Origin of the sequence: Arthrobacter sp. GCM10027362 (genome assembly GCF_042679445.1) — a bacterium.
Lineage (GTDB): Bacteria > Actinomycetota > Actinomycetes > Actinomycetales > Micrococcaceae > Crystallibacter.
This window is the reverse complement of sequence record NZ_JBHTML010000003.1, coordinates 1-85,312: the sequence shown is the minus strand read 5'-3', so window position 1 is coordinate 85,312 and position 85,312 is coordinate 1. Positions and strand designations below refer to the sequence as shown.

Annotated in this window: 90 protein-coding genes, 1 pseudogene and 1 riboswitch; of the genes and pseudogenes, 58 read left to right on the top strand and 33 right to left on the bottom strand. The window is 67.6% G+C overall.

Annotation, left to right across the window (positions count from 1 at the left end; translation table 11 throughout):
• The first annotated feature begins 227 nt into the window (after positions 1–227).
• The 5 genes from ACFQ36_RS01380 to ACFQ36_RS01360 all read left to right on the top strand — a co-directional run bounded on the left by ACFQ36_RS01380 (position 228) and on the right by ACFQ36_RS01360 (position 3,179).
• Positions 228–779, top strand: a complete 552-nt coding sequence (locus ACFQ36_RS01380; RefSeq protein WP_377009817.1) for an RNA polymerase sigma factor — start codon at positions 228–230, stop codon at positions 777–779.
• Positions 776–1,501, top strand: a complete 726-nt coding sequence (locus ACFQ36_RS01375; protein WP_377009815.1) for a hypothetical protein — start codon at positions 776–778, stop codon at positions 1,499–1,501. Before ACFQ36_RS01380 ends, ACFQ36_RS01375 begins: the two co-directional genes overlap by 4 nt.
• 334 nt (positions 1,502–1,835) lie before the next feature.
• The gene (locus tag ACFQ36_RS01370; RefSeq protein ID WP_377009813.1) at positions 1,836–2,198 is read left to right on the top strand and encodes an ArsR/SmtB family transcription factor; all 363 of its coding nucleotides are present in this window, start codon (positions 1,836–1,838) and stop codon (positions 2,196–2,198) included.
• Positions 2,195–2,680 (top strand): SRPBCC family protein, encoded by a 486-nt coding sequence (locus ACFQ36_RS01365; protein ID WP_377009811.1) that lies wholly within the window; start codon positions 2,195–2,197, stop codon positions 2,678–2,680. Before ACFQ36_RS01370 ends, ACFQ36_RS01365 begins: the two co-directional genes overlap by 4 nt.
• Before the next feature lie 25 nt (positions 2,681–2,705).
• Complete coding sequence (locus ACFQ36_RS01360) at positions 2,706–3,179, top strand: SRPBCC family protein (RefSeq protein WP_377009809.1); 474 nt, start codon at positions 2,706–2,708, stop codon at positions 3,177–3,179.
• Positions 3,180–3,224: 45 nt separating this feature from the next.
• Here the strand turns inward: ACFQ36_RS01360 and ACFQ36_RS01355 are convergent, their stop codons facing one another.
• Complete coding sequence (locus tag ACFQ36_RS01355; RefSeq protein ID WP_377009807.1) at positions 3,225–3,434, bottom strand: hypothetical protein; 210 nt, start codon at positions 3,432–3,434, stop codon at positions 3,225–3,227.
• A 212-nt stretch (positions 3,435–3,646) separates the two neighbouring features.
• Here ACFQ36_RS01355 and ACFQ36_RS01350 point away from each other — a divergent pair, with 212 nt between their 5' ends.
• The 7 genes from ACFQ36_RS01350 to ACFQ36_RS01320 all read left to right on the top strand — a co-directional run bounded on the left by ACFQ36_RS01350 (position 3,647) and on the right by ACFQ36_RS01320 (position 7,808).
• Positions 3,647–4,366, top strand: coding sequence for a TetR/AcrR family transcriptional regulator C-terminal domain-containing protein (locus ACFQ36_RS01350; RefSeq protein ID WP_377009806.1), 720 nt, complete (start codon positions 3,647–3,649; stop codon positions 4,364–4,366).
• Between the two features lie 225 nt (positions 4,367–4,591).
• Complete coding sequence (locus ACFQ36_RS01345; protein ID WP_377009805.1) at positions 4,592–5,005, top strand: GNAT family N-acetyltransferase; 414 nt, start codon at positions 4,592–4,594, stop codon at positions 5,003–5,005.
• Entirely contained in the window at positions 5,002–5,328 is a 327-nt protein-coding gene (locus ACFQ36_RS01340; protein WP_377009803.1) for a hypothetical protein, read from the top strand. Before ACFQ36_RS01345 ends, ACFQ36_RS01340 begins: the two co-directional genes overlap by 4 nt.
• A gap of 96 nt (positions 5,329–5,424) precedes the next feature.
• Positions 5,425–5,877 carry a hypothetical protein gene (locus tag ACFQ36_RS01335; protein WP_377009801.1) on the top strand — a complete coding sequence of 151 codons (453 nt, stop codon included), beginning with the start codon at positions 5,425–5,427 and terminating at the stop codon, positions 5,875–5,877.
• Positions 5,874–7,103, top strand: a complete 1,230-nt coding sequence (locus ACFQ36_RS01330; protein WP_377009799.1) for an Nramp family divalent metal transporter — start codon at positions 5,874–5,876, stop codon at positions 7,101–7,103. The genes ACFQ36_RS01335 and ACFQ36_RS01330 overlap by 4 nt, the downstream gene beginning before the upstream one ends.
• Positions 7,100–7,477 (top strand): hypothetical protein, encoded by a 378-nt coding sequence (locus ACFQ36_RS01325; protein ID WP_377009797.1) that lies wholly within the window; start codon positions 7,100–7,102, stop codon positions 7,475–7,477. The genes ACFQ36_RS01330 and ACFQ36_RS01325 overlap by 4 nt, the downstream gene beginning before the upstream one ends.
• Complete coding sequence (locus ACFQ36_RS01320; RefSeq protein ID WP_377009795.1) at positions 7,464–7,808, top strand: PRC-barrel domain-containing protein; 345 nt, start codon at positions 7,464–7,466, stop codon at positions 7,806–7,808. The genes ACFQ36_RS01325 and ACFQ36_RS01320 overlap by 14 nt, the downstream gene beginning before the upstream one ends.
• A gap of 90 nt (positions 7,809–7,898) precedes the next feature.
• Here the strand turns inward: ACFQ36_RS01320 and ACFQ36_RS01315 are convergent, their stop codons facing one another.
• A complete protein-coding gene (locus ACFQ36_RS01315; RefSeq protein WP_377009792.1) occupies positions 7,899–8,804 on the bottom strand; it encodes a LysR family transcriptional regulator in 906 nt (301 codons plus the stop codon).
• A gap of 387 nt (positions 8,805–9,191) precedes the next feature.
• Between ACFQ36_RS01315 and ACFQ36_RS01310 the strand changes: the two genes are divergently transcribed.
• Both ACFQ36_RS01310 and ACFQ36_RS01305 read left to right on the top strand, forming a co-directional pair.
• The gene (locus tag ACFQ36_RS01310; protein WP_377009790.1) at positions 9,192–9,581 is read left to right on the top strand and encodes a hypothetical protein; all 390 of its coding nucleotides are present in this window, start codon (positions 9,192–9,194) and stop codon (positions 9,579–9,581) included.
• A gap of 230 nt (positions 9,582–9,811) precedes the next feature.
• Entirely contained in the window at positions 9,812–10,084 is a 273-nt protein-coding gene (locus tag ACFQ36_RS01305) for a hypothetical protein (protein WP_377009788.1), read from the top strand.
• Between the two features lie 102 nt (positions 10,085–10,186).
• Here ACFQ36_RS01305 and ACFQ36_RS01300 read toward each other — a convergent pair whose 3' ends face one another.
• The gene (locus tag ACFQ36_RS01300; RefSeq protein ID WP_377009786.1) at positions 10,187–11,455 is read right to left on the bottom strand and encodes an MFS transporter; all 1,269 of its coding nucleotides are present in this window, start codon (positions 11,453–11,455) and stop codon (positions 10,187–10,189) included.
• Positions 11,452–11,826, bottom strand: a complete 375-nt coding sequence (locus ACFQ36_RS01295) for a MarR family winged helix-turn-helix transcriptional regulator (RefSeq protein WP_377009827.1) — start codon at positions 11,824–11,826, stop codon at positions 11,452–11,454. Before ACFQ36_RS01295 ends, ACFQ36_RS01300 begins: the two co-directional genes overlap by 4 nt.
• A 280-nt stretch (positions 11,827–12,106) precedes the next feature.
• Between ACFQ36_RS01295 and ACFQ36_RS01290 the strand changes: the two genes are divergently transcribed.
• Together ACFQ36_RS01290 and ACFQ36_RS01285 are read left to right on the top strand one after the other, a co-directional pair.
• Positions 12,107–12,625 (top strand): DUF6328 family protein, encoded by a 519-nt coding sequence (locus ACFQ36_RS01290; protein WP_377009784.1) that lies wholly within the window; start codon positions 12,107–12,109, stop codon positions 12,623–12,625.
• A 171-nt stretch (positions 12,626–12,796) separates the two neighbouring features.
• A complete protein-coding gene (locus ACFQ36_RS01285; protein WP_377009782.1) occupies positions 12,797–13,678 on the top strand; it encodes a slipin family protein in 882 nt (293 codons plus the stop codon).
• 55 nt (positions 13,679–13,733) lie between these two features.
• On the opposite strand, the gene ACFQ36_RS01280 is transcribed toward ACFQ36_RS01285, so the two are convergent.
• From ACFQ36_RS01280 to ACFQ36_RS01270, 3 genes are all read right to left on the bottom strand, one after another.
• Complete coding sequence (locus tag ACFQ36_RS01280) at positions 13,734–15,212, bottom strand: NCS1 family nucleobase:cation symporter-1 (RefSeq protein WP_377009780.1); 1,479 nt, start codon at positions 15,210–15,212, stop codon at positions 13,734–13,736.
• Between the two features lie 38 nt (positions 15,213–15,250).
• A complete protein-coding gene (locus ACFQ36_RS01275) occupies positions 15,251–16,678 on the bottom strand; it encodes an amidohydrolase family protein (protein ID WP_377009778.1) in 1,428 nt (475 codons plus the stop codon).
• An 85-nt stretch (positions 16,679–16,763) separates the two neighbouring features.
• Positions 16,764–17,414 carry a GntR family transcriptional regulator gene (locus tag ACFQ36_RS01270; RefSeq protein ID WP_377009776.1) on the bottom strand — a complete coding sequence of 217 codons (651 nt, stop codon included), beginning with the start codon at positions 17,412–17,414 and terminating at the stop codon, positions 16,764–16,766.
• 285 nt (positions 17,415–17,699) lie between these two features.
• Here ACFQ36_RS01270 and ACFQ36_RS01265 point away from each other — a divergent pair, with 285 nt between their 5' ends.
• From ACFQ36_RS01265 to ACFQ36_RS01255, 3 genes are all read left to right on the top strand, one after another.
• Positions 17,700–20,147: a DEAD/DEAH box helicase family protein gene (locus ACFQ36_RS01265; protein WP_377009774.1), complete on the top strand. Its 2,448-nt coding sequence runs from the start codon at positions 17,700–17,702 to the stop codon at positions 20,145–20,147.
• A 79-nt stretch (positions 20,148–20,226) separates the two neighbouring features.
• Complete coding sequence (locus ACFQ36_RS01260) at positions 20,227–20,931, top strand: type 1 glutamine amidotransferase domain-containing protein (RefSeq protein ID WP_377009772.1); 705 nt, start codon at positions 20,227–20,229, stop codon at positions 20,929–20,931.
• 3 nt (positions 20,932–20,934) lie between these two features.
• Positions 20,935–21,558 carry a class I SAM-dependent methyltransferase gene (locus tag ACFQ36_RS01255; protein WP_377009770.1) on the top strand — a complete coding sequence of 208 codons (624 nt, stop codon included), beginning with the start codon at positions 20,935–20,937 and terminating at the stop codon, positions 21,556–21,558.
• A 7-nt stretch (positions 21,559–21,565) separates the two neighbouring features.
• Here ACFQ36_RS01255 and ACFQ36_RS01250 read toward each other — a convergent pair whose 3' ends face one another.
• From ACFQ36_RS01250 to ACFQ36_RS01240, 3 genes are read right to left on the bottom strand one after another with little or no spacing between them, the layout of a single operon-like run.
• Positions 21,566–21,757 carry a hypothetical protein gene (locus tag ACFQ36_RS01250; protein WP_377009768.1) on the bottom strand — a complete coding sequence of 64 codons (192 nt, stop codon included), beginning with the start codon at positions 21,755–21,757 and terminating at the stop codon, positions 21,566–21,568.
• Positions 21,758–21,805: 48 nt separating this feature from the next.
• A complete protein-coding gene (locus ACFQ36_RS01245; RefSeq protein ID WP_377009766.1) occupies positions 21,806–22,033 on the bottom strand; it encodes a zinc-ribbon domain-containing protein in 228 nt (75 codons plus the stop codon).
• A gap of 33 nt (positions 22,034–22,066) precedes the next feature.
• On the bottom strand, positions 22,067–22,294 hold the full coding sequence (locus ACFQ36_RS01240) for a hypothetical protein (protein ID WP_377009764.1): 228 nt from the start codon (positions 22,292–22,294) through the stop codon (positions 22,067–22,069).
• Positions 22,295–22,714: 420 nt separating this feature from the next.
• Between ACFQ36_RS01240 and ACFQ36_RS01235 the strand changes: the two genes are divergently transcribed.
• The 3 genes from ACFQ36_RS01235 to ACFQ36_RS01225 all read left to right on the top strand — a co-directional run bounded on the left by ACFQ36_RS01235 (position 22,715) and on the right by ACFQ36_RS01225 (position 25,297).
• Positions 22,715–23,344 (top strand): hypothetical protein, encoded by a 630-nt coding sequence (locus ACFQ36_RS01235; protein WP_377009762.1) that lies wholly within the window; start codon positions 22,715–22,717, stop codon positions 23,342–23,344.
• A gap of 81 nt (positions 23,345–23,425) precedes the next feature.
• Positions 23,426–24,241 (top strand): DUF2382 domain-containing protein, encoded by an 816-nt coding sequence (locus ACFQ36_RS01230; protein WP_377009760.1) that lies wholly within the window; start codon positions 23,426–23,428, stop codon positions 24,239–24,241.
• Positions 24,242–24,364: 123 nt separating this feature from the next.
• A complete protein-coding gene (locus ACFQ36_RS01225) occupies positions 24,365–25,297 on the top strand; it encodes an NADP-dependent oxidoreductase (protein ID WP_377009758.1) in 933 nt (310 codons plus the stop codon).
• Between the two features lie 52 nt (positions 25,298–25,349).
• On the opposite strand, the gene ACFQ36_RS01220 is transcribed toward ACFQ36_RS01225, so the two are convergent.
• The 3 genes from ACFQ36_RS01220 to ACFQ36_RS01210 form a co-directional block, all read right to left on the bottom strand.
• Positions 25,350–26,918: a cation:proton antiporter gene (locus ACFQ36_RS01220; RefSeq protein ID WP_377009825.1), complete on the bottom strand. Its 1,569-nt coding sequence runs from the start codon at positions 26,916–26,918 to the stop codon at positions 25,350–25,352.
• Between the two features lie 211 nt (positions 26,919–27,129).
• Positions 27,130–27,408: a muconolactone Delta-isomerase gene (gene catC / locus ACFQ36_RS01215; protein WP_377009756.1), complete on the bottom strand. Its 279-nt coding sequence runs from the start codon at positions 27,406–27,408 to the stop codon at positions 27,130–27,132.
• 40 nt (positions 27,409–27,448) lie between these two features.
• On the bottom strand, positions 27,449–28,834 hold the full coding sequence (locus ACFQ36_RS01210; protein ID WP_377009754.1) for a short-chain fatty acid transporter: 1,386 nt from the start codon (positions 28,832–28,834) through the stop codon (positions 27,449–27,451).
• Positions 28,835–29,100: 266 nt separating this feature from the next.
• Here ACFQ36_RS01210 and ACFQ36_RS01205 point away from each other — a divergent pair, with 266 nt between their 5' ends.
• Entirely contained in the window at positions 29,101–30,018 is a 918-nt protein-coding gene (locus ACFQ36_RS01205) for a LysR family transcriptional regulator (protein ID WP_377009752.1), read from the top strand.
• Between the two features lies 1 nt (position 30,019).
• Here the strand turns inward: ACFQ36_RS01205 and ACFQ36_RS01200 are convergent, their stop codons facing one another.
• The 6 genes from ACFQ36_RS01200 to ACFQ36_RS01175 form a co-directional block, all read right to left on the bottom strand.
• Positions 30,020–30,484 carry a TIGR00725 family protein gene (locus tag ACFQ36_RS01200; protein WP_377009750.1) on the bottom strand — a complete coding sequence of 155 codons (465 nt, stop codon included), beginning with the start codon at positions 30,482–30,484 and terminating at the stop codon, positions 30,020–30,022.
• A gap of 16 nt (positions 30,485–30,500) precedes the next feature.
• Positions 30,501–30,815 carry an anti-sigma factor domain-containing protein gene (locus ACFQ36_RS01195; protein WP_377009748.1) on the bottom strand — a complete coding sequence of 105 codons (315 nt, stop codon included), beginning with the start codon at positions 30,813–30,815 and terminating at the stop codon, positions 30,501–30,503.
• A 69-nt stretch (positions 30,816–30,884) separates the two neighbouring features.
• Positions 30,885–31,418, bottom strand: a complete 534-nt coding sequence (locus ACFQ36_RS01190) for a hypothetical protein (protein WP_377009746.1) — start codon at positions 31,416–31,418, stop codon at positions 30,885–30,887.
• 477 nt (positions 31,419–31,895) lie between these two features.
• Positions 31,896–35,039 carry a DUF3427 domain-containing protein gene (locus tag ACFQ36_RS01185; protein WP_377009745.1) on the bottom strand — a complete coding sequence of 1,048 codons (3,144 nt, stop codon included), beginning with the start codon at positions 35,037–35,039 and terminating at the stop codon, positions 31,896–31,898.
• Positions 35,040–35,502: 463 nt separating this feature from the next.
• The gene (locus ACFQ36_RS01180; RefSeq protein WP_377009743.1) at positions 35,503–36,063 is read right to left on the bottom strand and encodes a uracil-DNA glycosylase family protein; all 561 of its coding nucleotides are present in this window, start codon (positions 36,061–36,063) and stop codon (positions 35,503–35,505) included.
• Between the two features lie 867 nt (positions 36,064–36,930).
• Positions 36,931–37,809, bottom strand: a complete 879-nt coding sequence (locus tag ACFQ36_RS01175; RefSeq protein WP_377009741.1) for a hypothetical protein — start codon at positions 37,807–37,809, stop codon at positions 36,931–36,933.
• Positions 37,810–38,122: 313 nt separating this feature from the next.
• On the opposite strand from ACFQ36_RS01175, the pseudogene ACFQ36_RS01170 reads away from it, so the two are divergent.
• The 4 genes and pseudogenes from ACFQ36_RS01170 to ACFQ36_RS01155 all read left to right on the top strand — a co-directional run.
• Positions 38,123–38,468 (top strand): annotated as a pseudogene (locus ACFQ36_RS01170) (recombinase family protein); the annotation flags it as partial.
• A gap of 77 nt (positions 38,469–38,545) precedes the next feature.
• Positions 38,546–38,671 carry a helix-turn-helix domain-containing protein gene (locus ACFQ36_RS01165; protein WP_377009823.1) on the top strand — a complete coding sequence of 42 codons (126 nt, stop codon included), beginning with the start codon at positions 38,546–38,548 and terminating at the stop codon, positions 38,669–38,671.
• 218 nt (positions 38,672–38,889) lie between these two features.
• Positions 38,890–39,126: a hypothetical protein gene (locus tag ACFQ36_RS01160; protein ID WP_377009739.1), complete on the top strand. Its 237-nt coding sequence runs from the start codon at positions 38,890–38,892 to the stop codon at positions 39,124–39,126.
• A gap of 95 nt (positions 39,127–39,221) precedes the next feature.
• Complete coding sequence (locus tag ACFQ36_RS01155) at positions 39,222–39,383, top strand: hypothetical protein (RefSeq protein WP_377009737.1); 162 nt, start codon at positions 39,222–39,224, stop codon at positions 39,381–39,383.
• Between the two features lie 184 nt (positions 39,384–39,567).
• Here ACFQ36_RS01155 and ACFQ36_RS01150 read toward each other — a convergent pair whose 3' ends face one another.
• Positions 39,568–40,047: an AAA family ATPase gene (locus ACFQ36_RS01150; RefSeq protein ID WP_377009821.1), complete on the bottom strand. Its 480-nt coding sequence runs from the start codon at positions 40,045–40,047 to the stop codon at positions 39,568–39,570.
• A 1,195-nt stretch (positions 40,048–41,242) separates the two neighbouring features.
• On the opposite strand from ACFQ36_RS01150, the gene ACFQ36_RS01145 reads away from it, so the two are divergent.
• The 4 genes from ACFQ36_RS01145 to ACFQ36_RS01130 all read left to right on the top strand — a co-directional run bounded on the left by ACFQ36_RS01145 (position 41,243) and on the right by ACFQ36_RS01130 (position 42,873).
• Positions 41,243–41,476 (top strand): hypothetical protein, encoded by a 234-nt coding sequence (locus ACFQ36_RS01145; protein ID WP_377009735.1) that lies wholly within the window; start codon positions 41,243–41,245, stop codon positions 41,474–41,476.
• On the top strand, positions 41,469–41,861 hold the full coding sequence (locus ACFQ36_RS01140; RefSeq protein ID WP_377009733.1) for a hypothetical protein: 393 nt from the start codon (positions 41,469–41,471) through the stop codon (positions 41,859–41,861). Before ACFQ36_RS01145 ends, ACFQ36_RS01140 begins: the two co-directional genes overlap by 8 nt.
• A gap of 237 nt (positions 41,862–42,098) precedes the next feature.
• Positions 42,099–42,491 (top strand): Na+/H+ antiporter NhaA, encoded by a 393-nt coding sequence (locus ACFQ36_RS01135; protein WP_377009731.1) that lies wholly within the window; start codon positions 42,099–42,101, stop codon positions 42,489–42,491.
• A gap of 241 nt (positions 42,492–42,732) precedes the next feature.
• The gene (locus ACFQ36_RS01130; RefSeq protein ID WP_377009729.1) at positions 42,733–42,873 is read left to right on the top strand and encodes a hypothetical protein; all 141 of its coding nucleotides are present in this window, start codon (positions 42,733–42,735) and stop codon (positions 42,871–42,873) included.
• A 52-nt stretch (positions 42,874–42,925) separates the two neighbouring features.
• Here ACFQ36_RS01130 and ACFQ36_RS01125 read toward each other — a convergent pair whose 3' ends face one another.
• Both ACFQ36_RS01125 and ACFQ36_RS01120 read right to left on the bottom strand, forming a co-directional pair.
• Positions 42,926–43,582, bottom strand: coding sequence for a dihydrofolate reductase family protein (locus ACFQ36_RS01125; protein ID WP_377009727.1), 657 nt, complete (start codon positions 43,580–43,582; stop codon positions 42,926–42,928).
• Between the two features lie 48 nt (positions 43,583–43,630).
• On the bottom strand, positions 43,631–44,404 hold the full coding sequence (locus ACFQ36_RS01120) for an alpha/beta fold hydrolase (protein ID WP_377009725.1): 774 nt from the start codon (positions 44,402–44,404) through the stop codon (positions 43,631–43,633).
• Positions 44,405–44,760: 356 nt separating this feature from the next.
• On the opposite strand from ACFQ36_RS01120, the gene ACFQ36_RS01115 reads away from it, so the two are divergent.
• The 6 genes from ACFQ36_RS01115 to ACFQ36_RS01090 all read left to right on the top strand — a co-directional run bounded on the left by ACFQ36_RS01115 (position 44,761) and on the right by ACFQ36_RS01090 (position 51,281).
• Positions 44,761–46,146 (top strand): MFS transporter, encoded by a 1,386-nt coding sequence (locus ACFQ36_RS01115; protein ID WP_377009724.1) that lies wholly within the window; start codon positions 44,761–44,763, stop codon positions 46,144–46,146.
• A gap of 27 nt (positions 46,147–46,173) precedes the next feature.
• Positions 46,174–46,950 (top strand): SDR family NAD(P)-dependent oxidoreductase, encoded by a 777-nt coding sequence (locus ACFQ36_RS01110; protein WP_377009722.1) that lies wholly within the window; start codon positions 46,174–46,176, stop codon positions 46,948–46,950.
• A 32-nt stretch (positions 46,951–46,982) separates the two neighbouring features.
• Entirely contained in the window at positions 46,983–47,987 is a 1,005-nt protein-coding gene (locus ACFQ36_RS01105) for a sugar phosphate isomerase/epimerase family protein (RefSeq protein WP_377009720.1), read from the top strand.
• 53 nt (positions 47,988–48,040) lie between these two features.
• Positions 48,041–49,024 (top strand): 3-hydroxyacyl-CoA dehydrogenase family protein, encoded by a 984-nt coding sequence (locus ACFQ36_RS01100; protein ID WP_377009718.1) that lies wholly within the window; start codon positions 48,041–48,043, stop codon positions 49,022–49,024.
• 75 nt (positions 49,025–49,099) lie between these two features.
• Positions 49,100–49,846, top strand: a complete 747-nt coding sequence (locus ACFQ36_RS01095; RefSeq protein WP_377009716.1) for a triose-phosphate isomerase family protein — start codon at positions 49,100–49,102, stop codon at positions 49,844–49,846.
• Positions 49,839–51,281, top strand: a complete 1,443-nt coding sequence (locus ACFQ36_RS01090; RefSeq protein ID WP_377009713.1) for a four-carbon acid sugar kinase family protein — start codon at positions 49,839–49,841, stop codon at positions 51,279–51,281. The genes ACFQ36_RS01095 and ACFQ36_RS01090 overlap by 8 nt, the downstream gene beginning before the upstream one ends.
• A 37-nt stretch (positions 51,282–51,318) precedes the next feature.
• On the opposite strand, the gene ACFQ36_RS01085 is transcribed toward ACFQ36_RS01090, so the two are convergent.
• Positions 51,319–51,597 (bottom strand): hypothetical protein, encoded by a 279-nt coding sequence (locus ACFQ36_RS01085; RefSeq protein ID WP_377009711.1) that lies wholly within the window; start codon positions 51,595–51,597, stop codon positions 51,319–51,321.
• A 65-nt stretch (positions 51,598–51,662) separates the two neighbouring features.
• A complete protein-coding gene (locus ACFQ36_RS01080; RefSeq protein WP_377009709.1) occupies positions 51,663–51,983 on the bottom strand; it encodes a hypothetical protein in 321 nt (106 codons plus the stop codon).
• Positions 51,984–52,119: 136 nt separating this feature from the next.
• On the opposite strand from ACFQ36_RS01080, the gene ACFQ36_RS01075 reads away from it, so the two are divergent.
• From ACFQ36_RS01075 to ACFQ36_RS01065, 3 genes are read left to right on the top strand one after another with little or no spacing between them, the layout of a single operon-like run.
• Positions 52,120–53,220 carry a DNA methyltransferase gene (locus ACFQ36_RS01075; RefSeq protein ID WP_377009707.1) on the top strand — a complete coding sequence of 367 codons (1,101 nt, stop codon included), beginning with the start codon at positions 52,120–52,122 and terminating at the stop codon, positions 53,218–53,220.
• A gap of 60 nt (positions 53,221–53,280) precedes the next feature.
• Entirely contained in the window at positions 53,281–55,947 is a 2,667-nt protein-coding gene (locus tag ACFQ36_RS01070; protein WP_377009705.1) for a PD-(D/E)XK nuclease family protein, read from the top strand.
• Entirely contained in the window at positions 55,944–59,114 is a 3,171-nt protein-coding gene (locus ACFQ36_RS01065) for a UvrD-helicase domain-containing protein (protein ID WP_377009703.1), read from the top strand. The genes ACFQ36_RS01070 and ACFQ36_RS01065 overlap by 4 nt, the downstream gene beginning before the upstream one ends.
• An 82-nt stretch (positions 59,115–59,196) precedes the next feature.
• Here ACFQ36_RS01065 and ACFQ36_RS01060 read toward each other — a convergent pair whose 3' ends face one another.
• A complete protein-coding gene (locus ACFQ36_RS01060) occupies positions 59,197–60,138 on the bottom strand; it encodes a nuclease-related domain-containing protein (protein ID WP_377009701.1) in 942 nt (313 codons plus the stop codon).
• Positions 60,139–60,714: 576 nt separating this feature from the next.
• Between ACFQ36_RS01060 and ACFQ36_RS01055 the strand changes: the two genes are divergently transcribed.
• The 10 genes from ACFQ36_RS01055 (at position 60,715) to ACFQ36_RS01010 (ending at position 71,526) form a co-directional block, all read left to right on the top strand.
• The gene (locus ACFQ36_RS01055) at positions 60,715–62,046 is read left to right on the top strand and encodes an MFS transporter (protein ID WP_377009699.1); all 1,332 of its coding nucleotides are present in this window, start codon (positions 60,715–60,717) and stop codon (positions 62,044–62,046) included.
• Between the two features lie 80 nt (positions 62,047–62,126).
• Positions 62,127–62,810: a GntR family transcriptional regulator gene (locus tag ACFQ36_RS01050; protein WP_377009697.1), complete on the top strand. Its 684-nt coding sequence runs from the start codon at positions 62,127–62,129 to the stop codon at positions 62,808–62,810.
• The gene (locus ACFQ36_RS01045) at positions 62,807–63,580 is read left to right on the top strand and encodes an aspartate/glutamate racemase family protein (RefSeq protein WP_377009695.1); all 774 of its coding nucleotides are present in this window, start codon (positions 62,807–62,809) and stop codon (positions 63,578–63,580) included. Before ACFQ36_RS01050 ends, ACFQ36_RS01045 begins: the two co-directional genes overlap by 4 nt.
• Positions 63,581–63,590: 10 nt before the next feature.
• Complete coding sequence (locus ACFQ36_RS01040; RefSeq protein ID WP_377009693.1) at positions 63,591–65,030, top strand: amidohydrolase family protein; 1,440 nt, start codon at positions 63,591–63,593, stop codon at positions 65,028–65,030.
• Positions 65,031–65,039: 9 nt separating this feature from the next.
• Positions 65,040–65,768 (top strand): Asp/Glu racemase, encoded by a 729-nt coding sequence (locus tag ACFQ36_RS01035; RefSeq protein WP_377009691.1) that lies wholly within the window; start codon positions 65,040–65,042, stop codon positions 65,766–65,768.
• Positions 65,769–65,806: 38 nt separating this feature from the next.
• Entirely contained in the window at positions 65,807–66,655 is an 849-nt protein-coding gene (locus tag ACFQ36_RS01030) for a fumarylacetoacetate hydrolase family protein (protein ID WP_377009819.1), read from the top strand.
• A gap of 197 nt (positions 66,656–66,852) precedes the next feature.
• Positions 66,853–66,985, top strand: a riboswitch (SAM riboswitch).
• 195 nt (positions 66,986–67,180) lie between these two features.
• Entirely contained in the window at positions 67,181–67,375 is a 195-nt protein-coding gene (locus ACFQ36_RS01025) for a hypothetical protein (protein WP_377009689.1), read from the top strand.
• A 289-nt stretch (positions 67,376–67,664) separates the two neighbouring features.
• Complete coding sequence (locus ACFQ36_RS01020; protein WP_377009687.1) at positions 67,665–69,311, top strand: DUF222 domain-containing protein; 1,647 nt, start codon at positions 67,665–67,667, stop codon at positions 69,309–69,311.
• A gap of 123 nt (positions 69,312–69,434) precedes the next feature.
• Positions 69,435–70,928, top strand: a complete 1,494-nt coding sequence (locus ACFQ36_RS01015) for a peptide MFS transporter (RefSeq protein ID WP_377009685.1) — start codon at positions 69,435–69,437, stop codon at positions 70,926–70,928.
• 70 nt (positions 70,929–70,998) lie between these two features.
• Entirely contained in the window at positions 70,999–71,526 is a 528-nt protein-coding gene (locus ACFQ36_RS01010; protein WP_377009683.1) for a DUF2231 domain-containing protein, read from the top strand.
• 71 nt (positions 71,527–71,597) lie between these two features.
• Here the strand turns inward: ACFQ36_RS01010 and ACFQ36_RS01005 are convergent, their stop codons facing one another.
• From ACFQ36_RS01005 to ACFQ36_RS00985, 5 genes are all read right to left on the bottom strand, one after another.
• Positions 71,598–72,851, bottom strand: a complete 1,254-nt coding sequence (locus ACFQ36_RS01005; protein WP_377009681.1) for an amidohydrolase — start codon at positions 72,849–72,851, stop codon at positions 71,598–71,600.
• Between the two features lie 28 nt (positions 72,852–72,879).
• The gene (locus tag ACFQ36_RS01000; protein WP_377009679.1) at positions 72,880–73,635 is read right to left on the bottom strand and encodes a hypothetical protein; all 756 of its coding nucleotides are present in this window, start codon (positions 73,633–73,635) and stop codon (positions 72,880–72,882) included.
• Positions 73,636–73,659: 24 nt separating this feature from the next.
• A complete protein-coding gene (locus ACFQ36_RS00995) occupies positions 73,660–74,418 on the bottom strand; it encodes a DUF5058 family protein (RefSeq protein WP_377009677.1) in 759 nt (252 codons plus the stop codon).
• A 222-nt stretch (positions 74,419–74,640) separates the two neighbouring features.
• The gene (locus tag ACFQ36_RS00990; RefSeq protein ID WP_377009675.1) at positions 74,641–75,594 is read right to left on the bottom strand and encodes an Lrp/AsnC family transcriptional regulator; all 954 of its coding nucleotides are present in this window, start codon (positions 75,592–75,594) and stop codon (positions 74,641–74,643) included.
• A gap of 27 nt (positions 75,595–75,621) precedes the next feature.
• Positions 75,622–76,017: a hypothetical protein gene (locus ACFQ36_RS00985; RefSeq protein WP_377009673.1), complete on the bottom strand. Its 396-nt coding sequence runs from the start codon at positions 76,015–76,017 to the stop codon at positions 75,622–75,624.
• Between the two features lie 140 nt (positions 76,018–76,157).
• Between ACFQ36_RS00985 and ACFQ36_RS00980 the strand changes: the two genes are divergently transcribed.
• On the top strand, positions 76,158–76,295 hold the full coding sequence (locus ACFQ36_RS00980) for a hypothetical protein (RefSeq protein ID WP_377009671.1): 138 nt from the start codon (positions 76,158–76,160) through the stop codon (positions 76,293–76,295).
• Positions 76,296–76,396: 101 nt separating this feature from the next.
• On the opposite strand, the gene ACFQ36_RS00975 is transcribed toward ACFQ36_RS00980, so the two are convergent.
• Together ACFQ36_RS00975 and ACFQ36_RS00970 are read right to left on the bottom strand one after the other, a co-directional pair.
• Positions 76,397–77,674: an amidohydrolase gene (locus ACFQ36_RS00975; RefSeq protein ID WP_377009669.1), complete on the bottom strand. Its 1,278-nt coding sequence runs from the start codon at positions 77,672–77,674 to the stop codon at positions 76,397–76,399.
• A gap of 244 nt (positions 77,675–77,918) precedes the next feature.
• Complete coding sequence (locus ACFQ36_RS00970) at positions 77,919–78,572, bottom strand: trimeric intracellular cation channel family protein (protein WP_377009666.1); 654 nt, start codon at positions 78,570–78,572, stop codon at positions 77,919–77,921.
• 101 nt (positions 78,573–78,673) lie between these two features.
• Here ACFQ36_RS00970 and ACFQ36_RS00965 point away from each other — a divergent pair, with 101 nt between their 5' ends.
• From ACFQ36_RS00965 to ACFQ36_RS00955, 3 genes are read left to right on the top strand one after another with little or no spacing between them, the layout of a single operon-like run.
• Positions 78,674–79,231 carry a gluconokinase gene (locus tag ACFQ36_RS00965; RefSeq protein ID WP_377009664.1) on the top strand — a complete coding sequence of 186 codons (558 nt, stop codon included), beginning with the start codon at positions 78,674–78,676 and terminating at the stop codon, positions 79,229–79,231.
• 18 nt (positions 79,232–79,249) lie between these two features.
• Positions 79,250–79,537, top strand: coding sequence for a hypothetical protein (locus ACFQ36_RS00960; RefSeq protein WP_377009662.1), 288 nt, complete (start codon positions 79,250–79,252; stop codon positions 79,535–79,537).
• Positions 79,538–79,542: 5 nt separating this feature from the next.
• On the top strand, positions 79,543–80,706 hold the full coding sequence (locus ACFQ36_RS00955; protein ID WP_377009660.1) for a glycoside hydrolase family 3 N-terminal domain-containing protein: 1,164 nt from the start codon (positions 79,543–79,545) through the stop codon (positions 80,704–80,706).
• A 10-nt stretch (positions 80,707–80,716) separates the two neighbouring features.
• On the opposite strand, the gene ACFQ36_RS00950 is transcribed toward ACFQ36_RS00955, so the two are convergent.
• Positions 80,717–81,457: a type 1 glutamine amidotransferase gene (locus tag ACFQ36_RS00950; protein ID WP_377009658.1), complete on the bottom strand. Its 741-nt coding sequence runs from the start codon at positions 81,455–81,457 to the stop codon at positions 80,717–80,719.
• A 184-nt stretch (positions 81,458–81,641) separates the two neighbouring features.
• Between ACFQ36_RS00950 and ACFQ36_RS00945 the strand changes: the two genes are divergently transcribed.
• The 4 genes from ACFQ36_RS00945 to ACFQ36_RS00930 form a co-directional block, all read left to right on the top strand.
• Entirely contained in the window at positions 81,642–82,004 is a 363-nt protein-coding gene (locus ACFQ36_RS00945) for a hypothetical protein (RefSeq protein ID WP_377009656.1), read from the top strand.
• 116 nt (positions 82,005–82,120) lie between these two features.
• Positions 82,121–83,590, top strand: a complete 1,470-nt coding sequence (locus ACFQ36_RS00940; RefSeq protein ID WP_377009654.1) for a DUF3375 domain-containing protein — start codon at positions 82,121–82,123, stop codon at positions 83,588–83,590.
• Positions 83,587–84,348 (top strand): DUF4194 domain-containing protein, encoded by a 762-nt coding sequence (locus ACFQ36_RS00935; protein ID WP_377009652.1) that lies wholly within the window; start codon positions 83,587–83,589, stop codon positions 84,346–84,348. Before ACFQ36_RS00940 ends, ACFQ36_RS00935 begins: the two co-directional genes overlap by 4 nt.
• The coding region (locus tag ACFQ36_RS00930) for an ATP-binding protein (RefSeq protein WP_377009649.1) at positions 84,345–85,312 on the top strand (968 nt) is incomplete at its 3' end. The genes ACFQ36_RS00935 and ACFQ36_RS00930, both read left to right, overlap by 4 nt.

Here is an 85,312-nt window from a genome sequence, read left to right as displayed (position 1 = left end):
CCGACGGCGGGCCCGCCCTGCCTGCGGTGCCGGCCGCGCCGCAGGTACCTGCCACCAGCGGGCAGGCGCAGGCGCATCTTGATGCGGCCGCCGAGGCCGCCGAGGCGCGCCTGGATGCCCGCATTGATGTTTCCGCCCAGGAAGCAGCCGGAAAGTAGACTCTTGAGGCGAAGGTGCGGCGCGGGCACGACCGCGCCGCACCTGGCCGCAACCTGAAGGAAAGCATCTTGGCCCAAGCGCTCCCAGACGAGGTACTGTCCGCTGCGCAGGACGGGGACCCGGAGTCCTTCAGCAGGATTTACGCCGCCCTCGCCCCCGGGGTCGCCGGCTACCTGCGGGCCAGGGGCATGGAGGACGCCGAAGCCTCGGTCCAGGAGGTTTTCCTCACCATCTTCTCCCATATCGGCACGGTGCGGGGCGGCTACCAGGGATTGCGGACCTTCACCTTCTCGGTGGCGCACGCCAGGTATGTCGACGAAGTGCGCAGACGTGCCCGCCATCCCGGCTTCGCGGACTACGATCCCGAAACGGACACCCGCACCACCGGTTCCGCCGAGGACGTCGTGCTCGCCTCGCTGGCCGAAAGCGACGTCGGACAGCAGCTGCAGGCGCTGAACCCGGACCAGCGCGAGGTGCTGCTCCTGCGCATCGTGGCCGACCTCTCGCTGGAGCAGGTTGCCGAAATCATGGGCAAATCCACGGGCTCCATCAAACAGCTTCAGCGGCGGGGCCTGCTGAAGCTCAAGACCCTCATAGAAAGGAAGGAGGCACTGGTGTGACTGCGGTTCCCCCCAATAACGAACAATTCATCCGGCAGCTGCTGGACGAATCCGGCGTGGACACCTCGCTGCCCCTTCAGGCCGCGCTGCTGGAACTGCGTGCCGCCGGCACCGCACCGGTCCCGGCGCCTTCCGGCGAGCTCGCCGCATTCATGGCCCCGGCCGTGGCCCGGCTGCGGCCCCGCCGCAGGGCCATCAAGGGCGCGGTCATCGGCCTTGCCGTCGCCGCGGCCACGGGGCTCGGCGTTTCCGGCGTCGCCGCGGCCAATCCGCAATTCCAGGCAGCCACCGGCCAGGCCGTCGAACAGGTCATCCGCTTCTTCGCCCCTGCCGCCGGCAGCGCGCCGGCTGGCCAGACACCCGGGGACCCCGTGCCCGCCGGGGACATCGACGACCAGGTGCGGCCGACGCCGACGGACGCCCCCGGCTCCCCTGCCGCCACCCGGACCCCGGCCGCACCCGCGCAGTCCCCCGGTCCCAAGGACGCCGGACAGGACGGCTCGGTCGGCAGCAGGAATCCGGCTGCCCCGCCCGCACACGGCCAGACGGCCCCCGCAGAAGGACGCCGGGTCCTGCCGCCGGTACCCGAGGTACCGGTGCCCTCCGGCGTTCCGGGCCCGGACGGCGAGCAGCCCGGCGAACCCGGCCTGAAGGTGCCGCCGATTCCCCGGCCGACAGGGCCCGCCGACCTGCCGCACCTGCCCGTGCTGCCGGACCGGTAGGCCAGCCGGACGGGTAGGCCAGCCGGACGGGTAGGCCAGCCGGAGGGGTAGGCCTGCCGGTCGGGTAGGCCTACCGGATGGAGCCGAAGTCGGTTTCCACGTTCCGCAGCTGCAGCATCAGGGCCCTGCCTTCCGGCGGGGATGCCGAGGCAGCCGTCCTGGACCGCCGACATTCCCGCCCGCGCCCGCACCGCCGGCCCCGACCGCACGGAGAGCCGGTCACGCCCTCCGGCCCGCGCCGTCGCCTGCCGGGCCGACCCCTTGACGCGATCCGGCACGAAGCGTAGCCTTTTATTCAACTAAAGAGTTGATAAAGGAAGAAGTTGAATACATAGTGGACCCGGGCGACGACGCACTGCTCGACAAGGCCTTCCTGGCCCTGGCCGATCCGGTCCGCCGCCGCATCATCGCCCGGCTCAGCCGTGGCCCGGCCACGGTCAACGAGCTGGCCGAACCCTTCCAGATCACCAAGCAGGCGGTCTCGAAGCACATCCAGGTCCTCGAGCAGGCGGACCTGGTCACACGCACCCGCGAGGCCCAGCGCCGGCCCGTCCACCTGAACCCCGCACGGCTGGAAGCGCTGACCGCGTGGATCGACCAGTACCGGCTGGTCCGCGAGCGGCAGTTCCGCAACCTCGACGCCGTGCTGCGCGACCAGGCCGCAAAACGCGGCATCCAGCCAAAGGACACATCATGAACGCCCTGAAACTCACCGTTCCCGACAACGTCCCCTTCATCGATTTCGAGCGCGAGTTCGACTTCCCCGTCGCGGACGTCTTCCGCGCCCATTCCGAGCCGGAGCTGGTCAGCCAGTGGCTCGGTCCCCGGGGCACCTACGTGGACATCGACCATTACGAGTTCCGCACCGGCGGCAGCTACCGCTACCGGCACACCGGCCCGGACGGCATCTCCTACGCGTTTAGCGGGGTTTTCCACACCGTCCGCGAGAACGACATCGCCATCCAGACCTTTGAGTTCAGCGGCTACCCCGACAGCGTCAGCATCGAGTTCCTCAGCTTCGAGGACCTGGGCAACGGGCGCAGCCGGTTGCGCGCCCACTGCGTCTACCACAGCCAGCAGGCCCGGGACGGCATGGCCACCTCGGGGATGGAGTCCGGTCTGTCCCAAGGCTACGAGCGGCTCGAGGAGCTGCTGGCCCGGCTTACGGCCACGCACTAGGCGCCGACCCAGAAGGAGGAGCATCATGAGCAGCGCACTGAAACTGGACAACCCGCAGAACGCCCCGTACACCGACTACGAGCGCGAGTTCGACTTTCCCGCCGCGGAACTGTTCCGCGCCCATGCGGAGGCGGAACTGTACCGGCAGTGGATCGGGCCCCGCGGGCTGACTACGCGCGTGGAGGAACTGGACTGCCGCAGCGGCGGCTCCTTCCGCTTCGTCCAGCACGGGGACGACGGCGTCGAATACGCCTTCCGCGGCGTATTCCATACGGTCCGCGCCAGCGAGTTCATCCTGATGACCTTCGAATACGAGGGCTACCCGGACGTCGTGACGCTGGAATACACGACGTTCGAAGATCTGCCCGGCGGCCGCTCGCGGCTCACCGGGCACTCGGTCTTCCCCACGTTCGAGGCACGCGAAAGGTACCTCGCGGACGGGATGGAATCGGGCATGCGCGAAGGCTACGAACGGCTCGAGGAACTGCTGGGCACCTAGCAAGGCGCCGCGGACCGGGAGCCGGCCCGCGGCGCCTTGCCGGTCCTAGGCTGGATCCCCGGTCAGCGGCACCGCATCCCGGTCGCCGTCCAGCGGGGCCAGGTCCGCAGCGTCGCTGACGGCTTCCGGATCGACACCGGCCTTCACGGCTTCGTCGATGGCCTCCTCCAGCAAGGCCTTGGCCTGGTCGATTTCGACATGCAGCATTTCGACTGCCGCCGAGGCGGCCCACACCTGCTTCAGTTCCTCTTCCACAATCGTCTTCCAATCTGAATTCGGCCGTGCAACCGCAGACCGTCGAACTTACAGCGTAAACCATTTGTTTTACAGCATGGGAAATGCCGGATTAACAGCACGCGGCCTTCCTTGGGGAACGGTCCTCCGGGCCCCTCGGCGGGGTTTGGGCAGGGGCGGATTCCGGCGCCGGCGCGTACGCTGGTGGGCAAGTCGCACGGAGGGAGGAATCAGTGTCCGAGTCCGAGGCAAGACCCACGGAAGACCCGGCGGACGGCACCGCCGGCACCACGAAACCCCGGCTGGACCGGCAGCGTATCCTCGAGGCCGGTGCGGACTTCGTCGAGAAATTCGGCATCCGGCACCTGACGATGCGCCGGCTGGGCGCGCAGCTGGGCGTGGAGGCGATGTCGCTGTACCGGTACGTCCCGTCGCGGGAGAGCCTGCTCGACGGCATCGTCGAGATCGTTATCGACGAGCTTTACAGCGACCCCGAAGTCTACGTCGAACCGCGCCACGGCTGGCAGGACTACCTGCTGCGGCTGGCCCACGGCCTGCGCCGCCTGGCCCTGAAGCATCCCCAGGTGTTCCCGCTCATCGCCACCCGGCCCGCCGAGGCGCCCTGGGTGCGCCCGCCGCTGCGCAGCCTGCGCTGGGTCGAGTCATTCCTCAAGGCCCTCACGTCGACCGGCTTCTCCGACCAGGCCGCGGTGGACGCGTACCGGGTGTTCAGCAGCTTCCTGCTCGGCCATCTGCTGCTGGAAGTGTCGGCCATGGGGGCCGACGTCGGACCGGTGGAAGAAACCGAGCCGCGGCCGCCGAAGGAGGCCGACCTGAGCGGCTATCCGCTCCTGCAGCGCCTGCAGGACCTGCTCTCCCTGGACCGTTCGGCCCAGGAGTTCGAGGAATCGCTGGAGAACCTGCTGGACCGCCTGGAGCACCTGCTCGCCTGAGGGGCCGGACTCCTCCCGAATCCCCCCGACACGCCGCCGACGGTACGATCTTTTGCACAAACAATACTAAGCATGCTTTGCTTACACCGTAAGCAAGATCCGATTGCAGCCTTTGGGCCGGACAGGTCCGGGGGCTGCAGTTCACCCCGACCCAAGGAGGATGGACCGGCCCACCCCGGAACCGGACACTTCGAAACTCAGGGTGTGAAAGATGAGGAGAAATGCATGCGCGCAATTCGCAATAACTTCGACGCCTCCCAGTTCGACGCCTACGTCGACGGCACGGTAGCAGGATCGCTGCAGTACCGGATCCAGGATGGCCAGATGTGGCTTCTCGATGTGGAAGTGGACCGCGACTACCGCGGCCTGGGACTGAAGAGCGGCCTGGTACGGAATGCCCTGGCCGAGGCGCACCGCAGGCGCTTGTCGGTCCTGCCGTTCTGCCACGAAGCCAGGAAGCATGTTTTTGCCCATCCGGTTTTTCTCCAGCTTGTCCCCGCTGCAGAACGCCAGCGTTTCAGCAGGTCCATGAAGAATGTGCAGAAGTACGGTGCCACCCGATCCAGCAGGACCCGGCGGCAGGCCCCGGACCTCGCCGGCGCAGCGCCGCGCCCGGCCGGAAAGGCAGGGAATCGATGAACGGCAAACTCAAGGTCCTGGTGCGCGTCGACCTGGAAGGCTCTTCTGCCTGCATCGGCGTCAAGGGCGCGGTCAACACCCGGAATGTCCAGGCCCTCTATTCCCTGGCGAAGCGTGCCAGTTCCCTGGCCCCCGGCCTCGACGTTGCCATCGACCTCAGCGCGGCGACGGCGGAGCCCAAAGTTCTCGACGAACTGCGAACGTGCGCCGACTCCCACCACCTGCCCGAGTCCGTGGATCCAATGCAGACCGAATGCCGGCTCCGGGTCATCACCCAGGACCCGGTTGCCGATTCGGCACCAAGCGTGGCACTGGCCGCCTGACGGGCCGGCAAGCCCGGGCGGTGACGGAAAGCGGGTACCTCATTATGCTGGGCCCAGCCGGCGAATGCCGGATGGGCCCAGCACGGAGGGAGGACCATGGCCATGGACCACCGGGCTGACCGCCGCGCCACCGCCTGTTCCCTGCTGGCCGCCGTCCTGCTGGCAACCACCGCCTGCAGCGGCGGAATCGCCGGGACGCTGGGCCAATCCGCCAAGGACGCGTCCTCGGCCGTCGGTTCCGTCGCCCTGGCCCTGCGGCTCGAATCCAGCGGCCGGGCCACGGACGCCCTGGCGCAGGCCACCGCCGAGGACATGGTGGACGAGGCGGCCAGCGCCTACAAATCCGCCGCCTCGCAGTCACCTGCCAACAGCGCCGAACTTTCCCGGCAGCAGCAGGTGCTGCAGGTCCTGGGCCGGGCGCTCGACAGCCTGCAGGCGGCCCGGCTGGCCCAGCAAAGCGGAGACAATGCGGCACGGAACGCCGCCGCGGAAGACCTTGAACGCCAGGCCGGCGAACTGTCCCGGCTGAGCCGGGAGTTCAAGCCGTGAAGAAGGTCCTGGGCCTGGCGCTGGGCATCCTGACTGCCATCGGCGGGTTCGTGGATATCGGTGACCTGGTGACCAACGCCGTCGTCGGATCCCGGTTCGGCCTAAGCCTGGTCTGGGTCACGCTGCTCGGCATCGTCGGCATCTGCCTGTTCGCGCAGATGTCCGGGCGCGTGGCGGCAGTCAGCGGCCGTACCACCTTCGAAATCATCCGCGAACGGCTCGGTCCGCGCGCCTCGATGGCGAACCTGCTGGCCTCCTTCTTCATCAACCTGATGACCCTCACCGCCGAGGTCGGTGGCATCGCCCTGGCCCTGCAGCTGGCCAGCAGTGTGCACTACCTGGCCTGGGTGCCGGTGGCCGGCTTCGCCGTCTGGCTGGTGATCTGGCGGGTGAAGTTCAAGATCCTGGAGAACGTCACCGGACTGCTGGGCCTGACCCTGATCGTCTTTGCCGTCGCCCTGTTCCTGCTCGGTCCCAACTGGCTGCAGTTGGTCGGCCAGGCCATGGCCCCCGCCGTCCCGGACGGGGAAGAACCGGCCACCTACTGGTACTACGCCGTCGCCCTGTTCGGCGCGGCCATGACCCCGTACGAAGTGTTCTTCTTCTCCTCCGGGGCCGTGGAAGAAAAATGGACCGTGAAGGACCTGAACCAGTCGAAGGCGAACGTGCTGATCGGCTTCCCGCTCGGCGGATTCCTGTCCGTGGCCATTGCCGGCTGCGCCGCCGTCGTGCTGCTGCCGGCGCAGATCGGCGTCACCTCGCTGTCCCAGGTGGTGCTGCCGGTCGCCGAGGCCGGCGGCAAGCTGGCGCTGGCCGTCGCCATCGTGGGCATACTGGCGGCCACCTTCGGGGCAGCGCTGGAAACCACTCTCTCGGCCGGCTACACGCTCTCGCAGTACTTCGGCTGGTCCTGGGGCAAATTCCGGCCGCCCGTCCAGGCGGCCCGTTTCCACCTGACCATGATCGTGGGCCTGCTGATCGGCATGGCGGTGCTGATGACGAGTGTGGACCCGGTGCAGGTGACCGAATACTCGGTGGTGTTCTCCGCGATCGCGCTGCCGCTGACCTACATTCCGATCCTGATCGTCGCCAACGATCCGGAGTACATGGGCCAGCTGGTCAACGGGCGGTTCACCAACATCCTGGGCACCGTGTTCCTGGTGATCCTGGTGGTGGTTGCGGCGGCCGCCATCCCGCTGATGATCGTGACGGGAGCCGGATCATGACCGAGCCTGCGGGCAAGACCTTCGACGCGGTACTGCACCTGCTGGACCGGCAGGTGCTCGACGTGGACAAGCTGCCGGTCACCGCCGTGGACGACGTCGAACTCTCCGACATCCCCGACGGCCACATTGCCGAGGGCACGCCGGGGCCGGTGATCACCAACCTGCTCACCGGCTCCGTGCTCGGCACGCGCATGTTCGGCGGCCGGCCGCCGTCGTCGAGGCTGAAACGGATCCCCTGGCGCCACCTTGCCGAATTGGGCACCGCGCTGCGGCTGAACGTCCACGGCGAGGACCTGGATGTGGCCTGGACCGAACGCTGGGTCCAGCAGCACATCATCGGCAGGATCCCGGGAGGCAGGCATGATCCTCAGTGACCTTTTGGGCCGGGACGTGCTCGACGATACCGGCACCAAGGTGGGCCGGGTCATCGACGCCCGGTTCGTGCTGGACGGCAGTCCGGTGTCCGAGGCCTCGCTCGCCCAGGCCCGGCTGCTTGGCTTCCTGGTCAGCCCGCGGTCCCGCAACTCCTACCTGGGCTACGAGCGCAAGGGACTGAAGGCCCCGTGGCCCATCGGCAGGCTGGAGCGGTGGTGGCACCGCGGCTCCTTCCTGGTCCGCTGGGAGGATGTGGCCGGCATCGACGAGGACGCCGTGCGGCTGCGGCCCGGCTACACCCGGCACGACACCTCGCTGCGGCAGTCCTGACGGCAGGACCGCGCACCCGGGAGCTGCCCCGGCGCGGAAGGGCGCCGGGGTCCTGCTCCCTTCGACCGCCCTCCCGCCGCGGGATGCTGATCAGCTGAAGATGCCCGCAAGCTGTCGCAGCACCGCCTGGACGGCACCAACCTGGAAGTGGCCGGTGCGCCAGTAGGCGTGGAAATCCATCTTGAGCCGGCGGCCGCCGGACCTGAGCTCGTGGGCACGCAGCCCGAACTGGGGTGCTTCCCCGCAGAGGATGCAAACGCGGCCGGAGTTCGCCGCCACGGCCTGGGCGATCTCCGGCAGCGGTACCTCCTCCACCCCGCCCGGCTGGCTCCCGTCCTCAGCCAGCGCCCGGTCCAGCACTTTGCGGATCCCCCGGTAGCTCTCTACCCGCACCAGCTGCCGGCCCGCCAGCCCGGCCACCTCCACCGGTCCGGGTTCCCAGGGCACCGTCGCCGGCAGCACCTGGGCGGTCAGCGGCACGGCGCCGAGCTGGCGGTGCTCGAACCGCCCGTCCGGCGATGCGGGGCCTACCGCAATGTCGCAATGGCCGGCGTCCAACTCGTCGAGGATCCTGTCTGCCCGCGCGATCTGGATGCGCGAGGTGCCCAGCCGGCCGCAGGCGATCATGGGCGCAAGCAGATAGCGGGCCGTCTCCGGCGGGCAGGCGATGACCAGGCGGGATTCGGGCGGCAGCTCCCTGCAGGTCATCGCCTCGCGGGCTTGGTCGGCGCGGCGCAGGATATCCCGGGCCAGGACGAGGAACTCGTTTCCGGCGCGGGTGAGCACCAGGTGGTAGCCGTCGCGGTGGAACAGGTCGGTGCCCAGCTCCTTCTCGAGGGCGCGGATCTGGCGCGAGATCGAAGGCTGGGCGACCAGCTGCTCCCTGGCGGCGGCCGTGGCCGAGCCCAGCCGGGCGATCGCCTCGAAATACCGCAGCACCCGCAGTTCCACGCCGTTCCCCTCCCGCCGCCCGGCCACGTTGCTACCAGCGTACAAGCGCCGGTCCAGCACACGCCGTGACGTCCGCCAACACGGCCCGCCCGGTCTCCTCAACGTCAAGCCCGGCCGGCTCACACGCGGCTGCGCGGACCCAGGGCTCGCTGACGCCCGCACGGACCAGGTGCGTCCGGACCCGGTATGGCCGGGCGGAGGCCGCGGGCACGCAGTGAAGGGATACCGGTGCCGAAGACACTGATTCGCCCGGCCCGGCCGCGGACCCGGGGGCAGGTGTTGACCTGCACCGGCCCTCCCCCTAGCGTCGAAATGTGCGCACAAACCGGCAGTGGTTATTCCCCGCGTTTCTGTGTGAAACGTTTGACCAGCGCAGCTGCCCATCCCAAATCGAGTCAGGGCGCATCACGCCCAGGATAGAAGAGGTGAGATATGCGTAAGGTAATGTCGCTCGTGGCAGGTTCCCTGCTGGCGCTGGGAGGTGCCGCCGTCGCGGCCCCGGCCCAGGCCCACGAGTCCGGGCAGGACACCAGCCGGTCCGTCTCCGTCAAGCACGGCCCCCACCATCCGGGACACAAGACCGGCCACAAGCACGCCAAGTGGCACAAGTGGCATGGCGAGAAGGAGAACCGGTGGGCCGGCAACTGGTGGCAGGACCGCGATGACTGGTACGACACCTGGTCCGACTGGCATGAGAAATGGCATGACGAGCACGACGACGATTCGGCAGGGACTCCCGGCGATGACGGCACCGCGGAAACCCCCGGCGGTGACAATGGCTCCGCGGAGACCCCTGACGACGAGGTGGTAGAAACCTCCTGACGGCAGCGGGCCGGTGCCGGGATATGAACGGGTCCCGGCACCGGTCCGGCCAGCCCCCGCGGCATCACGGACCCCCGGTCATCCCGCCGGAGGCCGGGATGTGCCGAAGCCGCCACCGGCGGTGCAGGAATCCCGGTGCGCAGGCGACGTTCCGGGCCGGAGGATTGACCTCCCGGCCGCCGTTACTAGCATGAGGTGAAAGCTTCCACATACGAGGAAGGCGGGAAACCATGACGGCCCTGGCGACTTTTTACATCGCGGCTACCCCTCGCCCCGGAACGGAACATGTTTTCGAAGACTGCATCCGCCGGCTGGCCGCCCGGGGAACTGTCGATGGTGTCCGGTTCTCGGTTTTGGAACTTGCCGGCACCAGTGCAGCCCTGCGCGGGGAGATGCCGCAGGAAGAATGCCCGCAATGCCCCGAGGCACTGGCCACCTACCTGGAAGACCAGCTCGTCGCCCGCGAGGGGATCTACGTCGACCTGGACGTGAATATCGGCTAGCGGACCAGGCACCTCCTCCCCCCGCCACCGCGGGCCCGCCCGGGCGTGTCCCCGCTTCCGGCAGCAGGCGGCCGCTGGGACCGGCTACCGGGCAGCCACGCCCTAGCCGCGTCCGGCCTCTCGCGCCGCACGCGGCTGCGACAGGCTGCGCACCCGGGTCCGCAGGTCCACCCCGCTGCGCCGGCTGAGCAGGATGAGCGCGCACAGCCCCGCCAGCAGCGGGATGGTCCCGCAGATGGCCACGGCCCAGCGGGCCCCGAATTCGGTGCCGATCCAGCCGACCAGCGGTGCCCCGATCGGGGTGCCGCCCTGAATGGTGGCCATGTACAACGCCAGCACGCGGCCGCGGAACTGCGGCTCCACGGACAGCTGGATGCTTGTGTTGGCGCTGTTCAAGAAGGTCAGCGACGCCAGTCCCACCGGAATCAGCATCAGCGTGTAGAGCCAGAATCCGGGCATCAGGCCCGAGGCGATGGTGAAGGCGCCGAAGGCGACCGCCCCGCCGACCAGGTACGGCATCCGCGAGCCCTTCCGCCGGGCGGCCAGCAGCGCCGCCGCCAGCGTGCCCACGGCCATCACGGACCCAAGCAGCCCGTACTCCCCCGCGCCCTTGCCGAACACCGAGGTGGCCATCAGCGCATTGGTCAGCTGGAAGTTCATCCCGAAGGTGCCCATCAGCCCCGCCAGGACGAAGATCAGCATCAGGTCCGGCCGGCCGCGCACATACCGCAGCCCTTCGACAATCTGGTGCTTGCCGCGTTCGGCGCGCACCGACGGGAACAGCTCGGCGGTGCGCATCCGCCACAGGGACAGGATGACGGCGCCGAAGCTGGCGGCATTGAGCAGGAAGGCGGGCCCGGTGCCCAACCAGGCGATCAGCACCCCGGCCAGGGCCGGGCCCGCCAGCCGGGCCAGGTTGAAGGATGCGGCGTTGAGGGCGACGGCGTTGGGCACGTCCTCCTGCCCCACCACCTCGGAGACAAACGCCTGCCGGGCCGGCGCGTCGAAGGCGCTGCCGATGCCCAGCGCCAGCGCAATGGCATACACGTGCCACAGCTGCGCGGTACCGGTCACCACCAGCAGCCCGAGCACCAGGGCACACAGCCCCATGGCCGTCTGGGTGACCAGCAGTATCCGGCGCTTGCGGTGCCGGTCGGCCATCAGGCCGGCGTAGGGGCCGAGGAAGAGGATCGGCAGGAACTGCAGGCCGGTGGTGATGCCCACGGCGGTGCCGGAATGATCGGTCAGCACCGTCAGCACCAGCCAGTCCTGGGCCACCCGCTGCATCCAGGTCCCGACGTTGGACACCAGGGCGCCGGTGACCCAGAGCCGGTAGTTGCGCACCCCCAGGGCACGGAAAGTGGTACTCACCTGGCACTCATCTCCTGCATCAGGCGGGCCGCCCGGCTCAGCGTCCGGCGGTCTTCATCGTTGAATTCGGCCAGCCGCTGTGCCAGCCAGGCAGTGCGGTGGCTGCGGGCATCGGCCAGGACCGCCTCGCCGGATTCCGTGATGCGGACCAGGACCTGCCGCCCATCCTCCGGGTGCGGCTCGCGCACCACGTAGCCCTGGTCCGCCAGCCCGTTGACGATCCGGGTCATCGACGGTGCCTGCACCTGCTCCCGCTCGGCCAGTTCGCGCAGGGTCCGCGGGCCCCCGGCGAGGTAGGCCAGCACCGCGTACTGTCCGGGCGGGACGATGTCGCCGCTGGCCTCGGTCCGCAGTCGCCGCGAGGTGCGCATCACCGCAATCCGCAGCTCCACCGCCAGGGCATCCGGCCGGAGGGCCTCCTCCGGTTCGACAGGAAGGGACTGGACGTTCACGGGACCTCCAACGACAGATCACGGTTTTTTGTTAGCATTGCTCATTAGCAATGCTAACAAAATCGTCCGCTCCCTTCCAGTTGGACCGCCAGGGTAGGTCTTCGCCCAACCAATGCGCTGACGTGGGCGGACGCCGGACCCGTTTCAACAGCCGGCAGGAACGGGGGCAAGCCCGACGCCGGTCCGGTAGATTGGCAGGATGGCAACGGAAGAACGCGTCAACGAGGAATCGCGCGGCCGGCGCGAATCCTTCGAGGAGAAACTGGACCGCAACTGGAACGACCTGCTTCAGGAGCTGCGCGTGATGCAGACCGGCGCCCAGATCATTACCGCATTCCTGATGACGCTGCCCTTCCAGAACCGCTTCGACAAACTGGAGGGGTACCAGGTAGGCCTCTACATCCTGCTGCTGGTGTTCTCCGTCCTGCTGACGGGCCTGATCATGACGCCGGTGGCCATCCACCGCAAACTGTTCGGGCTGCACGTCAAGGATTCGACCGTGGCGCAGGGGCACCGCATCGTGAAGACGGCGGTGCTCGGCATCGGTTTGATGGCCACCGGGTGCGTGGCCTTCATTGTCGACGTCGTCGCCGGCGACCAGCTGGCCCTGGTCATCGGCGGCGCGATCCTGGTCATCATGCTGAGCCTGCTGTGGCTGCTGCCCGGGGCGCTCAGGCGAGCCGTGGAAGCCAGGCGGAGCGCCGGCGCGGAGGACTGAGCCGCCCCGCCGCACAGGTGATGTCCGCGGTGCAGGTCCGCGGCGTAGAATGCCGGTATCGGCGGTCATCAGGGCGCGGACAGTAGGTGCGCGTCGCCGCCGGTCACGGAAACCGGCCGCCAGCCGGCCGGAGCGGGGCACGCCGAAGCTGCGGACCCGCGAGGTAAGGGCATGTACTACGCTATCGCCGCCGTCGTCATCGTGCTGATCATCCTGCTGGCCCTGTCCGTCCGAATCGTGATGCAGTACGAAATGGGCGTGCTCTTCCGGCTTGGCCGGATCATCGGTACCCGGAGGCCCGGCCTGCAGTTCATCATCCCGGTCGTTGAGCGGCTGAGGCGGGTTTCGCTGCGCATTGTCACGCTGCCGATCGAGTCCCAAGGCATCATCACCCGGGACAACGTCAGCGTCGGCATCTCCGCCGTCGCCTATTTCCGGGTCGTGGACGCGGTCAAATCCGTGGTGGCCATCGAGAACGTCCAGGCCGCCATCAACCAGATCGCCCAGACCACGCTGCGCAAGATCGTCGGCCAGCACACCCTCGACGAGACGCTCGCCGAGACGGACGTGATCAACGCGGACCTGCGCAAAATCCTGGACACCACCACCCTTGAGTGGGGCGTGGAGGTCACCCTGGTGGAGCTGAAGGACATCCAGCTGCCGGATGCCATGAAGCGGGCCATGGCCAAGCAGGCCGAGGCCGAGCGGGAAAAGCGCGCCAAGATCATCGCCGCCGAGGGCGAAGCGCTGGCCGCCGCCGCGCTGGGGCAGGCTTCGGACACCATGATGGCCCACCCGCTGGCCCTGCAGCTGCGCAACCTGCAGACCCTGATCGAGCTCGGCGTGGACAAGAACACCACCGTGGTCTTCCCGGCGCCGCTGATGAGCACCATCATGGAGCTCGGCGAATTCCTCTCGCGCGAATCCGCGGCAGCGGCAGCTGCCGGCCCGTCCGACGCCGGGCGGCCCGCTTCCGAGGCCGGCTCGGCCGGCATATCCCCGCCGCCCGCCGTCGTACGCCAGGCCGGCAAGGAACCGGTCCGGCATCGCTGACCGCAGTCGTGTGCCCCCGCCGCGCAGGACGGGGGCACACATCCGGCCGGAACGGTCAGTCCACCGCCTCCACCAGGTCGCGTTCCGGAGCGGCGGCCGCCGCGCCTGCCGGCTGTGCGCCGCGCATGGCAAGGTAGTAGGCCGTGCCCGCGGTCAGCAGTCCCGCCGGCCAGGCGAAGGCGGCGACGGCGTGGAGGGCGGGGGCCAGGGCCATGACCGCGGCGACGGCGGCGGTGGGGATGAACACGGCCACCGCCCTGGGGTTGATGCCCCTGCGGTAGAAGAACGCGCCGGCCTCGTCGGACCGGTACAGGTCCTCGACCTTGACGTGGCCGCGGCGGATCAGATAGTAGTCCGCGGCCATGATGCCGAAGAGCGGGCCGAGGAAGGCGCCCAGGCCGCCGAGGAAGTAATTGACGACCACCGGGTTCGAGTACAGGTTCCAGGGCATGACCAGCAGGGCCAGTACGGCGCTGATCAGGCCGCCGCGGCGGAAGGTGATCCGCCGGGGCCAGACGTTGGCCAGGTCGTAGGCCGGGGAGACGAAGTTCAGCACCACGTTCACGCCGATGGTGGCCACGATGAACATGAGGGCGCCGGCGACCAGGACGAAGGTGTCCGGGACCCTGGCCAGGATCAGGGCCGGGTCGGTGACGGCCTGGCCGAAGACGACCACGGTGCCGACGGTCATGGTGATGCTGATGGCGGCGAAGGCGGCGAAGTTGACCGGGATGCCCCAGAAGTTGCCGCGGACCACGGAGCGGGCGGACCTGGCGAAGCGGGTGAAGTCGCAGTAGTTCAGCAGCATCGTGGCGTAGGTGGCGACCAGCAGGAAGGCCCCGGTGAGCACGCCGTTGAGGGCCTCGGCCCCGCCGAGCGGGTGCACGGACAGGTCCATCGGGATGTGCCAGCCGGCCAGGGCGAACAGCCAGGCGGCCATGGCCAGCATGACGACCCAGACGATGGGGCCGGCCCAGTCCTGGAACCGGCGCACCGCTTCCATGCCCCGGGTGATCACCAGCAGCTGCAGCGCCCACAGCAGCAGGAAGCAGCCCCAGCCGAGCACCGACAGGCCCAGGAAGCTCCGGTCCTGCCACTGCCGCAGGCCCGGGTCGATGCGCAGCAGCAGCACGACCACCGCCATGGACGCCAGGTAGGTCTGGATGCCGTACCAGCAGATCGCAATCACCGCCCGGACCAGGGCCGGAATGTTCGCGCCCCAGATGCCGAAGCTGATCCGGGCCATCACCGGGAACGGCACCCCGGTCTGCTGGCCCATTTTCCCGGCCCAGTTCATCCCGACGAACAGGATGCCGGTGCCGAGCAGGACCGAGGCCAGCACCTGCCAGCCGGTGAGCCCGAGCACGAACAGTCCGGCCACGAAGGTATAGGTGCCGATGTTGTGGATCGCGGACATCCAGACGGCAAAGAAGCTGTAGGAGGTCCATTTGCGTTCCGCGGCCGGGGCAAGGTCCTCGTTGTAGAGCCTGCCTGAAGGATCCAGCGCCGACAGGGATTCCGTCGCGTTATTCATGTCTGACTCCTGTGTCAGTCAAAGGGGTGGTTGGGGGTTTACCGTGCTGCCTCGAATGCGGGGACCGCGAGGGGTCCCCCGGCGGCTTCGCGGAAGCCGCCGCGGGCCAGGAAGCGGCCCGCCGGACCCGGGTCATGGAAGCCGTCCCGGTCCAGGACTACGCGCCCGGCGGCGACGACGAGCTGCGGCCAGCCGCGCAGCACCCTGCCGTCGAAGGGCGAGAAATCGGTGCCCATATGCAGGGCGGATCCGTCCACGGTGCGCTCTTCGGACGGATCCACCACTACCAGGTCCGCGTCGCCGCCTTCGGCCACCGCGCCCTTGCCCGGCAGGGCATTGAGCCGGGCCGGAGCCGCCGCGAACACTTGGACGAAGCGCTCCGCCCCGGCGCCGTCGGGGGCCACCAGCTGGGTGAAGACCACCGGCATCCGGGTCTCCACCCCGGGCAGCCCGTGCGGCATCTGCCGGATGTCGTCGCAATGCCGGATTTTCTGGGACAGGTCGTAGCAGGAGTGGTCGCTGGAGACCGTGTCAATGGCGCCGGCACGCAGCCGTTCGCGCAGCGCGGCCACGGTCCGTGCCGAACGCATCGGCGGGCAGCACGCATACCATTCGGGACAGCGGCCCGCATAGACGCCGTCGTCGAGCACCAGATAGTGGGGGCAGGTCTCCGAGTAGGCCGCGACGCCGCGGGAGCGGGCCTCGGCGACCAGGTCCACGGCGCCGGGGGTGGACTGGTGCACGAAGTACACCGGTGCGCCGGTGTACCCGGCCATCGCCAGCACCTCCTGCACCGAGGCTTCCTCGGCCAGTTCCGGCCGGGTCCGGTGCAGGTGCCCGATCCCGATCTCCCCACGGGCGGCATGCTGCTGCGTGCAGTCGGCAATGATTGCATCGTGCTCGGCGTGGATATAGGTCAGTCCATCCAGCCGCGCCATCTGGCGCATCACCTTCAGCACCGTGTCATTGTCCGCCATGGTGGTGCCGCGGTTGGTCATGTACAGCTTCACCGAGCGGATGCCCAGCCCGGCAAGTTCTTCCAGCTGCGCCGGAACCGAGTCGTCCCAGTCGATGACCGAGGCGTGCAGTCCCACGTCGCAGCGGGACTGCCCGGCCAGCTCCAGCTTGTTCCGCGCCGCCTCCAGCGGCGTCTCGGAAGCATCACGCGGAATCCCGAAGTCGAGGATCGTCGTCGTCCCGCCCCACAGAGCTGCCGTGGACGTGAGCGCGTAGTCGTCCAGGGTCCGCCACCGGCCGGTCACCTGCGCTATATGGCAGTGCCCGTCCACTCCGCCTGGAAGCACCAGCCGGCCGGAAGCATCCACTACCCGGTCGGCGGCCGGCACCTGCCCGGCCGCGCCGACCAGGGCGGTCACCCGGCCGCCGTCAATGACCACGTGCGCCTTCCGGCGTCCGCCGGCGTTAACCACGGTGCCGTTGGCAATCACCAAATCCGCAATGTCCACGGTGTTTCTCCTGTTTTTGGGTGTCCTCAGGGAAGGGGCCGGGGATGCGCCCACCCGCCCCGCAAAGATTCGGGAAAAGAGAGCCCTAGTGCTCCTGGTAGTACTGCTTCCGGTACTTCTGGATGTGCTCGCGCGACTGCCGGGCCGCCCGCTCCGGATTCCTGCTCGAGATCGCCGCAAGCAGGTCCTCGTGCTCCCGGATCAGCTCCCGGAGATCGTGCGGCTGGCGGTACAGCCAGTGCATCCTGCCCTGCAGGGGCTCGAGGGCTGAACGGAGGAACCCGTTGCCGGCAATCCGGGTCACCGCCTCGTGGAATTCCGCATTCGCCGCCTCGGCTTCATGCAAGGCACCGCTGCCCACGGCCCGCCGGGCGGCCTCCAGAAGCTCCGCCAGCTCCGCCAGGTCCGCGTCGGAAGCCCGGACGGCCGCCAGCTGGCAGGCGAGCACCTCGAGGGCCTGACGGACATCGAACAGGTCGGCCACTTCTTCGGGACTGAGCCTGCTTACCACCATTCCCCGGGAGTTCGCCCGCTCGCTGACCAGCCCCTCCTGCCGCAGCATCCTGAGCGCTTCCCGGATCGGAAGGCGGGACACGCCGAACTCTGCGGCCAGATCCCGTTCCACCAACCGGGTTCCCGGCGCGTAATGGCCGTCGAAGATCCGCGTCCTAAGGACGTCGCGGACATTCTCCCGCAGCGGCCTCTCCTGGCCTGGGTGGGAAGCATGAAGGTCCATGGTTCCACCGCCGAGCTTGTGTGGTGTTGGATGCCGGGTGCGGCCCGGGGGCCGCCGGCCGGAAGGCGCACGCCGTCCGGCCGGCCGCAGCGCTCCCGGATGCGCCGTCTCCTCGCGTTGACGGGAAGATTCGGGATCCCAATTTGGGATCCCGGAAATATGGTGCACTGTGAGCTTCGTCACCGTCAAGAGTATTGGTGGAATTTAATTTCCATTTTGTGCCCACCTGCCCTGCCGCCTGCACAAAGCCTTGGTGCGGCGCCTGCCCTATACAACAATGGGAACATGAGCGCAAGGCAGCCGTCCGTGGCGGGCCAGCTGGTCCTGCCGCTCGGCGCTGCCCCGGAGACGGCAGGAAAAACGGCCCCGGACACGGCGGGAAACCGCGGTCCCGAACGCGAGCTCGAAGAACTCCGGGCTGAGAACGCGCGGCTGCGCAAACTGCTTGAACTGGGCGCGGCCGAAGCCAAGGCCGCCCGGGCGGACCAGCCGGTGCTCGCCGTCACCCAACCCGGTCCGGTGGGCATGTCCTCGCCGCCGGAACTGAAGGTCCGCCTGTTCCAGGACCTCTTCCGCACCCGTACGGACATCTACGCGGTGCGCTGGGAGAACCCGCGCGAGGGCCGCGCCGGCTGGGTGCCCGCTGTTGCCGGCGGCTGGCGCAAGGGCATGCGCCGGGACACCGCGGACTACCTGGAACTGACCCCGGAAGTCATTGCCAGGCATCTGCGGGGCGAACTCCAGCTGGGCCTGTATCCGCTCGCCGGGGACGACACCTGCTGGTGGATCGCCGCCGACTTCGACAAGGCCGCCGCCATGCTGGACGCGCTGGCCTACGTCAAGGCCGCCCGCTCCCGCGGGATTCCGGCCGCCCTGGAAGTTTCGCAGTCGGGCCGCGGCGCCCACGTATGGATCTTCTTCAACAGCCCCGTTCCGGCCGAATCCGCCCGCCGCCTGGCTACCGGACTCGTCCACGAAGCGATGGGCCTGCGCGGCAGCATGGACCTGGACAGCTACGACCGCCTGTTCCCCGGCCAGGATACGCACACCGGCCCGGGCATGGGGAACCTGATCGCCGCACCGCTGAACGGCAAACAACGGCGGCACGGTGCCACCCTGTTCCTGGACACCGCGACGCTCGAACCCTACGAAGACCAGTGGGCCTACCTCTCGAGCCTGGACCGGCTCTCCGTCGGGACCGTGGCCAGGCTTGTCCGCGAACTCCCCGAAGTCCGGTTCGGCCACGAGGTGCGGCGGCTCGAACTGCCAACGTCGTCGAAGATCGTCCCGCGCCCGGCGCCCATTGTCCGGGCCCGGTTCGGCGCACGGCTGACCGTCTGCGCCGCCGAACTCGGTCCGGCCATGGTTTCGGCCGTCAAGCACGCCGCGTCCCTGCCGAACCCGGAGTTCTACGACCGCCAGCGGCTGCGCCGCTCCACCTGGAACATTCCGCGCTTTTTGCGCAGCTACGAGGAAACCCCCGACGGCGACCTCATCCTGCCGCGCGGGCTGCTGCCGCTGCTGCGCCGGCTGGTGGAATCCGCGGGCAGCTCGCTGCGGATCCAGGACGAACGCTCCGGCGGCGTCCCGCACCGGTTCGAGTGCACGGCCGGGCTGCGGCCCGACCAGCAGGAGGCGCTCCGGGACCTCGCCGCCGTCGAGACGGGCATCCTGGTGGCGCCGCCGGGAACCGGAAAGACGGTCGTCGCCTGCGCCCTGCTGGCCCGCCGGGGCGTGTCCACCCTGATCCTCGTGGACCGCAAGGCCCTGGCGGATCAGTGGCGCAAGCGCATCAGGGAACTGACCGGCGAACAATGCGGCCAGATCGGCGGCGGCCGGGCCAAAACCACCGGGCGCATCGATGTGGCGCTGCTGCCCACGCTGGCCCGGCGGGAGAACATTGCCGAACTGACCGGGGATTACGGACTGGTCATCGCCGACGAGTGCCACCACGTCCCGGCCGCGGCCTTTACCTACGTCATGAACCAGATGCCGGCCCGCTACTGGCTCGGACTCACCGCCACCCCGTACCGCCGGGACCGGCTGGACGAACTGATCTACCACCAGCTGGGCCCGGTGGCCCACACCATGGCAGCCCGGGATCCGGAGCAGCTGCCCCGCGAGCGCACCGAAATTCCGGCGCCGGAGCTGTCCCTCCAGGTGCATCCGACGTCGTTCGCCTACAGCGGCGGCGCCGACCCTGCCCGGCCCGGCGGCATCGCCAAAATCTACCAGGACCTCGTCGCGGACGAAGACCGGCTCCGGCAGATTGTCGACGACGTGCTCGCCGCGTACGGGCGCGGCGCCAAAATCCTGCTGCTGACCACCTGGACCGCCCACCTGGACCGGTTCGCGGACCGGTTCCGCGCCGCAGGCCTGGACCCGGTGGTCTTCTCCGGGGCGATGAACGCCACCGAACGCAAGGCGGCCGTGGCCCGGCTGGCGGAGGCCGGCGACGCCGAGCCGCTGCTGGTGCTGGGCACCGGATCCTTTATCGGCGAAGGCTTCGACTGCCCGCAGCTGGACACCCTGTTCCTGGCCGCGCCGGTCTCCTTCAAGGGCCGGCTCGTCCAGTACGCCGGCCGGATCACCCGGCCGCACCCGGGCAAGACGCGGGCCACGGTCCACGATTACCACGACCAGCTGACGCCTGTGCTCGCCGCCGCCCTGGGCAAGCGGGCGCCCGGCTATGTGGCTTTGGGATTCCCGGACCCGCGGAAGCTGTCCGCCTGAGGCAGTTCCGCCTCGGGGGAGGCGGGGAAACCGACAAAGCGTAGACTCGGTGCCAATATCCAAGGACAGGAGCAAAGAAATGTCCAAGATCCTCATGGTTGTCTCCGCCGCCGATTCCCTGGTCATGAAGGACGGTACCCGCCATCCCACCGGCTTCTGGGCCGAGGAACTGGTGGCCGCCCACCGCATGCTGCGCGAGGCCGGGCACAGCATCGACATCGCCACGCCCGGCGGCGCCAAACCCACGGTCGACAAGATCAGCCTCGACCCGGACACCGTCGGCCAGGAGACGGCCGATGACCTGGCCGCGTACCTGCAGGAGATCGACGCCGAGCTCGCTGCTCCCCTGGCCCTGGCCGACGTCGCCGTCGGCGACTACGACGCCGTCGTCATGCCCGGCGGGCACGGCCCCATGGCGGACCTGTACCAGGATGCGGACCTGGGCCGGATCCTGGTTGCCGCGGATGCGGTCGGCAAGATCATCGCCCCGTTCTGCCACGGGCCCGCGGGCCTGCTCAGCACGGTCGACGACGCCGGGAACTTCCCCTTCGCCGGCCGCCGGCTGACCGTCTTCAGCAACGAGGAGGAATTGGGCGGCGGTACCGGCGAGAACACCCCGTGGCTGGTTGAAACCGCGCTGGGCGAGAAGGGCGTGGTGGTGGAGAACGGGCCGGCGTGGCAAAGCAACGTGGTGGTGGACGACAACCTGATCAGCGGCCAGAACCCGCAGTCCAGCGCGGATGTGGCCCGCACGTTGCTCGAGGTGCTGGCCGGGGGCCGGTAGCCGGTGGGCGTCGGGAGCGCCCTGTTTGCGGCGACCTATGACGCGGCGGCCCGGCACGCCGAAGCCACGGTGCTGGGACCGCGCCGCGCCGCGCTGCTGTCCGGACTGACCGGGAGCGTGCTCGACGTCGGCGCCGGCACCGGGGCGAACCTTCCGTACTTCCCTGCCGCCTGCAGCGTGACGGCGGTGGAGCCGGATCCGCACATGCGCCGGCGGCTGGAGGCCAAGCTGGGCACCGCGGCGGCCCGGGTCAGTGTTTCGGCGGACAGTGCGGAGGCGCTGCCCGCGGCCGATGGCAGCGCCGACGCCGTCGTATTCACCCTGGTGCTGTGCACCGTCCCGGACCAGACAGCCGCCCTCGCCGAAGCCCGGCGTGTGCTCGGACCGGGCGGGAGGCTGCTCTTCCTCGAACACATCCGCGGCTCAGGGCGGCATGCCAAACTGCAGGACCTGGTCCGGCCGCTGTGGTCCTGTGCCGCGCAGGGCTGCCAGCCGAACCGGGACACCCTCGCCGCCATCTCGGCAGCCGGCTTCACCGTCCGCGTGGACGAAGAGTTCAGCATCGGGCCCGGGTGGAATCCCGCGAACCCGCTGGTCATGGGTTCGGCGGTTCCGGACCGGCGGTAGTCCGGCGTCAGTAGCCGTAGCCGCCTTCCTCGGCGTTTTCGGCTTCGGCCTCGCCGTCCACGTTCTCCGAATCCGGCCCTCCGGTGGATTCCAGCGGCTTCTGCTCCGGCTCGCTGACTGCTTCGTCCGCAGGTTCCGGATCCTTCGGGTGCACCGCGTCGTCGCCGGGTTCGGTTGGTCCGTTGCCTTCAGTGGTCACGGAAACCACCTCCTTAACTTGTCTGGAACTTGCCTGGCCCGCCCGTGCCTAGCTCGCCGCCAGGGCCTCCTGCCGGGACATCTGGGTCTGCTGCCCGCAATGCAGGCACTCGGCGTAATAACGCCGGCGCGTGGTGAACAGCGGGATGAAGAAGACCGTCAGCTTCCAGGCCTGCTCGATCACCTGTTGCGGGCCGTGCACTCCGCAGTGCGGGCACGTGCCGGGGCGGGTGAACAGCGCCTGCACCTTCTGCGTGAAGCCCAGGATGATGAGCATCAAAGCCCTCCGGGTCCGCGGCCGGGGGACGAATCAGCCGCCCAAGCCGCCCAGCTTGTCTCCGAGGCCGCCCAGCTTGTCGCCCAGGCCGCCGGGAAGCTTGTCGATGATGTCATTTACATTGATGCCCAGGCTGGAAAGCAGCCCGGAGTCACGCTCGGTGTCCACCTGGTCGGGCAGCTGGGACTCGGCCTGCGAGGCCTTGTCACCATTGCCCATGGACCTGAGGATGTCGATGATCTGCTGCTTGTCGATCTGCATGGCGATTCTCCCGTTCCGTCTGTTTGCGTTCCGCCTGCGCCCCCGGGAGGGCACGGCCTGAGAAGCCTCCGGGAAGCCACCCGCGGCAACCCTCAGCATGCTTACTACCTTGCCCAAATAAGCACGTGGAAACAACCCCTTCCGCGACCCGCCATCCGGACAGCAGCCGGCACCTGCCGCCGCACCCCTGGTCCTGCCGGTTCCCGCCGACGAATTCAGGAAATTCCGGCAGGTCTTCCGGACCGGCCCGGAACCCGGGCTGACAAGGGCGGACGGCCGGCAATCCGCCTATCTGACTCCCCCTCGGCGGCACGGAATCCGCCGACCGGCGCCTTGCCCCGGATTAGCAAGCATGCTTGGGTCGAAAGGTCGGCAGGTTTTCCGACGCACCCGGAGCATGCGAAGCATTGGAGGCAGACCATGACCATCCAGAACCGGCAGGACCGGGCGACGCTCGAGCCCGAGACACTGGCCATCCCGCAGACCCGGCCGGCGGCCGGCCCCTCGCAGGCTTCCACGGCCAAGGTGGAGGCGAAGGGCCTGGCACGGGACGGTGCAGGTGCTGCCAGGGAGGTGGCAGAAACCGCCGTTTCGGAGGCCGGGCACGTGGCACAGGAGACCGGAGCCCAGGCCAAGAACCTGGCAGCCCGGCTCGGATCGGACCTGAAGAGCCAGGCCGGGGCGCAGCAGCAGCGGGTCGCTGAGGGACTTCGGTCCATCAGCGGGGAGCTGCGCACCATGGCGCAAAGCTCCCCGGCCCCGGGCGCGGCCACGGGCCTGGTTGAGCAGGCGGCCCGGCGCACCGCGGAGGTGGCCGGCTGGCTGGAGGCCCGGGACCCGGGATCGCTGCTGGCCGAGGCCACGGGGTTTGCGCGCAGGCGGCCCGGCGCCTTCCTCGCCATCGCCGTCGGCGCAGGCGTGCTGGCCGGGAGGCTTGCCCGCGGCATCACCGAAGACCGGCACCAGGACCGCTACAGCCCGGGCGTACCCGGCCGGATGACGCAGGGCCCGGCAGGAAGCGGCGCCGCCATCGAACGCACCCGCGCCTGACCCGGTGCCGGGCGCGGCCCGGCGCCTTCCCACAGACCGACCGGGCATGCCCCACCGCCCGGAGGAAACAAAGGAGATGAAATGATCCCCAAGGATAACCTCGACCGCCTCACCGGAACCAGCACCAACGTGATCGACCCCGACGGCAGGAAGATCGGCACCCTGGGCGAGCTCTACCTGGACGACGCCACGGAAGAGCCGAACTGGGCCACGGTCAGGACCGGCCTGTTCGGCATGTCCGAAACCTTCGTGCCGCTGGACGCGGCCACCCTCGACGGCGACGACATCCGGGTCCCCTACACCAAGGACCAGGTCAAGGACGCCCCGCGCGTCGAGCCGGACGGCCACCTGGACGAGGACGAGGAGGACCGGCTCTACCGGCACTACGGCCTGGCCGGGGCCGCCGGGTACGCCGGGACCGCGGACTACGGGGAGGCTGCCGGCTACGCCGGCACCGAAGGTTACGAGGAGACCACCGGAACCTACGCCGGCACCAACCGCACCGGCACCGGCACCGACGATGCGATGACCCGCTCCGAGGAGCAGCTCCGCGTCGGCAAGGAAACCCGGGAAACCGGCCGGGCCCGGCTGCGCAAGTACGTCGTCACCGAGAACGTCACCCGCACGGTGCCGGTCCAGCGCGAGGAGGTGCGCGTCGAGCGCGAGCCGATCACCGACGCCAACCGGGACGCGGCCCTCTCCGGCCCGGACCTGAGCGAGGAGGAGCACGAGGTGGTCCTGCACGAGGAACGGCCCGTGGTGGAGAAGGAAACCGTGCCGGTCGAGCGGGTGCGCCTGGACACGGACACCGTCACCGACCGGGAAACGGTCTCCGAAGAGGTCCGGCAGGAACGGATCGAGGCCGAAGGCACCGACGACGGGCGCCGGGCCCGCTGACCGCCAGGTCCGCGGGAACCGGTCCCGCAGGTTCCCGGGAGGGGAAGGGCAATTGTCCTTCCCCTCCCGGCTTGGTTGGTGCCCGGGACAGACAGCATCCGCTGTGCGGGCTAGCATGCGGTCATGAAAATCATTGGAGTCACCGACTTCGGCGGGCCCGAGGCCCTGCGCCTCCTTGAGGTGCCCGAACCGCATCCGGGCCCGCGCGAGGCGCGGATCAAGGTCGCAGCCGCCGCGGTCAACCCCACGGATACCGTGGTGCGCGCCGGAGTGCGCGGCGCCAGCGGCCAGCTGCCCCCGCACATCCCCGGCATGGACGCCGCCGGCGTGGTCGACGAGGTGGGCGAGGGCAGCCGGTGGCAGGTCGGCGACGAGGTCATGGCCATCGCCCTGCCCTTCGGCCAGCACCGCGGGGCCTACGCCGAATACCTCGTGGGCCCGGACGATTCCATGGCGCGCGTCCCCGCCGGCATGGATCCGGTCCACGCCGCGACCCTGCCCATGAACGGCCTGACCGCCCTGCAGGTCCTGGAACGGCTGGACCTGCAGCCGGGACAGGTCCTGGCCGTAACCGGTGCCGCCGGCATCTTGGGCAACTACCTGGTCCGACTGGCCAAGCACGCCGGCCTGACCGTCGTCGCCGATGCGGCGGAAAGGGACCGCGTCCTCGTGGCGGGCCTGGGCCCGGACCACATCGTGCCCCGCGGCGACGATGTCGCCGAACGGATCCGGGAACTGTTTCCCGGCGGCGTCGACGGCCTCGCCGACGCCGCCGTCCTGCTCAACAAGGCGGCCTGGGCCGTCAGGGACGGCGGGGGCATTGCCGCCGTGCGCGAATGGCGCGACGAGGAGCCCGGCCGAGGCATCACCGTCCATCCGATCCGGGTGGCCCTGGAATACCGTTCCGGTGACAAGCTGGACCGGATCCGCGCCCTGGCCGAGGAGGGCGTGCTGATCCCGCGCGTCGCCGCCACGCTGCCGGCCGCCGACGCGCCCGAAGCCCACCGCAGGCTCGAGGCCGGCGGCCTGCGCGGACGGATCGTGCTCACGTTCTAACGACGGTGGCGGCCCGCCTGCGACTCGTCACAGGGGTAGTTGTGGAGGCCGGTCAGTCCGGCATCATCATCGTGCGCAGATCCAGCTGCCGCAGCACCCGGTCCGCCACCTCGGGGTCCGTGTCCGGCTCGTTGCGCGCTTCCAGCACCTCCTGGCGCGCCGCGGCCAGCGCAATGGTCTGGACCGTGACGATCAGCTCCCGGTCTTCGTCGCCTTTTTTCCGCTTCGGCCCCACCGGGACGGCCCCCATCAGGTCCGCCCGCAGGCGCTTCATCCGGACCCGCACCACGTCCAGCTTGTCCTCGGGCAGGTCCTTGACCACATCGGCATCCTGCAGCGCGGCCACCGCGGCCTCCTGTGCCCGGCTGGCCAGCACCAATGCGGCCTCGCGCTCCTCCTGGCCGGTGGCCTTCGCCCGGAGCACCTTCATCAGCCACGGCAGCGTCAGCCCCGGCAGTACCAGCGTGGCCAGCAGCACCGCGCAGGCGGTCACGATGATTTCGTGCCGGGCCTGGAAGTCCTCGCCGCCGGTCAGCGTGGCCGGCAGGGACAGTGCCAGCGCCAGCGTCGCCAGCCCGCGCATCCCGCACCAGGACAGGATCAGCACGTCCTTCCACGACGTCGGCGGCAGGGATCCCGTTCGCCGGCGCCCGACCCACATGGCCAAGTACATCCAGCTGAAGCGCACGGCCACCACCAGCACGCAGACCGTCACGGCGGTACCGACCATGCCGAAGACGGCCGTGCCCTCCTCCTCGATGACCTTGTGCATCTCCAGCCCCATCAGTCCGAAGGCCAGCCCGGTGGCCAGCATCTCCACCACGTCCCAGAATGCGGTGCGGGTGATCCGCTCCGCCGCGTCCTGCGGCCGCGCCCGGCGCTTCATCTCCAGTGCCGTGACGACGACGGCGATCACGCCCGAGGCGTGCACCTCCTCGGCCAGGATGTACACGGCGAAGGGCACCACCAGGGTGATGGCGCTGCGCGCCACCAGCGAGTGGACGAAGCGGGTGACCACCTTGATAAGCCAGCCCGCCGCGAAGCCGAGCACGACGGCGAGCGCCGCTCCGAGCAGGAAGTGCCACAGCACGTCGGCGCCGATTCCGGTCCCGGCCACGGTGGCCCCGGCCGCGGCCTGGAAGATCACGATTGCCGCGGCGTCGTTGAACAGGCCCTCGCTCTGCAGCGTGGTCAGCAGCCGGCGCGGCATGTGCACCCGGCCGGCCACGGACTCCACCGCCACCGGGTCCGGCGGCGCCACCATCGCGCCCAGGGCGATCGCCCCGGCAACCCCAATCCCCGGGATCAGCAGCCATGCTGCGGACGCGACGAACGCCACCGTCACCACCACCAGCGCGACCGCGAACATCAGGATGGTCCGCCAGCGGATCCGGAACACGGACCAGGAACTGCGCTGCGCCGTCGCGAACAGCAGCGGCGGCAGGAACAGCGGCAGGATCAGCTCCGGCTCAATGTGGAACTCAGGGAACCCGGGGATGAACGTCAGGGTCGCGGCCAGCAGCAGCATCAGCACCGGATATGGCAGCCGCAGCCGCTCCCCCAGGCCCACGGCCAGCACCGTGGCAAACAACAGTCCGACAATGAGCGCAAGCTGGTCCAAAGGCATGGCCTCCCGGGGCATGGACAAAAAGTGCTGCCTCTACGGTACCGGGGGTAGCTGGGCGTTTCCCGGTGCCCGGGCCGCACCCGGCCAAAACACCCAGACGGAATGCCGGAGCGGGGCGGCCACCTGCTGGTGGCCCCCCCGCTCCCTTACCCCCGGTTCAGCGGAACCTAGAGGCAGTTCCTGCCGTCCAGGTACGGCATCGGTACTAGTGGATGTCCGAGGGGTGCTTGGCCAGCGGGATGACCTCGATGTCCATGTACGGGAACAACGGCAGGTTCGAGATCATCTCGTGCAGTTCGTCATTGCTCTGGGCGTTGAACACCGAGTAGTTGGCGTACTCGCCGACCACGCGCCAGATGCTCACCCACTTGCCCTCGTGCTGGAGTTTCTGCGAGTAGGCCTTCTCCACGGCCTTGATCTCGGCGGCCTTCTCCTCCGGCATGTCGGTGGGGATGTTGACGTCCATGCGGACCAGGAACAGCATGATTTTCTCTCCTTCTGATGAAACTTTCGGTGGACCCGGGTCAGCCCAGGAAGCCCCAGGCCAGGATGGCGGCGATGTAGACGATGCCGACCCAGAACATCATGATCACCGTGTAGCCCATGATGTCCTTGAGCTTGAGCTTGGACAGCGCCAGCGCCGGCAGGATCCAGAACGGCTGGACCAGGTCGTTCCAGGCGTTGCCCAGCATCACCGACATGGACGTCTGCGGGATGGAGGCGCCGATGGCGTTCGCGGCGTCGATCATGAACGGACCCTGGACCACCCAGTGGCCGCCGCCGGACGGGGCGAAGAAGTTGATCAGCCAGGAGCTGATCAGGCCCCAGAACGGCAGGGTCTCCGGGGTGGAGATGTTCGTGAACACCCCGGAGATGGTCACCACCAGGCCGGAGGCGGCCATGATCGCCATGATCCCGGCGTAGAAGGGGAACTGCAGGATGATGCCGGAGATCGTCTTGATGCCCTCGTTCAGCTGGCGCAGGTACGCGTTGGGGGTGCCCAGCAGCAGGATGCCCAGGAACAGGATGAAGAAGTTGATCAGGTTCAGGTCCACGGCACCGCCGCGGACGAAGTGGATGGCCACGTAGACCATGCCCAGCAGGCCGATGGCCATGGCCAGGATGCGGCTGTTGTTCAGCTTCGAGGCGAAGGTATCGGCGTCGGCGTCCACGACGGCGGCCTTGGGGGCGCCGGCGTGCAGCGCGCGGTCGATCTCCTTGACCGGCTGTCCCGGCTTCGGGTGCAGCATCGCGTTGAGCAGCGGCAGGGTGACCAGGACGACGGCGGCGGTGACGAGCATGTATGGGGAGAAGATGGTCTCCGCCAGGGTGACGATGCCCATCTGCTCTTCCATCGGGTGCCCCGGCGTGGAAATGACCATCGGGATGGTGGCCGAGAGACCCAGTCCGTACATGGTGAAGCCGCTGTAGGCCGCGGCGATGATCAGCGGGTAGTGCACGTTCTTCACATGCAGCGCCAGCTTCTTGGCGACGATGCCGCCGATGACCAGGCCGAAGCCCCAGTTCAGGTAGGAGCCGATGGCACCGACCAGGGTGGCGACGACGACGGCGGTGCGCGGCTTCTCCACGCGGCTGACGATCGCGTCCAGCAGCCGGTCCACTATTGGCGCGTTGGCCAGCACGTAGCCCATGGCCAGGATCACCGCCATCTGGGTGGTGAACGCCAGCAGGGACCAGAAGCCCTCGCCCCAGGCGGCGGTGATGTCGGTGAAGCTCTGGCCTTCGGTGACGATGGCCAGGATGACCGTCAGGATGGTCAGCACGATGGCGAAGACGAAGGGATCGGGCAGGTAGCGGCGCATCAGCTCCGTGAAGAATCCTGCGATCTTCTGCATCACGCCGGCGCGTTTGACGGCGCCGGGCGGGGTCTCGGTCAGGGTCTTACTCATGGTGTGTTGTCCTTTGGAAAGCAGATAACGGGGCTCAGGCCGGGCCCGTCGGGGAGGCATGGGCCTCGACGTCCGTGTCGAAGCCGTTGCGGCAGACGGTTTCGGGATGCTGTTGACCGGCAGTCTCCCCGGTTTGGACCTGGCTGGAGATGCCGCCGCACAGAGCGTCGTTGCGTGAGCCACGGTTAAGATCCCATCGGCATCTGATTAGCGTCCAATAAAGAAATCAAAGGCCCTAGATAATGAAAGCGCTATAGATTGGGGCTGTGGACCTGAAATACCTGCGCGCCTTCGCCATGGTCGCCGACGAACTGCATTTCGGCCGGGCCGCCGACAGGCTTGGCGTCGCCCAGCCGCAGCTGAGCGTCTGGATCCGGCGGCTGGAACAGGAACTCGGCGTCGAACTCTTCGACCGCAGCAACCGCTCCGTCCGGCTCACCGAGGCCGGGCAGGCAATCCGGGAACCGGTCCGCCAGACCCTGCTCGCCATGCAGCTCGTCCGGCGCGCCGCCGTGCTGGGCAGCACCGGCGTCGTCGGCCAGGTAACCATCGGCTATCCCGGGGCCAGCAGCCGCGAGGTCCTGCCGCCGCTGGCCCGCGCCGTCCGGGCGGCCCACCCCGGCATCGAGTTGAAGCTCCAGTCCATGGTCTACGGCGGCTTCGCCCCCGTCCAGGTCGCCGCCGGGGCCCTGGACATTGGCTTCTCCCGCCTGCCGGTCCGGCACAAGGACGTCAGCACGCGCGTCTTCAGCTACGAACGCGTCGTGGCCGCCCTGCCCGCGGACCACCCGCTCGCGGCCAGGGACACCGTGGCCCTGCAGGACCTGGCCGCGGAACCCTTCGTCAGTTTTCCGGCCACCAGGGGGTCCACCGTCCGGGATGCCGCCATGCGCCTAACCGCCGAGGCCGGCTTCACGCCCCGGATCCTGCAGGAGGCCCCGGACTCCTATGCCATCCTCAATCTCGTCGCCGCCGGGGTGGGCGTCACGCTCACCGTCTCTTCCGTCCAGCACATCAGCACCCCCGGACTGGTCTACCGCGAGCTCGCCGGCGAACCCACCTACCTCGCCGCCGCCGTCGTCTGGCCTAAGCGCAGCGTCAGCCGTGCCGCCCGGGCGGTGCTGGAGATCCTGGAGCAGATCCTGCCCACCCCGGACAGGCCGCAGGGCAGGGTGCTGGACTAGGTCAGCCCCGGCGCCGTGGCTTCAGGGCCAGGAGCCGCCGCACGGCCTCTTCGGCCGAATCCACATGCACCGGCCCGTCCTGCGGGAAGCGCCAGCCGCCGATCGAGAACACCGGCACGCCCGTCCGGCAGGCGAGCGCGATCTCGCTCGCCGTCCCCCAGCTGCCGCCGACGGCGATGAGCCCGTCGCAGGAGCGGACCAGCAGGCCGTTGCGCAGCTCCCCCAGTCCGGTGGGGATGGACACCGTCAGGTACGGGTTCGCCGCCTCCCGGACGCTGCCCGGCAGCAGCCCGACCGTCACCCCGCCGTGCTCGAAGGCGCCGCGGCTGGCCGCGGCCATCACGCCGTCCAGCCCTCCGGTGACGACGACGGCGCCGGCTTGGGCCAGCAGCCGGCCCACCTCGTAGGCGGTGGCGCATTCGGCTTCGCTGGCGCCGTCGCCGGGGCCGATGATGCCTGTGTACACTGGCCGGCCTCCTGCCTTAGAGCTTTTGCACCATGATCGGGTCCGTGGTCGGCTGCGGAGACCCGCCCGCCGGCTTCACGTCCGCGTCCGAGATCAGCCACAGCTTGTAAGCCTTGTCCTTGCCCAGCGGCGGCATCTCGTGCGTAATGACGGCGGCCTCGTCCGCCGGGGCTGACACCGTCACGGTCACCGCGGTCCCTCCGGCATGCGCCTGAGGACGACCTTCAAATCCGAGGCCATCAGCAGCCTGTGAGCAATTTGACGGAACTTTACGATATCGAGGTCCCGAAGATACTTGAAGCGCTTCGGCGCAATGCGCGGCAGCAAGCATGGGAATAGCATTCCCGCTGGAACATGCTGGCGCCTTTCTGCCTTCCTGCCATGTCAGGAAGGCAACATGTTAATCAACCAGTTCAACAATCACGTTCATGCCGCTGTCGGGGTGGTAACTCCATGACGCTGCATAGTCGGCCCATTCGGCATCCTGTCGCCCATCGAGGGCCCGGGTGTTACCCATCCGGTTCATCACGCTGTCCGGTATTTCCAGCTCTCGTAGTATGCAAGCAACAGTGATGAAAGACGTTCCAGAAAAAGATTCATTACCGCGTGTCTGGAGCGTCAGGCTGCGACCTTCATCGCCGATTTCTACGCCGCCGTCGGAAGCGGCAAAACAGGCATCGGCAGCATCAGGAAGCAACCGCAGGCGAGCAGCTTCTGCCTCCTCAGCTGCTACGCGGGCAGCCTCTGCAGCACGCGCTTTGCTGGCCACGTTCTCTTCAACCACAATTCCGACAATGGTCAGGACCAGGCCTATAGCTATTGCCGCACCGAGACACAGCTTCCAACGGCTCTTCCAAGTGGCTTTCTTCGGCAGCTGCGAATCCACTTGGTTCGCTTCGTTCTGAGCCTTTGGCGCATCACTTACTTCGATCATTTGATTTGGTGTTCCCCATCAATGCGTCCGGCGACCATCGCCGAAACCGTCCAATTCTTATCAGCCGGAAGCGATGCCACCGGGTAGCGCCGTCCGTGAGGCGGGGAACCGTTATAGAACTGGTGCTTATCGGCTCGGTCTCAAGGCAACCCGGCGGACTCGGCAGCTGACAAACTGCTTGGCGCAGTTCCATCTGTCGACGCAAGCAATCCAGCACGTCCGGGTTCGTGTCGGGCTTGCTCTGGGCAGCCCTTATCTCCTGACGTGCCAAGTACTTGACCGCAGCGCCTGCAACGTCTCACACATGGCAGTTCATCCAGGACACTCACCTGGCGAGGACGTTGGGTATCAGTTTCCAGAATCGTTCCAAATCCACGGCACAGTTCTCCCCGTGTGTCGACATGCTTCCCTATAGTTCCGTCGGCAAACAACGCTGAAGGCTTCTTCCATATTGAGTGCAATTGAAGCTGCCGCCACTCATTTAGCCACCGCACTTCCTACTGCATACACGTCTGCCGGCATGGGTCTGTGCAGCTTCCACGTGATCGCGATCGGTTTGTCCCCCGAGTGCTGCACGTAGTCAACCTGACCTAGGCATGTGTAGGGCACAGTCATTCCCAAGTCATCATTTGAATGCTCTCGGGTGAACAAAACGATCTGCGAGCCATGCGCCTTACGGTTCAGATAGCGCTGCCCTACAGGGCTCGTCGTCGACGTGTTGTTCTGGGATTCCCAGTGGAACAGGTCTTCACTCAGCGCGTAGTCCCGGTACATAGTTGTCGCGGAGTGCTTCTTTTCGTCCTTGTTCAGGGTGACGAAGAAAGCGTCCGTTTTCGTATCACGACTCCAGGCCACTCCCTCGCGGTGCTGCGCGTTCCGGCCGCCCAGCTTGGCAATACCCAAGGCCGCCAGCACCTCCTCACGTCGGTATGTGGCGTGCGAGTACATCGGAATGTGCTGCAGTCCCAGCCCGAGCCCCTTGGGCAGGTGGCGGGCAGACTGGACACCGTGCCGCATCAGCTGACTGATCTCGGAGCAGGCGTAAGGATAGGCACGCAGCTGCTCGAAGCCGTCGTCGTACTTTTCAAAATCTCCGCCATCTGGCCAGAGGGTAAAGAACAGCATCCGGACGAGTGTTTTCTCCCGCTCGCCCAGGTCTTCGTAGGGCAGGGCCTCCGATGAAACCAGCGACGTGTATACCTCGGCCCGTTCCGGATCATCCACGTGCAGCAGCGCAGTCATCTTTTTGAGCACCAGCTGCTCCTCGAAGAGGGACCGCCCCTCGCGCAGGATGACAGCCGGTGCACCTGCGTTGATCAACCCGGCCTCGCGGATCAGCGATGTCCAGGAGTCGCCGGTCTTCCGGTACACCTCGGTGATGTCCCGGCCGGACTCGCGCAGGTAGTCTTCGAGCAGAACCTCGGCATGCGAGCGCACATCGGCGACCAGCTGCTTGCGGTTGAAACGAAGCTGGGACTTGATGTTGTCCAGCACGGTCTGTTGTGCAACCCGGTCCAGGATGATCTGGCAGCCGGACGGCAGCAGTGGGAACTCGTCCTCGATCTGTTTGACCAGACCCGCCCTGCCGATGCCGGTCAGCGCCCGGAATTTGGGATCGAAGCGGAATTCACGGCGCTGCTGGCCGATGAAGTCAAGGACGGTGAGCACGGCTTTGTCCTCCGCGCGCCTCAGTCCACGGCCGAGTTGCTGAAGGAAGATCGTGGAGCTCTGCGTCGGGCGCAGTAGCAGGATGGTGTCGATTTCCGGAACGTCCAGACCTTCATTGAAGAGATCGACGGCGAAGATACAGTTAATCTCCTTGCGACGGAGTTTGGCCAACGCGGCCGCCCGCTCGTCGCTGTCGGTGGCACCCGAAACGGCGACGGAGGTAATACCTGCCTGATTGCAGACCTTAGCCATGTAGTGCGCGTGCTGGACGGAAACACAGAAGCCGATGGCCCTCATTTCCTGGGTGCTGAGCACCTTCTCGCGCAGTTCCTTGATGACCTTGGCAGCACGGGCGTCGTTGCCCGTATACAAAGTGCTTAGGGCCTCGACGTCGTAATTGCCGCGTTTCCATTCCACCTGGCTCAGGTCGACGTCGTCGGCCAGACCGAAGTAGTGGAACGGGACGAGCAGATCCGCGTCCAGTGCGTCCCAGAGCCGCAGTTCGCTGGCAGTGCGGCCGCCGAAGAACTCGTCGGCGACATTGACGCCGTCGCCGCGCTCCGGTGTGGCAGTCAGGCCGAGCAGCTCCTGCGGGCGGAGGTGGTCAATAAGCTTCCGGTACGTCGGGGCGTCGGCATGGTGGAACTCGTCGATAACGACGACGTCGAAATGGTTCGGTTCGATCTGTTCGATGTCCCTGGATGCCAGAGACTGGACACTCGCAAAGACGTGGTTCCAGCGGATCGGCTTGTGCTCGCCGACGTAGAGTTCGCCGAACGAACCGCTCTGCATGACCGCACGGTAGGTGCGCAGGGACTGTTCCAGGATCTCCTTGCGGTGGGCGATGAACAGCAGCTTCAGCTGCCTGCCGGCCTCGTCGCAGAGCCGTTTGTAGTCCAGTGCCGCAACAACCGTCTTTCCGGTGCCCGTTGCGGCAACAATGAGATTCCGATGGTGCCCCTGGATGCCCCGGGCCGCTTCGAGTTCCTCAAGCATCTCCGCCTGGTGCAGATGCGGCTGCACTTCAAGCCCAGTCTCACCCATCGGCTGCAGGGCGGTGGTACCGCCATTGCGCTCAAGCGCCGCGTCGAGCCGCTCCCAGTCGGTGTCCGGGTTGTAGGGGACAAAGGCCCGTTGTTCCCAGTAGCTGTCGAACGTCACCTGGAACTTGCTCAGCAGCGCCGGGGTGGTCACCGACGACAGCCGGACGTTCCATTCCAAGCCGTCCACCAGCGCGGCCTTGCTGAGGTTCGAACTGCCGACGTAGGCCGTGTCGTAGCCCGTGTTGCGGCGGAACAGCCAAGCTTTGGCATGCAGGCGCGTGGACTGGATTTCGTAGTTGATCCGGACCTCCGCGCCGTAGCGGCGGACCAACTCGTCTATAGCACGACGTTCGGTGGCGCCCATGTAGGTAGTGGTGATTACTCGGATCCGTGCGCCGCGGTCCCTCAACTCGTCGAGAGCGCTTTCCAAAAGTCGTAAGCCGTTCCAACGGATGAATGCGCAAAGGAGGTCCACGGTGTTGGCTGAAGCCATCTCCGCACGAAGTTCTGCGGCGAGGTTCGGATCGTCCTTACCATTAGTCAGGAGCGCAGAGTCCGACAGGGCCGTCGTCGGTCGGCGAAGGTTTCGGCGCCGCAGCTTCTCCGGTGCGTAAAGTGACAGGAGCTGCTGCGGACCATCCTTGATTGAATCCTCTGTCTGTATGACTCGTAGGATCCGGTTGGCTACCGTGAGCCGGTCTTCAGGCTTGGTCGAGGACAACGCATTCCTAGCGGCATCGGCGATGTGCCTGGCCAAAATCTCGGCAGCCTCTTCCGGATTCACCTTCTCGAAGTTTGCCTGGTAATCCGGCACGTGCTCCAGCAGTCGGTCCAGCGACTCCGTATGCAGCGACTCGTACAGACCCTCAGACAGTGGGTCCGCTGCCCCTCCCCCAATGAATGCATTCATCAGGCCAGGCTAGCGGAGCGACAGGACATTATTTGGACTTGGCCCAAACTGTCGGTCCCATTGTCAGTCGTGCGCCTCGCTGACGCTCGCCTCATAGGGCTGACGGGGGGTTGGTTACGGCAAACAAATCATAGAGGCTCACGGGAATTCACCCCCTGGGCTAGCGGATAAGGACGATGGCTGACAAGAGTAATGGGCCGCCCACATCTCCGGTAGCCCAGATATTACGGAAGCACCGTGCATGGGTTTCTCCCATCCAGTTGCTTTCAGAAGTATGGGGCGCCATGCCGTATGTTCTAACGACCCTTGAGCCGCGTTTTAGTCCGCCATCGATGAGCTCCCCGATCTTTCGAGCACCGAGCAATATGTCTGTGGACCAGTAAACTCAGCCAATGTTCGATCCGCAGCCCATTCCTCGCTGTAAACTCTGGACCCCATGTGACTGCCCCCTACATGTCCTAGATCACAGTTGCCGCAGTAATCGCTCGAACTCATCCATCACACGGGCCGTCTTCTCGCGGTTCCCCGTAGGCCCGGTCATGCGGAAGACAAAACCGCCCCAAGACGTACGGGTGGACTGCAAACCAGGCGGGCCCTCCTGGTCAAGGAGTGGCTTCACTGGTGCCTTAAACACGCAGACGACCAAGGGTACTTTCTGCGCCTCTAATGCCGCAAGAACCGCTTCCCGCCCATAGCGCTGCTCCCGGGAGCGCACAGGATCGCCCCTGCACGCGGGGCGTTTCACAAGGTCCGTGAAGCCGACCCCGGAGGCCAGTGCTGGTTCCTCGAAGAATCGGTTGCCCGAAGGCGTATCGAACAGCCCCGCCTTTACCAGACGGTTTAGCTGCATCCGCCCGTAGCTGCCTTGGTAGTAGTGGCCGAGCTCTACGCTCAATGGAGCAGGGTTTAGCCCGACGATCATGGCGCGAGGGTTCTCAGGCCACAGGTCTCTGAGCGTGAGGGTGGGGGTGCCCATCCAGTCAACCCAAGCTTGGTAGCCGACCAGGCCGGAAGCATCATCCATCGTCAGAAATGCTGGCCACCTTTCATTTCCAATAAAAATTCCATCCTATACTGGATCATTTATTGGTTTCATTCCACCGATGGCCGTTGATAGTCCTGGCCGGGACAGGTCGCCGCTGGCGCGGCTCCCCCTGCATATCCAGGAGCCCATGTGCATCCGGAACGGGGCCATGCCGGCCTTAGTGATCCCGATGGCTGTCGCCACCCGTACGCTTCCCCGGACGCTGTGCACCGGCGGGGTGTCTCTTGGAGATCAAGGGGTACCCCCACCTGGTTTCTTCCGCCTCAGCAAAACCCTAGAATCAGATGGGTAAGTGGCACTGTCATTGTTAGGGAACCAAATGAAATAGGCACTACCTTGCGTCTGCCCTTATGGACGCGGTCGTGTTACTGACGGCTGGGTGTGAGGCTCCTGCTGCTCCTGCCACTCCTAAAGTAAAGCTGACTTCTTTCCCAAATATCGTTCGCGCGGCCCGAAACGGGGCATGTAGATCGACGTCACAACCAGAAGTTGGAACTAAAGATCCGTTACTGGTCCTTCAGTTAGGATCCGCCCCGCACCCGGGCCTGAGACGGCGTCGGACGCGCTAGAGGAGGTAATCCCCGAGCTGCAGGCTCCCTTAGTTCAGCCTTCGCAAGCTCCGCTTCCTGACGCTTCAGCTTGGACAAATCCCGGGTCATCTCACCCTAGGACGCATTGCCGGCTTTCCTAGGCGGCATCTCCGGAATCTGATGCCCACATGGACAACTCGCCATTCCAATAAGTGACCCCCGCTCCAGTGGCACCAGTTGATTTACGGACCGTAGAGGCAGCCCGCCGATACAGAGCTTGTACGAGAAGAATGCCGACGGCAAGGAGAAGGAAATCTTATCGTAATGTCGACGTAGGAGTCGACGTAGGAATGCGCTCAGTTTCCGTTGGTGCGAACGTCAGACTTCGCAAATCAACGACAGACGATGCAAAGTATGGTTCTTCCTTTGGTGGCTTCCAAAGGAGGGCGGTATAGGCACAGACGAAGCTGAAGTCATCGCCATTTATGACCAAGCTTTCACTTACTTTGGCCGTGCCGGTCCGGTCGGGTCCCGCTTCGCCCCAATGCAATACCCGCGAACCCGATGACGGAACATTGCTGGCGGGCCAGTCAACGTCGCGGCAGAGCCTCTCCACGTCCAGGTCTGTCGAGGCGGATGAGCCAACTGCATAGATGCGGAGCAATATCCTCTCGGAGCTTCGCAGGGCCGCAGCCGTAGCTTCTGACGTGATGGTTACCGCACCGGATGACGATTTCACGGCCGATAAAGACAAACCGGGCATGTCCCGAGAATGCAGACTCTCGGCGCCAGTCCACAACACCTTAATCATTCCGGTGACGACCAAGAGGGCCGACAAGATTGTGACCACTGCAGTTAGCGCAGTTGCCCAGCGGCGGGTCTTTGGAATCAGAAGCAGGATGACAGGTACTGATGCGCCGACGATGACGAAACCGATGGCCCATGCAGTGCCGCGAGGATCGTTGCGGACCATCCTGCGCAGAAGATCTTCTTCTAGGCCCAGTGCCGTGAAAATCGCCACGACAACCGCCAAAGCAGCTGAAATAGCCACCCATACTCCAACAGGAGGTTTCTCTGGCGTTCCTTCATTCTTGGAAGGTTCAGTCTCCGGTGAAGAGGCTACGGTCGAATTCTGTTCCACCCTGGGACCAAGTTGGGGTGCTGTGCGGAAGATCCTGATCCTGTTCCAGAACATATGGAACCTCCTTACCGATCGGCACCAGGCGTTTGGCCTGGCCCCAGTGACAGACATCTTCCTCCGCCATATGGAAGTCCGCAATGAGTAAGGGGTAGGAAACGTCGAAGCATCGCTTCGTCACGACACACGGTTCTCCTGCACGACAAAAATGGGACCGCCCTTTATAGCGAAGGTTTCAAGAACCCGTGAACAGAGAGCCGGCCTGCTGTTGAGGCTGCTGCGCACAGTCATTCTGCCGGAAAGTGGCTGTTAATCAATTTCGGTAACTGGTCCACATGGTAAGAACCTTGGTCGTCTCCTCGACAGCTACATGCGGGCATCGACGGAGGACCAGAATACGGACGGCCAGAAGGATGTACTGATCGCCGCCGGAGTAAAGGACGATCCCCGGCACCTGTTCACCGATCGCGGCGTCAGCAGGGCCAAGACCAAGCGGCCCGGGCTGGACGCCTGCCTTGAGGTCCTGCGGGAAGGGACACACTGGTAGCCGCGGAGCTCGACAGGCTGGGCCGCTTGCTGGGAAACCTGATCGAGCTGGTCAACGAACTGGACGGCCGCGGCGTAAAATTCAAAGCTCTGGAGAATCAGGCCATCGACACCACCAGCAATCACGGCAGCTCATGCTGCACACCTTCGGCGCCCTGGCCGAATATGAGCGTGGTCTGATCAGAGAGCGGACCAACGTAGGCCTGACCGTTGCCAGGGCCCGCGGCCGCAACGGGGCCGGCCCAAGCTGCTTGACAGCCCCAAAGTGGCCCGGGCCAAGGAACTGCACGCGGCCGGCCACCTCAGCCCCAAGGAAATAGCCGACGCCGTAGGGGTATCCGTGGCCACGCTCCACCGCTACCTGGCTAAGTAGTCAGCAGCATTGGACGCAACCGGACTAGGAACAGGACAAGGGGAAAACCAGGGACTAAAACGCCCGGGCCTGTCGGAATGGAGGACAACAGGCTCCGGCATCCAGCCAGCCTCGCCGATCTGACTTCGAAAACAAATTGGACTGGAGGTGGTCCAAGATCACTCCAGGCCCTCTGGATCGCTACAGCTCCCGGCTATCGTCAGAGCATGATGCATAAGATGAGATGGTCAGACCCGGACGGCAAACTCACGCTGATTTACGAAGATGACAGCACCAGCGGTGAGATTACTGCGTCCTTGGATGAATGGCTGGAAATGGTTGTCGGAGTGCTCCAGATGATGCCGGGAAAGCTCAACGCAGATCGAAACGGATTCGCCCTCGGCCCAGTTGGCAGCGACCCGGACATGATCGGCGCATTGGTCGCCGCCAGGCTAAAGGAATCGTCTGCTCAATGAGGGACTACCGCCGGCCTACCAGACGGCGCCAAAGGCTCGGGCCATCCTGCGGGGTGGCCTTTGCCGTCTCCGGGACCGGCTGGGACTGAACAGGCATGGGGCTGCGCAAGGGCGTTCAGGACCTGCTCACCCTGCCCGCCCGATGTGCTCAAAGCCTGCTCACCGGGCATGCTCAGGGCTGGCTCAGAGATGCTCACATTGCCGCCCTCCAGCGTGTGCAGGGCCATCAGCAGATCCTCTGCATTCTGCCGGAATGACGCGGCCAGACCCTCCGCCGCATCCGCCCTGGCACGCTCCCTGGTCGGGACCTGCTCTGCTCAAGCTCCCTGATCCGTTCAGCCGTCGTCTAGTCCATTGGACCAATCACAGAGCCGAAGCCTGCTCAGCCTGACTGGACTCCGGCTCAGGGCCGGAAGGTTTCCAGCGGACCGCCAGAAAAATTCATTTACTTCCCGCGACGGCGAGGATCGCCTCTCTGTCCAGACCAAGCGACCTGCACATGGCGATGTAGTGCTTAGTATCAATTCGGTCCATGAGGTAGAAAAGCGAAGCTACTACGGCCGAGACCTCCGTAACATCGAGAGGCTTGCTAATGTCACCCTCCTCATTGTGTGAGTACGCGTGCAGATAGCGTTCGACCCAAACGCGCAACGGATCGGCTTCGAGGACACTGAGGGCTGTGCGCATCCCTCTGTGGAAGTTACCGATGTGTTCAGAATGGTGGAAGCTCAGGAAAGCTTCCACCATTCGGCGAGCAGAGTTAGGAGCCAGGGCGAGGATGTCCATCTGCTCATGCCAAGGCATCGGGCTTTCATTGACTTCCGTTACGGCTGTGGCGACTTGGCAGAAGAGATAGTGGTACTGCGATCTCAGTCGGGCGCTCTCATTCCTGTCCTTCGCCCAAGGCTCTAGGACAGGCATACGGCCAGAGGGACCACGTCGCGATTGGAGTACATAGGCGGTAGGCCAAAAATTGTTCAGGCACATTACGCGGATTTGGTTGTAATCCTGCATGCCGCGCCGGATCTCCACTCCCTTCGGCGACGGCGCATGCCCCTATTCCGTGTCCGGCACCTTACGATCCGCTGGCGCAAAGCCCAAGGTGCGAAGCTGCGCAACAGCCTCTTGGTGAAAGACTCTGCCAACACTTTCGCGGCAGACCATTGGCTCGCCCAAAGCTATCCCTTGGCATTCAGCGCCGGGACCGCCGATGCAGAGCGCCTGGCTCGTGACCCGAACGGGGTCCGACCTTCAGGGGGAAGCGCTGAGGAGCTTTATCTCCTAAAGCGAACAGCATTGTCGAAGCTTTAGCGGCCTTCTTACGCTGCCCACTGCCGTCGCCTGTTCCTACGGAACGGCGGATCTGGGTTGTTACTGCAGTACCACGATCCGACGACGGCGTCATTGACGGTGCGGAAGGGGTTGTCCTCGCCACCGTAAACCTTGCCCCGAATCCGAAAATCGCCTCCCACTATGGGGCCAGGGGGTTCAACTACTACTCTGCCAATGGCATCATGCAACGTACTTACCTCCCGCCTGAAGCACTCGTGCAGGCGCTGAAACGAAATCCGGATTTCCGTGCCCCTGCACGTCCCACCAGCCGGCGTTGGCGCCCTCGAGCCGGACGGTGACGCGCCGCTTGCCGTAGCGGTTCCAGCGGGCCGCGGTGAATCCCCCCAACAGTCATGCCCCACGGGTGTTCGTGCCGCCATCTCTGAACATGCGGCGGCAGCCAGGGGCAGTCAGGGGCAGTCAGGGGCAGCCTAGCTGGCTGGCCGCTGAATGGGCAGTCGCCCGGTCGCGCTCGGCGGCTGGAACACCTGGCGCACGTATGCGTGGATGTCCGGGTGCGTCCCCTGAAGGTTCAACGACTACTGCCCCTGATTGTACGAAGCGGTGTCATACCGGTGTCCGGGAGGGCCCGCAGCAGGGCCTTTTACGCGAGGTGCCCCCCCCCCCCCCCCCCCCCCGCGGACGACTCCTCCTTCGTCGGGGACTGTTTTCCTGAGCTAATCCTCAGCAATTTCCGAAGTTAGTCCTTGGCAAGCACCTGCATGCTGGATAAGGGGAAGCCGCCTTCGATGGCGGCGACACGGATCTGGCGGGGGGCTGGACAATGGCAGAGTGCACTGGAACGCACCGCCGGCACCAGTACGAGCACGTCCCCTCCGACGTGCTGGAGACCATGATCGTCCACGCGGAGACGAAGAAGGCCGAATGGGAGCTGTCCGCCGTCGACTGGCGCCAGAAGCTCGAGAGCGCCGACCGCCGCGTCGCCGACCACGACCCGGACATGGCCGGGATCCGCTCCGAGCTGGAGTTGCGCGCCGCGGAGCCCGCCCGTGCTTGAGTTCTGGGCCAGGTTCGGGAACTCGCCCCTCTTCACCGGCATCACCTGGGCCATGGTGCTGTCGTACCTGGTGTACTTCATGCTCATGTTCACCTACCGGATGTCGGTCAGGGGCACCCGCCGCTCCTACATGGCCGCCTCCATGCTCAACGCCCTGGGACCCTCGCTGACGGCCGGCTATCTCTTCGCCGCGGCGGTCAATATCGCCGCGGGAATGCTGGTCATCTCATTGCTCGACGCACTCATCGCCTTCTTCGTCCTGCGCTACTGGCTGACGATCAAGGATGAGAACAACTGGTGGAAGGGCCGCGGCACGAATGTCCGCCGGTGGATTCGCAGCCTCTCCCCCGGAACGAAAACCGCCCCGGCCGGCGCCGCCGGGTGACGTCCCGCTGTCCGCTTGCCCGCGGTCGCCGCCGTCCCTGTGAGGTCTGGCTGCGGCGCCCCAAACCGGCGCACAATCAGCTGCAGCCGAAGATTTTCCCCTGGAAGATCTCATCCCGAAGCGGGCCATGAAGTAATCGACCCCGGGGAGTTGCACGACTGGCTTCGCCTTGGCCCTGCCGGACACCGTGACGCTGGGAATCCTCGCCCGCCTGGCCCTAGGTAAGCTGCAAACGTCATGGCCGCCACCTGGCTGAGTGCCAGGTTCACCCGCGCCCGGCCGGGCCCTTCCCTGCGTTGGACCGGCCTGCTTTGCGTCGCCCTGCTGGCAGGCCTCGGATTCACCGAGTCGCTGCTCATCGCCGAGCTCAGCTTCGGCCTGGGCAACCCGTCCAACGGCTACGCCAATGTCGCCCTCATCCACTCCTCCCTGCTGGCCACCCTAATCCTGACCAGCCGCCACTGGCACTACCGCCGGATTGGCAGCTGGCCCATCGCGCATGCGTGTTTGCCGCACCGCCTAAACAGCGGCGTCTATAACCCAGGTAGCCCAATATTGAACACGATCCAGACGGCAGGCTTTCCGGTAGTGGCCACGCTGCCTTCTACCTGCTGGGCGGTCCCAACCTGAGATCAACTTTCAATTGGATCCGGTCCGAAACACAGCGATCGTCGCCCTATGCGGACAACCGCTATCGGCATGACCCACTGGGCTGCCGGAACACGCCGACGCGATGCTTTCCCAGGAGGCTGCACCGGCAATACTGTCCGAATCATTTGATATTCGTGGTTGTGTCCAGGCCGGTGGTCCCTTGCCGGCCTGGACAGCCCGCGGGCTGTCCTCACTTTCTGGCACTTTTAAGGAGGAGAAGATGGGTATCGTGCCGGACCGTTCCACGCTGATGGAACTGCGCCGCCTAGGATTGCGGCTGGATGAGATTGCCAAGAAATACGGTGTAGAGGAGTCAGCTGTCAGGGCAGTGCTTATGTGGAACACAGTACAGAGTTCCTAACAGTAGCCGCGGCGACGTAGGCATCGGCTGACGCAGCGGCATGTTTAGCTGTCTATCCTGTTGCGCCGGCCTGGACAAACCGCACATGGGCCACGGCGTCGGACGGAGCGAACTCGGCCAGCTCCAGCCCCGCCGGTCTGCCGTCGAGGTTCTCGAACAGCCGCTCCCCGCCGCCGAGCAGGATCGGGACCACGGCCAGGTGCAGGTCATCTACCAGCCCGGCGCGCAGGTACTGCTGTACCGTCGATGCCCCGCCGCCGAGCCGGACGTCAGCGCCGCCGGCCGCGGCGAAGGCCTGCTCGAGGGCGGCTTCGATGCCATCGGTGACGAAGTTGAACACTGTCCCGCCGTCCATGGTGACCGGAGGCCGCGGATGGTGGGTCAGGACGAACACCGGATGGTGGAACGGCGGGTTTTCACCCCACCACCCCGTCCAGTCGCTGCCGTCCCAGCCGCCGCGGACGGGGCCGAACATGTTGCGCCCCATAATGGTGGCGCCGATCCCCTGCACCCCGCGCTCGAGAAAACCGTTGTCGACGCCGGTGCTGCCACCGTCCTCGCCGATCATGCGTCGGCCAAAGGCGGTGGCGAATATCCAGTCATGCAGGCGCTCCCCGCCCACACCCAGCGGTTGCTCGGCGTTCTGGTCCGGCCCGGCGCCATAGCCGTCGACGGACACGGCGAAGTTATGGACCCGCAGCTTGGGCATCCGGTACCTGCTTTCCTTCAGGGTCCGGCGGCTTACCGGACGCGGACCTTAGTCGTGGAAGAACCCGAGGAGGAACGGCACGACGGCCTCGGGGGCCGCCGCGTGCCCCTGGCCGGGGAGGACGCCCTGGTGGCCGTCCTTGACCGAAGATGCCACTGCCGCCGCCGACGCGGCCGCCCAGTCCGGGCTGGCATCCCCGTACAGGGCGAGCACCGGCGCGGATATGCCGGCGAACCGTTCCTCGGGCACGACGGCGTCCGCGGTGAGGGTGAGATCGTAGAACAGCGTCGGGGCCAGGGCCACGGCGGCCGGCCACCACGGCGTTTGCTTGATCCCCTCATCGAAGTGGGCACCGGTGTGCCGGATGAAGGCCTCCACCGCCTGGTCCCCGTGGCCGGTATCCGCCAGGGTCTTGACCTTGTTGGCGAAGACCTGCCACGGTTCGTCCCGGCTGCGGTGGGTAAAGTACGGCGGCTCGTAGACGGCGACTTTCCCGACCGGGACCCCGGCCGCGGCGGCCTCCAGGCACAGGATGCCCCCGGAGGAGTGCCCGTACAGGTGCACCGGTCCGCCCGCGGCGCCGGCGAGCGCGCGGAGGTCCTCGATTTCGCGTTCGACGGCATAGGGCTGCGTATCGGTGCTCTCACCGCGACCGCGGCGGTCGAAGGTGATGACGGTGAAGTCGCCGGCCAGCAGCGGCACCAGGGCCGCGGCCCCCTGGCGGGCGCTCAGCGCCCCGCCCACCATGACGAGCGGGGCGCCGCTGCCGGTCTGCTCGTACGCGATGAGCGTGCCGTCGGCGGACTTGACCGTCTGGACCATAAGCGTTCTCCCGAAGTGTGCGGCCGGACGAGGCTGTTCCCCTTCTACCCCTGGACCAGCGGTTCTTCAAGGGGCAATCGGAGTTCCGCTGCGGCCGGCAGCCAGATGATCTACCTCCGGTCCCCGGGCCTGGAGCCCGGGATCGAAACGGGCTGGGTGGACGCGCAGGAGCCGGTCCGGCCCGCTGCCGGGCGACCCCGGGATTACACGATCAGTTCAGGCTTGTCAATACCCGACCATTGACTGCCCAAAGCAAGCAAACCTACCATTATTGAACTTCCATGAATCAGCGGCCTGGCCGCCAAGCAGACACGCCAGGCAAATGGCTAACCCCGGCATTGTCGCGGAGGTCCACGATGACCACGTACGGACAGCACGCCAGCGATCTAGGCGAAGTGGGCGAGCGCACGCTGCGCAGGGTCAGACGGCACATCATGCCGCTGATCGTCCTGCTGTACTTCATCGCCTACCTGGACCGGAACAACGTCGGTTTCGCCAAGCTGACCATGAGCGCGGACATCGGCCTGTCCGAAGCGGCCTACGGGCTCGGCGCCGGCATCTTCTTCCTTGGCTATGCGCTGCTGGAAATCCCCAGCAACGCCGGAATGTACAGGTTCGGCGCGCGGAAATGGATCGCCCGGATCCTCATCTCCTGGGGTATCTTCGCCACCGCCATGGCACTCGTCCAGGGCGAGACCAGCTACTACGTCATCCGGTTCCTGCTCGGCGCCGCGGAAGCCGGCTTCTTCCCCGCGATCCTGTTCTACCTCACGCTGTGGTTCCCCGCCGCGCAGCGGGTGACCGTGCTGGGCATCTTCATCCTGGCCCAGCCGATCTCCAACGCCCTGGGCGCGCCGGTTTCGGGCCTGATCCTGCTGATGGACGGCGTGCTCGGGCTGCAGGGCTGGCAGTGGCTGTTCATCCTCGAAGGCGTCCCGGCGATCCTGCTCGGCTGCCTGACCCCGTTCCTGATGACCGACCGGCCCAGCCATGCCCGGTGGCTCGCCGACGACGAGCGGGCCTGGCTGACGCAGACCATGGACGCCGAACTGGCCCACCGCCAAACCCACGGCCCGCACCACTTCCTCGCCGGCCTGAAGGACTCCCGGACCGTGGCCTACTCGGCCCTGTACTTCGGCCTGGTCTGCGGCATCTACGGCCTGGCCCTGTGGCTGCCCACGATCGTGTCCGCGCTGGGCGACTTCTCCCCCACCCAGGTGGGCTTCATCGTGATCATCCCCTACGCCATCGCCGCCGTCTGGGTCTACTACTGGAGCCGGACCTCGGACCGGACCGGCAACCGCGTCCTGTTCGCCAGCATCAGCATGTGGATGGCAGCCATCGGGCTGCTCGCCTCGGGCTTCCTCCTGGAGGTGGGCCCGGTGCTCTCGCTGGCCGCCCTGACCCTGGCAGCGATGGGCATCTACTCGGCGATCGCCCCGTTCCTGGCCATGCCGTCGACCGCCCTGGTCGGTGCGGCCGCCGCGGCGGGTTTGGCGATGGTCAACTCGCTGGGCAACCTGGGCGGCTTCGTGGCGCCCTACATCGTCGGGGTGCTCAAGGATGCCACCGGCAGCAGCCAGTCCGGGCTGGTCTTCCTGGCCGCCGTCCTGGCCATCACGGGTGTGGCCACCTTCCTCTATGCGCGCAGGCGCCCCGAAGGCCATGTCCGGCCGGGCACGCCGGCCGGTGTGGGCGAAGAAGCGGTTCCCGCCGACGACAGCAACCCTCCGTCGCTCTGAGGCGGCCCGGCAAAGGATGTGAGGCTTATGCCCGAGGCAACACCGTTTCCTGCCGAATACACCGCCGTCCTGACCGGGGCCGGGTCCAAACGCGGCATTGGCCGCGCGACGGCGGACCGGCTGGCCCGCGAGGGCTGGGCGGTCGCCGTCATGGACATCAACGGCGAGAATGCGAAGGCGGTGGCCCAGGAAATAGCCGAAGCGTACGGGGTCAAAACGATCGGCGTGGGCGCGGATGTCTCCGACCAGTCCGCCGTCAACGCCGCCGTGGATGAAGTCGAAGCCGGCATGCCGCCGGTGGTCGGGCTGGTGAACCTTGCCGGCATCAGCTCCCCCACCACATTCATGGACGAAACCGCGGAAGGCTGGGACCGGGTCTTCGCCATCAACATGCGCGGCACCTTCCTGGTGACCCAGCGCGTCCTGCGGGGCATGATCGACCGCCAGCTGGGGCGCATCGTCAGCATCTCCTCGATCTCCGCCGAACGCGGCGGGGGCACCTATTCCAAGGTGGCCTACAGCGCATCGAAGGCGGCCATCATCGGGTTTACCCGCGCCCTGGCCCGCGAAATGGGCGTGCACAACATCAGCGTCAATGCCGTGGCCCCCGGCCCCATCGACACGGACATCATGGGCGGCACGCTGACCGGCGAGCGCAAGGCCGAAATGTCCGCAGGCACGATGCTGGGCCGGGTCGGCCAGCCGGAAGAGGTGGCGGCCCTCATCGCGTTCCTGCTGAGCCCGGACGCCGGCTACATCACCGCGGCGACCTACGACATCAACGGGGGCCTGCAGGTTTCCTAGGGAACGGTCCACCGGATCAGGAGGGCGGACGGATGGCCTACACGGCGGAGGACTGGCCGATCACTGCGGCGCTGCTGCAGTTCCCGGGCGTGGACGCCGGGGGTGTGCCGATGAACGACGCCGACGCCGAGGTATGGCGCGGCGTGTTCCAGGAAATTGCCGACGCCGGGTTCGCCCATGTGGACCTGACCGACACCTGGGTGCAGCCCGGGGATCTGTCCGCGGACCGGCTGGCAGAGTTGAACCGGACGGCGGCTGAGGCAGGGGTGGGCCTGCCGGTCATCTCCGTGGTCCGGCGCAGCGTGATCGACTCGAACAACTGGCAGGAGAACCTGGACTACAGCCACCGGTCGCTGGAGGCCGGGGCGGCGCTGGGTTGCGAGGTGGTTTCCTTCGGGCTGCAGCAGGCCCTGACCCCGCAGCAGCAGGCGCAGCTGTGGTTCTGGACGGTCCCGGGCCACCAGGACCCGGTCGATGACTTCGTGACCTGGGGAAACGCGGTCTCCCGGCTGCGGGAACTGGGCCGGCACGCGGCCGAGCTGGGGCTGCTGGTGTCCCTGGAGATGTACGAGGACACCTACCTGGGCACCGCGGACTCGGCGGTCCGGCTGGTGGAGGACATCGGACTGGCCAATGTGGGGCTGAACCCGGATGTGGGCAACCTGATCCGGCTGCACCGGCCCATCGAGCCCTGGCAGGACATTTTCGCGAAGACCCTGCCGTACGCGAACTACTGGCACGTGAAGAACTACTCCCGGGACGAGGACACGGCCCGGGACATGTATGTGGCAATGCCCGCCCCAATGGAGAGCGGGCTGATCAACTACCGCGAGGTGTTCGCGATGGCCCTCAGGAACGGCTTCCAGGGCATCATCTGCACCGAGCACTACGGCGGGGACGGGCTGAGCGTCTCGGCGGCCAACCAGGCCTACCTGCGTACCCGCGTGCTGCCCAGGACCGCCGACTATCCGCTGGGCACCAGCCGTGTGGCCCAGGGCCGGCAGACCCCCGCCGCCCCCGGAACCGGACAGGCCTGACCCGACCACGGCCCCGCCGCGGGCGGGGACGCAACAGCAACGGAGGCAAGGACATGGTTGACAGCCCCGCAGGCACCCCGGCCGCGCCCCGGCGGGAGGTCGCCGTCGTCGGCTCCGGCTACATGGGCGGCGGCATCGCCCAGGTCCTGGCGCTCACCGGCGCCCATGTGGCCCTGGCGGACGTGTCCGCGGCCGTGGCGCGGCAGAACTACGAGCGGCTGCTGGCCGAATCCGACGACTTCGTGGCCGGCGGGCTGTTCCCCGAAGGCGCCACCGGCATCCTGCGGGCAAACCTGTGGGCCGCCGAGGACGTCGAGCAGGCGGTGCGCGGGGCTGCCGTCATCGAAGAGGCCGTGCCCGAGGTCCTGGAGATCAAGAACGGGATCCTCTCCCGGATCGGCGCGGCCGCGCGGCCCGAAGCGATCATCGGCTCGAACACGTCCACGATCTCGATCGGGGAGCTGGCCAAGGCCGTCCGGAATCCCGGCCGGTTCCTCGGCGTGCATTTCAGCAACCCGGCGCCGTTCATCCCCGGCGTCGAAATCATCCCGCACGCCGGTACCGACGCGCCGGCCGTGGAAGCCGCCCGGCAGCTGGTGCGGGACTGCGGCAAGTCCAGCGCGGTGGTCAGGGACGTGACCGGCTTCGTCCTCAACCGGCTGCAGTTCACGCTGTTCCGGGAGGCCGCCCGGGTGGTCGAGGAAGGGATTGCCTCGGTGGAGGACGTGGACACGATCGTGCGCACCACCTTCGGCTTCCGCCTGCCCTTCTTCGGCCCCTTTGCGATCGCGGACATGGCCGGACTGGACACCTACCACTTCAGCTTCCAGTCCCTGCAGACCGCCTTCCCCGGGGAACTGGCCCCGCCCACGATCCTCAGCGACCTGGTGGAACAGGGCAAACTCGGCACCAAGAGCGGGGGCGGCTTCCTGAAGATTCCGGCCGAACGGATCCCGGATCTGGTCGCCTACCGCAACAAGGCGTATGTTCGGCTGCAAAAGCTCATCGAGGAACTGGGGCCGCCGCCGGTGGACTAGCCGGGCCGGACTATCGGTGCGTTCCGCGCTCCCGCTCCGGCGGGCGGCCGCGGTGGAGGAGGCGATCGGGCGGACATGGCTGCCGTAACCTACGTAGGTGTCAGCACCAAGATGTACCTGGGCTACCGGGACAGCCTGGCCTGGCTGAAGCAGGTGCGCACGCTGCTGCTGGCCCGCCGCGGGAGCCGCGTGCGGTCCTTCGTCGCGCCGTCCTTCCCCGTGCTGGAGAGTGCCCGGCGCCTGCTCGAGGACACCGGGGCGGTCCTCGGAGCGCAGGACTGCAGCTGGGGCGACGGCCCGCTGACCGGGGAGGTCAGCGCGGGCATGCTGGCGGAACTGGGGGTGGAACTGGTGGTCCTGGGGCACGCCGAGCGCCGCCGGCTCTTCGGCGAGGACGACGCCGTCGTCGCCCGCAAGCTGCGCGCCGCCGTCGGTGCCGGGCTCACCCCGCTGCTGTGCATCGGCGAAGCCGAGGAACAGGGGGCCGCAGCGGCCGCGGACTTCTGCCAACGGCAGGTGCTCTCCGCCCTGGCCGGCAACGAGGCCCTGCTGGGCAGGCTGATCCTGGCCTACGAGCCGGTGTGGGCCATTGGTGCGGACGCGCCGGCCGAACCGGATTACATCAACGAGGTGGTGCTGCGGCTGCGCGGGCTGCTGGGGCACCGTCCGGTCCTCTACGGCGGCAGCGCCGGACCGGGGCTGCTGCCAAAGCTGTCCGAGGTGGACGGATTGTTCCTCGGCCGCTTCGCACACAACCCGGAAAATTTCGGGCTGGTCCTGGACGAAGCCGCCGGCCCCGGAAGGAACGCCTCCCATGCTTAGCAGTGAACTCCTGTCGAACTATCCGCCGGAGGTACAGATCCCCGCGTATGCCGTATCGGACGTGGTGGCCGCCTCCGGCCGCACCCTGGTGGTGCTCGACGACGACCCGACCGGCACGCAGTCCGTGGCCGACCTGCCGGTGCTCACCGGCTGGGAAGTGGAGGATTTCCGCTGGGCGCTGGCCCAGCATGCACCGGCCATCTATGTGCTGACCAACAGCCGCAGCCTCGACCCCGGGCACGTGGGGCAATGCAACCGGGAGGTGGTGACCAACGCCCTGGCTGCCGCAGGCAGTGCCCCGCTCGGCTTCGTCAGCCGCAGTGATTCGACCCTGCGCGGGCACTATCCGCTGGAGCCGAACATCATCGCCGAGGTACTCGAAGAGGTGTCGGGGGACCATATTGACGGCGTGGTCATTGTCCCGGCCTTTCCCGAGGCCGGCCGCGTCACGATCGGGGGCGTGCACTATGTGCGCGGGGACGGGGACGTCCTCACCCCCGTGGCCGAGACCGAGTTTGCGCAGGATGCGACCTTCGGCTTCCGCAACTCCGAACTGGCCAAGTACGTGGAGGAAAAGTCCGCGGGACAGTTCCCGGCGTCCGAGGTGATTGCCCTGGACCTGAACACCGTCAGGGGCGGAACGGGCCGGATTGCCGACGCCCTGGTCCCCGCACGCGACAGCACGCCCATCGTCGTGGATATCGTCACCGAAAACGACCTGCGCGCCCTGGCCCTGGGCCTGGACGAGGCGGAACGGCGCGGCCAGAAGCTGCTCTACCGGGTGGGTCCGCCCTTCGTCAGGGCCCGGATCGGGCAGGAGCCCCGCCCGCCGCTCACTGCCGCGGAGGCCTATGCCGGCACCCTTCCGGCGTCGTCCGGCGGCCTCGTTGTGGTCGGCTCCCATGTGGGGCTGACCACCCGGCAGCTGCACCGGCTCACCGAAAACCACCCGCTGTCCCGGATTGTCGAAATCCAGGTGGAGAACCTGCTCAAGGACGAGAAAACGGCGGCCGCGGAACTGGACACGGCCGCCGACACCGTGGTGGCCGGCCTGGCGGAGGGCGACGTGGTTGTGCACACCAGCCGGGTGCTGGTGAAGGCCGGGGATCCGGCCGAAAGCCTGCGCATCGCCCGGACCGTCTCGGCCGCCGTCGTCGACGTCGTGCAGCGCACCCTGGCGCGCAAGCCGCCCCGCTTCGTCATCGCCAAGGGCGGGATCACCTCCTCCGACGTCGCCCGGCACGGCCTGCAGATCCGCCACGCCATGGTCCGCGGCCCGATGCTCCCGGGCGTGGTCTCGCTCTGGGAGCCCGTGGGAGGACCGGCGAAGGGCATCCCGTACGTCGTCTTCCCGGGCAACGTCGGCAACGACGCGGGACTGCTTGACGTCGTCCGAACCCTGAGCAGCCACCCGGCGCCGACCGGCACTTTATGACGGGCCGCGGTATCGACTTCGGCGAATTGGGCTCCAGCTACATGAGACCGACAAAGGCCAGGGAATCCTCGAAGTAAATCGGAATGTAGAGGACAAAGACAAGTGCCCGCAGCAAGTATGTGTCTACGAAATTCGAAACGGCGTCCCATCTGCGCCGGACACCTCCCTGGCGATTGAGGGACGAGACCGGCTTCCGGGAGAAACGTTCGAGGTATTCAACCACTTCTTTCGCTTCATCCCACGCCTCCGTAAAGTCCGCAAGGTTGGTCATGACGTGGAAGAGCAGGCTGAGGATTTCGCAGGCGATTTCGATCATGGCCACGATGTGTGCGGCAAGGATCGGTTCCCTCCCCATATGCCGCGGGCGGCATGCGCCGACCGTTAACGGCCAGGGCCGTCCTCCTGTATCCGGCCTCCGAAACCTTCGATGCTGCGCTTGATCCAACTGCGATGCAGTTCGGCCACGAGGATGTCCAGGAAGGGGACATTCGAGCGGTGCATTGCGAGAATCCTCACCTGCGCATCCACAACCCAGCCGGTTGGTCGTTGGATGCCGCCCCTCAGTTCCAGCGCCATGGCGCCAAGGAAGAGAACGCCTTCCAGAGCATCCGGGTCAAATCCCCCGGGAGCATTGCGCAGGCCTTCAGCGGCAAAGCCGACCTCCTCGCAGTCGTAGAAGTCCTCGTAGCTGTCCGTATTCATGGCAGGCTCCCCTCAGATGACAGCGACGCCCGCTATCCCTGCGCTCAATGTGTACGGACACCGCCGGCGGGCCCACCACGTCACCCGTCCCCACCCGATTTCCCCCACTCCGCGAGGCCATGGGCAGAATGTCTTGGTGAACTACGAGCAGGTGTTCTGCGGGGATGCACCCGCAGTGATGTCGGAATTGGCCGGGAGCGGCCTGCGGGAGCAGGTGCGCCTGGTTTATGCTGATCCGCCGTTCAATACGCGAAGAGACCACTACCGCTTTCGAGATCGCCGGAGCGATTCCGCTTGGACGGACCTGATTGAACGAACGGCCTCCGCCGCCCGAACGCTGCTGCGGCAGGAGGGAAGCTTCTGGCTGCACATCGATGACCAGCAGCTAGGTCCGGCACGTGCCGCCTGCGACACCGCGCTCGGCCGGGATAACTACATAGGAACCGTGGTCTGGGAAAAGACCCGCCGCCCCAGCTACCTGCATCCGCATCTGGCCAGCACCACGGATTTCCTCCTGGTCTACGGGAAAGATGCGAGGAAGCTGCGGCCCTTCACGTCCGGTACCTCCCAACCCGGAAAACGGATTCCGCTGGCACATCGTGGAAACCAGCTGGTGGACTTGTCATTTCCCGCCTCCACCGTCACGTTCAATTGCAGTGACGGAATCTACAGCGCAGGAGACCACTCGTCGCCCGGAATACCGGCCGCGCTCTTGGAAGACGTCGTGATCGTCAACGGCCGGAACCAGACGCCGCTCCGTTTGCGTCTTCCCAGCAGATACAGTCCTGCCAGAATCGAGCAACTGCTTGAAGCGAAAGCTCAATTCCTGGTGCCGAAAGTACCATTTCGTCCCTCGTACCTATCTCCCGGCGGCAAGCCCAAGCTGGTCCAAAACCTATGGTCGTGGCAGTCCGATCCGGAGATGCCCACGAACGAAGATGCCTACAAGGAGCAGGGGCGCACCTTCGCGAAACCGTTTCCTGGAGCCAAGCCTGTCGGATTAATCCGAAGGATCATTGAACTGGCCACCGAGGACGGCGACCTGGTCCTGGACCCGTTTGGAGGATCGGGAACGACCGCCGTTGCCGCCCTGGAAACCGGGCGCTCGTTCATCCTCGTCGAGGAACGTGCAGACATCGTCAATGAATACATTGGGCCGCGCCTGGAGGCATTCGGGCGAGTCCCGGCAAGCGCCGTCACACAGGCCCGCGTCCCGGGTCCTGTCCCCTGCCCGTGATAGAACCGAACCGGAAGCGCTCCCGGCCCCGCACCGTCGGGACTCATTTTTGGGGGATGGATGAGAGTTGAATTCGGCTGGTTCCTGGACCGTGCCCCGTGGGCGTTCACCTCGCCCGGGCTGAACGCGGTCCGCGTGGGGCGGGAGGGGCTGACGCAGCTGCTCCAGACACGGCTGGGCATCACCCGGCCGCAGCCGGTTGACTCCCACATCACCCGCATCCAGCAGTACGTGGCCCGGCTGCAGGCGGCGGATACGCCGGACGCCTGGTTCCACCGGTCCTTCGCGGTGGATCGGTGGTCCACGGCGCAGGAGCTGCTGCGGGCCCGGGATGAGCTGGTGGCCAACGGCTGGGACGGGACCCTGCCGGACGGTCAGGTTTCCGAACTGCTGCGCTGCCTGGCCGGACTGGAACACTTGGAGCTGCCGCTGGATGCGGCGCTGGTCGATGACATTGCCGCCCTGCCGGAGGCGCTGGACTCGCCGCTGCCGCTGGGCATTTCCGTCATCGAACTGCAGCATCCGCTCGGCACGCTGCCGGCAATCTGGCGCCGGATCCTGGCCAAGCTGGAATCCCGCGGCGTGCGGATCACCGAGCCGGAGGACGGGTTCCGGAAGGCGCCGAGGATCACCGTGCTGGAGGCCGAGACCGAGTGGGAGGCGGCCGAGCACGCGGTGCGCTGGCTGGCGGCCGGCGGCACCGAAAACCCCGGCGGAACGGGAGGCACCGCCGTTGTTGCCTCCCGGCCGACCGGCGTGCTGGACCAGTACCTGGCCGGGCACGGACTGCCGCGCATCGGCGTGGGCGGCAAGTCGCCGTGGCGGGCGCAGGACCAGATCATCCCGCTGTTCCTGGAGGTGATCTGGGGCCCGGTGAACGTGCAGCTGCTGGGCGAGTTCCTCTCCCTGCCCGTGTTCCCGGGCCCGGTGCGGGCCCAGGCCGCCCGGGCGCTGCAGAAAGCGCTGGCCCGGGAGCCGGGAACCGGCGGCCCGGCCTGGCAGCGGGCGCTCCAGGAGATCGCCGAAGATCCCGAGCTGGGCCCGGAGCTTGCCGCCGAGCTGGACGGGCTGTTCTCGGCCGGGCTGCTGCTGGAGGACAACGGCGTCTCCGGCGCCGACCTCGCCGGCAAATGCGCCTGGCTGGCCAAGCGCCTGAAGGTGCTGGCCCCGTTCAACGAATCGCTAACGGGTACGGCCGAGCAGCTGCAGACCCTGCTCTCCCTGGTTGGGGCACTGCCGCGGGTGTCCCGCCGGGACCTGCGCCGCATGGCCTCCTCGGTGGTAGCGGAGACATCCAGCCCGCTGGCCGCGGCGGAGGCCTCGCCGTGGCTGCGGCTGAACCACCTGTACGAGCTGATGGACGACGTCGACGACGTGCTGTGGTGGGGTTTCCAGGCCGGCACCATCTCCCCCGGCCGCCGCTGGGACGATGGCGACCGGCGGGCGCTGGCCGGCATCGGCGTCCACCTGCCCTCGGCCGGGGACCTCGCCGCCCTGACCGTGGCGCAGACACTGGCCGCCGCGCGGCGCTGCCGGAACCTGCTCATTGTCCAGGTCCGGCAGCAGGACGGCGAGCGGGTGGACGGCAATCCGCTGCTCGAGGCCCTGGTCGCGGACCAGCCGGAGGAGACCGGCCCGGACGGGGCGCCGCTGCCTGTCGCGGACAGGGTCAAGGACCGCAAGCGGTTCCCGGAGGACCTGCTGGACGGCGGCGCCTGGGAGCTGGCCGGCCGGCAGTCCCGGCTGGTTCCGGTAGAGGCGCGCGAAACCGCGCCGCCGCCGTCGTCCTTCGATCTGGGCCCGCGTCCGGACCTGGTGCCGGAGACGCTGTCCTTCAGCCAGCTGTCCACCCTGGTCGGCTGCGCGCTGGCCTGGGTGCTGGAGAAGAAGGTGAAGCTGCGGGTGGCGGAGGCCGACGAGGTGCCCACGGGCAACCGGATGATCGGCACGTTCACGCACAAGGTGGTGGAGGAACTGCATCAGGACCTCGCCAAAGCGCTGCAGGCCGTGCCAAGCACAGGGCAGATCGATGCGAAGATCGACCAGCTGCTGCCGCGGATGGCCTCCGAGCTGCTCCTGCCGGGCCAGCAGAGCCGGCTGAAGCACCTGCGGGCCGTGGTGCAGGAGACCGTGCTGAAGTTCTTCAAGACGCTGAGCAGGGCCGGCGTCCTGATCCAGGAGATGGAGCGGAGCTTCGAGAGGCCGCTGGTCCTGGATGTGGACGGCACCGAGGTGACCATACCCGTCGACGGCAAGGCCGACGTCGTCGGGATGGATGCCGAGGGCCGGCGGGTGGTGGTGGACCTGAAGTGGACCAACGCGGCCAGCTACCGGGTCAAAGAGGTGCGCGAGGGCCAGGCGGTGCAGCTGGCGCTGTACCAGTGGGCGCTGGACGACGGCGGCGCGGGGCCGGAGGCACCGACCGCCTACTACCTGCTCAAGCAGGGCACGTTCGCCTCCACGCACGAGGTGTTCGGGAACCCGCTGGAGGCGGCCCAGCCGCCGGCGCAGCTGTGGCAGAAAACCGTGGCGGCGGCGTCGTTCTCGGTCACCGAGGTGGTCAACGGGCGGGTCACTGCCGGCCCCCGGCTGGATGCCGAGCGGGCGGCGGCCGGCGGGCCGGCCGGGGAGGAACTGGCCGAGGCCGGCGGCCGGCTATACGGGAAGCCGCCGTGCAATTTTTGTAACTTCGCCACGCTGTGCGGGCTCAAGGGGGACTTTTCGTGAATGCGCTGGCGAACGTCACCATGGTTTCGGCCAGCGCGGGCACCGGCAAGACGTACCGGCTGACCCAGCTCATCGCCGGGAAGATCGCCTCCGGCGTGCCGGCCTCGGGCATCATGGCCACCACCTTCACCAAGAAGGCCGCCGGCGAGCTGCGCGAGCGCATCGCCGCGAAGCTGCTGGATGCCCCGGACGGGGACCAGGACCCCATCCGGCTGCGCGACGCCGCCCAGCAGCTGTCCGTGAGCCTGATCGGCACGGTCAACAGCGTCTGCGGCCGGCTGCTGACCGAATACGCGATCGACGCCGGCCTCTCCCCCGCACTGGAGGTCGTTGCCGAGGAGGAGCAGTCCGGAATGTTCCGGCTGGCCACCGACGGGGTGCTCGCCGAATATGCGGACCGCATCCTGCCGATCGCGCGGCGCCTCAGCCAGCTCGACGACGACGGCGGCTGGGATGCCACCGTGCGCCGGATCTGCGACGCGGCGCGGAACAATATGCTGGGCCCCGCCGAACTGGCCGGGTGCGCGGAGCGGTCCTGGCAGGGGTTCCGCCAGCTCCTGGATGAGCCGGCGGCCGCCGACGGGCGGGCGGACTGGCTGCGGCAGTTCCGCAAACTGCTGCCCGAGCTGGTCTCCGTGGCGAAGACCGGGACGGACGCCGCGGGCAAGGCGGTCAAGACAACGGCGGCGAACTTCGCCGGGAAGTGGCCGGGCATCAGCGACCGGGTCAACGCGCTCGGCGCGCCGGAGGACATCACGTGGGAACAGTGGCGCGGCATCGTCCCGTCCGGCACTTCCGCGTGGATTGTCCGGCACTTCCAGCCCGCCACGGACGCGGTCCGGGAGGGGATGCTGGCCAACCCGGCCTTCCACGCCGACGTCGAACGGTTCATCCGGCTGGTCTTCGAATGCGCCGCCGACTGCCTGGACACCTACGCCGAATTCAAGCGCCGGCACGGGCTGATGGACTTCGTGGACCAGGAAACCCTGGTGGTCTCGCTGGTCCGGGACAATGAGGCCTTCCGCGATTCCTTCCGGCAGCGGGTCAAATACCTGGTGGTGGACGAGTTCCAGGACACCAGCCCGCTGCAGCTGGAACTGTTCCTGCAGCTGAGCCGGCTGGTAAACGAGTGTGTCTGGGTGGGCGATCCCAAGCAGGCCATCTACGAATTCCGCGGCACCGACCCGGACCTGATGAACGCCGTCGTCGCCGGTGTCGGGCACACCGAACGGCTGCACGAATCCTGGCGCTCGCGGCAGGCGGTGGTGGATCTCTCCAACGCAGTGTTCGAGCCGGTCTTCGGCGCCGCCGGGATGCCCCGCGAATCGGTACACCTGGACCTGCCCCCCGCCCACGCGGACCGGCCGCACGGCACCCTCGAGGCCTGGACCCGGGAGCAATCGAACGAGGGGAAGCGGCTCGCCGCCACGGCCGCCGGCGTCGCCGACCTGCTCGCCCGCCGTCCCTGCCTAAAGCCCGCCGACGTCGCCGTCCTGGCCCGTTCCAATGCCGACGTCGCGGCCCTGGCCGCCGCGCTGGGAGCCTTGGGCATCCGTACCAGCACCAATCCGAATTCCCTCTTCGCCGCCCGCGAGATCCAGCTGGCCCGGGCCGCCATGGCCTTCGTCGCCGATGCCCGGGACACCGTGGCGCTGGCCGAAATCGTGGCGCTGCACCCCGGGCACGGCGCGCATGCCGACTGGCAGCGCACACTGCTGGGCGCTGCGGTGCCCGCCGACGTCCTCGACGCCTGGGCCGCGGACCAGGTGGCCGCGTCGCTCGCCGGACTGCGCGAACGCGCCGGCCGGGCCACGCCCACCGAGGTCTTCGAGGAGGCCGCCAGCCTGCTCGGGCTGCCGGACCTGATCAAGTCCTGGACCGCGCCGGCCACCCGGCTGCGGAACCTGGACGCCTTTCGTGCCTGCCTGAACAACTACTACGAATCCTGCAAGGCGCTGAAGAAACCGGCCACCCTGCGCGGCTGCCTGCGCTTCCTGGCCGAGGAGGAACAGCAGGGCGCCGAGAACTCCGGCGACGACGTCGTCCACGTCATGACCTACCACAAGGCCAAGGGCCTGGAATGGCCGGTAGTGGTCATGGAGAGCCTGGACAAGGGCGTCCGCGGCAGTGCCTTCGGGGCCGCCGTTGAGCCGGCGGCCAGCTTCGACGCCAGCAATCCGCTGGCCGGACGCTGGATCCGGTTTTGGCCCAAGCCCTTCCCGAACGGCGGCTCCCCGCTGGACGAGCGGGCCAAGGCCTCGGTTGTGCAGGCCCGCGCCGAAGAGCGCGAACGCCGCAACCAGTCCCGGCTGATGTACGTGGGCATGACCCGTTCCATCGAGACCACCGTCCTGACCGCCAAGACCGCCGTTCCTGCCGGGTTGAACCTGCTGGGCGTTCCGGACCTGCTCTCCTGGTCCGGAAACGGCGACGACGGCGCCATCCACGTTGCCGGCGCCGGGCCGCTGCCCGCCGCTGTCCACTCCTACGAGCCCGGCGAGCCGGGCGCGGAAGCCGGGAACACCGCCGTCGTCCGCTACACGGACGCCGCGCCGCGTGTTTCCGGCGTGGCCTACCCGCCCGCCCGGATCCGGGCCAGCAAGCAGTCCTCCGACGCCGGCGACGCCGGGGTGCTGGAGAAAGTGCGCCTCGGCGAGCGGCTCGTCGAGCACGGCGCCGAACGCTGGGACGCCGTCGGCTCCGCCATCCACGCCTACCTCGGCACCGCCTACGACACCCTCTCCCCCGACGGGCAGCTGGGCCTGGCCAAGCAGATCATCGACCGCTGGAACGTCGGCGACCACGTCACCGCGGACATCCTCGTCACCTCCGGGGACCGCCTGGCCGGATTCCTGGCAGATGCCTACCCGGGCGCCGCCCTGCTGCGGGAAGTCCCGATCGGCTGGCGCAACGGGGACAACCAGGTCATGGAGGGATGGATCGACCTGCTGGTTCAAACCCCGGCGGGGTACGTGCTGATCGACCACAAGAGCTACCCGGGGACGAACCCGGCCGGGCACATTCGGGAAAAGTACCTCGGGCAGCTGGAGGCCTACCGCGAGGCCGTCCTGGCGGCGACCGGGACGCCGGTGGTGGAGACGCTCATCCATTTGCCGGCGCTGGGGACGGTCTACCAGGTCCTTCCCTCGTCCTCAACCCGTTCATAAACCATCAAGACCAGGGACGGAAGCTGGGAGCCGGCAACCGGCGAAGCCGAAATTTCCGCCGGCCCCATGAAGCTACTCCTCCCTAGGTTGACACGGCTGAAAATGCCTGCAGATCTTGCTTGAGGGATGATGTACTCGTTATCGACAATTTTGGCGGAGCCGGCGCAGACCCAAGGTTGTGCATCAGATTGGAGATCAAGCCCAGGATCAGGCTAGCAGCCACATAAATTAGAACAGCACCAACAACGAAAGTGGCACACCCGCGGCCTTTGCGTCCGATCCGCTTCTGGCTTTGTGCGCGTGTGCGGACACCAAACTTCTGTTGTCTGCTTCGAAAATGTGGCCGGCTTCTGGCCGCATGGTAAGTACGGCCCTCATTGCCCCCTCGAACCCGGGCCACAGCTGCAGAAGCCGCATCACCTCCCATAAGAAATTGTGGGCTCTGGGGTGCTGCCAAGAGCGATCCCAGATAGTTGAATACGATCTCGATTTCGGAAGAGTTGAGAACCGGGGGCAGGGCCCGGACCGCGTCGAAAAGGCCGTTGAGCCCATAAACCTTGGCTCCACCGGCCAACACGGCTCGCATCTCGGGTTGGCCCACCAGGCAGAGCCACGCCTGAACAAACTTCCGGTGCTCCGGTTGCAGGACGGCAGCCAGGGAAGCACTTTGCTGCAATATACCGGAGCCTTCCCGAAACCGGGAAACTCCGTTCTGAAACATCACCCCGTCCCGAACTTCAACGCGACCCGACCAATTCTTTGTATCAATGACAAGAATGCCGCCAGGTCCTACCAGAACATGATCCAAATTGGCACGGGATCGTCCCGGCCAGTGCACGTCATTCAAGAGACGCCAACCATGTGACTGAAGAGCGGTTAGCTTCCCAGCAACCAGAACCTCTCCGACGGCGCCTGCTTCCCAAGCCTTTTGGGCCCGTTCTGCCTGCTCAAGTTGCCGCTTCAGGCGTGCCGCGCGCTCAGCCGCCAGCCGTGCCTGTTCGGATGCCCTGCCGCCCGCTTCCAACGTGCCTCCCGAAAGTTACCTAATAAGACCCAGGCCGTAAACGGAATTATGTCCAAGTCCAGACAAGCACAATGTGCCAGGCGTTCAACCTATGCGCACCCATGTGAGGGTCTGCCTTCAGAAATTAATTGTCGTCAGTTGACAAGACAGTGATTCAGGAAGGACACCTTCAATAAGGAAATCCAGAATGAAACCCTTCGTGGGCCGGCCCCAGCTGGCCACCAATCGGTTAATCGAAGAGGGGACACCGTCGTTGCCCTCGGCAGTGGGCAGGCAGCCCGGCGGGAAGATCAGCCGGCGGACGTACCAGGTCAACTTCGGCTGGCTGGAGATACCGGCGCAGCGCCGGTCACATCGGACGGTTTCCGGCCGTCAGGCGACCGTCCTGGTCGCCTGGGCAGCGACGGCGCCTGGGATTGGAAAGAAGCCCAAAAACGCCTTCCACGGTGGCATGCATCACCCTAGGATTGCTTTTGGGATCCCAAATCGGGATCCCATTTTCCCGCCATTGCGTCTTCCGGAGACCACCTCGGCCCTAGCACGACTACCCACGCCAACTCCGACGAAGGAGAAGCTGTGTCTCTCCAAAATACCCCAACGTCCACCACCGACAGCCGGACCAGAACCGGCGTGCAACGGCGCACGAACGTCCGCTGGAAACTATTCATCCTGCTGCTGATCCTGGTGACCGTCAACTACGTCGACCGCGGTTCCATCTCGGTGGCCTTGCCCATCATCCAAAAGGAATTCAGCCTCCCGCCGGAACTGGTCGGGCTGCTGCTCTCCGCCTTCTTCTGGACCTACGCGCTGATGCAGATCCCGGTGGGCTGGCTGATCGACAGGTTCGGCCCCCGCAAGGTCGTCACCGCCTCCTGCGTGGGCTGGGGCGCGGCAACCGCTGCATCCGGCCTGGCCGGCGGCTTCGTCAGCATGTTCATTGCCCGCCTCGGCATCGGTGTGACCGAAGCCGGCGTCATGCCGGCCGGCGGCAAGCTCAACGCCCTCTGGATGCATCCGAAGGAACGCGGCCGCGGCGCCACCATCCTTGACGCCGGCGCTCCCCTCGGTGCCGGCGTGGGAGGCCTGGCCATCGCCGGACTGATTGCCGCCACCGGCAGCTGGCGCGCGTCCTTCATCATTGCCGGCATTGCCACCGTGCTGATGGGCCTGGCCGTCTACTGGTACGTCCGTGACAACCCCCGCCAGCACCCCGGCGTGAACGAAGCCGAGGCGGCCTACATTGAAGAGTCGCACGCGGCCGAGGACGCCGCAGCGGAAAAGGAAGGCAGCACCGGCCGCAGGGCGCTGCGTCCGTACCTGAAGTTCCGCTCCTTCTGGGCCATGTGCTTCGGATGGCTGGGCTTCAACGGCGTGTTCTACGGCCTGCTGACCTGGGGCCCGCTGTACCTGTCCGAGGCCAAGGGCTTCGACCTGAAGACCATCGGCTGGTCCACCTTCGTGATCTTCGGCGCCGGCTTTGTCGGCGAGATCCTCGGCGGCACCATCGCTGACCGCTGGCGTGACCGCGGCGCCTCGGCCAACAAGGTCATGCGCACCCTGCTGGGCATCTCCAGCGTCATGGTGGTCGGCGGATTGGTGGGCGTGACCATCGTTCCTGATCCGCTCACCGCCGTCACGCTCCTGTCCGTGGTGCTGTTCTTCCTGCGCTGGGTGGGCCTGTTCTGGAGCATCCCGGCCATCCTCGGCGGGCGCACCAATGCCGGTGTCCTCGGCGGGGCGATGAACTTCAGCGGCAACATCGCCGGCTTCGTGACGCCGATCGTCGTCGGCCTGATCGTCGGCGCGACCGGCTCCTACACTTGGGCCCTGCTGTACTTCGTCGGGGCCGCCGTGATTATGGGCGCCTCAGTGCTGATACTGGACTACAACAAGCGGCTGCCGGTCTAGCCGCAGGCCGCGCAAGACGCTGGCCGCCGGGACCTGCCGGGGGCATGGCGCCACCTTCCACGACACGAATGGAGCACACGATGCTGACCGCAGACCAAACACGCGACAAGGACCGCCCACTGCGGGAAACCGTCCGCGATGCGATCCGTTCGAGGATCTTCGAGGGGCACTATGCGCCCGGCACCCGGCTGGTGGAACGCGACCTGGCCGCGGAGTTCAACGTCTCCAGGCTGCCGGTCCGGGAAGCCCTGCGCATGCTCCGGCAGGAGGGACTGATCGGCGACCGCGGGGCCCGCGGGGCGGAGGTCAGCAGCCTCAGCGCCAAGGAGGTCGAGGACCTCTTCGACGTCCGCAGTTCCCTGGAGGTGCTCGCCTGCCGGCTGGCCGCGGCCCGGGCCACCCCGCAGGACCTGCGGCAGCTGGAGGGAATGCTGGATGACGCCGAACGGTACCTGGCCAAGGGGTCCCTGATCGAAGCGCACCGCGCCAACAACGAGTTCCACGACGCGATCACCCGGATCGCCGACAACAACTTCCTGCGGTCGGCCCTGGAGCCTTTGCAGGGGCGGATGCACTGGCTGTTCCGGCATGCCACCGATCTTCCCGAACTCATCCAGGAACACCGCGACCTCTATGCCGCGATCGCCAGCGGGGACCCGGACCGCGCCGCCGCCCGGTCCGCCTCGCACATCAACAAGTACCGCGAACAGTTCCCCGAAGATGTCCACCGGACCGATTTGTCCCAGCAACGGAAGACACCATGAAACTCCTTGTCATTAACCCGAACATCAGCGAGGACGTCACGGCCCTGATCGAGGCGGAAGCACTGCGCTCGGCCGGCCCGGCCACCGAGCTCGTGGTCCGCACCGCCGGCCACGGCGTCGAATACATCGAGACCCGCTTCGAATCCCTGATTGCCGCCGGGGCCGTGGCCGAGATCATCGCCCAGGAGCACGGCCAGGTCGACGGCGCCATCGTGGCCGCCTTTGGCGATCCCGGCCTGCCCGCCCTGAAGGAACTGGCGAACGTGCCCGTCATCGGCATTACCGAGGCGGCCCTGTGCGCCGCGGCGCTGCAGGGCCAACGCTTCTCGATCATCGCCATCTCGGAGCGCATCCGGCCCTGGTACCGGGACTGCGTGGAGCGCTTCGGCCTCATCGGCCGGCTCGCGTCCATCCGCTCAATTACCGAGAGCCTGAACAGCATCGGCTCGGTCCAGGCCGACTTCAAGGAAACCCTGCTGGCGCTAAGCCGCCAGGCCGTCGCGGACGACGGCGCCGACGTCGTCATCCTCGCCGGCGCGCCCCTGGCCGGGCTGGCACAGGAACTGGAAGGCCAAATCCCCGTTCCGGTAGTGGACGGCATCTCCGCCGGCATCCGGATGGCCGAGGCCGTGGTCGGCCTGCGCTCCGGCACGCACCGCGCCGGCTCCTTCGCTCCCCCGCCGGCCAAGCGCCGCGCAGGCCTTTCCGAGGCTCTCGACGCCGCCCTGGCCGACGTGCAGTCGGTTCGAACCGCCCATGCAGGAAGATAGGAGGGCAGCCATGCCAACTCTGCCGGATCTTGTCATTGCCAACGGAACCGTGGTCAATGCCTTCGGCCGCCAGCGCGCCCACATCGTGGTGCGGGACGGCAGGATCGAGCAGCTGCTCGACGCCGCCGTGCCCGCGCCGGACGCGCAGCGCACCGTCAACGCCGCGGGCCTGCTGGTGGTCCCGGGAGGGGTGGACGGACACTGCCACGTGGCCCAGGTGACCGGAAGCTACGCCACGCTGGACGACTACCGGATCACCTCGACCGCCGCGCTCTGGGGCGGGACCACCACCATCATCGACTTCGGCATCCCCCGCGATGCCTCCGAAACACCGCTGGAAGCCGTGCGCAACAAGAAGGAGCTGGCCCGGCAGTCCCGCTGCGACGTCGCCCTCCACGGCGCGGTGATCAGCTGGGACGAAACCGTCCCCGGACAGCTCGAACAGCTGGCCGTCGAAGGGGTGCGCTCCGTGAAGATGTACACCACCAACCGCGGCACCACCATGGCGGACGGGGACACCATCCTGAAGGTCATGCGCGAAATGGTCCGCCTGGACGGGCTCACCTACATCCACGCCGAACACGACCCCATCATCGCCGACTGCACGCAGCAGCATGCCGAGAACGGGTTGATCGGCATCGAGCACCTGCACCACACCCGTCCGGAACTGGCCGAGGAGGCCTCGGTGCAGGAGGTGCTGGCGATGGCCGAGTACACCGGTGCGCCGGTCTACTTCGTACACCAGTCCACCCCCGGCGCCGTGGACCTGGTCACCGAGGCGCGCCGCCGCGGCCAGCAGGCCTACTCCGAGACCTGCCCGCACTACCTGACGCTGGATGACACCGTCTACGACTCCCGGTTTCCCGAATGGTATGCCTGCTGCCCGCCGATGCGCAGCGCCGAAACGGTCGCCGCGCTGCGCGGCCGCCTTGCTGCCGGCGCCATCCACACCGTCGCCTCGGACCACTCCTGCTACGACCTGGCGCAGAAGCGCGCACGTACCGATGACATCCGCTTCATGCCCCACGGCCTGCCGGGGGTGGAGACCCGCATGCCGGTCACCTTCACCGCCCTGATGGAACAGCCCGGTGCCCGGGTGGAGGACTTCGTGGAAGTCTTCTCCGCCGGGCCAGCCCGGATCAACGCGGTCCCCGGCAAGGGCGTCATCGCCGAAGGGTTCGACGCCGACCTGGTCATCTTCGACCCGGCCGAGCAACGCGCCGTGGACGGTGCCACCCTGCACATGGGCACCGATTTCTCGCCCTTCGACGGCAGGGTGCTGGGCGGCTGGCCGGCCGTCGTCGTCTCGGCCGGCCGCGTGGTGCTCAACGGCCACACATTCCACGATCCCGGCCCCGTGGGCCGTTACCTTCCCCGCGACGGCTTCCGGGAGCATCAGGACGCTGTCCACAAGACCGCCCCGGCCGCCGCCAATTTCGCCACCCTGTAGGAGCAATCCATGCCTTCTTCTACCCGTCCCACCCGCATTGGCATGATCGTGCCGTCCTCCAACACCTGTCTGGAACCCCAGAGCTACCGCATCCTCGGCGGACGGGATGACGTGACCATCCACTTCACCAGGATTCCGGTCACGCGCATTGCCCTTGATGATTCCTCTGACAAACAGTTCGACGCCGGCGTCATGCGCACCGCAGCCGAGCTGCTGGCGACGTCGGACGTGGACGTGATCGCGTGGAACGGCACCTCCGGCTCCTGGCTCGGTGTCGGACACGACCGTGAACTGGTCGCGGAGATCGGGGATGCCACCGGCATCCCGGCCACCACCTCCACGCTCGCCTACCTGGAGGCGTTCGAGTCCTTCGGCACGGAACGCATCGGCCTGTTCACCCCGTACACCCCGGATGTGAACCAGGCGATCATCGAGACCTACGCGCACAACGGCATCAAGACGATCGACCACCGGGCCCTGGGGTTGAGCGACAATGAATCCTTCGCCCGGGTGACGGATGCCGAAATGCTGCCGGGATCGCTGGAACTCACGGCGTCGAAGCCCGATGCGCTGGTCTACCTCTGCACCAATCTCTACGGGGCGAACATTGCGGCACAGGTCGAATCCGCTACCGGCGTACCGGTCCTGGATTCGGTGGCAGTCACCCTGTGGCACTGCCTGAAGCTTGCCGGCGCCCCCCTGCTCGCGCCGCAGTGGGGGCGGCTGCTCTCCGCCTGAGCCGCTCCAAACGGAATTCAATGAAAGGACATGATGACATGCGCCTGATGCGTATTGGCGACTGGGGCCAGGAAGTCCCCGTACTTATGACTGCAGACGGCCAGGCCTATGACCTGCGGCCCGTCACCCGGGACATCGACGGGAGTTTCCTGGAAAGCTGGGCGCACCGGCTGGACAGCCTCAACCTGCAGGGGCTTGAACCGTACGACATCGGCACACGGCGGATCGGCGCACCGATCGCCCGGCCCACCGCCGTCGTCGGCATCGGACTGAACTATGCCGCGCATGCGGCAGAATCGGGCGACCCGGTCCCGGAGCGGCCCGTCGTCTTCTTCAAGCATCCCAACACCGTCATCGGGCCGCACGACGACGTCGTCATCCCGCCGGGAGCGGAAAAGGTGGACTGGGAAGTCGAACTGGGAGTGGTCATTGGCCGGCGGGCCAGCTACCTGCGGTCCGCCGAGGACGCCGAAGCGTGCATCGCCGGCTACGTGCTCACCAATGACGTCAGCGAACGCGACTACCAGCACCACGCCGGGACCCAATGGACCTTGGGCAAATCATGCGCAACGTTCAATCCGGTAGGTCCCTGGCTCGTGCCGGCTTCAGTCCTCGAAGATCCTGCCGGCATCCGCCTCCGGTCCTGGGTCAACGGCGAGCCCCGGCAGGACAGCTGGACCTCGGACATGGTCTTCGGCGCCGCCGACCTGGTGTACCGGCTGTCCCAGTACATGGTCCTCGAACCAGGGGACCTTATTAATACCGGCACCCCGCAGGGCGTGGCGCTGTCCGGCCGGTTCCCCTACCTCCAGGCGGGCGACTCGCTCACGCTCTCCGGAGGGGACGTCCTGGGGCGGCAGGAACTGAAACTGGTCGGGAACGGTTGACGTACCGCACCCCGCCTTCCGGCAAACCCCAGCCGAGGCGCCGGCCCGGCCGCCGGCACAGGGCTGGCGGCATGTGCCTCCATCTCCCGAACCCCGGCGCTGGCTGACCCCAGCAGCGGGGCACCATGACGCCGTCGTCGGGCCGCGCCTGTCCGGTTTGCGGAAATTGTCCGAGGCCTTTGCTACGCTCCTCTTAGCTTCACGAGATGTGGCCGGCCGCTGCCAAATGCAGCGGCAGTGCTCCGACACGGCCACACACCAACCCCAAACTCACGGGTGGTTCGGATGACGAAGCGGCCCGCGGCCAACCGGCCCGGGCAAGAGTAGCCCGCCCGGCGGGCCGTGACGAAGGGAGCTGGCATGCCCAGCAACGAGGCCGTTCCGTTCCATCTGGTTTTTGCGCAGCGGTCCGGCTGCACCATCTACCATCCCGGACACGAAATCCACTGGCTCCAGGCCCGGAAGGCACTGTAGGACGAGGCCCGGCTGCCGGTCCGGGTCCATGTGGAGCCGGAACTCGGCCTCGTGCAGTTCGGCCTCCGGAACGAGCCGCAGCTGTTCTGGCACCACCAGCCCGACAGCTTGGTGGAAATCTTCCAAGGCCGCGACGGTGAGGCCATCTGGAGCCCGGGATTCGGGGCGCTCGCGATCGCGAGCAACCACGGAATGCTCCTATACAACCTCGCCCGGCCGGACGAGGTCCGGCCCTGCCGCAGCTGAAGGGCCTCGACCGGGGGCCGGCCGCAAAGCCGTCCCCCGGTTCCTGCCCCGCCTGCCCGCCACCCTTGCCGGCCCGATCTGCCTTGGTAACGACGGCAAACGGCTTTTCCCGCAGGAAACAGCACAACCGGTACTTGCAAAACGTATTTCCTCGGTAATTCCCGGCCGTTTTCCATTATTAGGCCCCGGATTTTCCCGCCCACTATTTCTGCACGGAATGCGAATGTCTATTCCTACACAGGCCGGATTTCTTCGCGACTTCGGAATGTTTAATCGATAGAATCGGTCCATGGCCGTAGCACCGTACGAGGCGTCGCAGGAAGCGTCAGGCTTCCTCCGCTCGGCGCGTGCTGAACTGCAGGATTTCGCCGGACATTTCCTCCAGGAATCGCCGCTGATGCCCACACGGGAATTGGCCGAAGCGGCAGCGGCCGCGGAAGAACTTTCGAAGGTCGTGGAACAGCTCCAAGTCATCGCGGCGCATGCCTTGGACCGGCAGAATATCGCTGCGGTGGGTGAAAATGACCGGTGCTTTACGTGGTCCGATCCGGCAACGGATCCTGCAGGGGATGAAAAGCACCGGCACACCGAATTCAAGGACACGGCCCAGTACCTGCGCAAGAGATTGAAGATCGGCATCGGCGAAGCACGACGGCGGCTGCGCCTGGGTGAAAGCGCCCTGCCCGGAACCCTGATGAGCGGCGAGCAGGCCCCGGCCCAACTGCCGCAGCTCGGCGCGGCGCTGACCGGTTCCGAAATCAGCAGCCAGGCCGCCTCCCTCATCCGCGACGCGGTGGAGCGGGTCCGGCCGGCCGCCCGCGGAGAAGACCTGCGCGCCATGGAGCACATGCTTACGCTGCAGGCCGCCGAGGCGGATACGGACATCCTGCGCACCGTCATCAAACACTGGGAAGCAGGGCTGGATCCTGACGGCAAGGAACCGACCGAGGAATTCCTGCGGGCCCGCCAAGGCGTCTTCCTCCGGGGCAAGCGCAACGGCCTGCACCGGCTCGAGATCGCCGCGACGGACGAACAGTACGAATACCTGATCTCCGTCATGAACACGGCCACCAATCCGCGCCTGCAGCAGGCGTGTGCGCCGGAGGCCGGAGCCGCAGCCGGCGGCCAGGACACCACGGACGGTAACAGCACCGGCGCAGTGGACGAATCCTCCGGACCCGGCACGCCGGAGCCGTGCCAGGCCGTGGCCGTCGACGCGGACGGCAACCTGCAGCCCACGCCGGCAGAACCTACCCGGGCACAAAAACTGCTCAACGGGCTGGTCGGCGCCTGCCAGATCGCCCTGGCCGCAGACAAACTCCCGGCCGCCGGCGGCCACCGTCCGCAGGTGATGATCACGATCGGATTCGAGGACCTGACAAAGCAGCTCGGCGGGACAGGACAGGCCGTCTTCGGAGGCCTGATCAGCGCCCGGACGGTACGGAAGATCGCCTGCGATGCGGACCTCATTCCCGTAGTCCTCGGCGGCAAGGGCGAGGTGCTCGACGTGGGGCGGGCCCAGCGGCTCTTCACTCCGGCCATGCGCCGGGCGCTGGTTGCCCGGGACGGCGGCTGTATCTTCCCCGGCTGCGCGGTTCCGGCCCCGTGGACCGAAGCCCACCATGTCCACGAGTGGGAAAAGGGCGGGCGCACCGGCACGGACAACGGTTGTTTGCTCTGTTCCTTCCACCACCACCTGGTCCACCAGGGCGACTGGCGGATCGTCATGCGTGGCGGCGTGCCCTGGGTCATCCCGCCCGCCTACGTCGACCCGGACCGAAGACCCCTGCGGAACAGGTACCGGCAGGCTGTCCTGCCGCTGTCCGGGAGCCAGCCGGCCGCAACCGCCACCCAACCGGGCAACCCGGGGCAGCTCCCCGAATCACCGCAGCCGCCGGATCCCGTCCCGCAGGCCCCGCCCGAAGAATCCGGCTAACAGGCACCTTCTCTCCCGCCCGGGGTCGTTCGGAGCGTTCCGTTCGGCGTATCGGCCGATGCAGGCCCCGGCAGCACCGGCCGGCCCGTGACAGCCACCAATCCAAGTGGAAGCATGAGGCACATGGGCACTCCAACGGAACCCGTCCCTCCGGCAAGGGTGAGCACGGAAAGCAGGAACCCCAGCGGGAAGACCTTCTTTGGCCAGCCGCGCATGCTGGCCAACCTCTTCAGCGTCGAGATGTGGGAACGCTTCTCCTTCTACGGCATGCAGGTGGTGGTCCTGCTCTACATGTACTTCGAGGTCTCGGAGGGAGGTCTGGGGATCGACCAAGGGGTGGCTGCGGGGATTATCGGCGCCTACGGCGGCTCGGTCTACCTTTCGACCATCCTCGGCGCCTGGGTGGCGGACCGGCTGCTTGGGTCCGAACGGGTGCTGTTCTACAGCGCCATCATCATCATGCTCGGGCACATCTCCCTGGCCCTGCTGCCTGGGATTGTCGGCCTGGCGGCAGGCCTGATCCTGGTGGGACTGGGCAGCGGCGGACTGAAGGCCAATGCCACGACGCTGGTCGGCTCGCTCTATGCGCCCGACGACGACCGCCGCGATGCGGGCTTCTCCCTCTTCTACATGGGAATTAACATCGGCGCCCTGTTCGGTCCGCTCCTGACCGGGTTGACCCACAACCTGCTGGGGTTCCACTTCGCGTTCGGCCTGGCCGCCATCGGCATGGCCTTCGGCCTGATCCAGTACGCCCTGACCCGGAAGAACCTGCCGGAGGAAGCACACGTCATTGCCGATCCGCTGCCACGGCAGAAGTACCTGCCGGTCGCCGGCATCGCAGTGCTGGCCCTCGCGGTGATCATCGTTGCCGTCCTCACGCGGCTGGTCACGCCGGCGAACCTGGCCGGTGTGGTGGCGGCCGTTTCCGTGGCTGCCGCGGTGATCTATTTCATCGTCATCCTCAGCAGCCGGCACATCGACCGCACCGAGCGGCGGCGGGTGCTGTCCTTCATTCCGATGTTCATTGCCAGCGCGGCGTTCTTTTCCATCTTCCAGCAGCAGTTCACCGTGATCACCCTGTATTCGGACCAGCGGCTGGACCGCAGCGTCCTGGGCTGGATGGTGCCCATCGAGTGGGTGCAGTCCTTCAACCCGGTCTACATCATCGTGCTGGCCCCGGTGTTTGCCGCGATATGGACGCGGCTGGGCCACCGGCAGCCGGTGACGCCGCTGAAGTTTGCCATGGCGCTGGCGATCATGGGCCTGGCAGTTTTGGCGTTCATTCCGCTGGCCGGCGGCGGCCCGAACAGCAGCCCGCTGCCGGCGATCGCCGGAATCCTGCTGCTGTTCACGCTCGCCGAGCTGCTGCTTTCGCCGGTGGGCCTGTCGCTGTCCACGAAGCTGGCGCCACGGATTTTCCACGCGCAGATGGTGGCGTTGAACTTCCTCTCGGTGGCCCTGGGGACGGCCACGTCCGGGGTGCTGGCCAAGTTCTACGACCCGACCAACGAGGTGCCGTATTTCGGGGCCATCGGGGCAGCGGCCATTGCCTTGGCGGCGGCCCTGGCCCTGGCGGCCAGGCCGATCCTGAACCTGATGAGCGGCGTGCGCTAGCATCCGCCGGGTGGTCCGGCCCGCCAGGCTGTGCAACTCCTTCGCAACACCAAGTGAGAGGGGAACTCCAGTGAATGATTCCACGCAGCAGCGCGCCAAGCGGCCCCGGACAGCTTTGGCCGGGCCCTACGGCCACCCCTTCCATCCATCCCTGATCCCCATTCCCATCGGCGCCTGGATCGCCAGCCTGGTCTTCGACCTCGCCGCCTTCATCACCGGTGAGACGACGGTCTTTGAACGGGGCGCACTCTGGCTGATTGGCATCGGCATTATCGGTGCACTGGCCGCGGCGGTCTTCGGCTTCCTCGACTTCTCACAGCTGGAACGCGGCACCAAGGCCCACCGCACGGGGTTGATCCATATGTCCCTCAACCTGGCCGTGACCGCGCTGTTCGTGGCCGGTTTCCTGGTCCGTCTCGGCATCGGCTACGACCGGGTCAGCATCGCCGGATTCATCATCAGCCTCGTCGCCCTGGCGCTGCTCAGCGCATCGGGCTATCTCGGTGGGGAGCTTGCCTACCGCTACGGCGTGCGCGTGGCCGACGAGCAGACCCAGCAGCGTGAGGGTTTCGAACAAGGCGGGCGCCTCCGGTCATAGCCGGCTGCTTTGGGGCGCCGGTTAAATGCCGGTGCGCCGCGGGATTTCCTGCGGCGCACCGGACAGCGGATCTAGCGGCCCAGCCGCGCCGCCAGCGCCGCCACCGCCGCATTGACCCCGGTGGACAGCGTGGGCTCCATGACGGGCGCGAAGTACGGCGAATGGTTGACCGGAACCGGGCCGCCGCCGTCGAGCACCTCGGCAGGGTGGCCGCCGAACGTCCAGTAGACGGCGGGCACGCCGATGGCCGCGGCGAGGTGGCCGAAGTCCTCGCTGCCCATCACCGGCGGCACGATCGAGACGGCCCCCTCGCCGAGGGCGGTGCGGAACACGCCGGCCAGGGCCTCGGCCTCGGCAGGCTCGTTGTAGCAGGCGGGGAAGGTGTAGAGCTCCTCGATCTCCGGTTCCGGCGCCCCGGAGGCGGCGGCCTCGGCGGAGATGATGCGCCGCACCGAGGCGAGCACCCGGGCACGCACACCCTCGTCGAAGGTGCGGATATTGAGGGTGAACTCGGCGGAGGCCGGAATGATGTTCTCCTTCAGCCCGCCATGGAAGGTGCCGACGGTGACGACGGCGGCCTGCCGCGGATCCAGCTCGCGCGAGACGATGGTCTGCAGCCGGACCACCATGTGGGCGCCGAGGACCACCGGGTCGATGGCGTCCTGCGGCTGGGAGCCGTGGGACTGGCGGCCGTGCACGGTGACCTTGAGCGAGTCGGCCATGGCCATGGCGCTGCCCACCGAGAGCGAGACGGTCCCGGCGAGCCCGGTCATCACGTGCTGGCCGTAGACGATCTCGGGCTTCGGGGCACGCTCCCACAGCCCGTCAGCCACCATGGCGGCGGCACCGGCAGCGGTTTCCTCGCCCGGCTGGAAGATCAGCACCAAAGTGCCCGCCCAGGCCTCGCGGTCCTCGGCGAACATCCGGGCCACGGTCAGCAGCACCGAGACATGGGTGTCGTGCCCGCAGCCGTGCATGACCGGGACCTCGGTGCCGTCCGGCAGGGTGCCGGTGGCGGTGCTGGCGTAGTCCAGGCCGGTGTCCTCGGCGATCGGCAGGCCGTCGGTGTCGGCGCGGAAGCCGACCACGGGGCCCTCGCCGTTGCGCAGCACGCCCACCACCCCGGTGCCGCCGCAACGGAAGTTCTCGATGCCCAGCCCGTCCAGGTGCTGTTCGATCAGTTCGGCAGTCCGGTGCTCCTGCATGGACAGCTCCGGATGCGCATGCAGGTGCCGGTACAGCTCGTGCAGGCCGGTCCGGAGTTCGTCGGTCAGGGCAAGCGCGCCTGCCGTTTCGAGGCCGGCAAGGGTGGTGGGGGCAGTCATTAGGTTCAGTCTCTCCTATGGGTTCGGACTAGTCTGCGACGGCGGCAGTGGTCTTGCGGTCCCGGGCCAGCCAGGAGACCAGGATGGTGGCGATGACGGCGAGGCCGGTGGTCAGGAAGGCGATGCCCGGGGCCAGCGGCAGCAGAACGAACTGGACCAGCAGAGCCACGGTCGCGGCGATGACGGTCACCCGGGGCTGCTTGATGGTCAGGATGGACTGGACGATCACCGCACCCATGACCGAGGGCAGGATATACAACCGGGCCACGTCGATGACCTCGGTGGGGATGATGCTGATCAGCCAGGTGCCCAGCACGCCGACGAACACCGCGAGCGAGACCAGGTGCACCGCGGCGGCCCCGCAGATGGCCGCGACGGCGGCAAAGTCGCCGCGCCGGGTGCCGGGCCGGGCGCCGATCCGGTTCTGGGCGACCAGCGCCGAGGGCAGCAGCTTGCTGGAGATGTTGCCGATCATGAAGGCCTGGTACATGGCCGCCGGCCCCAGGATCGGGAAGTAGGTGACCGGTTCCACAATCCAGATGATCGCGAACACCGCGGCCACGGCGGCAAAGGCGGTCCAGAGCTGGCCGGCACTGATGTCCAGGCCGGCAAAGAAGGCCAGGTAGAGCGGACCGGCCAGCGAAATGGCCAGGCCGGCGATCATGGTCAGCCGTCCCCAGCGGGAGGTGGTGCGGTCGAACTCGGCGAGCGCGGGCGCGCCGGCAGCGGCCGCCGTCGTAGTGGTGGAGGTGGTGGCGGTGGGGGTCACGACAGAAGCGGACATGATGCGTTCCTTCCGGGCGGCGGATCAGGCGGCGGTGCCGGCGGTGTGGGCGATGAAGGCCACGGCCAGGGCGGCGACGATGGCGAAGCCCAGGCCCCATTCGCGCAGCCAGGCACGCTTGGGGCTGCGGCCGAGGAAGACGCACAGGCCCATCACGGCTGCGGAGGTGGCCAGCGCGAGGACATGGACCATGGACTTGGGCACCTCGGCGACGCCCAGGGCCATGAACGCTCCGAGCAGGGCGGCGCCGGGGACGATCGACATGGCCACCGGGTTGACCCTGGCCAGCTGCGTGCCGCCGCGCTTCAGCAGCGGGGTCAGGATCAGGGTGGCAAGCATCCACATGGCGCCGCCCACGCTCATGGCAAAGAAGGCTATGGCGAAGATGTTCTGGGTATAGGTCGGGCCGCCGAGCTGGGCGCCGGCGGAATTGGCCGCAATGCTGGCGGCGCCGGCGTCGTATGCTGCGGAGCCGATCAGGCCGATGCGGGACAGCACGGCGGGCGTGCCGAAAACGGCCAGCAGGGCGATGGCCACCATGACGACGGCGAGGGACGGTCCGATCGCGGCGACCGCGCCGGAGCGGAAGGAGATCTTCAGTTCCGCCGAAGTGATGCCGGCAGCCGGGGCTGCCTTGCGGGCGGCCTTGAGATAGATCACGGACTGGACGAAGATCACGGCGAAGACTCCGGCCGCGCAGATCCAGAGTGCGGGCAGGTTTGCTGCGGCGAGCACGTCCGTGGAGTCGCCCGCGGCGGCGGCCCGGGAAAGGGTGAGTGGCATGGAGGTATCCTTCGGCTACTGCGGCTGTGCTGGGTCTAAGCGGGGCGTTGAGACTTCGGTCACAAACCACTGTGAAGGTTTCTGCCATTCCCGCACAACAGCTGACGGAATCGGCCAAGAATTTGCCGTACTCCGTCAGGAGACTCCGGCTCCGGGAGCCACTGCGGCTGAAGTCGTCGTCGCGGAAACATGCCGGAAACGGCGAGATGCCGCGGAAACAGCTCAGGGAACGGGCTTGAGCCGGCCGCCGCGCTTGCGGGCGTCCAGCAGCAGCGAAATGGTGACCTGGGTCGCGTCGCCGGTCCAGGCGCTGCTGGTGGTGAAGTCGTACAGGGCGGTGTTATTGGCCACGGTGACGTCGGCGAGGATCTGGTAGTCCCCGGTGATCGCGGCCACGTAGCGGGTCTGCGGCTGCTCGGCCAGCCGGCGGCCAAGGCCTTCGAGCTGCGCGGGAGCGGTCTTGATCCACAGCAGCGCCTCGACCGGCAGGCCCAGCGCCGCCGGTTCCACGAGCGCGCGCAGGTTCAGGTAGCTGGTCTCCAGCAGCCACTCGGTGCGCCGGCGGGCAGTGGCCTCGGAGACCCCCACCCGCCGGGCGATGGCCTCGAAGGACATGCGGCCGTCCTCGCACAAGGCGTCGGCGATCTGCTCGTCCGTCCTGCCCAGCTGGGGATACTCGTCAAGGATGGTCGGATCGGCCAGCGGGACGGGACGCAGCGCCGCGCGCTGCTCGGCGGAGAGCGGGCCGGGCTGCCAGGCCCGCAGCGTCTTGAAGTAGCGCAGTACCGGGTAGGTGTTCACATGCGTGAGTCCGGCGATGCCGGGCAGCTCGTCCGACAGCACCGTATGCAGCCGCTGCCGGTCGGTGAGGATTTCGGCCAGGCAGTCGCCGCTGCCGGTGACGGTATAGACAAAAGAGGTGTCGGCGCGCTGAGCCAGGGCCTGGACGGCTACCCGGGACGTGCCCGGGGCGCAGCGGATTTCCACCAGCACCGGGGTGGGCCGCAGACGGATGCCCCGCACTCCGACGACGCCGGATTCGAGCAGTTCGCTGCCCCGGCGGGCGACCGTGCGCTCCGGTTCCCGGAGCACGGCGGCGATCTTTCGCCACGAGGCCCGGGGATCGACCTGCAGGGCGGCGATGATCTGCTGTTCGAGCAGCGCCAGCTCGCGCATCCGCCCTCCCCCGGTCCGTCGGCCGGATCAGTTCACCGTGTGGCAGGTGTCCTGCATGGCCTTGACGACGCTGGACGGAACCTGGTCGCCGGCCTCGGCGACCTGGCGCCACTGGGCGAGGACGTCGGAGCGGATGCCGGCGGCTTCGGCGCCGGCCAGCAGGCCGGAGATCAATTCCTGGTCGCTGGCGCTGATGCTGCCGTCCTTGACCGGTTTGCAGGCCTGGCGCAGCAGCTCGTCCTTGCCGGCCTTTGCAATGTCCGAAGCGGCCTGGCTGGCGGCGTCCTTGCCGGCCTGGGCCAGGTCCGAGGCGGCCTGGTTCGCCGCGTCGCCGGCGGCCTGTTCCATCTGTCCGCAGCCGGAAACCAGCAGGACGGCGGATACCAGAGGGGCAACGGTCAGGGTGGCAAGACGAGGGCGCATCCGACCAGTTTAGTGGACGCGTCGCCCTCCCGGCCGCACGCAGGGGTTCCTGCCGCCGCCACCGCCCGTTAGGCTGGGAAATTCACCAGGCCGGAAAATGCGGCCGAAGCCGCCTGGATTTGCTTGCGAAGGGAGCAGTCATGACGGACGAACGGCCGGAGCTTGATCCGCAGATCGACCAGCGCGAAGACGGTGTGGTCATTGAGCCGGAATCGGAGATCGACGAGGATCTTCAGCGGAACGTCCCGGATGCCGACCAGCCCGAGGAAACCCCGTGACCCTTCAGCAGCGCGGGAATGCACCGTAAGGCCCGCGGCGGCACCGGCCCGTACCGCCACAAGGGCGGGGCATAGGCCGCCGGGCCGGGTGCTGACGCCGGCTACCGGCCCGGCTGCGGGCCCGGATCCGGGCCCAGCCAGGCCAGGGCGGCGGTGACCAACGCTTCGGTTCCCGTGCGCAGCGTCGGCTGGAGCACGGGCAGGAACCTGGGCGAGTGGTTGGCCGGTATCTCCTCGTGCACCCGTCCGTTCTGCACGGCTGCACTCCAGGCCTGCGGGTCCGTCCCGCCGATGGCCCAGTAGGTATAGGGGATCTTCGCGGCCCGGGGAATATCGCTGAAGTCTTCACTGGCAGTCTGCAGGTCCAGGACGCCGGCGCGGTCGCCGAAATGGCTGCGGAAGGCCGCGGCGACGCGGGCGGTGGTGCCGGCGTCGTTCTCGGTGAGCGGGAAACGGTCGAAGATCTCGAACTCAGGTTCCCGGGGAGCGCCGCTGGCCTCGCACTCGGCCAGCACGATGCGCCGGATTGAGGCAAGGATTCGCTCCCGCACCGGCGCGGCGTAGGTGCGCAGGTTCAGCTCCAGCACGGCCTGGTCCGGGATGATGTTGCTCTTGGTTCCGGCGCGCAGGCTGCCCACGGTCAGGACCGCGGGTTCGGTGGGCGGCGTTTCCCGGGAAACAATGGTCTGGAGCCGGATGACGATCATGGCGGCCAGAACCACCGGGTCCACGGTATTTTGCGGCATCGAGCCATGGCCACCGCGTCCATGGACAGTAATCCGGATGCTGTCGGCCGCCGACAGGACCGGACCGGTGCGGGTGGCAACGTGGCCCGAGGGACCGGGCAGCACATGCTGGGCGAGGGCGACGTCGGGCGCCGGGACCCGGCTGAACAGGCCGTCGGTAACCATGCCCCGGGCGCCGTCGCCGGCTTCCTCCGCCGGCTGGAACAGCGCCACCAGGGTTCCGTGCCACAGCTCCCGGCGGCCGGCCAGCAGCTGCGAGGCCCACAGCAGGCAGGCCACATGGACGTCATGCCCGCAGGCGTGCATGACCGGGACCTGCTGCCCGGCACCGTCCGTGGCCGTCACGGTACTCGCATAGCCGGCGCCGGTCGCTTCCCGGACGGGCAGGGCGTCCATATCGGCCCGCAGCAGGACCGTAGAGCCTTCCCCGTTGTCGAGCACGCCGGCCACGCCGGTGCCGCCGATGCCGGACTCGACGCGGAAGCCGCAGCTTGCCAGGCGGCCGGCCACCTCGGCGGCGGTCCGGCTTTCCTGATGGGAAAGTTCGGGATTCTGGTGCAGGTCCCGGTAGAAGCCTTCCTGTTCGGGGCGGATGGCCTCGTAGTCCTCCATGATCTGCGACGTGGGATCCATCTGTCCTCAGCTTCCGCCGGTGCCCGGGACCGGTTCCGCGGGTCCACCCCCAAGGTACCGCCCGGCTGCCTCACCGGGCTAGCGTTCGGCGGCTCCCCCTCCCTCGCAAGCTCGGGACAGGCCCCGGCCACCTCACTTTTCGGCGGCTCCCCCTCCCTCGCAAGCTCGGGACAGGCCCCGGCCACCTCACTTTTCGGCGGCTCCCCCTGTGCTTCGCCAGCTCAGCACGGGGACCCGGTGCGGTTTACTTTTCCTCCGAGGTGCCGCCCTGCCAGGCGCGTGCGGCCCGCGGTATGTGCCAGCCATAGTGCAGGGACACCACCCGCAGGCCGAAGACCACGGCCGCCACGGCTATTGCCGCGGCCGTGCCGAACAGGCCCGCCTGCCACAGCACGGTGACCAGGGCCGCCCCCAGCATGGCCGGCACGGCATAGATGTCCCGCGGGTTGAAAAGCTGGGGCACCTGGTTGGCCACCACGTCGCGCATCAGCCCGCCGCCCACCGCCGTCGTGACGCCGAGCAACGCCGACGCCACCGGATTCATCCCGGCATCCAACGCCTTGACCGTGCCGGTGATGCAGAACAACGCCAGCCCGCCGGCGTCGAACACCAGCAGCAGCCGCCGGAAGCGCTCCACGCTGCGCAGCAGGAAAAACACCACCAGCGCCGCAACCACCGGCGGGAGCAGGTACGCGGGTTGGGCAAAGGCGTTGGGCACTCCGCCCAGGATTAGGTCGCGGATCACCCCGCCGCCCAGCCCGGCCAGCGAACCCAGGAACAGCGAGCCCACGATGTCGAACTGCCGGCGGGCCGCCAGCAGGGACCCGGACACCGCGAAGAAAAACGTGCCCAAAAGATCCAGCACCAAGGCCAGTGCCACGGCCGTCGCCCCTTCCATCCGGCACGCTGCGTCAGCGACGACGTTACCGGACCCGTCCCGTGACGGCGTGGCGCCGCCCCGATCTTCCGGTACTGCCTGACCGGTGCCATCATGAAGCCATGAGCCCGGCACCCACGGTACACCCGGAGCACTCGGAACAACCGGCGCCGCAGGCCCAGGTCCTGGTCCTGATGGGAGTGACCGGCTGCGGCAAGTCCACCGTCGCCGCGCTGCTGGCCGGGGTACTGCGCTGGGAATTCGAGGAGGGCGATGCACTGCATCCGCGCTCGAACGTGGAGAAAATGGCGTCCGGCCATCCGCTCACGGACGAGGACCGCCGGCCCTGGCTGGAAAAAGTCGCCGGCTGGATCGAGGCCCGGCTCGATGCCGGCACGAACGGGGTCATCACGTGTTCGGCGCTCAAACGCTCCTACCGGGACATCCTCAACCGGCGCGGTGCCGGAGTCGTCTTCGTCTACCTGCGCGGCAGCCAGGAAACCATTGCCGCCCGGCTGGCCGTCCGCCGCGGCCACTTCATGCCGCCGGCCCTGCTGGCCAGCCAGTTCGAGGCACTGGAAGAGCCGCAGCCGGACGAACCGCACCTCACCGTGGACGTCGGACCCACTCCGCAGGTGATCGCGGGGAACATCATCGAAGCACTCAAGCTGAAAGTTTGAGCCGGACCGGAGGGGCCCATGAGCATGCCCGCAAACCTGAAGACCGGTGCTACGGTCCTCGCCGACGCCACCACGGACAAGATGCTCCTGGGTTGGATTGTGGCGGTGCTGGTCGGTGACTGCACGGGCCCGGCCACCGTGGCAACGGTGACGGCGGCAGGGATCCTGGCCCCGCCGGCGTCCGGGCTGCCGCCGGCCCGGCCGGCGCTGACGGTGTGGGAGACCATCAAGACCTGGTCCGTGATGGAGACGGTGATCTCCGTGGCCGGGCTGGTCTGCGTGCTGCTGCTCTCCGCGGTGCTGTAACCGCCATGTCCCGGAGGAAGCTGCCGCCGGCTGCGTTGCTTGCCGTTTTCTGCCTGCTTTCCGGACCGGCCGCCGTCCCGCTGCCGGCCGGCGCGGTGCCTGCCGCGCTGCCGGCCACGGCGAGCCCTGCCGCGGTAGACGACCCTGCCGCCCAGCTGGCCGGGCTGACCCTCGAGCAGCGCGTGGGCCAGGTGCTCATGGCCGGGGTGCCGGCCACCGGGGCGGATGCGGCGACGCTGAAGACCATCACCGGCTACAAGATCGGCAACATTTTCCTCAAGGGTCGCAGCGCCAAGGGCGTTGCCGGGACCCGCGCGGTGGTGCGCAGGCTGGACGCGACGGTCACGGCAAAGACCACCGGCGGGATCCGGCGCTTCACCGCCACCGACCAGGAGGGCGGCTACGTCCAGGTGCTCAGCGGCAAGGGGATCTCCAGGATCCCCACGGCGCTGGCCCAAGGCAAGTGGCCCGCGGGCACGCTGCGGGCCAAGGCCGGGCAGTGGGCCCGGCAGCTGCGCTCGGCAGGGGTCACGGTGAACCTGGCCCCGGTGGCGGACGTGGTGCCGAAGGCGAATGCCGCCAGGAATGCGCCCATCGGTTACTTCGACCGGGAGTACGGTTACACCCCCTCGAGCGTGGCCGCCGGCGCCACCGCCTTCGCCCGCGGCATGGCCGACGGCGGGGTGGCGCCGGCGCTTAAGCACTTCCCCGGACTCGGCCGGGTCACCGGCAACACGGACACCACCACCGGGGTGACCGACTACCGGACCACGCGCCGGGATGCCTACCTGTTGCCCTTCCGGGCCGGCATCCGGGCGGGCGCGCGGTGGGTGATGGTGTCCAGCGCCTACTACCGGAAAATCGATGCCGGGCGCATCGCCGCCTTCTCCCCCACGGTCATGAAGACCATGCTGCGCCAGGACCTGGGCTTCACCGGCATCATCGTCTCGGACGACCTGTGCGACGCCGCCCAGCTCTCGCCGTTCAGCTACGCGGAGCGCGCGGTGAGGTTCTTCTCCGCCGGCGGCACGATGCTGCTGTGCGTGAATGCCAAGGCCGTCCCGGCCATCCACAAGGCGCTGATGGCCCAGGCCAGGAAGGATCCGGCGTTCCGGGCCAGGATCAATGCCGCGGCGCTGGAGGTGCTGCAGACCAAGGCCGGGAAGTAGCACCGCCTGGTCAGATCCGGGGCCGGGGGCCGGGCAGCCCGCAGTTCTCCAGCCAGCGGCGGATGGCCGACTGCGCGTGCTGGACCATGCCTGCCTCGACTTGGCGCAGCGCCGCCAGCACGTCCGGTGCGGCACCGGGTCCGAGAACCTGCTCGAGCGCCTGCCGGTAGTCCTCGATCCCCAGCCACTGCCCGGCGAGCGCGGCGTCGGCTTCGAGGTGGAACTGGACGCCGTAGCTGTTCCCGTGCCGGAAAAGCTGGTGCGGGTACTGCGGGGAAGAGGCCAGCAGCACCGACTCCGCCGGCAGTTCGAAGGTGTCCGAATGCCACTGCAGCACCGGGAAGGAGACCGGCAGGCCGCCCCACACCGGATCGGCGGCGCCGTCGCCGGTCAGCCGGACCGGGAGGACGCCGACCTCCGGCCGAGGCCCGGCCTGGACGCGGGCGCCGAGCGCGGCGGCAAGCAGCTGGGCCCCCAGGCACACGCCCCACACCGGCGTTCCCGCCGCCACGGCCGCGCGCAGGAAGGCGATCTCCTCGTCGATCCAGGGCAACTGACCGCCGTCGTTGGCCCCCATCGGCCCGCCCATGACCACGACGGCCGAGAAGTCCCGGCCCTGGGGCACCGGCTCCTGCCACAGCCGGACGGTTTCGACCTCGGCGTACTCGTGCAGCACGGGCAGGTACGCCGCAGGCCCCTCGGGCTCCACGTGGCGCAGTTCCAGGATCCTGGCGGAGACAGCATTTCCCATGACGACATCTTTAACAGGCCTGTATTGCAGCCATGTTTCGGCCGCCGTCTGCTGCGTGGTTGCCGGGCGCAGCGAGGGGGCCTTCGCAGCGGCGGACCTTGACGCGCCTGGCGCGATGCGGCGGCGCCGCGGAAGCAGTCCGGCACCGCTTAGTGCCGTCGGCACCGGCGGCTACGCTTAACGCATGCGGTACGACGGGCGCCGGGATGACCCCATCGACCCGCTGTGGCCGGAGCAGGACCTGGCCGCCGCGGTGGATGTGGCAGAGCTGTTCTGCACTGCCCTGGGAGACCGGCAGCGCTACCGCAAGACCTTGGAAACCCTGGTGACCCCGGCCTCCCGGCTGGCCTGGGGCGACTTCCACGTCCCGGCGCGGATCCTGCAGTCCATCCCGGCACACCGCGTCACGGACGTCCACTCCCCGCCCGGAAACCCGGACGTGGCCCACGTGGACATCGGATCCGCGACCAACCCGCTGGCGGTGGCCGTGCTGAAGCTGGTCTGGAGCCGGCAGCTGCAGGCCTGGCTGGTGGACTCGCTGCACTGACGCGCCGGTGTGCGCAGCGGTGCGTCCGCCGCCCTGATTCCGTGACACGCCGGATCGTCGCCTAACATCGTAAGGTCCTCTCCAGCCAGTCATGGGAAAGCCCGGGATCCTCCAGCATGCGCTCCACCGAACACGCCGTGTCCAACTGGCATGCCCAGCAGGAATTCAAGCTCGGTCCGGCCTGGAAGCTCCTCTCCGCGGCGCCCTGGGTCATCGCCTTCTTCCGCGCCGAATTCACCCCGAGCCGGCAGCGGATCCGCCTCGAACAGTTCCATGCGGGGCTGGAGGCGTTCCTGAAGGAGCTGCGCCGGCAGGAGGTGCCGCTGAACGCCCAGTGGCAGGCGGCGAACTATGCCGACGCCTGGGTGCGCAGCCAGTTCCTGGCCCGGCCGATGGTGGACGGCCGGTTCGTCTACGAGCCCACCGCCGCCACCGCGCGGGTGATCACTTTCATCGATGCCCTCACGGACCAGCGCACCAACCTCAACAGCTCGCGGCTGAACACCCTGCTGACCAGCATCGAGTCCCTCGCCCACGAGACGGACCCGGACCCCGAGGCCAGGATCCGGCAGCTGGAAGCAGAGATCGCCGAACGCCAGGCGCAGATCCGGGCCCTGCAGTCCGGCCAGGCCCCGGAGCTGCTCAGCCGCGACTCCGCCGTCGCCGCCGCCCGCAGCGTGCTGGACCTGGCCGCCAGCCTGCCGGCGGACTTCAAGCGCATGCGCGACGGCGTGGAGGCGATGCTGCACACCATCCGGCAGGAAATCATGGAGTCCTCGATGACCAAGGGCGTGGCCGTGGGGCAGGTACTCGAGGGCGACCGGCAGCTGCGCAGCACCGCCGAGGGCGAGACCTTCCGCGGCTTCACGGAGTTCCTGAACGACCCGCAGCAGCAGGCGCGCTTCCGGCAGGCGGTGACCGAGGTGCTGGAACGGGACTTCGTCGGCGCCCTCACCGCCGGCGAGCGCGCCACCCTGTCCAACCTGGTGCGGGAGCTGCGCCGGCAGGCCTCGGAGGTGCATGCAATCTACGGCCGGCTCTCGGAAAGCCTGCACACCTATGTCCAGAGCGACGAGTTCCGCGAATCCCTGCTGCTGCGCAAGGCCATCCGCACCGCCGAGCTGGCGGTGGCCCAGTCCCCCGCGCTCAAGGCCCGCACCCCGGTGGCTCCCCTGCAGCTGTTCAAACCCCGGTTCAGGACGCTGGCCGGGCTGGGCATCTTCGACCCCCGGGAGCATGTGCCCCCGCCGAAGCTGGCCGATCCGCCGGCGCTGAGCGAGGCGGACATCCACCGCACCCCGAGCACGCCGAAGGCGGACTTCGCCGCGCTGCGCTCCGCCGTCGCCGTCGCCCGCGCCGCCCGCCGCAGGGGCACAGGCACCGCACCCACGCTCGGCGAGGTGCTGGAACAGCTGCCGCCGGAGCAGCGGCACATCAACAGCATCCGCGGGCTGGTGCTCACCGCCCGCAACACCGGGCAGGAGCTGGACGGCATCCGCTACGAAGTTGTCACCTTCCACCAGGTGGACGGTACCGAACGCACCGCCTACCTGCCCCTGATCACCTTCACCGAGGATGTGCCATGACCACCGGCGAAACCGTTGAGCCCACCGAACTGGACGAGGCCGGCCGGCCGCAGGAGGCGGACGACGCCGGCTCCCGCGCCGAGCGGAGCCTGTTCGACGGCGACACCGGCAGCTTCCCGCTGAACATCCGGCAGGCGCTGGTGCGCCTGCTGCGCGGGCCCTATATCGACGGCGTGGCCGAGCCGCGGCTGTGGGGGCTGATCCTGGACAACCGCCGGGCAATCTCGGACTACCTGTGCGAGATCTTCCTGCTGCTCACCATCGATCCGGAACGCAAGATCGCCATGCTCGCCCCGGCCGAGGTGGACGCCCCGCACACCGCGCCGATCCAGCCGCGCAAGCCGCTGCGGCGCGAGGAAACGCTGCTGGCGCTGCGGCTGCGGCTGCTGCTGGACCGGCACGCCGGCACCGGCACCGAGCCGGTCATCTCCCGCGCCGGCGCCCGGGAGCTCCTGGAGGAGCACCGCCACCCCGGCATGGTGGACGACAAGCGGCTCGAGGAGCTCACCGATTCCTCGCTGGCCCGGCTGGCGGCGCTGAAGCTGCTGCTGCCCACCGAACTGCCGGACGAATACCGGGTCTCCAGTGCACTGGCGCTGGCCCTGCCGTTCGACACGATCGACGAGATCCCGGCCTACCTGGCGGCGCTGGACCGCACCGCGGACAACGGCATCGACGGCGAACAGCCCTTCGACGGCCTGGAGCCCGCCGCGATCATTGACCCTGCAAGCACCGACGAGGGAGAGGACGAGCTGTGAGCATTGCCCTCACGCTCCCGCTGGGGGACGCCATCAACCCGGGCCAGCACCGGCTGAGCGCCATCCAGGTGATCAACTGGGGCACCTTCCACGGCCGGCACACCATGTACGTGGACCGGGCCGGGACCCTGCTGACCGGGCACCCGGGCGTGGGCAAGTCCACCCTGTTCGACGGCATCCAGCACATCTTCGCCGCCGCGCCGCGGCTGAACGAATCCGCGCACGATGCCAGCAACCGCAAGGACCGGCGCACCACCTACAGCTACATGCGCGGGCGCAAGTTCAAGACCGCCGCCGGCACCAAGTACCAGCGCCCGGGGGCCACCTGGTCCGCGATCGCGCTGGTGTACGACGACGGCCTGGGCCGCCAAACCTGCATCGCGGCGCTGTTCGACCTGCCGGTGAACGGGCTCGAGGGCTCGGTGGGCAAGCACTACCTGATCCACGACCGGCCGCTGGACACCGAGGCCTTGGAGGCGCACGGCAGCCGGCGCTTCTCCCCCAGCTCGCTGCACAAGGCGCTGCCCGGCTGCGAGGCGTTCGACACGCACAAGACCTTCGCCGAGCGCTTCCGGCGCCGGCTGGGCATCGACAACGACAAGGCGTTCAGCCTGCTGCGTACGCTGCAGAACGGCAAGGGCCTGGACAAGGGCGTCAACCAGTTCTTCCGCTACGAGGTGCTGGAGATCCCCGCCACGCTCAAGGCCGCCGCCGGCGCCGTCGAGGACTTCAGCCACCTGCGCGGGATCTACCGGCAGCTGGAGGACGCCCGCGGCCAGCGCGACGCCCTGGCCCAGGTGCCGGCCCGGTACGGCCGCTACCGCGAGCTGCAGGCGTTGCTCGGCCGCAACGCCGAACTGGCCAGGGAGCAGCTGCCGCTGATCCGCCAGCAGCGCTCGGCCGTCCTGCTGCGCGCGGAGGTGGACCGGCTGAAGGCCGAGCGCGCCGCGGCCGCGGACCAGCT

Coding starts and splice junctions, on each gene's coding strand:
- ACFQ36_RS01305 (WP_377009788.1), top strand. CDS start 9,812: ATGACGGCCCTGGCGACTTTTTACATCGCGGCTACCCCTCGCCCCGGA.
- ACFQ36_RS01295 (WP_377009827.1), bottom strand. CDS start 11,826: ATGCGCACCTCGCGGCGACTGCGGACCGAGGCCAGCGGCGACATCGTC.
- ACFQ36_RS01245 (WP_377009766.1), bottom strand. CDS start 22,033: ATGCTCATCATCCTGGGCTTCACGCAGAAGGTGCAGGCGCTGTTCACC.
- ACFQ36_RS01135 (WP_377009731.1), top strand. CDS start 42,099: ATGGCCGCCACCTGGCTGAGTGCCAGGTTCACCCGCGCCCGGCCGGGC.
- ACFQ36_RS01115 (WP_377009724.1), top strand. CDS start 44,761: ATGACCACGTACGGACAGCACGCCAGCGATCTAGGCGAAGTGGGCGAG.
- ACFQ36_RS01190 (WP_377009746.1), bottom strand. CDS start 31,418: ATGATCGAAGTAAGTGATGCGCCAAAGGCTCAGAACGAAGCGAACCAA.
- ACFQ36_RS00985 (WP_377009673.1), bottom strand. CDS start 76,017: ATGCGCCCTCGTCTTGCCACCCTGACCGTTGCCCCTCTGGTATCCGCC.
- ACFQ36_RS00960 (WP_377009662.1), top strand. CDS start 79,250: ATGAGCATGCCCGCAAACCTGAAGACCGGTGCTACGGTCCTCGCCGAC.
- ACFQ36_RS01150 (WP_377009821.1), bottom strand. CDS start 40,047: ATGCCTGTCCTAGAGCCTTGGGCGAAGGACAGGAATGAGAGCGCCCGA.
- ACFQ36_RS00990 (WP_377009675.1), bottom strand. CDS start 75,594: ATGCGCGAGCTGGCGCTGCTCGAACAGCAGATCATCGCCGCCCTGCAG.
- ACFQ36_RS01195 (WP_377009748.1), bottom strand. CDS start 30,815: ATGCTTGCTGCCGCGCATTGCGCCGAAGCGCTTCAAGTATCTTCGGGA.
- ACFQ36_RS01030 (WP_377009819.1), top strand. CDS start 65,807: ATGCGCCTGATGCGTATTGGCGACTGGGGCCAGGAAGTCCCCGTACTT.
- ACFQ36_RS01320 (WP_377009795.1), top strand. CDS start 7,464: ATGATCCTCAGTGACCTTTTGGGCCGGGACGTGCTCGACGATACCGGC.
- ACFQ36_RS01230 (WP_377009760.1), top strand. CDS start 23,426: ATGATCCCCAAGGATAACCTCGACCGCCTCACCGGAACCAGCACCAAC.
- ACFQ36_RS01225 (WP_377009758.1), top strand. CDS start 24,365: ATGAAAATCATTGGAGTCACCGACTTCGGCGGGCCCGAGGCCCTGCGC.
- ACFQ36_RS01340 (WP_377009803.1), top strand. CDS start 5,002: ATGAACGGCAAACTCAAGGTCCTGGTGCGCGTCGACCTGGAAGGCTCT.
- ACFQ36_RS01095 (WP_377009716.1), top strand. CDS start 49,100: ATGGCTGCCGTAACCTACGTAGGTGTCAGCACCAAGATGTACCTGGGC.
- ACFQ36_RS01260 (WP_377009772.1), top strand. CDS start 20,227: ATGTCCAAGATCCTCATGGTTGTCTCCGCCGCCGATTCCCTGGTCATG.
- ACFQ36_RS01085 (WP_377009711.1), bottom strand. CDS start 51,597: ATGATCGAAATCGCCTGCGAAATCCTCAGCCTGCTCTTCCACGTCATG.
- ACFQ36_RS01105 (WP_377009720.1), top strand. CDS start 46,983: ATGGCCTACACGGCGGAGGACTGGCCGATCACTGCGGCGCTGCTGCAG.
- ACFQ36_RS01090 (WP_377009713.1), top strand. CDS start 49,839: ATGCTTAGCAGTGAACTCCTGTCGAACTATCCGCCGGAGGTACAGATC.
- ACFQ36_RS01270 (WP_377009776.1), bottom strand. CDS start 17,414: ATGGACCTTCATGCTTCCCACCCAGGCCAGGAGAGGCCGCTGCGGGAG.
- ACFQ36_RS01210 (WP_377009754.1), bottom strand. CDS start 28,834: ATGAGTAAGACCCTGACCGAGACCCCGCCCGGCGCCGTCAAACGCGCC.
- ACFQ36_RS01180 (WP_377009743.1), bottom strand. CDS start 36,063: ATGGATGATGCTTCCGGCCTGGTCGGCTACCAAGCTTGGGTTGACTGG.
- ACFQ36_RS01285 (WP_377009782.1), top strand. CDS start 12,797: ATGTACTACGCTATCGCCGCCGTCGTCATCGTGCTGATCATCCTGCTG.
- ACFQ36_RS01005 (WP_377009681.1), bottom strand. CDS start 72,851: ATGACTGCCCCCACCACCCTTGCCGGCCTCGAAACGGCAGGCGCGCTT.
- ACFQ36_RS00980 (WP_377009671.1), top strand. CDS start 76,158: ATGACGGACGAACGGCCGGAGCTTGATCCGCAGATCGACCAGCGCGAA.
- ACFQ36_RS01280 (WP_377009780.1), bottom strand. CDS start 15,212: ATGAATAACGCGACGGAATCCCTGTCGGCGCTGGATCCTTCAGGCAGG.
- ACFQ36_RS01130 (WP_377009729.1), top strand. CDS start 42,733: ATGGGTATCGTGCCGGACCGTTCCACGCTGATGGAACTGCGCCGCCTA.
- ACFQ36_RS01345 (WP_377009805.1), top strand. CDS start 4,592: ATGCGCGCAATTCGCAATAACTTCGACGCCTCCCAGTTCGACGCCTAC.
- ACFQ36_RS01175 (WP_377009741.1), bottom strand. CDS start 37,809: ATGTTCTGGAACAGGATCAGGATCTTCCGCACAGCACCCCAACTTGGT.
- ACFQ36_RS00955 (WP_377009660.1), top strand. CDS start 79,543: ATGTCCCGGAGGAAGCTGCCGCCGGCTGCGTTGCTTGCCGTTTTCTGC.
- catC (WP_377009756.1), bottom strand. CDS start 27,408: ATGCTGTTCCTGGTCCGCATGGACGTCAACATCCCCACCGACATGCCG.
- ACFQ36_RS01160 (WP_377009739.1), top strand. CDS start 38,890: ATGAGATGGTCAGACCCGGACGGCAAACTCACGCTGATTTACGAAGAT.
- ACFQ36_RS00935 (WP_377009652.1), top strand. CDS start 83,587: ATGACCACCGGCGAAACCGTTGAGCCCACCGAACTGGACGAGGCCGGC.
- ACFQ36_RS01080 (WP_377009709.1), bottom strand. CDS start 51,983: ATGAATACGGACAGCTACGAGGACTTCTACGACTGCGAGGAGGTCGGC.
- ACFQ36_RS01035 (WP_377009691.1), top strand. CDS start 65,040: ATGCCTTCTTCTACCCGTCCCACCCGCATTGGCATGATCGTGCCGTCC.
- ACFQ36_RS01040 (WP_377009693.1), top strand. CDS start 63,591: ATGCCAACTCTGCCGGATCTTGTCATTGCCAACGGAACCGTGGTCAAT.
- ACFQ36_RS00950 (WP_377009658.1), bottom strand. CDS start 81,457: ATGGGAAATGCTGTCTCCGCCAGGATCCTGGAACTGCGCCACGTGGAG.
- ACFQ36_RS00965 (WP_377009664.1), top strand. CDS start 78,674: ATGAGCCCGGCACCCACGGTACACCCGGAGCACTCGGAACAACCGGCG.
- ACFQ36_RS01265 (WP_377009774.1), top strand. CDS start 17,700: ATGAGCGCAAGGCAGCCGTCCGTGGCGGGCCAGCTGGTCCTGCCGCTC.
- ACFQ36_RS00995 (WP_377009677.1), bottom strand. CDS start 74,418: ATGCCACTCACCCTTTCCCGGGCCGCCGCCGCGGGCGACTCCACGGAC.
- ACFQ36_RS01235 (WP_377009762.1), top strand. CDS start 22,715: ATGACCATCCAGAACCGGCAGGACCGGGCGACGCTCGAGCCCGAGACA.
- ACFQ36_RS01145 (WP_377009735.1), top strand. CDS start 41,243: ATGGCAGAGTGCACTGGAACGCACCGCCGGCACCAGTACGAGCACGTC.
- ACFQ36_RS01110 (WP_377009722.1), top strand. CDS start 46,174: ATGCCCGAGGCAACACCGTTTCCTGCCGAATACACCGCCGTCCTGACC.
- ACFQ36_RS01310 (WP_377009790.1), top strand. CDS start 9,192: ATGCGTAAGGTAATGTCGCTCGTGGCAGGTTCCCTGCTGGCGCTGGGA.
- ACFQ36_RS01050 (WP_377009697.1), top strand. CDS start 62,127: ATGCTGACCGCAGACCAAACACGCGACAAGGACCGCCCACTGCGGGAA.
- ACFQ36_RS01365 (WP_377009811.1), top strand. CDS start 2,195: ATGAACGCCCTGAAACTCACCGTTCCCGACAACGTCCCCTTCATCGAT.
- ACFQ36_RS01045 (WP_377009695.1), top strand. CDS start 62,807: ATGAAACTCCTTGTCATTAACCCGAACATCAGCGAGGACGTCACGGCC.
- ACFQ36_RS01325 (WP_377009797.1), top strand. CDS start 7,100: ATGACCGAGCCTGCGGGCAAGACCTTCGACGCGGTACTGCACCTGCTG.
- ACFQ36_RS01125 (WP_377009727.1), bottom strand. CDS start 43,582: ATGCCCAAGCTGCGGGTCCATAACTTCGCCGTGTCCGTCGACGGCTAT.
- ACFQ36_RS01015 (WP_377009685.1), top strand. CDS start 69,435: ATGGGCACTCCAACGGAACCCGTCCCTCCGGCAAGGGTGAGCACGGAA.
- ACFQ36_RS01185 (WP_377009745.1), bottom strand. CDS start 35,039: ATGAATGCATTCATTGGGGGAGGGGCAGCGGACCCACTGTCTGAGGGT.
- ACFQ36_RS01120 (WP_377009725.1), bottom strand. CDS start 44,404: ATGGTCCAGACGGTCAAGTCCGCCGACGGCACGCTCATCGCGTACGAG.
- ACFQ36_RS00970 (WP_377009666.1), bottom strand. CDS start 78,572: ATGGAAGGGGCGACGGCCGTGGCACTGGCCTTGGTGCTGGATCTTTTG.
- ACFQ36_RS01155 (WP_377009737.1), top strand. CDS start 39,222: ATGGGGCTGCGCAAGGGCGTTCAGGACCTGCTCACCCTGCCCGCCCGA.
- ACFQ36_RS01335 (WP_377009801.1), top strand. CDS start 5,425: ATGGCCATGGACCACCGGGCTGACCGCCGCGCCACCGCCTGTTCCCTG.
- ACFQ36_RS00945 (WP_377009656.1), top strand. CDS start 81,642: ATGCGGTACGACGGGCGCCGGGATGACCCCATCGACCCGCTGTGGCCG.
- ACFQ36_RS01000 (WP_377009679.1), bottom strand. CDS start 73,635: ATGTCCGCTTCTGTCGTGACCCCCACCGCCACCACCTCCACCACTACG.
- ACFQ36_RS01290 (WP_377009784.1), top strand. CDS start 12,107: ATGGCAACGGAAGAACGCGTCAACGAGGAATCGCGCGGCCGGCGCGAA.
- ACFQ36_RS01070 (WP_377009705.1), top strand. CDS start 53,281: ATGAGAGTTGAATTCGGCTGGTTCCTGGACCGTGCCCCGTGGGCGTTC.
- ACFQ36_RS00940 (WP_377009654.1), top strand. CDS start 82,121: ATGCGCTCCACCGAACACGCCGTGTCCAACTGGCATGCCCAGCAGGAA.
- ACFQ36_RS01240 (WP_377009764.1), bottom strand. CDS start 22,294: ATGCAGATCGACAAGCAGCAGATCATCGACATCCTCAGGTCCATGGGC.
- ACFQ36_RS01100 (WP_377009718.1), top strand. CDS start 48,041: ATGGTTGACAGCCCCGCAGGCACCCCGGCCGCGCCCCGGCGGGAGGTC.
- ACFQ36_RS01020 (WP_377009687.1), top strand. CDS start 67,665: ATGGCCGTAGCACCGTACGAGGCGTCGCAGGAAGCGTCAGGCTTCCTC.
- ACFQ36_RS01360 (WP_377009809.1), top strand. CDS start 2,706: ATGAGCAGCGCACTGAAACTGGACAACCCGCAGAACGCCCCGTACACC.
- ACFQ36_RS00975 (WP_377009669.1), bottom strand. CDS start 77,674: ATGGATCCCACGTCGCAGATCATGGAGGACTACGAGGCCATCCGCCCC.